Source organism: Parasphingorhabdus cellanae, from assembly GCF_017498565.1.
In the GTDB taxonomy this organism is placed as follows: domain Bacteria; phylum Pseudomonadota; class Alphaproteobacteria; order Sphingomonadales; family Sphingomonadaceae; genus Parasphingorhabdus; species Parasphingorhabdus cellanae.
In genome coordinates this window covers 2,023,014-2,138,356 of sequence record NZ_CP071794.1, presented here as the reverse complement: position 1 = coordinate 2,138,356, position 115,343 = coordinate 2,023,014, and the positions used below count along the sequence as shown (strand labels likewise).

Below are 115,343 nucleotides of genomic sequence, written 5' to 3'. Positions count from 1 at the left end.
GCTCCAGCATCTCTTCAAAGGTCACGGTTTTCAGTTTGCGCGCTTTTGTCACGATGCGCGGGTCGGTGGTATAGACACCGTCGACATCGGTATAGATATCACAGCGATCGGCTTTGACGGCTGCGGCGATAGCCACTGCGCTGGTATCGGAACCGCCGCGGCCCAATGTGGTAATCCGGCCATCCTGACTAATGCCTTGAAAGCCTGGAATAATGGCAATTTCGCCGCTTTTCATGGAGGCGGTGAGAGCATCGGCATCAATCGCTTCGATCCGAGCCTTGCTGTGGGCCTCGATAGTGCGGATCGGCATTTGCCAGCCGAGCCAGCTGCGCGCCTTGGCGCCCAGCGATTGCAACGCGATCGCGAGCAGGCCGGATGTCACCTGTTCGCCGCTTGCTACCACCACGTCATATTCAGCGGCATCATAAAGCGAGCTGGCTTCGCGGCAGAAATTGACCAGCCGGTCGGTATCGCCCGCCATGGCGGAGACGACAACCGCGACCTCATGTCCGGCATCTGCCTGTTGCTTGACGATCTGCGCGACCCGGCGGATACGCTCAATGCCCGCCATCGACGTCCCGCCAAATTTCATCACTATCCGTGCCATGATGCTACTTATCTGTCTTTCTGTTGAAAAAGGGTCTGAACGCGACGCGTCGGCTGTGATAAAGAGGCGTTATGACAAACGCAAGCACCAGCAACATGGCCGTTTCAGGCGAAACCAAAAGCACGATAAACCCCGACGAAGCGGCGCATTTTGGCGCTTTGGCGGCCGATTGGTGGGACCCGAAAGGATCCTCGGCCATGCTTCATCGGCTCAATCCGGTGCGGCTGGGCTATATCCGGGAAGCCATCAATCGGCATTTTGGCGTCGATGCGGCTCATTTGCGGCCACTGACCGGCAAACGCGCGCTGGATGTTGGGTGTGGGGCCGGACTGGTCTGCGAGCCATTGGCACGCATGGGCGCGAAAGTGACCGGACTGGATGCAGCACCGGAAAATATTGCCGCAGCGGCGGCGCATGCAGAGCCCCAGCGGTTGGATATCGACTATCGGAACGTAGGGATTGAGGCGTTTGGAGAAAGCGGTTTTGATTTGGTGACATCGCTCGAAGTGATTGAGCATGTCGATGATCCTGACGGGTTCGTGACAGGATTGGCCCATGCGCTGGCGGATGACGGGTTGATGGTCTTATCGACCCCCAATCGCACCACCATGTCGAAACTGATGCTCGTTGATCTGGCGGAGATGACCGGGCGTATTCCCAAGGGGACACATCATCACGACCAGTTTTTCACCCCCGGCGAGCTGGAAGCGCTTTTGGGCGAGGCGGGTTTGAAAGTGATTGATACCACCGGCCTATCCTATAGTCCATCTCACGGTTTTTCCTTGTCCGACAATCTCGCGCTCAACTATCTGATGACAGTGGTGAAGCAGCAATAATCTGAAACCTGTCCTTTTGCATTCTTACGCTGTGCTGCCTTCTCATGCCGTGCTCCCGTGCAGGCGGGCGCCTATCTCCCATAAGATCGTCTTTTCGAATCAGCAAACTTGGCAGCTGCGCTAGGAATTGCGGTTAGGAGATGGACCCCCGCCTGCGCGGGGGTTGACGCTTCGGAACGCTAGAGCATTGCGCGGCGCGTCAAAAATCCACCTTCTCATAGTGACTTGGCGGCGCAATCACTTCCATGCGTTCAGACAATAGGGGCCGGAAAGAAGGCCGGGATTTGAACATCGCATACCACGCTTTGGTCTGCTCATGGCCGGTCCAGTCGATCCCGCCGAGATAATCCGCAACCGAAATTTGGGCCGCAGCGGCCAGATCCGCCAGACTCATGGTTGCTCCGGCGAGCCAGCTGCGGTGATCGATCAGATAGTCGATATAGTCGAGATGGACATTGGCCCGCCGCATCGCTTCGCGGAGCATCTTGGCATCCGGTGGCGCGCGATGGACAATGCGCTTTTGCATGCGTTCGTACAGCATCGGCGCAGTGACATCGCCATAAAATTGTTCGTCAAACCACGCTGTCAGCCTGCGAATCTCGGCCCGGTTGGTTGCGGTGCCATTGATCATCGGCGTCTTTTCGACGGTCTCTTCGATATATTCACAAATCGCATTGCTGTCGGCGAGTATCGTACCGCGTTCCGCATGTCGCAAGACAGGAGTCCGGCCAGCGGGGTTCATATCCAGAAATTCGTCCCGTTGCAGCCATGGTGATTCGCGAACCAGTTCATAGCCGACCGACTTTTCGCCCATTAGCAGGCGGACTTTGCGCGAAAACGGACAAAGGGGAAACTGAAATAACTGCCACATATTATTGCTGTTAATCTGGAATGGGTTGCGGGGGAAGGGGGTTGATGCGGGAAATGCCGATTAGGGGTCGGAGCGCGAGCAAATTTGCATAAACCGCCTTTGAGCCATCCTTCGACAGGCTCAGGACGAACGGATATTTTGGGTTGTCGAACCAAGCCCGGCATTCACCTTATTCGAGGTCATCCATCCGGCGTTTCATTCGTTCGCCTATGGCCTTAAGCTGCGGCAGCATTGCGCCCAGTTCACTCGCCATAATGCCCATCATTGCGGTGCCTTTGCGCATATTGCCTTCCATGTCCGCGTCGAAATCCGGATTATCGCGCGTCGCCAGATCGCCCAATGTTGCGTCCGGATCAATGTGGGAAAATGTCTCGCCATCGTCCAAGTTTTCAGGGACAGCTTTTTCCATAGCGGCTGCCAATTGGCCAATAGGCAAGTCCATCATCGCCGTCATAAAGCCCGACATCATGGTGACCATGCCATCCTGAAAGTCAGGATCGTTGAGCTTCTCGATCATCTCGGATTCAACGCCTTCATCCTGCGCCGCAGCGGGGACTGAAAGGCTCAGCGACACGGCCAATAAAGGGAGAGAGAAAAGTGATCGCATAGCTGAGCCTCCTAAACAGTCATCGTTGTTCGCCAACGACACTTGGCGTCTAGCAGCCCTGATCTGAGTCAAAGCTGAACCGGCGCAGAGTCATTCAGCAAGGGTCGTAAACTGGCGTAAATCCAGCACGGAAAGCCGAAATTAAGCGACCTGATAAATGGCAAGCCGATTGCCCGCAGGATCGAGACATTCAAAGCGCCGACCGCCGGGATAGGCGAAAATCTCTTTGACGATGGCGCCGCCGGCCGCTTTCACCTGTGTCAGCGCTGCCTCCAGATCATCACTTTCAAAGGTCGGTATGGGCGCGGGCGGTTCTTGTCCGGTCGCGAGCCCAATCTGTACCGGACCACCTTCAACAGCGGCATATTCCGGGCCATAATCGGTAAAGGCAAAGCCAAAGGCTTTTCCATAAAAGGCCTTGCTGGCGCCAAGGTCGGTCGCTTTCATTTCGAGATAATTGGGCGTGATTTTGGGCATGGTTTTGGCTCCTCAAACGGCGAATCAGACAATGTTCCGCTGTTCATTTAAGTATAGCCTACGTTGAGATCAAAACAAGAACATACAGAATGTTGGTCCGAGCTATTTTACGCTAACCGAATTTGGGATCATCGCTACGCCGCTCAAAAGATATAACGTCTCGCCATTGGTCAGCCAGAGGCCCAAAGGTCATTTTCCCGATCCGTTCTCTTCGGCCCAGGGTTTTGAAGCCGGCCTTTTGGTGCAGCTTCATGCTTGCTTCATTTTCTGGAAAAACCCCTGCGGTCAGCGTCCAGATACCTTCTTCTTCAGAGGCAGCGACGATGGCTTGCAGAAGCATTAAACCAATTCCCATGCCCGCGAATTTTGAGGCGACATAAACACTTTCTTCGGCAACACCTACGTAGACGCAGCGCGAAGATGTCGGACTTAAAGCGGCCCAACCGGCCAGCTCTGCATCTACAAATGCGCCAAGACGCGGTTTTTGCAAATGACTCTGATTCCACTCATCCCAGCTTGGCGCAAATTCCTGAAACGTAGCGTGGCCGGTGTCCATACCCTGCTGGTAGATATCCAGAATAGCATCGGCGTCAGCGGCGGTGAGGCTTTGAACAACAACATTGGCTGTCGTCGTCATTGTGACCGGCTCACTCCGCGGCCTCAATTGCTTCGCTATCCGACAGCGGATGATCCAGCCGTTCGACCATTTCTTTCGGACAAACCTGCCAGAAACGTTCCCGCCAGCGGTCCCAGTCGCGCAAGATGGTCTCCGACCAGTTGCTGTCGGTGGTTCGATGATGCGCTTCGATCAGGGATTTGAGATGCTCTTCCCAATAATCACTATCCAGCCGCTGCCAGATAATGCTTTCGGGATTGGCGTGCTTCTCAAAATTGCGATCAAGGTCGAGGATGAAGGCCATGCCGCCGGTCATGCCCGCGCCGAAATTGTTGCCGACCGCGCCAAGGATAACCGCATTGCCGCCGGTCATATATTCGCAGCCATTGGCACCGCAGCCTTCAACAACCACATCCGCGCCGCTATTGCGGACCGCGAACCGTTCGCCCGCCTGGCCGGCTGCAAAAAGCTGACCGGAGGTTGCGCCATAAAGTACCGTATTGCCGATAATCGTATTGGCCTTGCTGTCGAGCGGAGAGCTGACCATTGGGCGCACGACAATCTTGCCACCGGACAGGCCCTTGCCGACATAGTCGTTGGCATCGCCAAAGACTTCCAGCGTGATCCCCTGGCAGAGGAACGCGCCGAGCGATTGACCGGCACTGCCGCGCAGGCGCACATGGACATGGTCTTCATTCAGCGCGGTCATGCCATATTTCGCTGTGACCTCTGCCGAGAAACGCGTGCCGACGGCCCGATGCGTGTTACGCACCGTATAGGTCAGCTGCATTTTTTCGCGCCGTTCAAAAACCGGCTGTGCGTCGGCAATCATCTGGGCGTCCAGACTGTCGGGCACTTCATTGCGATGGGTGGGCAGGTTGAACGTACGCTCGGTATCCGGCGCGTCTACCTTGGCAAGGATCGGGTTGAGGTCGAGATCATCGAGATGCTCGGCCCCGCGACTGACTTGCCGCAACAATTCCGTGCGCCCGATCACTTCTTCAAGCTTCCGGTAGCCGAGACGCGCCAGTATCTCGCGCACTTCTTCGGCCATATAGGTCATGAGGTTAATGACCTTTTCCGGCGTGCCGGTAAATTTCTCGCGCAGTTTTTCATCCTGCACACAGACACCAACGGGGCAGGTATTGCTGTGGCATTGCCGGACCATGATACAACCCATGGCGACAAGGCTCAGCGTCCCGAGGCCAAATTCTTCCGCGCCCAAAATCGCCGCGATCACAATGTCACGTCCGGTTTTCAGACCGCCATCGGTGCGCAGCTTCACGCGGTGACGCAGACCATTCAGGGTCAGCACCTGATTGGCTTCGGTCAGGCCCATTTCCCATGGTGTTCCGGCAAATTTGATCGACGTTTGCGGCGATGCGCCGGTCCCGCCGGTATTGCCGGAGATCAGGATGACATCGGCATGGGCCTTGGCCACGCCAGCGGCAATTGTCCCAATACCAGCGGCAGAAACCAGCTTGACGCAGACGCGTGCTTTTGGGTTGATCTGCTTGAGATCGTAAATCAGCTGCGCCAGATCTTCGATCGAATAGATATCATGATGTGGCGGTGGTGAAATGAGCGTGACACCCGGGGTTGAGTGGCGCAGTTTGGCGATAAATTCCGTGACCTTGAAGCCGGGCAATTGTCCACCTTCACCAGGCTTGGCACCCTGAGCGACCTTGATCTCAACCTCTTCACAGGCGCCGAGATATTCTGCCGTCACGCCAAAGCGGCCGGATGCCACCTGCTTGATCGGGCTCGACGCATTGTCGCCATTGGCAAAGGGCTTATAGCGGCGCTTCTCTTCGCCGCCTTCACCGGACACGGATTTCGCGCCAATGCGGTTCATAGCAATGGCCAGTGTTTCATGCGCTTCCGGGCTGAGCGCGCCAAGCGACATGCCGGGCGTGTTGAAACGTTTGCGAATTTCGGTAATCGCTTCCACTTCGTCGATCGGAATTGGTTCCGGCGCGTAGTTAAATTCCATCAGGTCGCGCAGATAAACCGGCTCCAGCTCGCGCACGCCCTGCGAAAATTGCAGGTAAGAGGAATAGCTGTCATGCGCGACCGCGCTTTGCAGCAAGTGCATCAGATGCGCGCTATACGCATGGGCTTCGCCGCCATCACGCTGTTTGTAAAAGCCGCCAACGGGCAATCGCACAACCGCTGCTTCAAACGCCGCTTCATGCTTATCCTGCGCGTTGATAAACAGCGACGCATAGCCTTCGCCGGAAATCTTGGTCGGCATGCCCGGGAACAGGTCATTGCACAAAGCGCGCGACAGGCCGACGGCTTCAAAATTATAGCCGCCACGATAGCTGGAAATGACGGCAATGCCCATTTTGGACATGATTTTCAGCAAGCCTTCGTCGACCGCTTTTTTGTGGCGGGCAATGCACTCGTCGAGGGACAGACCATCGAACAGCCCGCGGGCATGGCGGTCTACTATCGCCGCTTCCGACAGATAGGCGTTCACGGTGGTCGCGCCGACGCCGATGAGCACGGCATAACAATGGGTGTCGAGGCATTCCGCTGCCCGGACATTGACTGAGGCATAAGCCCGCAATCCTTTGCGCACCAAATGGGTGTGCACGGCAGCGGTGGCGATGATCATGCTGATCGCCATATGATCTTCATCGATATTTTCGTCAGTCAGGAAGACTTCTGTCTTGCCCTGCCGCACGGCTTGCTCGGCTTCTTCGCGAATCCGGGCAATGGCATCGCGCAATTCGATCGCACCACCCGTGTTGGACATGGTGCAATCAATTTCGGCAACAGCGTCGCCAAAACTCGCCTTCAGCCGCTCCCACGCCCCGCAGCTGAGCACGGGACTGTCGAGTACCAGCACATTCTCATTCTGGCTGTCCTTTTCCAGGATATTGGCGAGATTGGAAAAGCGGGTGCGCAGGCTCATCACATGGCGTTCGCGCAGACTGTCGATTGGCGGATTGGTGACTTGGCTGAAATTCTGGCGGAAAAAATGACTGATCTGGCGTGGTTTCAGGCTGATCACGGCCAGCGGCGTATCATCGCCCATTGAGCCGATCGCTTCCTTGGCGTCTTCGACCATCGGGGCGAGGATGACTTCCATATCTTCAAGCGTATGTCCGGCAGCAGTCTGGCGACGGATTAACTCTTCCTTGGAAAAATTCATCCCCGCATCGGCTGGTGCGGGCGGCAGGTCGTCCATGGTCTGGAAGCCTTTAACCCGTTCTGGATAGGGTTCTTCGGACGCAATCTTGTCCTTGATTTCCTTGTCTGCGAAGACGGTGCCTTCCTGCAGATCCACCGCGATCATCTCACCGGGGCCTAGGCGACCCTTCTCGATAATCTGGCTTTCCGGGACAACAACCATGCCGGTTTCCGACCCAATGATCAGCAGATTATCTGAAGTCTTGCTGTACCGCAGGGGGCGCAGCGCATTGCGGTCCACGCCGGCGACAGCCCAGCGGCCATCGGTCATGGCGAGAGCGGCGGGGCCATCCCATGGCTCCATGACGCTGGCCATATATTCATACATGGCTTTGTGGGCCGGATCGATATCCGCTTCATTCTGCCAGGCCTCTGGAACCAGCATCAGTTTGGCTGTTGGCGCGTCGCGGCCGGAACGACAAATGGTCTCAAATACAGCGTCGAGCGCTGCCGTATCCGAAGCCCCGGCTGGAATAACCGGTTTAATATCTTCGGAATGATCGCCGAAGGCGAGGCTCGCCATCTTGATCTCGTGGCTCTTCATCCAATTTTTATTGCCGCGGATCGTGTTGACTTCGCCATTATGCGCTAGTGTGCGAAACGGCTGAGCCAGCCACCATTGCGGGAAGGTATTGGTGGAATAGCGCTGATGGAAAATTGCGACACGGCTTTCGAAACGCTCGTCGGTCAGGTCGGGATAAAAGACCGACAGGGATTCCGCGAGGAACAGGCCTTTGTAGATGATCGACCGGCAGGACAAGCTGCAAATATAGAAATCGCGAATCTGCGCTGCTATCACTTTTTTCTCGATCCGGCGGCGGATGAGATAGAGATTTTTTTCAAATTCGGCGATGCTTTGACGGTCCGGCAGCGGTCCGGCAATCATGATCTGTTCAATTTCCGGCCGGGTATTTTGCGCTTTCAAACCGATGACCGAGACATTGACCGGGACTTGCCGCCAGCCGTAAATCTTATAGCCCGCTTCGATAATTTCCGCCTCGACAATCGTCCGGCAGGTCTCCTGCGCGCTTAAATCCGTGCGCGGCAGAAAGATCATGCCGACGGCGAGCCGGTTGGGAAGCACTTTATGGCCGCTATCGGCAATCGCATCGTCAAAGAAGCGTGCCGGCAAATCGACATGCAGGCCAGCGCCATCGCCCGTCATTCCGTCTGCATCCACCGCGCCGCGATGCCACACCGCTTTCAGCGCATCAATCGCCGAAGACACCACCCGCCGCGATGGCTTGCCGTCAGTTGCCGCGACCAGACCGACGCCGCAGGCATCGGATTCAAATTCAGGCCGGTACATGCCGGTTTCGGCAAGGCGCTTATGTTCGGGCGTTGGATAGTGATGCGTCATATCAGTTTCATTTCGGTAGGTAAGAGCAGCGATTTTGCGTGCTGCTGTCTATTTGTTATTTGCTATTTTCGCTTTGGCGTTCTTCTGCGCTTTTTCGAGCGCGGCGTAATATGCCTCAAAGGCCGTGTCGGACTCGGCGCTGAGCTTATCGACCAGCTCCCGATCTTCCGCCGACCAGTTTTCGGGATCTTCGAAGTCCACTGCATCAGCCGAGCTGTCGGCATCTTCCATGGCGTCTTCGACCGAGCCGAAAGGATCACCGGCACCAGGCATTTTGACGGGCGGTAAATGGGCCGTGGCCGCTTCCACTTTTTTCATGATGTCAGGCATCGCCTGCATCATTTCAGGCACCATCGTCATCATCGATTGCATCATTTCCGGGTCGACGAATACCATCATGTAGTCTCGCGCAAAGGCACTGCCGGTATCGGTAGCGAAAAAGTCATTCATTTCAGTGAGCTGGCCAACCGTGAACTTGCGCGCATAAATATTGGTCAGGGCTTCGCGGACAGCCGGTTCCATAGTGATCATCAGATCGACCATCTCGTCCATTATCACCTTGGTCGAGATTTTTGTCCGCTCTGCATAAGCCGGATCCATTTCGGTGGCCATCTCTGCCAGCGTTTTGTCGCCCATGCCATCGGGCATATCGTCTCTGGCAACGCCGCCGGCCCCAGCGAGATCACCCATGCGCATATTGCCCATGCTCATCATCATCTGGTCCATCATCTGGTCCATTGTGCCCTTCATCATCCGCTCATAAGTGCCAAGCGGGAAGAGATAATCGACAGTGCTTTTCGCGGCTTCGAGGCGGGCTGGGTCGATTGGTGCTGTTTCAGTTTCAGCTGTATCTGGTGTGTCAGTATTTTGTGCTGTAGCAGGTGTGCTCAAAGCCAGAGCCAACGAACTGACGGTAACCGCAAAGAATTTTTTCATCTAAAACTCCGAGAATGGGGGCCTAACCGGGCCGAAAAATGGTGTTCAGGCGGCTTGTTTTTCCGCCCGCGCTTTTTCGCGCAGATATTTATGCATATGCTCGGTCACGTCGCGACCGTCGCGAATGCCCCATACCACAAGGCTGGCACCGCGGACAATATCACCGGCGGCAAAAACACCGTCGAGATTGGTCATCATCGACTTGTGATCGACCCGCAATGTACCCCAGCGCGTAACACTAAGATCGGGACAATCAAACAAGCTGGGCAGCTCTTCGGCGTCAAAGCCCAAAGCCTTGATAACCAGATCGGCCTCTAGCGTAAATTCGCTATCTGGCTGAACCTCTGGTGCGCGCCGGCCACTGGCATCAGGGGCGCCGAGACGCATTTTGGTCGCCTTCACCGCCGTGACGTGATCCGTACCCTCAACCGCTTTGGGGGCAGACAGCCAGACAAATTCCACGCCCTCTTCTTCGGCATTTTTCACTTCATTCTGCGACCCCGGCATATTGGCACGGTCGCGGCGATAAAGACATTTTACAGATTTTGCGCCCTGCCGGACCGATGTGCGCACACAGTCCATTGCGGTGTCGCCTCCGCCAATCACAACGACGTCCTTGCCTTGGGCATTATACCGGCCATTGTCGAAATCCGGCACGTCATCACCAAAGCTTTTGCGATTAGATGCAGTCAGGAAGTCGAGTGCTTCCTCGACGCCTGGCGCGCCAACGCCCGGCATTTTGATTTCACGCGCTTTATATACACCTGTCGCAATCAGGATGGCGTCATGCTTTGTGCGTAGCTCTTCCAATGTCGCATCCTTGCCGACTTCAAAATTTTCATGGAATTGGATGCCGCCGTCTTTCAGCCGCTGGACCCGCCGCATGATGACATCTTTTTCCAGCTTGAAACCGGGAATACCGTAAGTCAGCAATCCGCCAGCGCGGTCATGGCGATCATAGATATGGACGTCATAGCCGGCGACCCGCAGATATTCTCCAGCGGTCAAACCAGCTGGGCCAGCACCGATAATGCCGACGGATTGGCCGCGAGACTTTCCGGGTACCAGCGGTTCGACCCAACCTTCTTCCCAGGCGGTGTCGGTAATATATTTTTCCACCGCACCAATGGTCACGGCGCCATGGCCGGAAAATTCGATCACGCAATTGCCTTCGCACAAACGGTCCTGCGGGCAAATGCGCCCACAGATTTCCGGCATGGTCGATGTCAGATTCGACATTTCATAGGCTTCGCGAACTCGCCCCTCTGCGGTCAACCGCAACCAATCCGGGATATGATTGTGTAACGGACAGTGGGTCGAGCAATAAGGCACGCCGCATTGTGAGCAGCGTGCCGCCTGTTCCGCAGCCTTTTCGGGCGCATAGCGATCGGCAATTTCTTGAAAATCTTCGGCGCGCAGCTTCGGTTCGCGCTTGTCGGGATAGGTTTGCCCGGTACCCACAAATTTCAACATATCCAATTTTTTCGTGCCTTTTGGCATGCAGATCGCTCGCTTTTTATGTTTTTCGATTAGGGTGACCCTGCCCTTCTGAGCGGGCGTTGCGCTTGTGATAGGCGAAACTCGGGGCAGAGTCACGCAAAAACAGCGATTAAGGACAGTATCACTAACCTATATAACGTGTTTCAGCTGTTTCTGGGGTTCTGGCATGGAGGTGCAAGCAATAAAAGTATCATATCGGACCTAAATTGATCGACGACAAAGGGAGATGTCGCTTCTATAAGTCGGTTTCCTTCACTTGTTCCGGGTTCCATCATGACATTTATTCAAATGCTGCTCCTCGCCGTTGTGCAGGGTGTTACCGAATTTTTGCCAATTTCCTCGTCCGGCCATCTCATATTGCTTCCCGTTTTCACAGGCTATGCCGATCAGGGACCGATGATTGATATTGCGGTTCATGTCGGTTCGTTGCTCGCGATCATCACCTATTTTTTCAAGGATGTCATTTCTTTGGGAAAGGGCGGCTTTGCAACCATTGGCATTGGTAAGGCAGACGCAGAACGGCGCCTGCTCTGGTGGATTATCATTGGAACGATTCCTGCCGTCATCGTTGGATTGTTCCTCAAAACCGGAGGGTATTTGGAAGGGTTTCGCAGCACGACCTTAGTTGGCATTAATTTGATCATCTATGGCATATTATTGGGCATTGCTGACCGCGTAGGTCGGCAGGTTAAGTCGTTCGAGGATATGACATTGAAAGACGGGTTGATTGTCGGTCTGGCTCAGGCTCTTGCGCTTATACCCGGTACAAGCCGGTCGGGTGTTACGATGACGGCTGCCCGTTTCCTTGGTTATAGCCGCGTGGAGTCAGCGCGTTTCTCTTTCCTGCTGTCGATCCCGGCTGTCGCTGGTGCCGGTATTTTGATTGTTCCCGATCTTATGGATGCCAGTAGCGATCTGCTTAAGGAGGCGCTAATAACGGGCGTGCTGACTTTTGTGGCCGCCTTCGCCACGATGACTTTCCTCATGCAGTTCCTGCGCAAGGCATCGATGATGGTATTCGTGATATACCGTGTCGCCATGGGCGCTGCGTTACTAGTCTGGTTTTAGCTACCGAAACGATCTATCCCGCCTTTGCACGCGCGCCAAAACGGCCATGGGTGGTATATTTGTCCATCCATCCACGGGCAACGCTGGCTAGCGGCGTTGCCGTGATGCCAAAAGCCTCCAAACCTGCCTGACCTTCTGCGACGACATTATCTTTTTGCAGCATTTTATATTGATCAGATGTTATCGGCGCGCCTGGTAAAAAGCCGGTACAAGTTGCCATAAGCTCTGCGACGAAATCAGGTATCTCGATAAATCCGCGATCTCGCTTGGTCATCTTGGCAATCCGGCGATTAAGGTCACCCATAGAGATGACTTCGGGACCGCCCAGTTCGAATGTCCGTCCTGCATATTGCGCCGGATTTTCCAGCGCTGTGGCAACAGCCTGAGCTACATCGCCGACAAAGACGGGCTGGAAATTGGTGCTGCCGCCAATAATCGGAACGATCGGCATCATCCGGATCATACCCGCAAAACGATTGATAAACTGGTCTTCGCGGCCGAATACAATCGACGGCCGCATGATGATTGCGCTTGGAAAAGCGGTGAGTACGACTTCTTCGGCATCCCCCTTGCTGCGTCCATAGCGAGATGGTGATCCGGTATCTGCGCCGATGGCTGACATTTGCACAAGCGTGCTGCATCCGGCCTCGGCTGCCGCTTCGGCAACATTGCGTGCTCCGGTGACATGGACAGTTTCAAAGTCGCCGTCCAATATACCAACCAGATTGATAACGGCATCACAGCCATGCACTGCGCGCGCGACGCTATCTTTCTTGGTTACATCCGCACTGGCAAATTGCGTCTGTCCCAGATTGCCAAGCGGCTTGATATGCATCGCGTTTTTAGGATTGCGTTCCGCTATTCGCACGCGCGCACCGCGCGACAACAGCTGTTGCGAGATATAGCGACCCAGAAAGCCGCCACCGCCAAAAATGCAAACCAATTGTCCGTCGAGCGCCATAGTCCTAATGTCCGTTTCTTCTAGGCTATCATCCGATATTCATTCCGCGCGCTTTTGCATGACCGACCGCTCGCGCGCAATATCCGAATCTACTTTATTACGATCGATGATAGCATATTTCTCCCGTCCACGCGCGGCTGAGCATTAGATCACCGATATTGTAGATGAATCATTGACAATATCGCTCCTGTAACGCTAATCGCCCGCTCCTACACGACGACAAGTCGGTTGGCCCAGATGGCGGAATTGGTAGACGCGCTAGCTTCAGGTGCTAGTATTCGCAAGGATGTGGAGGTTCGAGTCCTCTTCTGGGCACCAGTCACTTTTAAGTGGTTGAAATCGCAAGAAACCATTGGAAAATATAAGGTTTTTGACAGCTGACTGTTACATATGTAACGGAGAAGAACGATGTCAACATACCTCCAAAAGCGCAGTTCAGTATATTATTTCCGTAGGCCGATACCTTTGGACATTCGAATCTTTTTCAAGACGTCGAGTGGCAAACGCAAAGACGAATGGGTTTGGTCGTTGAGGACCAAAGACAGAGCTACGGCTAAATCGCTAATTCCAAGTCACGTAATAAAAACGGATCAACTCATATCTGATGCACGGGCTGGATTGATCGAGCCGTCGGAACCCAACCATTTGCTGGATACCGAGTTGAATCCACGAAAGCCGAGTGCTGACTATGCGATAAGCGAGGAACAACTTGAGTTAGAAAAATTGGCTTATCAAGACCTGCAAGAACATGATCACCTCATGGAAACTGATCTTGACTATGCTGCGAGGGCAGTAGTGCGAGGAGAGGCCGCGAGGATAAAACAGAGGGAGCAGGAGTTAGAGTTTCTAGCTGAGATCAAACGAGAGGAAGCGTTAGCCAACAAATTCTCCATTTTAAGTCTCTTTGACCAGTATGCTGCCGTCGCTGGACGTAACCCAAAAACGATGGCTCAGTGGAGGTCTTATATAAAGTCGCTAGTCCTCTTTATAAGGCATGACGATGCCAATGCAGTTAACCATGATCAAGTTGTCGCTTGGAGAAACCATCTTCGGGACAAGGTAAGGTACAAAGGCAAGCCCCTCGCAGCCAAGACAATAAATGGTAGTTATCTAGGTTCTGTTTCTGCCTTGTTCGCATGGGCAAAAGGGGATGGTCTAATAGCTAAGAACCCGACGACCGAAGTGACTAGAGTTAAGCTACCCAAGCAACCCAAACTTAGGGAGAAGGAGTTTACCAATGAGGAATGGCGAACGATCCTCTCTGCAACGCTCTTAGAGTTAAAGGGCCGACCTAGGGACGATTTTCGCAATGCCGTTAGATGGTGCCCTTGGCTTATGGCATATAGCGGTGCTCGCGTAGGAGAAGTGACCCAATTGCGAAAGGAAGACATCCAAACGCATGAGGGAATTCCGTGTATGCGAATAACGCCAGAGGCAGGAAGGGTTAAGACTAACGAGGCTCGAATGGTTCCCTTGCACGCGCACCTGTTAGAGCAGGGCTTTCTATCCTTTGTTGATGGTAGGCTGGATGGCCCACTATTTTTTAACCCTAGTCTTCGTAGCGCCGACAATGCGATCAATCGGCAAGCTAACAGGTTGGGCTCAAAGATTGCTGAATGGGTTAGAGGGCTTGGAGTTAGCGGCGTTAAACCTAACCATGGATGGCGTCACTTGTTTAATACTATCGGCACTAGTTGTGGGATGAACGAGCGAGCAAGGCTAGCTATTATGGGACATTCGGGTCGTACCGTTAATGATGATTACGGGAGCGTATCGTTGCCATTCAAAGCTGAAGAGCTTGCAAAATTCCCTCGCTTTGAAGTGGCTGATTAAAGACCAGCCGCGCGGAAAACATCCGATGCTCGGTCGTCAAGTGCGGAAGCAATGCGAATTATATTGAGAACGCTCAAATTTCGTTCACCACGCTCAATTTTACCCATGTGTGACCTGTCGATGCCAGCCGCGTCTGCAAACGCCTCCTGTGAGAATCCTCGGGCCTTTCGAGCCGCACGAATTGCGTCACCCAATTTCTTAAGGTTTCCATCTTTGTCAGTTTTGATCGATTGGCGCGGCACATGTTTTTAGTTGCTGAATGTGCACTCATAGGCCACGGTATTTAAGACCCATTAAATCTGGAGAAAGACCTAATGGAAATTGCATTACTGCTTGTTCTGGTTTTAATATCGTTCGTAATTATTCTATCTAAACGTCCGTCAAAACGGAGCGGTGCCACCGAGCTATTGGCTAGTCATTTTCAGCTATCCGGTAACAAGGCTTTAGCTGAACGAGAGTTGGTCGAGGCAATGATGCGTGACTCGTGGGACGACTCTCCCGTGGCGGTTATCGGTCAAAGCACTCAATCACTAGGGCCAGTGGGCCATGCTGCCGCTGCTTTAACATTTGCGATAGGCAATCCGAGGTATCAGGAACACTCAAATTCGGTTTCCAAAGCGGTTGTCTCGATGGTTAAAATCTATGGGACGGGACAGGGTTCTTTATCGATTCCAGCAATTGACCATGAGTCTGTAATGATAGCTTGGGAAACGCTTCAGATTGCCAGCAATAGGGCTTCTAACACGCCCGAGCATTAAAACTAATATGTGGGCATAGCTGTCAACAAGGCCGACGGAGAAGGCCTGTGAATATTGCCAGATAGTTCCATTTGGACACTTTCTTCTACTTTCTACAGGTAGAAAGAAATATAACGTAGTTATGATGATGATAGTAAACTTTCCAGTGTATCGACAGCAATCCATCGTCCATTCTTTCTTATTCTACCTTCGGACGAAATTTTGTATTCTCTATCGTTTACTATCACCGAACTGGTTGTGAAGATAACGGTAGCATCAAAAGTTCTCTTATCTGTCGCCTCTTGTCCCGCTGCGATTGCCCTCAGGGCTCTCTTTAACTTTGACGGCGTATTCTGCCTATCCAAATCAATCTTCCATCCTTTGCCGTTGAGTGCAGATTGAATGGCTGTTTTATGAGAGGGCAACAACGGCTTATTTAGCACGGTGATTGAAACCGGGTAACCTGAGAAGAGGCCCTGTAGATGCTCAACTATCTGTTGGTTTGTTTTTCTGCGGAAGAGCGTGGATTCAACCAATAGAACACACACGTTACTGATTGCCTTTGAAAAACCTTTTGGACGAGCGCGATAAACTCTTTTGTCAGGTGACATAGTCAAGCGCGCATTGTCGGGTTGGTTGGCAAACCATTGATCGGCTGCATCCTTCAATATCGACTGGAGTTCCATGTTAGCTGCTTTAATCCGCGTATCTTTGATCATCTAAATTAAACCTGTGTCTGTAGATTTGGAAGATATTCCGCTCGAATAGGACTGATTAGCAGAACAAAACAAGACAGATATTCCGCGCGCTTCTGAATTTTTCAGGCCATGTGTTGTTCAAGACGGTATCAATTTAATATGTTGACCAATTTGTTGAGTAATGTAATTCGTTATTTAATATTTGTACAATTCGTAGAGAAAATATGAATCAATTGCCAAGGTTGCTCGTTGTATTGGGGTTATTGGTTTTTGGAAGCCCCGCGTTTTCTGCTACTCATATCTTGACCGTCACGGGCAAGGTCTCTGACATTTTTGCGCGCCAAGATGGGGAAGTCGCCAGCGTTCCTGACGGTCAGATCGCAGTAGGCGATAGATACGAACTGAAAGCGGTAATGGACTTCTCTACGGCAGAGCTTAGTGACTTGTTTGACGCCGACCCTACGGTGAACGTGTACAGCTTAAGTAACACTAAGGTCTTTGCATCCATTGGAGGGTACACCACAGAATTTACCCCTCGGTTCAATTTCAACTCATCGTTACAACTTTGGGACGACAGGGTAGTCGTGGACACAACCGATGCGCAGTCATTCAGGTTTTTCAATTTCGACTTTGTACCCATAGACACAAATTCTTTTGAGGTTGGAACTGGACAAATTTCGGAGAGCTTAGGCTTCTCCGCATTTGATTTTACTGCAATGGCGCGGGACAATGACCTTATCTCACAGTTGGCTCCCCTCTCTGCCTTCGGTGCGCAAACCCTTAGCTATGGGCTGCTCAATGCAGACACGGAATTGTTCGTAGGACTAAACGCTACGGTGGAAAGCTCGGTGCTTACCGCTGTGCCAGAACCCGCTAGTTGGCTAATGCTAATACTTGGTTTTGGGATAATGGGGGTGTTTCTAAGACGCTCAAGGGTTTGTATCGATAAGAGGGCGATCAACGCTCGCCTACCGTCTTGAAAAGGAGGTAGCAATACTAGCTACTCCGTGCTGTGTTATGGGTTTTGAGATTAATCTCGCCAACTAAGTGAGCTTAGCCGGAACGGCAGCGCAATATCGCTTCACGGTGGCGGGCGATATACCGAAGTGCAAAGCAGTCTCTCGGATACTAGCCTTTTCATCCTGACGCCATTTGGACACAGAGGCCTCGCTGAGAGCTTTTGGACGCCCAAGGCTGTCTTTTCCCCTGTGCGTCTTTCCTGTCGCTGCGAGGGCCTTTCTAGCCGTTTCCCGGCCATCGGCAGTGCGCTCTGCAATCCGCCTTTTCTCCATCTCTGCTACTTGGGCGAGAACTGCTAAAACGATCTCTCCTGCACCGCGACCGATTGGACCAATACCTTGGACGTTTACAGTCACTCCAGCATCAATGAGTCTGCGCACCGTGGCCTGAACATCTAGTGCGTCTCTTCCCAGTCTATCAACGGCATATACATATACTGTATCTCCGTTGCGCACAGCACCTAGCAAGGCATTAAAGCCGGGACGCTTAGCAGCTAGGGTTCCACCACTTACTCCCTCGTCCTTAAACTCTTGGTCGAAGGCCCCACCCATCGCACTACGTTGTGCTTCAATGCTCTGGTCCTTGGTGGATACTCGGTAGTAGGCGATCTGATGTGGCATAAGGTAGCTCATAAGTTAGTGTTGCTGTTAAGCTAGCTCATAAGAGTGGATCAATGGCTCGTCAACATATCTTTTGAGCTATGGCTAATAAGTTACAACTTTTGAGCCTTCATTCTTGATGAGCGACCTTAGGGGGTATTGGGGAAACTCAGCACCTTGGAGTTGTTAGGCCTTAGCGCGCGTGACTATTTGGAATTCAGGCCATGAAGTGCTGGCTAGACGTCCGTTGAGATAGCGCGACGGTTGAATGGCGCTAAACTAGTTGGTCTGACTTTGTTGGAACTTATGTTGTACTTGTGCTGGCGTTTGATTTAGTTCGATAAGCTATGCAGCTTTTCAATCGCAAAACCATCGCCCGTTATGTCGAGCGCGCTGAACCAGCCGATCAAGCCAAGCTTGAAATTTTGCGGGAATGGGCAGCGACAATCGCAGATGGTTCGATCCAAACACAGAACGAAACTGCAATTGAAGACTCCTTTAAGCAACGTATTGTCTGCGATGTTTTGGATTACATTTCGTTTGGCTCAAGCGGGGAATGGAGTGTCGCATCAAAGAAAGCGATTGGAGCTGGCGAGGTTGATCTCGCCCTAGGGCAGTTCTCCCCTGAGTCGAGCGAAATCATTGCCCCGTTCGAGCTGAAAGGCGCAAAGACCAAAGACCTCGATGCGATCATGCCGGGCCGCGCCAAGAGCCCGATCGATCAGGCGTGGGAATATGCTGCGAACAATGTCGGCACAAAATGGATTCTGGTTTCCAATTATCTCGAAATCCGGCTCTACTCATACGCAGACGGGCGGCAATTCCACGAGAGCTTTGACCTCGCCAAATTGCACCAGCCGGAAGAGTATCAGCGCTTCATGCTCATGCTGGCCGCTGAACACTTGCTCACGGGTCAAACAGAACAATTGTTGGCAGACAGCCGCTCAGAAGACAAAGACATCACCGACGAGCTCTATGCTGACTACAAAATGTTGCGATCAGATCTGATCGGTGCGGTGCAAACAGCTAAGCCTGACATGGACCCGCTCGAAGCGATCAGCGTAGGTCAGACCATTCTGGATCGCGTGTTGTTCATCGCCTTTGCTGAAGATAACAACCTTGTGCCAGATAACAGTCTCCAGAACGCCTTCGAGCATAATGACCCCTACAATCCGAAACCGGTTTGGGAGAATTTCCTGGGTCTGTTCACCGCGATTGATAAGGGCTCCGATCAGCTCAAGATACCACGCTACAATGGCGGTCTGTTTGCCCGCGATCCTATTATCCGCTCGCTTGAGATTCCGGATGACATTTGCGAGGGGTTCAAGCGGCTGGGCGCCTATGACTTTGCCAGCGAAATTTCAGTCACAGTTCTCGGACACATTTTCGAGCAGTCGATTGCTGATGTGGAGCAATTGCAGGCCGAAGCGCTAGGCGAAGCACCAGCCGAGAAAAAGACTAGCGGCACCAGCGGGCGGCGCAAGCGTGATGGCGTGGTTTATACGCCCGACTATGTCGCACGATTTATTGTTGAGCAGACACTAGGCACCCATTGCCGCGAAATCTTTGACGGCATTTTGGTCGAATATGCTGCCAAGGGCGCGCTGGCCGATGATGAAGAGATCAAGTGGAAGCGCAAAAGTGCAGAGCAAGAAGCGTGGGAGGCTTACCGCAAACGCCTAACATCTTTACGCATTGTGGACCCCGCTTGCGGCTCTGGCGTGTTTCTGGTGATTGCGTTCGATTGGATGAAGGCCGAGCTTGAGCGGGTGAATGGCAAGCTTGCTGCACTATCGGGCGGGCGCGACCTGTTTGATCCTGACAGCGAAATCCTTACCAACAATCTGTTCGGCGTGGATGTGAACAGTGAGAGCGTGGAGATTGCCAAACTATCGCTCTGGATCAAAACCGCTCGGCGCGGCAAAGTGCTGGACAGTCTGGATGGCAATCTGCGCGTTGGCGATAGCCTGATAGAAGACAGCTCCTATGCTTACCGCGAGCACGGCTTTGTCTGGAAAGAGGCGTTTCCAGATGTGTTTGCCGAGGGCGGCTTTGACGTAGTGCTGGGCAATCCGCCCTATGTGCGACAGGAATTGCTCAAAGAACTAAAGCCCTATCTAAAAGACCGTTTCGAAGTCTACCACGGTGTTGCGGACCTTTACGCTTACTTCTTTGAGCGCGGCTTACGCATTTTGAAGCCCGGCGGGCGGCTGGGCTATATCAGCTCGAGCACATTCTTTAAGACTGGTTCGGGCGCACCACTTCGTGAGTATCTGCGCAAGAGCGCCACGATTGAGAATGTAGTCGATTTTGGCGATCATCAGATTTTTGAAGGTGTAACAACTTATCCCGCAATCCTGACTATGCGTGCAGGCGCGCCCAATGTGGATCACGAATTGCAATTCTGGAACATCGCCGAATTGCCTAAAGGCAGCTTTGCAGATGGTTTTGAGACCGCCAAGGCACCCTATCCGCAAAGGGTGCTGCCAGCGGGATCGTGGCAATTGGAATCGCCAGCACTGCGCGCTCTGAGAGCCAAGATTGTCAAAGGGCGCAAGACGCTAAAAGAGATCTATGGCTCGCCGCTCTATGGCATCAAGACGGGCCGCAATGATGCGTTTGTGATCGACCGCGCAACGCGGGACCGGTTGATTGCGCAAGATCCAAAATCGTCTGATATTTTGAAACCATGGATTGATGGTGCAGCGGTTCAAAAATGGCGAGAAGAAGATTCGGAGCAGAGCCTTATTCTGCTTCCCAAAGGGTGGACCAACGAGCAATTCGGTGCGGTGAATGAGAATGAAGCCAAGCAATTACTCGCGAGACGATTTCCCGCGATCTGGGCGCATTTGGCACAGCATGAAGAGAGCTTAAAGCGCAGAACAGACAAAGGTTTTTTTTGGTGGGAACTGCGCTCATGCGCTTATTATGATGCCCTTCACAGGGCGAAGATCATTTATCGCGACATAGCTGCTGCCCCGACATTCTTCTGCGACAATCGCTCGAAGATAAATGATACAACGAGCTATTTCCTCCCTACTTCCGACCCGTTCTTGTTAGGCTTGTTGAACTCGGCTTTACTTTGGTTTTCGTTGCTCTCTCAGACCACTAAAGCAAGAGGAGGTTATTACCGATTCAAGGCTCAATATATCGAGCCACTCCCCATCCCTGATGCCACACCCGAACAGAAAGCTGCTATCGGCAAACTTGCCAAAGCCGCGCAGGCTGCTGCTGAGAAGCGCTACTCGCTCCAACAAAGCATCAACCGGCGCATCCCTGATCTTGCTGCTGATCCAGCCGCTGCAAAGCTTTCCACCAAACTCAAAGAATGGTGGCTGCTGCCCGACTTCGCCGCCTTCCAAAAAGAGGTCGAAAAGACCCTCAGGGCCGACATCCCGTTGAAAGACCGCAACGATTGGGAAGACCTGATCAAAGAGACGCGGGACCAAATCAACGCGCTCACAGCAGAAATCGCGCAGACGGAAAACGAGATCAACGCGAAAGTCTATGAACTGTTCGACCTGACCGCGGAAGAGATCGAGTTACTCGAAGCCAACATCTGATTAGCGAGGACAGGGAGATTACCGAACACCATGGGCGATCGAGAGAAATGACTTTAGCACTAATTAGAGCGGAGATTGACCGTTTTTTGTTGAGCACAGAACCCGAAGTTCTTTGCATACAGGGGAAGTGGGGGGTCGGTAAGACATTTGCATGGAAGCAGTATCTTTCAGATGCCGTTGAGGCAGGCAATGTTGCCCTCGAAAACTACGCTTACGTATCGCTTTTCGGTTTAGGTTCGCTGGACCAACTTAGGTACAGCATTTTTGAAAATACCGTCGGGAGCAAACACGCTGCTAAAGGGCCGGACATCGAAACATTTGGCGCGCGTTTGGCCAACGGCTCTAGCCTAGCGCGCAAGCTAAAACCTGCGCTTGAGTTCGGTGCTGCGCTTTTCGGTCGCGAGAACGCCGTGGATGTGCTGGCCAAGGCTTCCTTTCTCACCGTCCGCGAACAGATCGTTTGCTTGGACGATCTTGAGCGAGCTGGCAAAAATCTCGAAGTTAGGGACGTCTTGGGGTTGGCCTCTTCTTTGAAGGAGGAGCGCAATTGCAAAGTCGTCTTATTGCTCAATGACGAGCAAATGGATGCGGCATCAAAAAAAGAGTTTAACGCGCAATTAGAGAAGGTCGCGGACCTCTCAATCCTTTTCGACCTGACACCTAAAGAAGCAACTCAGATTGCATTGCCCGACGATAGGAAGACACAAGATCTTATCCGACCCCGGATCGAAGACTTGGGGATAGTCAATATCAGGGTGATCAAGAAGATCGAACGCTTGGCCGACGTGCTGCTCGATCATCTAAAGGGTTTGGACGAAATCGTATTGGAGCAGGCGATTGCGACTCTTACTGCTACCGGATGGTCGATTCATCAGCCCGAATTTGCTCCGCCGACAAGAGAGTATTTTAGTTATAATCCGCTTATTGAGGCAATGAGAGACCAAGATGGGAACAATGAAAACCCGTCACACCCTTGGGCTGAAGTATTGAAAGGCTATCCGTACTTCGAGTCTCACGAGATGGATGAGATAATCTTAGTCGGAGCCAAAGCGGGATATTTTGACGGTGCTGCACTTCGCTCTGCGGCTGAGGTACTACAGCACACCCGGCGATTATCTGGAAATGACAGCTCGCTCAGCCAGGTTTGGAAGGATAAGTACCATGGCTCGCTTACCACCGAAGATGATGAGTTTATCGAGGCGCTCTATGGTGCGGCTGTCGAGTCGATTGCTCAAGTTTCAATAACCAACTTGAGCAGCGCGATTTATATGCTCAGAGAATATGATACGGATGAACGAGCTGACAACTTGATTGGTTTGTACATGCAAGCACATGATGGCGAAGCACGAAATTTCTTCGATATTAAAAACCACATCTATGCGAGGTATAATGACATCGACCAAGGGTTGCGCCAAACGCTCGCGAATAAATTGGATAATTTTGAAGACCATAGAGACCCGTTCGAAGTCTTAAAACAAATTGGAAGCAATTCTCCATGGAATGATGATGATCTAGTGCTGATGTCTAAGCAGACCCCTGAAGATTTTGAGAAGTTCTTCGAGGAATTGAGCGGCCCCAGTTTGAAGATTACAATTGAGGCATTGTTGGCCATGGGAAAATCAAACCGCGACGGTGCCGAAGACCTGCTTGTTTCCGCTACCGAAGCGCTCAGGAGGATAGGCAGAAAATCGCCAATGAGAGAGCGTAAGGTAAAGGCATTCGGCATCTCGTTAGAAGACGAAGGCAGCGGCGAATAAGGTAAGTTCGAGTCCCTGTTGAGAACTCACATCGCAACGTGCTTGCCAAAACTATTACATTCGTATAATCCAACTGTTACAGTTCGTTGGAATAAAAACCTTTAATATCAATTGCTTGATGTACTGGATAGAAAGTCCTCTTCTGGCACCATTTTTCAGAACAATATCCAACCTGATCATAGACGGCTGGTTATACAATTCTCTCAAATAGACCGGTGTCGGGAAGTACGAAAATCTGGTGTTTTCTGTATCATTTTGTGGTATGCAATTACCATTCGCTGCAATGATGATATAATGTAAAAAGATCGTCTAGACTTCTTTTTACAAGAAATTGTAAAATATTGTGTTCCTGATCCTATTTCAGATGATCGGCGTCGCTAATCTGCGATTATCATGCATAGATTTTACATTATCCCTGAAAGTCCGGGGTTTTTGGGGGTTGCAGCATATTATACATCTCTGTTAACTACCTGTGGTAACAAATCGGTCTGGGGCATTGGCTATTTGTTTTGTTTCAAGCTGTTACCGGCACAAAACTGATATAATAATGATGTGCTCATATCGGAGAGTTAGATGGCCAAGCAAACCCGGATTCCGCAATCCCATCTCATCGCTCTAGAGCCACGAATGATGTTTGACGGCGCAGCAGTCGTTACTGCGGCGGCCACATTGTCATCCGCTGATATGTTGGAAAATGATTCTTCATCGGCCGGTCCTTTTACTGCCGGTAGTAACGGCCTTACTGGTGATACGATTCCTAATATCGGCTTGGCGCCGCCAATTACGTCCGAGCAGGAGACCGGAGAGGATCATACCGACTTAACACCTGTAAACGTGCCCGTTCCAGCGGTTCAAGGCCCGTTTTCGGACAGCATGAGCTCGGTTTTAGACAATAGCAATATTGCAGAGGCATCGTCGCTCAACGGTGTGGGTGATGAGGCCGGATCAGACGATATAGAGGCATTTTCTACGGTCGGAAACGGGTCAGAATCATCGCAGCCCATCGTGGAAACGGTAGCTACCATTCCTGTGAATAATGATCCCGTTCTTATACCCGTTGACCCGGCGCAATTGTCTTCAAATATTTCCGAGAATATTACTGTAAAAGAGCAACTTGTTTCAAAGGAAGTATTTGCCAATGAGCCTGTTGGCAATGGTGCAATTTCAAATTCTCCCTCGGCTGCAGACGTGGCGCCGAACGATATTGTTTATAAGCAAGCAGCGCTGCCCGAGCCGGCCGCTTATGATATCAGAGAGCCGGGTGTACGGCCGGCCAACTTCCGGGACTATTTCATCATAGATGACAATGACTCCCGCTTTGCCATGAATCGGGTGTTGTATATTGGTGAGCCGGCCCTGTCCGATGATGTCGTGGTCGGAGAAAGCGCGGCGGCGACTGGGCAAGACTATATTTTTATCGACACCAATGTGGAAAATTATCAAGAGCTGGCCGATACTTGGGCTGGCAAGGGTGTCATTGTCTTCATTGATGGCAATAGCGACGGCGTCGACCAGATCATGACCGCTTTGGCGGGTGTCGACAATATTGGTGCCATCCATCTGGTCAGCCATGGTGACGAGGGCGTATTCTGGCTGGGCACAACGCAGATTGACAGCGCGTCAGTATCTGGTGTGTTGGCATCTTCGCTGGCGTCCATTGGTGCCAAATTGTCTGCCGATGGTGACATTCTGATTTATGGTTGCGAAGTTGGCAGCAGCGAGGCGGGGCAGCAGTTGATGAACGCGCTCGCAGCGACCACGGGTGCAGATATTGCGGCTTCCATCGACGATACCGGCAGCATATTGCGCGGCGGAGACTGGACGCTGGAAAACCGGCTTGGTCAGGTGGAATCGGCGTCACTGGTCGCGCGTGATTGGGATGGGTTGCTGGCACCGGCAGCCATTTCCGCACCGCGCGATTCTCTTACCGTGCGCGACGCGAATGGCAATATTGTCGCGTCCGGCAGCAACGGCTTTAATCAAAATGGCAACCGCTCGGCTGGACAGACCGTTGGAGCGACCGGGACTTGGGAAAATGTCGGCACGGTAAATGGCCAGTCGATTTCCATTCGCGCAACTATTGCTTCTCTTACGCAAGGCGAGACGATCCGCTTTGATCGCCCATTTGGCGGCAGCGATGACGATCCGGCCTTTTTGCTGGTGTCCAGCGGGCCCCGGACTACCGCTACAGCCGAGATTCAGTGGGACATATTTTATACGGCCAGCGGTGTACCGGTAGATGTTGATGTATCATTCACGGTGGCAGATATTGACGGGCGGAACGGTGATTCACGAAGCCGGGAGTGGGTCACTGTCGATACAGACACCCTGTCCTCTTTTCAAAATGCCGGACCATCGGATATTGAATTTGATACCAGTATAGCAGGTGAAGTAACCGCGTCGGGCACCCAAAATGAAGGCGGTGACGCTAGTTCTGCGGCACGTTTTAACTGGCTCGACACCAGTAGTTTTGCAATTACCTATAACGTCAATCCCAATGCAGCCGGTACAGCGGGTTTCAGCCATGATGGCGATCTGGATTTTAATCTTGGTAGTGGCGGTACAACGATCTCCATCCCGCGGTTGGATCTGGATCGTAATGACAGTACCTCTAGCGGATCGGGTTATCAGGGCACTTACGTCGAAAACAGAAATAGTGTCGGCATTGTGGACCGGGACGTCCGGATTACCAATCCCGATGGCCAAGTGCAAAGCGCCAGCATTGTGCTGACCAACGCGCAAGCTGGCGACCGGTTGCTGGTTAATGGCTCGGCGGCGGCATCAGGCACAGTGAGGGGGATTAGCTACACACGCACGGATAGCGGTGTGGAGTTGACAGGCGCAGATAGCGCGAGGGATTATCGCCTTGCGTTGCGTGCGATCACTTTTGAAAACACGACAGAACGGCCATCTGAAGTGGACCGTACCATCAATATCAGCTTTGCGAATGCGGCGCTCAGTTCCAACGTCGCGACATCGACGATCCGGGTCGTGGAAATTAACGACCCGCCAACAGCGGTCAATGATGCGACCCAGAGCACCAACGAAGACACGGCGATTACCAGCATTAATGTGCTCGCCAATGATTTTGACGGCGATGGAGATGCCCTTTCTGTCGCGTCGGCCAGTGCGAATAATGGCGCCGTTACTATCAATGCGAACGGCACGTTAAATTACACACCGAATAGCGGGTTTTCTGGCACCGACACCGTTACCTATACGATCAGCGATGGGCGCGGCGGTACGTCGACCGCAACTTTTGACGTAACCATAGCGGCGGTAAACGATCCGCCTGTGCCGGTGGGTAGCCTACCTTCGCAAAGCAATGTGGATGCGGCGCAGGGGATTTTTGTCAACACGTCGCAAGGGTTTAGAGATGCAGACAATGGTTTTGGTGAGCTAAGCTACTCGGCGACCGGGCTACCGCCGGGTCTGTCCATTAACACAAATACAGGCGCCATTACCGGTACGATTGACAATAGCGCGAGTCAGGGTGGTTCGGGCGGCGTTTATAATATCGTTGTAACCGCAACCGATCCGGACGGTGCGTCCGCCAACCAGAGCTTTGCCTGGACGATTACCAATCCGCCGCCGCAAGCCAATAATGATGGTGGCTCGACAAATGAAGATACGCCGGCCACGATCAACGTGCTGGCCAATGACCGCGATCCCGATGGTGATGCACCGCTGACGGTGATCGCCGCAAGCGCGCCCAATGGCACGGTGGTGATTAATCCTGATGGCACGCTGACCTATACACCCAATGCCAATTTCAACGGCAATGACGTGATCACCTATACGATTAGCGATGGCGAGGGCGGGACGGACACGGCGGTCTATAATATGACTGTTGTTGCCGTGAATGACGGGCCGCAGCCGGTTGGCACCTTGCCACCGCAGAGCAATATTGATGCAGCGACAGGAATCAGCGTTGCCACGGCATCCGGCTTTACGGACATTGACGGTCCATCGATCAGCTATAGCGCGGCTGGCCTGCCGCCGGGTCTCTCGATCAATTCCAATACCGGCGAAATTACCGGCACGATAGACAATAGCGCCAGTCAGGGCGGTACCAATGGCGTCTATACCGTCACTATAACCGCAACAGATTTTCAGGGCACACCGGCAACCCAGACGTTTGCGTGGACTGTCACCAATCCTGGGCCAATGGCGGCCAATGATACGGCTTCCACCGATGAAGATATGGCGGTCACGGTCAACGTGCTGGCCAATGATAATGATCCTGATGGCGATGATTTGACGGTAACAGCGGCGAGTGCATCCAATGGTACGGTTGTCGTCAATCCCGATGGCACCATAACCTACACACCCAATGCTAATTTTAATGGCACGGACACGATTACCTATACGATCAGCGATGGCGAGGGCGGAACATCAACCGCTACGGTTGAAGTCACGGTTGCTGCGGTTAACGACGCACCGACACCTTTGGGCTCCTTGCCGCCGCAAACCAATGTCGATGCAGATAGCGGTATCAGCATCGCGACGGCAGGCGGCTTTACCGATAGCGACGATGCGACCTTGAACTATAGTGTATCCGGGCTACCAGCTGGTCTTTCTATTGATGCCAATACGGGGGAGATTACCGGAACCATTGATCGGTCCGCCAGTCAGGGCGGGTCAAACGGTGTCTATACTGTTGCCGTGACGGCGACGGATGCTGGTGGACTTAGTGCGACGCAATCGTTTAGCTGGAGCGTAACCAATCCGGCACCTGTCGCCGTCAATGACACGGCGACTACCAACGAAGATACGCCCGTTCTCATCGATGTGCTGCCCAATGACTCCGATCCTGATGGCGATCCGATTACGCTGATCGCCGCCGCTGCGTCGGTCGGGCAGGCAACCGTGGTTGGCAATCAGGTCAACTATGTTCCGCCGGCCAATTTCAATGGTACCGCGACGATCACCTATACGATCAGCGATGGGGAAGGCGGAACAGCAACCGCGACGATTACGGTCACGGTTGCACCGGTAAACGATGCGCCAGTTGGCACAGCTTTGCCGTCGCAGGATACCGAAGATGGAGCGGTTATCTCTGTTCCGGTTGCGGGCAATTTCAGCGATGTGGATGGCGATACCCTAACCTACGCGGCGGCTGACTTGCCGCCCGGGCTGTCCATCGATCCGGACAGCGGTGTTATCTCCGGCACGATCGACAACAGCGCCAGCCAGACAAGTGGTGGGACTTATACCGCCACTATCACAGTGTCGGACGGTAATGGTGGTACAACGACGCAAACGATCACGTTTAATGTCAGCAACCCCGGCCCGGCGGCCGTTGATGATAGCGCATCGACCGATGAAGATGTGCCGGTCACGATTTCGCCGCTCGCCAATGACAGCGATCCGGATGGCGATGATCTGACCATCACAGCGGCGAGCGCGCAAAACGGCAATGTGGTGATCAACCCTGATGGCACGGTCACCTACACGCCGAACCCGGGCTTTAATGGTACGGATACCATCACTTACGAAATTTCGGATGGTGAGGGTGGAACCTCAATGGCCGAGATTACGGTCACTGTCGCGGATGTTAATGACACGCCAACTACCAATGGCAGTATTGGCGATCAGACCAATTTGGATAGCCAGGTCATCAGCCTTCCGGTTGCAGGCGCGTTCAGCGATCCTGATGGCGACAGCCTGCGCTACACTGCGACGGGGCTGCCCGCGGGCCTCACTATCGACCCAGCAACCGGTGTTATCTCCGGTACAATTGATCGCAGCGCGAGCCAGGTGAATGGCGGCGTCTATGCGATTACTGTGAACGCCGATGACGGTCGCGGGGGAACTGTTTCCACAAGCTTCGAGTGGACGGTAACCAACCCGGCGCCCGTGGCAAGCAATGATAGTGTGACGACTGACGAAGATACGGCGGTTAAAGTCACCGTGCTGGCCAATGACGTGGATGCCGATGGTGACCCGCTGACGATTACCGAGGCAGAGGCCGGCAATGGTACGGTCACAATCAATCCTGATGGCACGCTGGCTTATAAGCCCAATGCCAATTTCAACGGCGAAGATACAATCATCTACACGGTTACCGATGGCGAAGGCGGCTTCTCAACCGCGACCGTCACGGTCACGGTCAATGCCGTGAATGATGGCCCGACCACTGTCGGCCTGGCTAATCAAAATGGCGAAGATGGGGCCGATGTATCGATCCCGACGGCGCAAGGCTTTGACGACATAGACGGCGATGACCTGACCTTCACCGCTTCCGGTCTGCCGCCTGCTTTGTCAATTGATCCCGATACCGGTTTGATAACAGGCACGCTGGCTTCGGATAGCTCGGTCAATGGACCTTTTGTTGTGACCGTCACGGCAACCGATCCATCGGGCGAGTCCGTATCGACGACCTTTGTCTATTCGATCCAGAATATCCCGCCAATAGCAGTCAATGACACGGCCACCACGCCAGAAGATACTCCAGTAACCGTCGCGGTGCTGACCAACGATAGCGATCCTGATGGCGATCCCCTGACCATCACTGCGGCGAGCAGTCAGGACGGCACGGTGGTCGTCAATCCTGATGGCACGCTGACCTTCACGCCTGCCGAAAATTTCAATGGCGAGGCGCTGGTCACCTACACCGTATCGGATGGTCAGGGCGGCGTTGCGACCGCGACGCTGACCGTCGATGTGGTGGCTGTGAACGATGCACCGGAATCCTTGCCAATCCCGGACGTCACCAATGAAGACAATCAGGCTGTTTCGGTTGATACGGGCAGCTTCTTTAGCGACCTTGACGGCGACACATTGACTTTTGAGGTCACTGGTCTGCCAGCCGGTCTCAGCATTGATCCCGCTACCGGTATCATCAGCGGGACGATTGATCGCAATGCCAGCCAACCCAATGGCGGCGTCTATTCTGTCACCGTGACGGGCACTGATCCCGATGGCCTGACCACCAGCCAGACCTTTAGCTGGACAGTGACAAACCCGGCACCGACGGCGGTTAATGACACCGCGACGACCGACGAAGACACGCCCGTCAATATCACAGTGCTGACCAATGATACGGACCCGGACGGCGATCCGCTGACGGTGACCATGGCAACCGCGCTGAATGGCACTGTGACGATCAATCCTGATGGCACGCTGACTTATGAGCCGGATGCCAACTTTAATGGCACCGACACGATCACCTACGTGATTAGCGACGGCAATGGCGGTACGTCCACCGCTGCGGTCGAGGTGACCGTCAATCCCGTCAATGATCCACCGGTGGCTGTTGATGATGTTGCGACCACCAATGAAGACATGCCGGTTACAATTGGTGTGCTCGGCAATGATACCGATACGGATGGCGATCCGCTGACGGTCACCGCGGCGACATCGCCCAATGGTACGGTGGTGATCAATCCGGATGGCACCATCACCTTCACGCCTGCGCCGAATTTCAATGGTCCAACAACGATCACTTACACGATTAGCGACGGCAATGGCGGCACATCGACGGCGACGGTTGCTGTCACGGTTGATGCGGTCAACGATCCGCCGGTTGCCAATATAGACAGCGCGACCACCGATGAAGATACGCCGGTAGACATCGCGGTCCTCGCCAACGATACAGATGTGGACGGCGACCCGCTGAACGTGACTGCTGCCGATGCGCCCAATGGCACAGTGACAATTAATCCCGATGGTACAGTGACTTATGTACCTGACCCAGACTTTAACGGTACGGATACGATTACTTATACGATCAGCGACGGTCAGGGCGGATTCTCCACCTCCACTGTCGAGGTGACGGTCAATGCGGTGAATGACGCGCCTGTTGCGACTCCAATCGCTCCACAAAATGACAATGATGCGGATGTCATAAATCTCTCGGTCGCGAGTAATTTTACTGATGTCGATGGCGACACGCTGACCTTTACCGCCGCAGGATTGCCCCTGGGGCTTTCGATTGACGCTGCGGGCAACATCACGGGTACGATTGATCCTGGCGCTTCGCAAGGCGGCCCTGGTTCTGACGGTATCTATAATGTCACGGTTACGGCCGATGATGGCAATGGCGGGACGGTGAGTCAGACTTTTGTCTGGGAAGTGAACAACCCGGCACCTGTGGCCACCGACGACACCGCAACCACCGATGAAGACACGCCGGTCACTATCCCGGTTCTGGCCAATGATAATGATCCGGACGGCGATGCGCTAAGCGTGACATCGGCGACGGCTTCCAATGGCCTGGTTACGATCAATCCGGATGGCACGATCACCTACACGCCCAATCCGGATTTCAATGGCACCGATACGATCACCTATACTATTAGCGACGGCAATGGCGGCACTTCCACTGCAACAGTTGAAGTGACTGTAGCGCCGGTTAATGACGCACCGGTGGTGGATAGCCCGCTGCCCAATGTCACAGGGGTTGATGGCGAAATGCCTTCCATTCCCACCGCTGGCAATTTCAGCGATGTGGATGGTGACGCCCTGACCTTTACGGCTGCTGGCCTTCCCGCGGGTTTGACGATTGATCCAGATACAGGGTTGATTACTGGCACGATTGATAATCAGGCCAGCCAGCTCAATGGCGGGGTTTATACCGTCACGGTGACCGCTGACGACGGCAATGGCGGAACGGTCTCTACCGCCTTCACCTACACAGTTACAAACCCGGCCCCGACCGCAACCAATGATAGCGCCACCACGGATGAAGATACGCCCATCACCATCGCCGTACTGGCCAATGACAATGATCCTGATGGAGATGACCTGACTGTCACCGTGGCGAGCGCGCCCAATGGCACGGTGGTGATCAATGCCGATGGTACGATTACCTACACGCCCGATCAGGATTTCAACGGCACCGACACGATCACCTATACGATTAGCGATGGCAATGGCGGCACCTCCACTGCCACGGTTGAAGTCACGGTAGCGCCAGTCAATGATGCGCCAGAAGTCGATATCCCGATTTCCAATCTCAACAACGAAGATGCCGATGTCATTTCCGTTGATGTGAGTGACAAGTTTAGCGATCTGGATGGTGACACGCTGACCTTCACGGCTGCTGGCCTTCCTGCCGGTCTCTCAATCGCTGCCAATGGCCTGATTACCGGCACAATTGATAATCAGGCGAGCCAGATAAATGGCGGCGTCTACACGATTACGATCACTGCCGATGATGGCAATGGCGGAACCGTTGATGGCACCTTTACGTGGACGGTGACCAACCCGGCTCCGACTGCGGTCAATGACACCGCGACGACCAACGAAGATACACCGAGCGCACCGATTGCGGTTCTGGCCAATGACAATGATCCGGATGGTGACAGTTTAACCGTTACCAGCGCTACGGCGCCCAACGGCACGGTCGTTATCAATCCTGATGGTACATTGGTCTATACACCAGCCGCCAATTTCAATGGCACCGATATCATCACCTATTCGATCAGCGATGGTAATGGCGGGACCTCGACAGCGACCGTTGAAATCACCGTGGTGGCCGTCAACGACGCCCCGACCGCTGATCCACCGCTGAACAATCAGGTCAACGATGATGCCGATGTCATCTCGGTTGACGTTAGTGGCAGTTTTGAAGATCTCGATGGCGATACGCTGACCTTTACCGCTGCTGGCTTGCCAGCTGGCTTGTCGATCGACGGCAATGGTGTGATCACCGGTACGATTGATCCGAATGCCAGTCAGGTTGGCGGCGGTGTCTATACCGTCACAATTACTGCCGATGACGGCAACGGCGGCACGGTAGATTCCGTGTTCACCTGGACGGTGAATAACCCGCCGCCGGTTGCGGCCAATGATATAGCGACCACTGCCGAAGATACGGCGGTCAACATCCCTGTGCTGACCAATGACAGCGACCCCGATGGCGATACGCTGACGGTGATATCCGCCGACAGCGCGAATGGCACCATAGTGATCGAGCCCGATGGCACGTTGACCTATCAGCCAGATCCAAACTTCAATGGTACCGACACGATTGTCTATACGATCAGCGACGGCAATGGTGGTACCGCGACCGCGACGGTGGAAGTGACCATAACCGCAGTCAACGATGCACCGGAAACGGTTGGATTGCCCGATCTGTTTGACTCGAACAACGAAGCGATCACTGTCCCGTTGGGATCAGCTTTTAGCGATGTCGATGATGCGACGCTGACCTTTAATATTACCGGTCTGCCTACCGGGCTGACTTTTGATCCGGCTACCGGAGAAGTAACCGGCACGACCGGCGCGACAGCCTCTTCCGATGTGACGGACGGCGAATATACCGTGACCGTTACCGCAACCGATGCGAACGGGTTGACGGAAAGCACAACCTTTACCTGGACGATCACCAACGAACCACCGCGGGCAGTCAACGACAATTATACCGGCACAGAGGACACGCTGATCAATCTCGATGTCCTGACCAATGATGTTGATCCGGATGGTGATCCGATGACACCGATCGAGATTGTTTCGGCAACGGCGACAAACGGGACGGCTGTTATCCTTCCAAATGGCACGATCGACTTTACGCCGGATCCAGATTTCAATGGCACGGCGACCGTCACCTATACGATTCAGGACGCCAATGGCGAATTTGCTACAGCCGTTGCCACGATCGTCATTGATCCGGTTAATGATGCGCCCGACGGCACCATATTGCCCGATCGCGATAATGAGGACGGTGATGCTGTCAGCGCTGATTTTGGATCTTTGTTCAGTGACCCGGAAGGCGATACACTAACTTTTACAGCCAATAATCTACCTGCCGGTTTGTCGATTGACATGATGACTGGCGAAATTTCCGGCACCGTCGATCCCGATGCCAGCCAAGCCAATGGTGGTGTCTATCAGGTTGAAATCACCGCAACAGATGATGGCGGTGAGGAAACGACGCAGAGCTTTATCTGGACGATCACAAACCCCGGACCGACGGCAAATGCAGATACCGCATCGACCACCGAAGATACGGCGAGCGCGCCGATCGATGTCTTGGCCAACGACAATGATCCGGATGGCGATGACCTGACCGTCACCGCAGCCACAGCGCCCAATGGCACGGTGGTGATCAATCCGGATGGAACGCTCGTCTACACACCAGACGAGAATTTCAACGGTACCGATACGATTACCTATGTGATTAGCGACGGACAGGGCGGCAGCTCCACATCGACTGTGACGGTGACCGTGGGCGCTGAAAATGATGATCCAACCGTGACGCCGCTTGCGGCACTGGGCAATGCCGATGCGGATGTTATAGCGATTGATGTCAGCGGCAGCTTTGATGATCTGGATGGCGACACGCTGACCTTTACCGAAACCGGTCTGCCCCCCGGACTATCGATTGATGCCGCAGGCAATATCACCGGTACGATTAATCCCTCCGCTTCGCAGGGCGGGCCTGATGGTGACGGTATTTACGCCGTCACCATAACCGCCGATGACGGCAATGGCGGAACGGTGTCGAGCACGTTCAGCTGGACCGTCACCAATCCGCCGCCAGTGGCGAATGATGATGGGCCGATAGCGGTGACCGAAGATACGCCGCTGGATATCAACGTCCTCAGCAATGATACGGACCCTGATGGCGATACGCTCACCGTGACATTGGCGACCGCCGGCAATGGCGACGTGACGATCAATCCGGATGGCACGCTGAACTATATGCCTGATCCGGACTATAACGGTCCTGATACGATCACTTATACGATCAGTGATGGCAATGGCGGCACTTCCACCGCGACGGTGGAAATCAATGTTGGCGCGGCGAATGACGATCCGGTAGCCAGCCCGATCGCGCCGCGTAGCGCCGTTGATGGCGCTGTGGTTTCCGTGCCCGTGGCAGCCAATTTCTCCGACGTTGACGGTGACACGCTGACCTTTACCGCGGCTGGATTGCCGCTTGGGCTTTCGATTGATCCCAATACCGGTGTCATCTCCGGCACGATTGACAGCAATGCGAGCCAACCAGCAGGCGGCATCTATACGGTCGTCATAACCGCTGACGACGGCAATGGCGGCACGGTCGACCAGAGCTTTACCTGGACCATCACCAATCCGCCGCCAGTGGCCGTAAACGACACCGCATCGACGTCTGAAGACTTGCCGGTCAATATCCCCGTGCTGGGTAATGATAATGATCCCGATGGTGATACGCTCACCGTCACCACGGCCAGCGCGGCCAACGGCACCGTCGTGATCCAGCCCAATGGCACGATTGACTATACCCCTGACCCCGATTTCAACGGCACCGACACGATCACTTATACGATCAGTGACGGCAATGGCGGCACGTCGACAGCCACGGTTGCAGTAACCGTCGGTGCGGTCAATGATCCGCCGGTTGCGGTCAATGATACGGCGGTCACTGAAGAAGAAGAACCTGTGACGATTCCCGTGCTGTCCAATGACAGCGATGTGGACGGCGATCCGCTGACCGTGACTAGCGCGACCGCGCCCAATGGCACGGTGGTGATTAATCCTGACGGGACCGTCACCTATACCCCTGATCCAGATTTCAACGGCACCGATACGATCACCTATGTGATTAGCGATGGTCAGGGCGGCACCGCGACGGCAACGGTTGCTGTGACAGTCAATCCGGTGAACGATGCGCCAGTTGCGGTTGACGATATCGCGACCACGCCGGAAGATACACCTGTCACGCTCAATGTGCTTGGCAATGATACGGATGTGGACGGTGATCCGCTGACCGTAACAGGGGCGACGTCTCCTGACGGTCAGGTAACGATCAATCCCGATGGCACTGTGACCTTCACGCCCAATCCGAATTTCAATGGCACGACGACCGTGACCTACACGGTTAGTGATGGCAATGGCGGCACCGCAACGGCAACGGTTACGCTGACGGTTGATCCAGTCAATGATGCACCCATCGCAACGCCGGATGTCGGTCAGACCGATGAAGATACGCCGATAACGGTTTCTGTTCTTGATAATGATATAGATGCGGATGGTGATCCGTTAACGATTACGGCAGCAACGGCGCCCAATGGCATGGTGGTGATCAATCCGGACGGCACCGTAACCTATACACCGAACCCGAATTTTAACGGCACCGACACCATCACGTACACTGTTTCGGACGGCAATGGCGGCTTTGCCACGACGACGGCGACGATCACCGTCAACCCGGTGAACGATATGCCGGTGGCCGTGAATGACAATGTCTCGACGCCTGAAGATGCGCCGGTCACGATCCCGGTGCTCGGCAACGATACGGATGCCGATGGCGATCCGCTGGCGGTGACTGATGCGACATCGCCAGATGGTATGGTGGTCGTCAATCCTGACGGCACAATCACCTTCACACCCAATCCGAATTTCAACGGTCCGACTACCATCACCTATACGGTCAGCGACGGTCAGGGCGGAACATCTACGGCGACGGTCACGGTCAATGTAACGCCGGTCAACGATCCGCCCGCAGTGGTACCTAGTGAGGCCGCTACACCAGAAGATACGCCGGTCACTTTGTCGCCGCTGGGCAACGCGAGCGATGTTGATGGCGATCCGCTGACCATTATCAGTGCCACATCGCCTAACGGCACTGTGACAATCAATCCCGATGGCACGATCACCTATACGCCCGATCCCAATTTCAACGGCACCGATGTGATCACCTATCAGGTCAGCGACGGCAATGGCGGCTTTACCACCGCGACCATCACCGTCACCGTCAGCCCGGTCAATGATCCTCCCATAGCCGCCAATGATATTGCCGATACCGACGAAGAACGGCCGCTGGTCATTCCGGTGCTCGCTAATGATGTCGATCTGGATGGTGACCCGCTAACCGTGACCAATGCGACGGCGGCCAACGGCACCATAGTCATTAACCCAGATGGCACGATCACTTACACGCCCAATGTCGATTTTTTCGGTACTGATACGATCACCTACACGATTAGCGACGGCAATGGCGGAACGTCCACGGCGACCGTCGCAGTCACCGTCCGCAATACCAATGAAGTGCCGGTTGACGGCAATGAAGAAGTGTTCGGCATTGGCGGCGCAGAAACGATAATCGACGTGCTTGCCAATGGCACCGATCCAGATGGCGATCCGCTCAGCGTGTTCACCGCCAAGGTCGATATCGGCACGGTAGTGATCAACCCCGACGGCACAATTTCCCATTTTGCCGATCCAGAGTTTCAGGGCGTCGCGACGATCACCTATATTGTCAGCGATGGGCAGGGCGGATTTGTGGAATCCACCGCGACCGTGATTGTCACGCAGGCCAATGCCAATGTGAATGAATTGCTCGGCAATCCGGGCATCGGATATCCAGACAGCGAACTGCCCGGCACGACCGTCAACCCGGTCAACCAGTTTATTACCACGCCATTGATCATTGATGATACGGCGAACAGCTTCCGGTCGCTGAACAACACGCCGGATCTGAACGGAAGCCGGCCGCTGTTGACGGCAGTGAACGGCTTGCGTCCGCTCAATGGCATGGGTGAACTGGATGTCGATGGCAGCCCGATTGGCGAAGTCGTTGATCAGCTCGACCAGATTCGCGACCTGCGTTTCGGGGCGGACCGTTTGTTCGATCCCCGCTTCGGTGACTTCCTGGTCGAAGGTCTCACCGGCTTTTCGGTTCGTCAGCTGTCCACCGGCAGTGACCAAGTGATGATTGAATCCGTCGTTCGCGACCGGGTCATATACATGGAGGTCCGCGATATCGGGGCCGATAGCGATCCGCGTATCACCGAATATCAACTGCGCACCCGCGATGGTAGCCCGCTGCCCGGCTGGATCCGTATGGATGCCCGCGGCCTTGCGATTATCGAACGGCCAGTGGACGCGGAAACCGTGCGCTTGATCGTTCGGGCGATCCGCGCCGATGGCCAAGTCATTGAAATTCCGGTTATTGTTCAAGGGGCAACCGGGGAAATCCAGATTGATGAGGGGCGCGAGCTTTCTCAAAACATGAACGGCGCTGCTCCCCTGGGCAGCGCCATGGCAATGGCGGATGCCAGTGTCGCAGATGAAACAGCGCAGCTTCTGGCTGCGTTCAAAAGCTAATTGGGCAAGGCCTAGATGGGGAAGCAGAAAATGTACATGAAACACACTCTGAGTATTTCGGCATTGGCCTTACTGGCTGGCTGTGCGGTTAATCCCAAGCCGCTGACGCCAACGCAGATCGACACGACCGCGCGCGAGAATATCGTTGCGGTGGATGCCGAGCAGGAGCCGGTGACCGCGCCGATAAACCTATACGAAGCCATGGCCCGGGCGCTGAAATATAATCTCGACTATAAGGTCGAGCTGATGGAAGAGGCGCTCAAGAACCGGGAGCTTAACCTGTCGCGCTACGATATGTTGCCGCAACTCGTGGCCAATGCTGGCTATGCCGGGCGGAATAATTTCTCCGGTGCAAGTTCGCTGTCTTTGATCACCCGGCGTCAGTCGCTCGAACCGTCAACCTCATCCGAACGGGATATTTTCACCGGCGACCTGTCGCTCAGCTGGGATGTGCTCGACTTTGGCTTGTCCTATGTCCGTTCGCAGCAAAAGGCGGATGAGTTTTTGATCTCTCAGGAACGCCGGCGCAAGGTTGCCAACCGGATTATCGAAGATGTCCGCACCTCCTATTGGCGCGCGGTCAGTGCCGAACGGCTGCTGACCAAGCTGAAAGAACTGGAAGGCAATGTCAGCACCACGCTCGACAATAGTGAACGGCTTGCAGAACGCCGCATGTCGGCGCCGCTCACTGCGCTCACCTATCAGCGGGAACTGGTCCAGATACAGGCAGAAATCCGCAAATTGCAGCGCGAGCTGGTGGTTGCCAAGGCGCAGTTGGCCGCCTTGATGAACCTGCGTCCCGGCACCAATTTCTCGCTGGTATTGCCAGATCGCACCGAGAATTTGCCCGCCGTGAAATATTCGGGCGAGGACATGATGATGACCGCGCTGAAAAATCGCGCCGAGCTGCGTGAGGTTAGCTATCGTCAGCGGATTAACAGCAAGGAACTGGATGCTGCACTGCTTTCGGCCTTGCCAAGTTTCCGCGGCATATTGGGCGTGAATGTCGATTCCAACGACTTCCTGTTCAACAATAACTGGTTCCAATATGGCGCGCAGGCGAGCTGGAATGTGCTTAATCTGTTCAAAATAGGCCCCAAGAAAAAAGCGATACGCGCGCAGGATGATCTGCTGCGGCAACGCGAACTGGCGCTGACCATGGCGGTGATGACACAGGTCCATGTATCGCGGGCGCGCTTTGGTCATTTGCAAGAAGAATTGCAGACGGCTGAACATCAGCACCGGGTGCAGGACAAGATCCTCTATCAGATTCGCGCGGGCCACAAGGCAGGGGCCATGAGCCAGCAGACCTTGTTGCGCGAGGAAATGAATACGCTCGTGGCAGAGGTAAAATATGATATAGCCTATGCCGAGGCGCAAAATGCCTATGCCAATCTGTTCGCATCCATGGGCATAGATGATTTTGCCCCCGACCTGACAGGCCGTGAGGATGTCAGCACATTGACCGCATCCCTGACCAATTTGTGGCAGGAACGCGAAGCGGCGATGACACTGGATCAATAGGAAGCCCTGATGAGCGAAGAAACCGGAGATGGTACTCCGGACATAGAAGAAAAATCAAAAGCCCCATGGCTTTGGGGTGGCGGCATTGCGCTGGCCGCAGCCATAGGCGTGGGCGTTGCCAGTAGCGGCGATGGCCCCAATTGGTCGAGCAATGAAGCGGCAAGGGGCACCACGGAAGAAAAAGCGGCAGAAACTGCTGAAGCCGAGGTGAAAAAGCCGGAACCCAGGCCTGATCCGGACGTACGCGGCGTGATCAAGCCCAAGCAGGAATCAACCGTCGCATCACGAATGACCGCGCGGATTACGTCCATGCCCTTTGGCAAAGGACAGAGTTTCCGCAGAGGCGCGCTGCTCGCAAAATTTGATTGCTCAGCCATTCGCGCAGAGTTGAAAGCTGCGCAGGCGGCGGCCAATGCCTATAATGTGACGTATAAAACAAACGTCGAACTCGACCAATATGAAGCGATTGGCAAAAACGAGGTCGCGGTGGCAAAAGCCAATCTCGGCAAGGCCAATGCCGAAGCCAATGCGATCAAGGCAAACCTGACCGATTGCGCTGTCTACGCGCCGTTTTCCGGAACGGTGGTTGAAGAAATTGCGGGTCGCGGAGAGATTGCGGCGAGCGGCCAACCGTTGCTGACGATTCAGAGCGGCGGCGATCTTGAGGTTGAGCTGATCGTACCCAGTAACTGGCTGACCTGGCTGCGCCCCGGCGCGGACTTCACTTTCAAGATCGACGAAACCGGTGCGGATGTAACGGGTCAGATTACCCGGTTGGGCGCTTCGGTAGACCCGGTGAGCAAGACCATCCGCGTCACCGGCAATGTCGACAAAACCGAGAGCCTAGTCCTTCCTGGGATGAGCGGTACCGGCTTGTTTGTGAAACCGTCGGACAAACCAGCACAGAGCGCGGCGGAAAAAGCATCGTCCGCTGCCCCAGCCAAACCTGAAGCAGCCAAATCAGAAGCAGCAAAAGCCGATGGCCGCCAGCCCTCCTGATTCCGACCCTGCACCTATTGCGATATTACCTGTAGCCTCGGGAGCAGCACCGATATCCGGTGATGCTAATATGCTCGCCAGCTTGTTGCAATTTGAGGCTGAGGTACGCCGCCAGCCGGGCGTCGCTGAACTCCACTATCATGTTGCCAACGAACTGCGCCGTATCCTGCCCTATGAGCAGATGTTTATCGCGCGCCAGCCGCGCATTGGAGACGACTTTCATATCGTCTGCGCCTCCAGCATTTCATCGGTAGACCGCAACGCACCGCTGATTCAGGCGATGGAAAAGCTGATTGCTAAACTGGCCAAAAATGATGGGCTGGACCGGCCGCATGATTTCACCCTCGGCGCGATGAGCGAAGATCCGGCACTGGCGGAATATCCTTATGGCGAATGCCGCTGGCAGCCTTTGCTCGACAGCGAGGAAAAGGTGTTTGGCGGGCTGCTGGTGATGCGTGAGACGCCGTTTCGCGAAGGCGAAGGCTATCGGCTGACACGGCTTTCCGAAACTGTTTCGCACAGCTGGCGGGCGCTGACCGGAGACAAGCCGGTCAAGCGCATCGGCCGCTTTGGCCGCAAAGAGAAAATCGGCGTGATGGTTGCACTGTTGGTTATCGCACTCTTCCCGGTTCGCATGACGGCATTGGCGCCTGTCGAAGTGGTCGCGGCGCGTCCGTTCATGGTCGCCGCCCCGTTTTCCGGCGTCATTTCGCGCGTCCATGTCGCCCCCAATGCGGCGGTCGAGGAAGGCGCATTGCTGGTGTCTTTTGACGATGTGAAGCTGTCCAATGAACTGAAACTTGCGCAGGAAAAACTGGCCGTGGCCAAGGCGCGGGTGGACCGGTCCACCAGCACAGCCTTTGGCGAGGATGACGAAACCCGCGAGATTGCCACTCTGCGCGCGGAATATGAACTGGCGCAGGCCGACTATAATTTTGCTAATGATGTTATGGGATTATCGCAGATAAAGGCGCCACGCGCAGGCATGGCGATTTACAGCGACCGGCGCGACTGGGAGGGGCGCGCGGTCAATGTCGGCGATCCGATCCTGCAGGTGGCCGATCCAGGCCAGATCGCGCTGCGCATCGACTTGCCCGCCGCCGAACAGATGGCGCTAGACCGCGGGTCGCGCGTGAAGGTCTGGCTGGATGCGCAGCCACTCTGGGCGATTGAGGGCAAGGTGGAACATGCCAGTTATCAGGCACGGCAGACGGCGGAAGGCATTTTGGCTTTTGCGGTGACAGCCCAACCGACTTCGGGCAATCCGCGCATTGGTTCGCGCGGCACGGCGAAGCTTTATGGCGAGTGGGTGCCGCTCATCTATTCATTGCTCAAGCGCCCGATAGCGAGCTTTAGACAAACTATCGGCCTATGACTGCCGCTGCGTCTGTCGAACCGGAACGGCCCTTATTGCCGCCATTGCGGCAAGAATTGCGGATTGAGCCTGGCGCGGCTCTGGTTACCGGCGCGCCCAGCTGGACTCTGTTTGACCCGGTGCGGCATCTGTTCTTTCAATTGGGCAGAATTGAATATCGCATCCTCTCCCGCTGGGCATCCGGTGATCTGGCGAAGGTCAATGATGATCTTGTCGCCGAAGGTCTGGACGAGGAAGAAATCAACAACGCCTTTGGTCAGGTCGTCGACTTTTCCCTGACCAACAGCCTCACCGTCACACCAATGGGTGACACAGTCGCGAGCTTTACGGAGCAACGGGAAACGGCGAAAAAGGCCTGGTGGAAATGGATGCTGGATAATTATCTGTTCATCCGCATCCCGATTGTCAAACCGGCGGCTTTTCTGGAACGAACGATCGACAAGGTTGCGCCGCTCTGGTCCTATCCGGCCCTGACCTTCTTCGCCTTGCTGGCCCTCACCGGCCTGTTTCTGGTTTCGCGCCAGTGGGACAGCTTCCTTGCATCCTTTCTCTATTTCTTCAGTTGGCAGGGTCTCATCGCCTATGGGATCGGCCTGTTTGTGATCAAGATTCTCCATGAGCTGGGCCACGCCTATACCGCCACCCGCTTTGGCTGCCGGGTGCCGAGCATGGGGGTCAGCTTTCTGGTGATGATGCCCGTCCTCTATACCGATACATCCGGCGCGTGGCGGCTGACCTCGCGCAAGCAGCGGCTGATGATCGATTGTGCCGGCGTCACGGTCGAGCTGATGATCGCGGGCCTTGCGACCATGGCCTGGGTACTGCTGCCGGACGGTATGCTCCGCAGCGTTGCCTTCATTCTTGCGACCACCAGTTGGGTGATGAGCCTCGCGATCAACCTCAATCCGTTCATGCGCTTTGACGGCTATTATGTGCTGTCCGACTGGCTCGGAGTGCCCAATCTGCAGCCACGCGCCTTTGCTTTGGGCCGCTGGCGGCTGCGTGAGATGCTGTTTGCTTTGGGCGATGAAGCACCCGAACAGGTGCCCGACCGATTGCGCCGTGGGATGATCGTCTATGCGTGGATGACCTGGATCTACCGCCTGTTCCTGTTCATCGGTATTGCGCTGTTGGTCTACACGCTGTTTTTCAAACTGCTCGGGGTGATCCTGTTCGTTGTTGAAATTGCCGTGTTCATTGCCCGTCCGGTGCTTTCGGAATTCAAGGTCTGGGCGAGTATGAAGGACCGGATCTTGGCTACATCGCGGACGCGGTTGCTGTTGGTTGGAAGCGGCATAACGCTTTTACTCTGTCTCTTGCCACTCGACCGCCATATCAGCGCGCCGGCCGTGTTAACCCCTATTGGCGCATCCCCGATTGTTGCCGGTGATCCGGGCAAGATCGAAAAGATATTCGTCAAAAATGGGGAAAGAGTGAAAGCGGGAACACCGTTGATCCAACTCTCGGCTCCCGAGCTGGAACAGTCCATCGCGGCCACCAAGGTCAGAATTGCCAACCTGCAACTGCAATTTGGTCGCGGCGCGGCGGACGAGATTGATCTGTCCAACCGCATGGTTCTCGAACGGGAACTCAAGCAGGAACAGGATCAGCTCAGCGGCCTCGAACTGCGCAGTGAACGGCTCATCCTGCGCGCACCCATTGCAGGGATTGTGACGGATTTGTCGCCGGATATTCACAGCGGGCGCTGGCTGGGCGGGGCGGAGCCCATTGCCTATATTGTGACATCCGATGACTATGATATTCAGGCCTATGTCAGTGAAGACGATATCTGGCGGATATCCAAAGACGCGCGCGGCCGCTTCATTCCCGATGATCCGGTACAGGCATCGCGGGCCGCGATGCTGGTTGAGAAATCGACCAATGCGGTGGAGAGAATTGATCAGCCGATATTGGCCTCGGTCAATGGCGGTCCCATCGCCTCGGACAAGGACGAGAATATCCTGCGGCCCCGTGCGGCGCTTTACCGTGTGCGCCTGATCGCCTCGAAAAAAACCTACAAGGATGGCGAGGCGTTGCAGTTAACCCCCGGCAGCGTGGAAATATCAGCAACAGGGCGTTCGGTGGCGGGCGCTTTGCTGGATAAAGTCACACGCTTGTTCAGAAGTGAAGCCTCGTTAAGTAACTAACTGCATTAATTGCCTGGCGCTGTTTGCTTAACCGATTCGCTTCTTTAATCATTCTGACTTAAGGTCGTGCCAACAAGAATCACGAGGGGATAATCATGGAACAGCTGGGCGCGCTCGATGCGATGTTTGCCTATACGGAAACACGCAACACGCCGATGCATATTGGCCAGTTGCTGATCTATGATCCGTCAACCGCTCCCGGCGGCAAGGTCGGGTTCAAAGATATTTTGCACTATATTGAAGGCCGCTTGGACGGCGCACGGATTTTCCGTCAGAAACTGCTCCGCGTGCCGCTGGACCTTGACCATCCCTATTGGATTGAGGACGAGAATTTCGATCTCGAATATCATGTCCGTCATATCGCCTTGCCGCAACCGGGCGACTGGCGGCAGCTGTGTATTCAGGCGGCACGAATTTATGCGCGGCCTTTGGACATGAACCGCCCGCTTTGGGAATTCACGGTGATTGAAGGGCTCGACAATGTGAAGGACGTGCCAAAGGGCAGCTTTGCCGTCCTGCACAAATTCCATCACGCGGCGATGGACGGGCAATCGGGATTGCAAATGACATTGGCGCTTCATGATGCTGATGCGAAAATGACGCCGCGCCAATGGGATACCAAATGGAAACCCGAAACACCGCCGAATGACTTGACCCTTTTGGCGAAGGCGCAGGTCAATAATATCGCCAATCCGGTACGGGGACTGAAAACGCTGAGCAAACTGTTGCCGGTACCGAAGCAAATATTTGATTTTGCCCGTGAGAATAAACAGCAAGAGGGAGCGGCCACTGCGGTGCCCAAAACCCGATTGAACAAAAAGATGTCACCGCACCGGGTCTATGATGCGACCGCGTTTACGCTGGGCGATATCAAGACTATCCGGACGGCTTTTCCGGGGACAACGGTGAATGATGTCATGCTGACCGTGGTTGGCGGGACGATGCGCTCTTATCTCGATAGCAAGGGAGAATTGCCGGAAGTCACCTTGAAAGCCGGTGCGCCGGTATCGCTGCGCGACAGCAATGGCGATGCGGCGGGCGGTAATCAGGTATCGATGATGCAGGTGGGATTGGGCACCCATATTGCCGACCCGGCCAAGCGTCTGGAATTTGTCGCCAAAGAGACCAGCCGGTCCAAGGAAATGAACGAAGCGGTTGGGGCCAAAGCCCTGATGGAACTGAGCGGCGCCATGCCTGCCGGTTTGACCGCCGCCGCAACCAAACTGGCCTCGCGGATGGGGCTGGGGCAGACCACATTGCCGCAGATTAACACGGTTGTGACCAATGTGCCCGGCCCGCCGATTGCGATGTATTTTGCCGGTTCCGAGCTCAAACGGTCCTTCGGGATGGGATTGCCAACCGATGGCATGGGCGTTTTCCACACGGTCACCAGCTATCACGGTGATGTGATGCTGACGATTACGGCAGATCGGGAAATGCTGCCTGATCCGGCCACTTATGTTGCGATGGCGGAGAAAAGCTTCAAGGCGCTTATGGCGGCGGCGAAAAAAGCAAAGACGGCTGCGAGCAAAAAACCGCGGCCGAGAAAGACTGCGGCAAAAAAACCAAAAAAGCGCATAACCAAACCTGCCGCTACGGCAGGCAGGGGTCGCAAGAAAGCCACCAAATAATCGGGCGGTGAATCGGCCAGTGAATCCACACGCCTTGGCTTGACTCATCTGGATTGATTGCGCATCCGTCGGCGCAATATATTCATCCCTATGAAAAGCGAGAGGCGAAAACCCCATGAGCACAGTAGAATTTAATGATCGCGTAGCCATTGTCACCGGCGCCGGTGCCGGGCTCGGCAAGCAGCATGCGATGGAACTCGCGCGGCGCGGCGTAAAGGTGGTCGTCAACGATTTCGGCGGTGCGCGTGATGGCACTGGCGGTTCCGCAACCGTGGCCGAGCAGGTTGTTGCAGAGATCGAAGCCGAAGGCGGCGAAGCGATGGCCGCCGGGTGCAGCGTCACCGATATGCCAGCGGTTGAAAAAATGGTCGCTGATGCGATCGCGAAATGGGGCCATGTCGATATTCTCGTCAACAATGCCGGCGTGCTGCGCGACAAGAGCTTCCACAAAATGGGCATGGAAGATTTCCAGTTTGTCATGGACGTCCACCTGACCGGTAGCGCCAATTGCACCAAGGCGGTGTGGGACCATATGCGCGAACGCCAATATGGCCGGATCGTGATGACGACGTCCTCCACGGGCCTCTACGGCAATTTCGGTCAGGTCAACTATGGCGCCGCGAAACTGGCGCTGGTTGGCATCATGAACAGCCTGCATCAGGAAGGCGCGGGCAAAGGCATTCACACCAACTGTATCTCTCCGGTCGCGGCCACCCGCATGACCGAAGACATCATGCCGGAAGAAGCCTTGAAATTGCTGGTTCCCGAAGCGGTGACGCCTGCCGTGGTCTATCTGTGCAGCGACGGCGCGCCATCGAAGACGATTTTGACGGCGGGAGCGGGCGGTTTCGCAGCCGCAAAAATCCTTGAGACAGAGGGTATCTGGCTGCCGGAAGCCGATCGCAATGCCGAAGCCATTGCCGCAAATATCGATCAGATTCTCGACGAAACCGGGATGCAGGAATATGCCAGTGGCGGCGGACAGGGCGGCAAATTCTTCCGCCGGATGCAGGAAGTCATGAAGGGCTGAGGGGTTGTTCCCGGGCCATCCCGCGCGCTCACCCTGAGCCTGTCGAAGGGTGTTTGCCACTATGCTTCGACAAGCTCAGCATAAGCGCGGTGGGAGACTAGAGCGGCCTGGAAAGGTCAGAAAACCAAATTGAGGAGAAAGAACATGCCAATAATCAAAGCCGAAGAACTGGAATCTTGGAAAGGCAAGGAAGTCGGCGTGTCCGAATGGTTTGAAGCCAGTCAGGACCGGATCAACAAATTTGCCGATTGCACCGAAGATCACCAGTTCATCCATGTCGACGAGGAAAAAGCCAAGAACACACCCTTTGGCGGCACCATCGCCCACGGATTGCTGACGCTCTCGTTGATGCCGGCCATGTCCTATGGCGTGACCCTGGGCCTCGAAGGCGCGGTGATGGGCATCAACTATGGCTATGACAAGGTCCGCTTCCTCAACCCCGTCCGCGCCGGATCAAAAGTCCGCGCGCGCCATGTGCTGGTGGATGCAGTGGAAAAACAGCCGGGCCGCTGGCTGATGACCTATGATGTCACGGTGGAAATTGACGGCGTCGAAACCCCTGCGCTAATCGCGCGGTCGCTGGCGATGATTGTGGTGGGGTAGGCTAAAGCTATAGCGAATTTATGAAGGGCCCCGGATTGGTTTCCGGGGCCTTTTGGCTTTACCAGAAGTACAATTTTGATGTGCGGGATTTGATCGACAAATTCTCAGATTCTCGGTATTTGACCATGAGTTCCTCGGGAGAATTTATTCGTGATGTTTACGTTCATTACTGCAATCGCAATGGTTTCACAGACTGTCGGAAGTTCAAAATTTGCGGAACCGGCGACTAACCCTGGAACCTGGGTAAATTCAAACGAATATCCTGCAGACGCTAGAAACCTTGGCATAGAAGGCAGAACTGAGTTCCTGTTGACTATTGGAACAAACGGTAGAGTAAAATCATGTGTGGTTACGGGATCGAGTGGCTCATCTTCGCTTGATCTCCAAACCTGCCGGTCAATGAGCATGAACGGTCGATTTCGGCCAGCATTGAATGAAAATGGAGAACCAGCTGAAGGAAAATGGGCCAGTGCGGTGCAGTGGACACTACCTGAGACAATATCCTTTCCGTTTCACAGCGAACATTCCACCCGCGTTGTTATGGTCCAAGAAAAGAGTGGCGCAATATCATCCTGCAAGTTGGAGCAGTTTGACAATGCGGAAGTAGAAGAAGAGGTTTGAAAAAGGACCAAGAAGATATTCGCCTGGCCGGAAGGGCATGCGCACCAGGCGGATCGCAAGAAAATCGTTTATACTCTGACCGTAACCAAAGACATATCTATATTGGAAGACTAGATTCAAATCTGGTAACAATCACGCTGCTGCATCTTTATTGATCGAAAAATGAAGCGGCCATTCCAACAGTTCATCCTATCATCAACTAGACATCAAGTTATAGGCTTCGCAACAATCATAGCGAGAGTCCGCTAAGGGCGCAAAAGTGGACGCTGCAATGTTGGAGCAAACACCTTGGATTGGGTTTTTCCATCTATCCCATCACAATATATTGACATTAACTCGATATATATCGATATAAGCAAATATGCGAAAAACGAGGAAACCTTCAAAGGCCGCCAGATTGGCTTTAATGTCCTTACTTGATGCTCCTCAGGGGCTGTATGGCTATGAGATTATGCAAATGGCCGGAATAAAGCCCGGTACGCTTTATCCTATGCTGGCTAGGCTGGAAGACCGTGGCATCCTTGTTTCTCATTGGCAGGAATCAGGCGTCGAGGGCCGGCCTCCGCGTCATATTTATAGTCTGTCGGCGGCGGGCCGTATCTTGGCGAAGAGTCTGATTGACGAAAACGATTCAACATTCGCGCCGCAGCTGAAACCGGAATCCCTATGATGCGCGACCGCATCATGCGCCTGATCGATCATCTGACGCCCGATCATCGCAAAAAATGGGCGCAGGCCATGCGCGCTGAAATTTCATGCTTTGACAAGGACAGGGAAGCCGCAATTTTCGCGTTGGGATGTCTGATTGCCTGCTGTCGCTTTCATTTGGAATTGAAAATCTCACCGGAAAAAACATGGAGTGATATTATGAAAGATAGGTTCACTTTTTCGACATTCTTCGCAGGCTCGATAGCGTGCCTGATCGGATTGACTTATCTTTTTGTCTCCGGCGCTCCGTTGACAATGATAATCGTCAACGGAGCAGCGATGTTCATTGGCATTTTGTTGACCATTGCTGTGAAACTGTCTGTACGCATGACAAGCAATTTTGTCACCGTGATCGCGGTAATGGGGTCCTTAGGTCTGTTTGGCACCGCTATGTTTGGCACCGCCATCGCAGACGCAAGACGGTGGCTATTGGTGGGGCCTTTTTTCGTTCAAACCAGCCTCATTCTTCTGCCACTGATCGCACTTAGCTTTGCGAGAATTCAAAATTTCTGGACCACATTGGCGGTCCTTTTAGCTGGTTCCGCAATGGCCCTTCAACCTGATCGCGCGATGGCAGCGATGCTGTTTGTGGCAGTTGCTATTGTCTGTTGGATGCGACCAGGTAAATGGACTTTCAGCGCGGTTCTTTTCTGTGCGATCGCGTTCGCAGCAACATTGTTTCTGCCGGACCGTTTGCCGGCGGTACCATTTGTAGATCATATTCTTTGGACAGCCTTTGATATCAACATCATGATCGGGCTATTACTCTGGATTGGTTGCATAGCATTGGTTTGCCCAGTGCTATTTGTTCCAAAAAACGAGCGAACTGTGGTCCACTACACGTTCGCGGTTTGCTGGTTTGTCCTGATTGCGGCTGCGGCAATGGGTGCATATCCCACACCAATTGTTGGATATGGCGCTAGCGCGATTATCGGATATTTCTTGAGTCTGATATTGGTGCAACCGATCAAACAAGCCCGTTTAGTCGATGATAGCGACTGCAATAATATATCCGAAACTCAGGAAAATGCTTCACTGCTTCGAACCCAAACGCCTTCATTTGCCATCTGAGTCTTTCTGGTGTCGGTTTTCATCACAAAGCGGACATGCCGTGATGGCCTGCGATTGTCGAAGGTGTCACATCTCTGAATAAGGATGCAATATACCTTCTAAAAATACGCCGCCCTGAGACTTTAGTTGGGTAAGCGCATTGTCCTCGTGTTGAACGATTTCGATATCTAGATCGTTGGGATCGTCTGCAGTGAGGACATTAACCAAGTGGCTGTGAGCAAAGCACTTCAAGATGAAACGACAACGAGCAGCATGAAAGTTCGATGTTACAATATCGTACGAAGATATGCCTCGCAATTCGGCGAATTCAGCGATTAGAGTCATATCTTCAACAGTATTTGAGCTCAGGAGGTCATTAGGATTTGCTCGATCAATAACTGCACCAAACGCTTCTAGTTGGCGATAAACAAGTTCACGATGAGGAGTTTTGGTCTTGTTGAAATGAGCGCCAAAACCACCTGTTGCGAGCAACACAATGTCGGAGACTTCCTGTTGTTCTTTAATAGCTCTCGTGATGCGACTGAGGGATATGAGAGACAAAGTCCCATCTCCAGCATTTGGCGAACCAAGGATAAAAACCGATCTGGCCATTCCGATCAATGTAACGTGAGGCAGTCAACTTGCAATGTCCACTTTGGAGATAAAGCGGTCGCCTCATCGCTTTCCTACAACCCCTCTTATGGGTTATATTCAATCCGGCTCTTTGACATTGAGGAATATGCGATGGCGTTGCAACTTGGTCGGCACCATTTTGAAAGGTCACACTCACTGAAGCCAGTTCTACTATTAGCGGATTGATATTGCACGGTTTTTAGTCGTCAGTATGATGCATAAAAACCAGCCTTGGGTGTAAACATTTCACACCACGCTGACTTCCGCTTTGAGGGGTGCGTAACCGTTCAAGGCGTTCCCGCAATCCGGATACATTGCCCCGTCACCCATTCCGATGCGGGCGCACATAGATAAAGCGTCAGCGCGCCGATATCCTGCGGCGTGCCCAGTCGTCCGGCGGGCAGGCCCAGCGTGTCTTCGAAGCCGATAAAATCCTCGTCCGTCATGCTCAGCGCTTTCTTGACTGTTTCGGTCGGGACAAAGCCGGGCAGGATCGCGTTGACGCGGGTTTTGGGCCCCAGTTCATGGGCCAGCGTTTTGGTCAGCATCAGCACGCCGGCCTTGGCTGCGCTATAATGGCCGCTGCCGGGAAAGGGATCCTGGCCGGCCATGGAGCTGGTGTTAACGATCCGGCTGCCTTCGCCGAAATGCTTGCAGGCGGCGCGCACGCCGTGAAAGACGGACGTCAGGTTGACCGCCATGGTCTTGTCCCATTCGGCTTCATCGAGCTCGGTCAGCGGCGCGGAGACCAGTGAGCCGCCAGCATTATTGACCCAGATGTCGAGCCGGCCAAATTCATCGACCGCGCGCTGGGCGAGTGCATCCATATCCTCGCGGCTGGTGACATCGGTGACCTGCGCAATGGCGCGGCCGCCTACATTGCTGGCGTTGATCTCGTCAGCGACCGACTGGATTTCGGCAATGCTGCGCGAGGCGCACACCACATGGCAACCGGCATCGGCTAGCGTCTTGGCCATACCTTCGCCAATGCCGCGTCCCGCGCCGGTGATGACGGCCACTTCGCCGGTAAGATCGAAAAGGGGATTGGTCATGTCTGTTCCTTTATGCGTCATCCCAGCGCAAGCTGGGATTTCCTCAAGACAAGGCACCACCCTCGAAGAGATCCCAGCTTGCGCTGGGATGACGAACTCCTCTGGATGATCCCGAGAGATTACTCCGCGGCTTCGAGCGCCTCTTGTTTCGCCCTTACGCGGATCGGAATGCTGCTCATCAACGGAATACCGGTGCGCCTGTCAAAGTCGCGGTCGTTGAAAGACAATCTGCCGGTATTGCCGCCAGCGCCCATGGGGTCTTCCTTCTCGTCCGGATTGGTGCCCCAGCTATGGGGAAGCGACACACAGCCCGGCTTCACCGTCTTGTCCGCCTTGGCCACGCAGCTGATAAAGGCCCGTGCGGATTCCACTTCAATGGGTTGATCTTCGCTCAGGCCGAGCGCGTCCATATCTTCCGGATTCATGAAAGCGGGATGGTGCGGCACGCGTTTGCGCTGCACCGGATCTTCATGCCAGTTGCTGTTGTGGATTTCGGTCATCCGCCGTCCGATCATCCGCATCGGGAAAGCGGTTTCTTCGACCGGCTGGCCAAGCCGTTCGGCATAGCCGGCCAGTTCTTCCATCATCGCCGCGTTGCCAACCGACAGCTTGCCTTCCCAATCCGCAGGCTTGGGCTGCACCATCAGCGCCTGCGCGTCGATAATCTTGCCCTTCTGGGCTTCGGGGTCGGCATAGACATCGGCAACCGGAACGGGAGAGCCGTTGAGCGCGGCACTCCAAGCGGTAATCGGGTCGGGTGTTTCGCCTGGCGCGAAGGTCGTGGCTTTTTCCTCCCGCTCATCAGGATGCGACACCAAAGCCCATGACTTGATTGTGAGCGGCTTGTCCATTTCGCTGGCGAGCGTGTGGAGAAATTCATATTCCTCGCACAGATCGGACTCTTCCGGCACATCCATGATCGGCGGGCTGGCCTGTGCATAGTTATTCTCAAAACCCCAGCCAGCGCCAAAGCCGCCATAGAGTTCGGGGGCCGCAGTATTGCCGTGCACTTCATAGTGCAGTTTCGGCGCAATCACATAATCCGCCAGTTCCGCTGTCTTCGACATCCGCGGATCGAGGCAGACGAGTAGGTCGAGCGCCTTCATCGCCTCAAATGTCTTGAGCTGATCCGGCCAGGCGAGCATCGGATTGCCGCCGAGGCAGATGAGTGCCTTCACCTGTTTGTCGCCCGGCGTGAGGATTTCATCCGGCAGCGCCGCGGTCGGCATGCCTGAAATGCTCTGCTCGAGATCACGGCTATGCAATTTGCGCCCAAAGCCCCAAGCATCCATCGGCCCGGGCGAGGCGGCAACCGGTGGAGCGGGTTTCATAAAGACACCGCTGCGCCGGTTGATATCGCCCTCGCGCAGCCAGTGGCCCATGATCGATGTCAGCGACAGGTTGAGATATTCGGTAATATTGCCGCCGCCCGCCATATTGGGGCCAGTGCCGACGCTGATGCTGCCCTTTTTCCAGCTGCCATACATGCGCGCGGCCTGTACGATTTCCTCGGCCGTCACGTCAGCGCGCTGGGCGGCCAGTGCGGGGTCGAAAGGCGCAGTGGCTTTTTTGAGGGCTTCGAAACCATCGACGTCATTGGCGACGAAATCTTTGTCGTAAAGGCCTTCTTCGATCACCACTTTGGCAATCGCGCCGAGGATGATCGGGTCTTCGCCGGGGCGGCATTGCAGGTGCAGGTCGGCCTGACGCGCGCTGTCGGTCTTGCGTGGATCGATAACGATCAGCTGCATCCCGCGCTTCTTGGCGTCATGGAGTTTCTTCGCCGGGTTCATGCCAAGCCCGCCGTTCATCGATACGATTGGATTGGTACCAACCAGCATCAAGCCATCCCAGTCGCCAACCCGCGGCGCACCGGCCAGCCACGGACCAACCAGCGCCCGAGCAATGCCCTTGCCTGGTTGGTCAATCGTGACGCTGTCATAGACAGAGGTAGAACCGATCGCATCCATCAGTGCCAATATGAAAGCATGTCCGTTCAGGTTGTTATAGCCAAAGGTACCGACATAGGATGCCACGCTGTCGGGGCCATGTTCGGTGACAATCGCTTCGATCCGGTCTGCAATCTCTTTCGCAGCGGCCCGCCAGCTGACGGCTTCCTTTTGGCCGTGCTTCATGCCTTTGTAGCTGGTCAACAGACGCGTATCGAAACTGTGATAATTGACGAGCTGCCGACCCTTGATACAGCTATAACCTTCAAATTCAGGGTTATTCTTGTCGCCATGGGTTTTGACTGGAACGCCATCTTCGAAATCGACAATCAGGCCGCAATGGGCGTGACAGGCCCGGCACATCACATGTTTCTGTTCACTTGCCATTGTCGCTCTCCTGACTGATATTTCAGACCATTGCTTTTTCAAATTTAATCGTTCAATTAATAGCAATTGATTCCCAAATTAGGGCAAGGCAGCGGGTGCTGCCACTGACCCTATTGATAAGATGATCTCAGGAGCACAGCCCCATGGCCGACAAGCCCGATGCAGCCGAATTAAAGGAATATAGCGAAGCCGCCGATGCGTGGTTCAAAGAGAACACGGTTCGTGATCCCGGTTTCATGTTGCCGCTCACCTTCATGGAGGTGTCAACGGACGAACAGTTTGATTTCCTGCGCGAGTGGCAGCGCAAGGTTTATGAGGCTGGCTATCTTGGTGCCAGTTGGCCGAAAGAATATGGCGGCGGCGGGCTGCATACTGATTTCCAGCGCGCGGCGACCCGGGCGATGAAAAAATATGACGCGCCGATCATGCTCAATGCGATTGGCAATGGCTGGGCCGGGCCGCTGATCCTCGATCTGGGATCGGAGGAGCAGAAGCAGACCTATATCAAGGGCATGCTCAATGCCGAGGATATCTGGTGCCAGGGATTTTCCGAGCCGGAACATGGCAGTGACCTTGGAAATGCCCAGTTGAAAGCGGTCAAAGAGGGCGATGAATATGTCCTCAACGGATCGAAAATCTGGACATCCCTAGGCGACCGGGCGAAATATATGATCCTGCTCGCGCGCACCGATTTCGAGGCAGAGAATAAATATAAGGGCCTCAGCTTCTTCCTCAATCCGATGAAGATTGACGGGATCAGCACCAGCCGGATTAAGAAGCTGACCGGCGAATATGGTTTTGTGCAGACCTTCTTTACCGATGCACGTATTTCGGCTGACTGCCTGTTTGGCGGTGAGGGCAATGGCTGGTCGATGGCGATGAAGACGCTGGAATATGAACGCGGCGCGAAGGTCAAACCGGTCGGCGGCTATTTTGTCAAGGAGCTGGATGTCATGCAGATTGTCGAGCTGGCGAAAAACTCGATGCGCAATGGCAAGCCCCTGCTCGACGATCCGGTGATGCGCGACAAGATGACGCAATATATGATCGATATTCAGGCGCTTAATCTCAACAATACCCGCCGCCGGATGCCGCAGCTCATGCAGGACAAGCCGATGGGCCTGCCGCTGATGAACAAGCTGGCGCGGACCGAGCTAATCCGCGAGCTGACGGAATTCTCGCTCGGCTTTCAGGGGACCAAGGCGGGCTACTATGTTGGCGATGAGAATGCCGTGGATGACGGATATTGGCATCGCAGCTATCTCAACAGTTTCTCCGCGACCATTGGTGGCGGCACATCCGAGATCCAGCGCAACATTGTCGCCGAGCATGCGCTTGGTTTACCGAAGACACGATAGATTGGGATCACAAAAAACCGCGCTCATGCTGAGCTTGTCGAAGCATGGTGGCAAAGACCCTTCGACAGGTTCAGGGTGAGCGGATGAGAGGAAAAAATGGATAATCTGGGCAATATCGGCACGACCGAAGAGCAAATTGAATTGATGGATGTCGCGACCAACTTCTGCCGCGACAAGTCACCGGTAGAAAAAGTGCGGGCGCTAATTGATGATGATCTTGGCTATGATCCCGAGATTTGGCGGGAAGTCGGTGAGCTTGGCTGGCTCGCCATCGCGATACCCGAAGCGCATGGCGGTGTGGGTCTGTCGATGGCGGAAGTCGTTCCGATTGCAGAACAAATGGGCCGTAATCTGATGAGCACGCCTTTTGGCATGACGACGCTGGCGGCGCAGGCGCTGCTCGCGGGCGGAACCGAAGCGCAGCAGGCAGCCTGGCTGCCCAAAATTTCCGAGGGCATGGCGGCTACGCTGGCCTTGCGCGAGGATCATGGTGACTGGGATCTCGCCCATGTCGACTGCGCTGGGACGCACAGCGGCGATAGCATCGCTCTGGCTGGCAAGAAACAACTGGTATTGTGGGCCGACAGTGCGGAGCTTATCATCGCGTCCGTCATGATCGATGATCGTCTGCGTTTCGCCCTGATTGAACGGTCGGCGCTGCCCGAAGGTGCGCTACGGCGGGAAGAGATTATCGATGAGACCGCACGCAGCTACGAACTGAATTTGGACGGTGTTTCTGTGCCAGATAGCGCACTACTGGACGCGGACCGTGGCCGCGAAATAATCGAGAAGGTCGAACTCGCAGCCGGGCTCATTCACGCGGCCGAGATGACGGGGGGCGCGCAGGCGGTTATCGATTACACGCTGGAATATCTCAAGACCCGTAAGCAGTTCGACAAGATCATCGGCAGTTATCAGGCGCTGAAGCATCCGACGGTCAACAATTATGTCGAATATGAAAAAGCGCGGACGCATCTATATAGCGCCGCTTTCAGTTGGGGTGAGCAGGGTCGCGGCGAGGTTGCGGTGCGGATGGCGGCGGCCCAGGCGCATGACAGCTATAGCCAGGCCGCTGATCGGTCGATCCAGTTTCATGGCGGCTTTGGCTTCACGCATGATTGCGACGCCCAGTTGCATCGCCGCAAAGCCATTATGAGTGGCGCGCTGATCGGTGACGCCCCATATCAGCGGTCGAAACTGGCGGGTCTGTTGTTCGATTAAAGGGTGATTGTGCTCCCGCGCAGGCGGGAGCCTCTGGCCATTGGTAGTGGAGATAGATTCCCGCCTTCGCGGGAATACACAAGAGGAGAAGAAAATGTCAGAAGTGCTCACAGATATTCAGGACGGTTTCATCATCGTCACCATCAATCGGCCAGAAGCCAAAAACGCGATGACCAAGGCAGCGGCAGAAGGCATTCGTGCGGCGATGGAGCAACTCGATAATGATAACAGCCTCAACGCCGGGATTATCACCGGCGCCGGCGGAACATTCTGTTCCGGCATGGACCTGAAAGGCTTTCTGCGCGGGGAAACACCGGCTGTGAAAGGCTATGGCTTTGGCGGCATTACCGAGAAGGGCCCCGAGAAACCGATTATCGCAGCGGTGGAAGGCTATGCTTTGGCCGGTGGTCTGGAACTGGCGTTGGCCTGTGACCTTTGTGTAGCAAATAGCAAAGCGAAATTCGGTATTCCAGAAGTGAAACGCTCGCTCGTCGCGGCAGCGGGGGGCGTGATCAAGCTACAGCAGGTTGTCGGTAAACGCATCGCCATGGAAATGGCACTGACGGGCGATTTCATGGATGCCCAGCGCGCCTATGATGTCGGCTTTGTCAATCGCTTGACCGATGGTCCGGCGCTGGATGCGGCCATCGAACTGGCCGCGACAGTCGCGGCCAATGGCCCGCTGGCATTGAAAGCAACCAAGAAAATCATCAACGAAAGCTATGACTGGACAAGCGAAGAAGCCTGGAAAAAGCAGGCCGAAATTACCGGACCTGTTTTCATGTCCAAGGATGCACAGGAAGGGTCGCTTGCCTTCGCACAGAAACGCAAACCCGATTGGAAAGGTGAATAATCATGTCTGATATCCAGCGGATAAACCCCGACACGTTGCCGGATGCCGGCGCGATGGGCTATGCGCAGGTCACGACTTGTACGCCCGGGAAGATGGTTTTCATCTCCGGCCAGGTGGCCTGGACACCCGGCGGTGATCCGGCCCCCGACAATCTGGCCGAACAGGCGAAGATGGCGAGTAGCAATCTCGGCAAGGCCTTGGCATCGGCTGGCGCAGGACCGGAAAATATTGTGTCTGCGCGGGCGTTCATTGTCGATTATACCGAAGAAAAGGGTGCGGAAGCTTTCCCCGAGATACTGGCGTTTCTTGGCGGAAATCAAGTCGCGTTCACCCTGATCGGCTGTGCGGCGCTGGCTTCGCCTGATCTGATGATTGAAATAGAGGCCATTGCGGTTGTCTGATTCTGTTCCGGCGGCCAGCACAGATATTGTCGATCTCTGGGCTGGCGAGCATGACCTGCCGTCCTGGTTCACCGAAGCGCTCGACGTTCCGCGTGAGGAAGCCTTTGTCGAGGTGGGTGGGCAGAAGGTCCATTATTTCCGCTGGGGCAAACGCGGTAATCCGCCGCTGCTGTTAACGCATGGCTTTCTGGCCCATGCACGCTGCTTTGCATTTATCGCGCCCTTTCTCGCCGAGGATTATGACATTATCGTCTATGATCTGGCCGGCATGGGCGAAAGCGAGATCGGAACGGTATTTGAGGGAACCCAGCGCGCCGAAGACATGGTCGCACTGGCCGAGGCGCTCGACCTTTTTTCCGGTCCAGTGAAACCAAAGATCATTGCCCACAGCTTTGGGTCGGGCGTCGCTCTGACCGCTATGGAATTGGCGGGAGACAGGTTTGGTGGCCTGATAATCTGCGACCTCATGATCATGCGGCCGGAAAAGCTCGCTGCCCATTTCAAAGGCGGCGGCGGTCCTCCTGGCTCCGGAAAGACAGACCGGCCGACCAATGTCTATCCTGATTATGAGACGGCGCGTGGGCGCTTTATTCTTGCTCCGCCGCAGGATGTGCAGACACCGTTTCTGCTCGACTATATGGCTTATCACAGCATGCGACAGGTCGAAGGCGGTTGGACCTGGAAATTCAATCCCAAAGTTTTTCACCGCAGTGAAAATGATCAGGAAAAATGGAGGCAGGCACCTCAGCGGATTGTCGACCTGCCCCATCGGCTGGCCATTATCTATGGTGAGAATAGCCGGTTATTTGACGCCGACAGCGCTGCCTATCTGCGGGAACTGGGCGGCGATCATATCCCGATGATTGCGGTGCCCAAGGCGGAACATCATCTGATGCTCGATCAGCCGCTTGCATTTGTGGCGGCGCTGCGCTCTGTTCTGGCTTTGTGGGACGTTCCATAAACCAGAAAGAGGTCAAATCGTGAGCAGCACATCCACAGGTCGTATCGTCTCGGTGGTTCAGGCCGGATCCGATCCCTTTAATATGCCGGCGACGCTCGGTAAATTTGCAGAACTTTTGTCGGAAGCCAAAGCAGCCAAAAGTGATCTGGCTGTATTTCCCGAAGCTTTTGTTGGTGGTTATCCCAAGGGGGTAGATTTTGGCGTTCGGGTAGGATCGCGCAACGATGCCGGGCGGGAATTGTTCCGGCTCTATTCGGACAATGCAGTCGAACTGGGTTCGCCCGAATTTGAAGCGCTGAGCGAAGCGGTCGCCGCCAATGATATAGCCGTGGTCGTCGGAGTCATCGAGCGCAAAGGCGCGACTCTCTATTGCTCGACCTTCGGCTTTGAACGTGACGGCTCACTGCTTGGCGTCCACCGCAAGCTGGTTCCGACTGCGATGGAGCGGCTGATCTGGGGACAGGGTGACGGCAGCGACCTGCCGGTAATGGACAGCAGCGCCGGGCGATTGGTGAGCGCGATCTGCTGGGAAAACTACATGCCGCTGCTGCGGAGCTATTATTATGACGCGCAGCCTGATTTCTATTGTGTGTCGACCGTAGATGACCGGCCGGTATGGGTCCCGACGATGCAAACCATCGCACTGGAAGGCCGTTCCTTTGTCCTGTCTGCCTGCCAATATCTGGAACGCGCGCTGATCGGTTTAGGCGCAGAGCAATTTGATGCGGTCCAGGGCAATGACCCTGATACGGTTCTGATCAATGGAGGCAGCTGCATTATCGCGCCTTCGGGCGAAGTGGTCGCTGGGCCGGTATTCGGCGAAGAGACTTTGCTAACCGCTGAAATCGATTTGGACGACCGGACGCGCGGCAAGTTCGATATGGATGTAGCCGGTCATTATGCGCGGCCGGATGTGTTTGAGTTGAGCGTTAGTGTAGAGCGTCAGCGCAATGTCCGGAAAGATTGATCTTTGCTGTCAAACGTGATCTTTGTCGGTCGCAACTACAAAACGTCGGCGAAGCTTATTGCCAGATGAACAACGCGGTCTCCTCGCGACAATTTGATACAATAAACTCCAAATCCGACAAATCTCTGCGACGGTTTTTCGCCATAACTGTTTCCGACGCCGCAGTTGGCGCCGCGTAGAAGAGGAGTTTATGATGAAAAAGATTCTGATGATATTGGCTGCATCAACAATGGTCATATCGCCGATGGTAACCGCACAGGTTGAGGCCGCGACCCATAAGACAGTCAAGAAGACAGTGACGGTTAAAGACGGAAAGCGGGTCGTTACCAAGAAGACGACGGACAAAGGAAATAAGGCCAAGAAAGTTGTGCGCACAACCTATGTGCCAACCAAGCAGCGTTGGTCCAAAGGCCAGCGTTTTGATCGTCGCCATGCCGTGAACTACCGCGTGATAAACAATCCCCGCGCCTATCGTTTGGCAACCGCGCCGCGCGGTTATCGCTGGGTTCGGTCTGGCAATGATGCGATTTTGGTCGGTGTGACCAGTGGTATTATCGGAGCTGTGATTGGCAATGCTATATCGCGTTAATCGCAGCTACGGTCAGAAACAAGCATAAGCCTCTGGGATCGATCCCGGAGGCTTCATGCGTTCTTGATGGTTAGGCCGCCATCGACCGGGATAACGGCGCCGGTCAGGAAACTGGCGGCGGGTAGCACGCAGGACAAGGTCATGTGCGCAACTTCTTCCGAGATGGCATAGCGGCGCAGCGCTACCCGGCGTTTGGCGTAGATGGTCTTATGCTCTTCGGATATCGCGTCGGTAATACCGGTGCGGATCGGGCCGGGGCAGATGCAGTTCACGGTGATGCCTTCGCGGCCGAGATCGACCGCAAGGCCTTTGGTCAAACCAATTACGCCATGCTTGGCGGCGACATAAGGGCTGTTGCCCGGCGAGGCTCCCAGTCCCTCGGTTGACGCGATATTGACTATCCGGGGATGCTCGGCCTGCTTGAGATGAGGCAGGGCTGCGCGGATCATCCGCTGGTGAGCCGCCAGCATGACCGCCAGAGTCGGTTCCCAGCTGTCTTCGTAGCTTTCCTCGGCAACATCTGCCGGAATCGCGAATCCGGCATTGTTGACCAGAATATCAATACCATCAAAGGCCTGAGCGATATCGGCAACCACCGCCTTGATGATGTCAGGATTGCTGACATCCAGCGACCAGGCCTCTGCCGAGCCGCTATAACCGGCTGCCGCGATTTCCTCGACAACGGCGTCGCAACGCCCCTGATCGAGATCGGTTACGGCTACAATCGCACCTTCCGAGGCGAACAGATGCGCGGTCGCACGGCCCATGCCGCTGGCTGCCCCGGTGACGATTGCTTTCTTGCCGGCAATGGAGCGGCTCAGTTGCTGATAGGGCTCCACGATCAGGCGGCGAGAAAGCCTTTGAGGCGACCGTTGATAATCTCTTCTGCGTCTTTCATGATACCGTCGATCAACTCCTTACAGGTTGGAATATCATTGATCAGGCCAGCAACCATGCCGCAGCTCCAAGCACCGATGTCCATGTCGCCTTCCAGCATGATTTTAGGATAGACGCCCGCCACTTGCTCGATGACATCGGTAAATTGCAGATCGGCACCTTTTTCTTTCTCGATTTCCAGCAGCTGTTCGACCGCCGCATTGTTCAGCACACGCTCGGTATTGCGCAGTGGACGCATGACGAGGCGGGTGTCGAGCTCGCTGGCGGCAACGATGGCGTCTTTGACATTCTGGTGCACCGGCGCTTCTTTTGTCGCGATGAAACGGGTGCCCATGTTCATGCCCTCTGCACCCATGGCGAGTGATGCCACGAGCGAACGCGCATCAGCTTGACCGCCAGAAGAGACGAACGGGATATCCAGTTCATCGGCGGCGCGCGGCAGCAGGATCATGTTCGGAATATCGTCTTCACCGGGGTGGCCGCCGCATTCGAAACCATCAACGGAAACCGCGTCGCAGCCAATTTTCTGCGCTTTCAATGCATGGCGTACGGCGGTGCACTTGTGGATGACCTTAATGCCAGCGCCCTGCAATGCAGGCAGCACTTGCTGCGGATTGTTGCCCGCCGTCTCGACAACTTTGACGCCGCCGTCGATAATCGCCTTGACCATGCCCTCATAGTCCGGGGAATTGACCACCGGCAGGAAGGTCAGGTTCACACCAAATGGTTTGTCGGTCATATCGTTGCATTTGGCAATTTCGTTCGCCAGCGCTTCGGCAGAGGGTTGAGTGAGGGCGGTGATAATCCCGAGGCCACCGGCATTGGAAACCGCCGCTGCGAGTTCCGCAAATCCCACATAATGCATACCACCCTGAATGATCGGATGCTGGATGCCGAAAAGCTCTGTGATGCGTGTTTTCATGGGATTGGTCCTCTTGTAATGGAGTGATTGGAGACAGTAAGTCCTATATTGAGAATCGGTTTAATCGCGCGATTAACTAGCAATCCAGGCGCCGGTTGTCACGCCTTTCCAAATCTGGTCCGGTGACGTTACGGCAAGCTCTGCGCCGAGCGTTTTGGACCAGTGATGCTCATTGCCCAATGTGTCGCGCCAGGCCCATAGACGGCGGGTATAGTGATGCAGATCATATTCCTGCGTATAGCCCATAGCGCCATGCACCTGATGGAACGGCACGGTGACGGCTTCGACGCTGTGACCGATCTGGACTTTGGCAACCACCGCCTCATGCCATGCTTTTTCCGGATCATCGGCGCTGCGGGCCAGCGCGCTGGCGGCCTGTGTCGCGGCCATGGTCGCGGCGGCGCTTTCCGATGCGGCAACGGCGAGCTGATGCTGGATCGCCTGAAATTTCGACAATGGCCGGCCAAATTGTTCGCGGTCCGAGACATAGGCGATGGAAAGATTGAGCGCGGCTTCGATAGCGGAAGCCATTTGCACCGCACGGACAGTGAGGATCAACGCCTCGACGGCGCGGCGGGACAGGTTTGTCGCGGCGCTCGCAACGGGTGTCGCGGTGGAGAAGTCCAGACGCGTATCGCTATCGGGTGACAAGGCCTGCCCATCAGCCGCCGATGCGTCGGCGGTTTTGTAGAGGGCAATGGCGTTCTTGCTGGCATCATAGACGGCCACATGATCGGCTGTGCCTGCGAACGGGACGCTGGCAGCATTGCCGTCCAGAAGCGCGAACGTGGAAGCGCCATCGGGAATGGCGACGCCGGCTCGGTCGAGCAACCAGTTGGCGATCAATGTTTCTGCAAAGGGCACTGGTGAGGCTGCCTCTGCGGACACCCAGATGGCGCCGAAGACCTCATCATAGTCGGCACCAAAGCCGCCATTATCTTCGCTCACCCAAGCGAGCGGCAGCCCGTTTTCGGCGAGTGCATCCCATAAGGCTTGCGGATATTGGCCAGCCGCCGCCTCATGCGGTACTTCGCGCCCGCACAGGTCGGTGTAAATCTTCGCTGCGGTTTCAGCAACCATGCCTTCTGTATTGATCATCAGCGCTACCCTTATCTCAGGCCCAATTGCCGCGCGGTAATGCCGCGCATGACTTCGGTTGTACCGCCGCGTAACGTATTCGGCGGGGACCGCAATATGCCGATATTGAGGATACGCCGCATTTCATCGCTCCACTCGTCCTCCGGCAGATCGTTGAGCAAAGCCCGCACTTGCAGGGTGAGGTCATTCTCCAATCGGTTGCCAAGATCCTTGACCAAGGCAGCCTCGGTTTCCGGCGATACGCCTTGATGCAGCAGATTGGCGATGCCCCAGGACATGCCGCGCAAGGTGCGCAAATTCGCGATCAGCTTGCCGAGACGCGCCTGAGAATCCGATCCCAGCTTGCCCTGCAATTGATGGAGCGCTGTTTCCAGCGTGATGTAGCTCGACAAAAACCGCTCCGGCCCAGAGCGTTCCATCGCCAGCTCGCCGGTCACCTGTTTCCAGCCGCCGCCTTCTTCGCCGAGCAGGCAGTCATCCGGCACGATCACATCTTCAAAATAGACTTCGTTGAAATGCGCATCGCCGGAAAGATCAGTAATCGGTTTGATCGTGACGCCGGGAAGGCTGAGATCAATCATGATTTGCGAGAGACCAACATGCCGGTTGCGGCCATCGGCTGGCGAGGTGCGCAAAATGGCCACCATATAATGCGAAATATGCGCGCCGGAGGACCAGATTTTCTGGCCGTTGATTTTCCAGCCGCCTTCTACTTTTTCGGCCTTGGTTTTGACATTGGCGAGATCGGAACCGGCGCCGGGCTCGGAAAGCCCAATGGCGAAATAGCATTCCCCCGCGGCAATGCGCGGCAGGATATCGCGCTTCTGCTCCTCGGTTCCATGTTCGATCAGCATCGGCGCATGTTGCCGGTCGGCAATCCAGTGCGCGCCGACTGGAGCGCCCGCGCGCAAGGTTTCCTCGGTCACGATATAGCGTTCCAGCGCCGTCTTGTCGTGGCCGCCATATTGGCTCGACCAGGTCAGCCCAATCCAGCCCCGCTTGCCCATTTTCTTGGAAAATTCGGGATCGGAAGAGGCCATCCAGCATTCCGGCTCTGGGCGAAAATTACCGGCCTCCCGCTCTTCTCTCAGAAAGGCCTGCAATTCAGCACGCAATTCTTCAAGGGCCGGATCAGGCTGGATAACAGGGAAATTGAAACGCTGCATCTAAAAATGCCTCTGGGTTAAAATTCAGGGTGTCACGATATTGAATTGTGGATCGACCGGGTCGAGCGCACCGAACATCGCCGCCATCAAGCCGACATTGCCCAATACTCTCATATTGCCCGAGACGATCAATTCCCGCGGCGTGATTTCCCGCATCAGCAGCCGGGTAAAGTCCGTACGGGTTACAGTGATTTGGGCGATTGAGCGATCCGTCGTGCCGTCGCGCGGGAACATAACGCTTTTGCCGAGATCAACATTCACAGCCTCGCCGCGATCCGGAAAAGTGAACTGGATGATACCACCGGCATTGTTCATCCGCGCCGGATTGAAACGTGCTGCCAGCGCATCAAACAGGTCAACTGCCGGAATGCTGTTCAACACCCGTGCATTGTTGGTCGCAACAACCTCGCCGCGGTCATTGCCCTCGCGCAGCTCTTTCGCACCCGACAGATAAATGTTGCGCCATGTGCCTGCCTCGGCTTGAAAACCAAGTTGCTCATAGGTGGAAGCGAGCCATTTCTTGGCCGTTTCATTGGTGGGATCAGCAAAAACAATATGATTGAAGACTGTGGCAGCCCAACGATAATCCCCATTTGCAAAGGCGCGTTCCCCAACGGACTGGGCTTTGGGAGAACCGCCCATGGCCGCGACATATTTTTGCGACGCTTCCACCGGTGGCAATTCATGATAATGGGCCGGAACCCCATCCCACCAACCGAAATAGCGCTGATAGACGGCTTTTGAGTTATGATTGAGCGTGCCATAATAATCGCGCACGCCAAAATCAGTAGCGGCGAAGTGAGGCTCGCCAATATTCTCGGCAATTTCGTGCATCGTCGCACCCTGATTGGCCTGCCGCAGAGTTTGATCGTGGACATAGCGATATAGACCGCGCTGATTTTTCAGCGCATTCTCAACATTCTCGCTCCCCCAGATCGGCCAGTGATGGCTGGCGAGCAGCACCTCAGACTTTTCGCCATATTTGGCGAGCATGGCATCAATGACCTTACTCCATTTCAACGTGTCCCGCACCAAGGCTCCGCGCGGCGTCAGCACATTGTGGAAATTGCGTGTCACCACCTCTGCCGTGTGCAAGGCCTTAAACTCGGGAAGGTAAAAGACCAGCTCGGCCGGCGCTTCTGTCTCACCAGCGTCCATAAATTCAAAGGTGATGCCATCAATGGTGAGGGTCTCGCCGTCCTTGCTGATGGTCTTGGTCGGCGGCACCAGTGACAGGTCGCCTTTCGACAAATATTGGCCCAGACCGGTGCCGACATGACCAGCTTCACCGACCGGCAAGTTGGTTCCGAACTGAAATTGAACCCGGCGGTTCATGGTGGTTCCGGCCAGGACATTCTCACCGATGGATTCGCGCAGGAAACCATGCGGCGCGATAATCTGCACCTTGCCATATTGTAGCTCTTCAGCAGAGACGACCCCGCTGACGCCGCCGAAATGGTCGCCATGGCTATGCGTGAAAATCACGGCCTGAACCGGGCGCTGTCCCAGCGTTTCGTTGGCCAGCGCCAAAGCGGCTTTAGCCGGTGCTGGCGTCGTGAGCGGATCGACGACAATCCAACCGGTCTTGCCCGCGATCAGCGTCATTTGCGCCAGATCATAGCCGCGCAACTGATAGATGCCTTCCTGCACCTTGAACAATCCGTGGATGCTGTTCAGCTTGCCCTGGCGCCAGAGTGACGGGTTGACGGTATCGGGGGCCACGTCTTTGATAAAATCAAACTGCCCGACCTCCCACGCCACCGATCCGTCTTCATTCAGGATCTGGGCGTCTTCAATTTTGGCCAGAAAGCCGCGATTGGCATTGTCGAAATCGGTCTGGTCAGCCAGTGGCAAGCGTGCGGCGACCCTTGCGTTGGCCGCTTTTGTCGCGGCGGTCGCAACGCCCTCCGGTGGCGTATAGGCTGGTGGAGTGTCGACTGGCTGGGTGTTGGCTTGTGGTTGGCCAGCGGCCATCAACAAGGGTGCCGTTGCCAGCGCCAATATCATTCGTTTATTCATTTCAGTTCCCCCGCAAATATTTCGGTGCCCCTGCCTATGCAGGGGTACGAAGCGAACAATATCACCCTACTGCCCCTTGAACACTGGTTTGCGTTTCTCAAGGATCGCATCAATCGCTTCTTGATGATCGTCAAGCTGTTGCAATACGCCTTGGAATAAAGCCGCCTGATCGAGATTTTCTTTCAGCGTCACACTCTGCGCGGTGCGCACTAATTCCTTGGTTTTGCGGATCGCCAATGGCGGTAAAGCGACGACTTGTTCAGCCAGTTCATAAGCGCGTTTGAGCAAATCATCATTCGCCACAACCTCTGATACTAGGCCATAATCAAGCGCTGTATGCGCGTCGATAAACTCGCCGGTAAACAGCATCTGGTTCGCCCGCGCCTGACCGATGATGCGCGGCAATAGCCATGCGCCGCCATCGCCCGGGATGATACCGACGCGCAGGAAGCTCTCGGCAAAAATCGCATCTTCGCCCGCAATACGGATATCGCACATGGTGGTCAGGTCATTGCCAGCACCAATCGCGTGGCCATTGACAGCTGCGATGACTGGAACCGAAATCTCGGCCATAGTCAGCGGGATGCGCTGGATGCCGGTACGATACCATTCTTCAATCTGCATGGGCGTCATATTCTGCTCGGCGGTCATTGCCTTGATCTCATGCAGATTGCCGCCGGAGGAAAAGCTTTTGCCGTTGGCGGCGAGTACGACGCAGCTGACGCCCTTGTCAGCATCGGCTTTTTTCATCGCCTCCACCAGCGCAGAGCAAAGATCGGTCGACAGCGCGTTGCGCGTCTCCGGCTTATTCAACGTAATGGTGACCACGCGGTCTTGCTTGTCATAGAGAACGACATCGCTCATAATTTTCCCACCTGTTTATTTGGCCTGAATCACTATATCTCTTCGCTCATCCATTGCAGGCCCGCCCGGCTTCTGCAAGAGAGGGATCGGATGGAACCGAATAAGCTATTGTTATGAAACCCCGCCGAAACTCTGTTCACAATCATCATGAAACTGGCTTCACGCTGGTGGAACTCATGATTGTATTAGTGATTTTGGGGTTGATGGCGTCGATTGTGGTGTTGTCTTTCCCGGATGGCAGCAATGATCTGGAACAAGATGCACAGAAATTTGCGGCCCGCACGGCGGCGCTGCGTGACAATGCGATATTGCAGTCTCGCCCGATGGCGGTGCAGGTCACGCCCTCCGGCTATAGCTTTCTGGAGCGTCGCAAAGGCGCGTGGTCGGTGATGGAGGATAAACCCTTTCGGTCGACCAACTGGTCTAACGGAGTGACCGCAGAAGTCGGTGAGGCCGGCCCTCTGCTGATCAGTTTTGAAAGCACTGGTTTGCCGAGCGACCGCGCCGACGTTCGCCTGAACTACAAAGATTTTGCGCGCGATATCGTGATCGCACCGATGGGGGACGTGCAATTGGCCGGTGCGGAACAAACGCCATGAGCCTTTTAAGAAAACGGGCAAGCGAACGCGGCTTCACACTCATTGAAATGCTGGTGGCACTGTCAGTGTTCAGCCTCGCCGCGCTCGCGCTGATCCGGCTGCAAGGCTATACCACCCGTAATGCTGCGGAGCTGGAGCTGCGGGTGGTCGCCCAATCGGTTGTCCGCAACCGGGCGGTGGAAATACTCACCGATCCGCGCCCGCCGAGCCTGGGTGAAAGCAGCGGCGAGGAAGAAAATGGCGGTCTCAATTGGACTTGGACACAAAGCGCGCGCCTGACCGAAGAGGGAAATTTCGTGCAGGTTGATATCACCACACAGGAAAAGGTTAGCGGCGCGCCGGCTACGCTAACGATATTGCGGCCAGCGGGTATCGTGCTTGATGTGCCCGAACCAGTGCAGCCACCAAATAACTAACGGCGTTTGAAAGACCCATTTAACGAAACACAACCGTGCGATTGCCGTTGAGCAAGATGCGGTGTTCACCCGCCCATTTGACCGCCTTGGCCAGAACCTGCGCCTCGATATCGCGGCCAATGCGGATCATTTCCTCAACACTCGCCCGGTGATCCACGCGCTCCACCGCTTGCTCGATAATCGGCCCTTCGTCGAGATCAGCGCTGACAAAATGGGCGGTGGCCCCAATAAGCTTTACCCCGCGTTCGTGGGCGCGGTGATAAGGTTTGGCGCCTTTGAATCCCGGCAGAAAGCTGTGATGGATATTAATGCAGCGTCCGGCGAGTTTGGTGCTCAGATCTTCGGATAATATCTGCATATAGCGCGCGAGGATTAGATAGTCGGCTTGTCCTGCGGCCATCACATCCAATATGGCTTGTTCCTGTTCCACGCGATTGTCGCTGGTGACCGGGAGGTGGTGAAATTTCACATCATGCCATTCGGTCAGGTCGCGCAGGCTTTCGTGATTGCTGATCACGCCCGCAATATTCACCGGCAATCCACCGGTTTTCCAACGATGCAGCAAGTCATTGAGGCAATGGCTGCCCTTCGATACTGCGATAACAATATTGGGTTTCGCCGCTCCGCTGACCAAGGTCCAGTCGAGCGCATAGCGGGTGCCGACCACTGAAAACTGCTCGGTCAGGGCGTCAAGGCTATCCGGAAACTTGCCTCCAGCGCCCTGAAACGCAACGCGCATGAAAAAGCGGCCCAGCTCCAGATCGGCATATTGCTGACTGTCGATAATGAAGCCCTCATGTTCTGCAAGAAAACCGGTGACGCCTGCAACCAGGCCGACGCGGCCCTCTGCGGTGAGGGTCAAAATATAGTTTTCGATCATGACATAAACGCCTTTTCTGCTTTTAATTGGCGTAATCTTACCCATTTGAAAAGCGGGATTTCCCCTTGTGCTGATTTCTCCAGCGATTAGAAGCCTCAACAAGAGACCCGAAAGACAGGACGCAATATGAGTGAAGACGAGTCATGGGATTTGGATGATTTGCCGGAAGGTGAGGATTCACAACTCGAATGGTGGGATTTTGACGACCGGGCTGAAATGATTGAAGCCGTCGTCGGCGATATCAAATTCATCATCGAAAGCGCACTTGATGCGCGCGGTGAGGCCTTGCTGGCATTGCCGGTCAGCGATGAAGCGATGCCGGTGCTAGAGGCGCTCGCGGAACAGCAGATTAAATGGAAATATGTCACGATCATACCGACCGACGATTATCTGGTACCGGTTGATGATCCGCGCAGTCATGTCAAAACCCTCGCGCAACTGTTTATGACGCGCGGTGCCCGGGTTCTGCCAATTGCGACCGAGAATGATGATTATCATCTCGCCGGTGGTGCGGCCGATGCGCGGTTGCAGGATACCAAATGGCCGCCAGATCTCATCTGGCTCGGCATGGGTGAGGATGGCAGCACCGCTGGTCTGGTCGAAAGCGCTGATCTCGAAGAAGCGCTGGAAGGACCGAAAGAGAAACGCGCTGTCGGCATCATGCCTGACAATGGCGATACGCCGCTGGTCACAATCACCAAGGCTGCGATTTGTGAGGCACGGACAGTGTTGGTACTGCTCAACGGCGCCGGATCGCAAATGTATCTGGAGCAGGCCATTGGCGAGGGTGCAGGCAGCATGGCGTCGATTGGTCGTGTCTTTGCGGACCTCAGCGTGCCTGTGGATATATATGTGGAGAATTAGGGGGTTATTCTTTTCGTCTATGGACAGACGGTCAGACAATCCATTGATTTAACTGCGCGCTTAAACCATGGTGGGGAAAATGCGAATCGCCATGCCTGAAAGAGGCAAAGGCGGTCGCCTCAAATGGAGAGACGCAACCAATGCATCCTTATCTGCATGCCCAGGAAAATCCCGACAAAGCCGCGGTCATCATGGCCAGCACTGGCGCCGTTGAAACTTACCGTGAGCTAGACAAAGCGACCAACCGCATGGCGCAGCTATTCCGTAGTCAGGGCCTGAATATCGGCGATACGGTGGCGGTCTTTCTGGACAATCACCCGAATTTTTTTGATTTCGCGTGGGGTGCGCAGCGTGCGGGCCTCTATTATGTCGCGATTCCCAGCCGGCTGACGGCAGAGGAAGCCTCTTATATTTTGAGCGATAGCGGGGCGTCGCTATTGGTGAGTTCCGACGCGAAAATGGATGTGCTCGACGAACTGAGAACCCGCAATCCGGACGTGAAGCAATATGTTTATGGTGCAGAGGATGATCGCGCCATGGAGCCCGCTTTGGCGGCCATGCCGGATACGCCAATTGCCGACGAGCGCCATGGCACTGATATGCTCTATAGCTCGGGAACAACTGGACGGCCCAAAGGCGTACGTATTCCGTTTCCGGAAAGTGAAGATATTGCCGCGCCTAATGCGTTGGTGATGATGGCACAAGGCGCTTTCGGCTTTCAACCCGGCTGCACCTATTTATCACCTGCACCGCTTTATCACGCCGCGCCGCTGCGCTGGTGCATGACCGTCCACAAGATGGGCGGCACTGTCATTGTGATGGAAAAATTCGACCCCGAAAATGCACTCTCCTTGATTGAGAAATATAAGGTGGATGTCAGCCAGTGGGTGCCTACGCATTTCAGTCGGATGTTGAAATTGCCTGAAGAGACGCGTACAAAATATGACGTCTCCAGCCTCACATGTGCGGTCCATGCCGCAGCCCCGTGCCCCATTCCGGTGAAGGAAAAAATGATCGAATGGTGGGGCCCCATAATCCGCGAATATTATGCAGGATCAGAGGGTAATGGCTTTACCTTCATCAATTCCGAAGACTGGCTGGAGCATAAAGGCTCGGTCGGCAAGGCGCTTCTCGGCATAGTCCATATTTGCGATGAGAATGATGACGAAGTGCCGGTTGGTGAAGAAGGGCAAATCTATTTTGAAGGCGGTGCGCCGGTCAAATATCATAATGATCCGGAGAAAACCAAAGCCGCGCATAACAAACATGGCTGGACCTCGCTGGGCGATGTCGGGAAAGTCGATGAAGATGGGTTCCTATACCTGACTGACCGAAAGAGCTTTATGATCATTTCCGGCGGTGTGAATATCTATCCTCAGGAGATCGAAAATCTGCTGGTCACCCATCCGAAAATCATTGATGCGGCCGTCATCGGCGCGCCAGATGAGGATATGGGGGAGAAGGTTGTTGCTGTCGTCCAACCCGCGGACATGGCAGAGGCGGGTGATGCCTTTGCCCAGGAACTGGAAGCCTATTTGCGGCAGACATTGTCCGGCGTCAAAGTTCCGCGCCAGATCGATTTTCGCGCCGAATTGCCGCGGGTGGCGACCGGCAAACTCTACAAACGCCTGCTCCGTGATGAATATTGGGGCAAGACCGGCAGCAAGATTGTTTAGGCCGAACGCATGAGTCACGAGGCCATCGTCAATGCCACAATACGCCCCGAGCAACCGGTGGACCAAAAGGCGATATATGATCTCACTCGGCGCGCTTTTGAACCTATGCCTTTTGCGGGCGGCAATGAACAGGATTTGATCAACGCATTGCGGGAGGCCGGGGCACTCGTCATTTCTCTCGTCGCGGAACAGCAAGGACAGGTCGTCGGCCATATCGCTTTTTCACCGGCTTTTCCAAGTGACAGGAAAGCGGGTTGGTATGCCTTGGGGCCGGTTGCCGTCGAGCCGTCTTTACAAAAACAGGGTATCGGCAGGCAGCTAATAGCGGAGGGCATTACCCTGCTTGAAGCACGCCAAGCGCAGGGCTGCGTTCTCGTTGGCAATATAGACTATTATAAAAAGTTTGGATTTAAGCCATTTCCGCACCTGGCGCCGCAGGGTGAGCCCGCAGATAATTATATGATTCTACCACTCCATATACGCGCGCCGGATGTGGTTGTCGGCTTTCACCCGCTTTTTCACGATATATAGACAAGTGAAGGAATATCATCATGGCTATTGCAGATAGTGCGCAACGCGCTCCAGCGGAAATCGCCGCCGCCGTTATTGACCCTGTCGCCTATGCCGAATGGGATGGCCTGCTAGACAAATTTGATGTGTTGCGCCGGGACATGCCGGTTGCGCGGATCGAAAATGGCGAGCTGCATGATCCGTTCTGGCTGGTCACCGGCTATGATGATGTTATGCGGATTAGCAAAGATAATAAGACGTTCCTCAACAGCCCGCGCGGCGTGGTGTTTGGGTTTCGCGAAGGTGAGGAAATTGTCAAAGCAGTGACAGGCGGCAGCCCGCATCTGGTCAATTCGCTGGTTGCGCTAGACGCCCCGATCCATCCGAAATATCGCCGACTGACCCAGGAATGGTTCATGCCGAAAAACCTCAAGCAGCTGGAAGGGGAGATTAGCGCGCTGGCCAAGACCACGGTCGATCGGTTGGTGGAGGCAGGGCCGGAAGCGGATTTTGTCCCGCTGGTAGCGTCGCCTTACCCGCTCCACGTTATCATGCAGATATTGGGCGTTCCGGAGGCGGATGAACAGCGCATGCTGTTCCTGACTCAGCAAATGTTTGGCGGGCAGGATGAGGATCTCAACAAGACTGGCATGGCGAATATGACGGCCGAACAGATCACCCAATTGGTCATCGGAGCGGTCGCCGATTTCGAAACCTATTTCGCCAAAATAACCGAAGAAAAGCGCGCCAATCCCACCGATGATGTCGCCAGCGTGATTGCCAATGCCAAGGTCGATGGCGAATATCTCAGCGACCGCGATATGGCTGGCTATTATATCATCGTGGCGTCGGCCGGGCATGATACGACATCGGCATCCACAGCGGGTGCAATGATGGCGCTGGCGCAGGATCCGGAACAGTTTGCGCGGCTCAAAGCCGACCGTGATCTGCTGCCCGGCATTGTCGAGGAAGCGATCCGCTGGACCTCACCGGTGCAGCATTTCATGCGCACCGCGGCGGAAGATGTCGAGGTTGGCGGGGTGCATATTAAAGAGGGCGACTGGTTGATGATCAACTATGTCGCGGCCAATCATGATGACCGCGTGTTCGACAATCCGCGCAAATTTGATGCCGCCCGTTCGCCCAACCGCCATCTGGCTTTTGGTGCCGGCGCGCATCAATGTCTGGGCCTGCACATGGCACGGATGGAAATGAAGATCCTGTTCAATGAACTGCTCGACCGGATTGAAACGGTCGAACTAGCGGGAGAACCCCAGAGGGCGAAATCGAGTTTTGTCGGTGGGCTCAAAACGCTACCACTTAGATATACTCTATCAAAATGACAGGCGCGGATAGACTTGTAATAGGCTAAACACACACAAAATAGACACAACACGGCAAAATCCCAAAGGAGAGCAACATGGTTACCCAATATAAGAATCTCATCAACGGCGAGATGATCAGCACGTCCGACATGCTGGATGTGGTCAACCCGGCCAATGAAGAAGTTATCGGCCAGGTGCCGTCCTGCGGCGAAGCGGAGCTTAATCAGGCGGTAGCCGCTGCCCGTGCTGCTTTTCTAGCATGGAGCAAGAAGTCCATAGAGGACCGCCGCGCGGTGGTTCAGGCTATTTCTGCGACGATCAAGGAAAATAGCGACGAGCTATTCCGCTTGCTGACCGCTGAGCAGGGCAAACCCCATGCACAGGCGCAGGGCGAGATTATGGGCGCGTCGATGATGGCAGGCGCGCAATCGACGCTCGACCTTGATGACGAGATTAATGAAGATAGTGAAGAGCGGCTCAGCCGCACACGCCGCGTTCCGGTCGGCGTGGTTGGCGGCATCGTGCCGTGGAACTTCCCGGTGATGATGGCGGTGCAGAAAATCGCGCCCGCACTCTTGTCCGGTTGCACGATTGTCCTGAAGCCGTCTCCGTTTACCCCGCTGACGACATTGCGGCTGGCGGAATTGATCAAAGATGTTGCGCCCGCAGGCGTCGTTAACATCATTACCGGTGAAGATAGCCTTGGGCCACTCATTACCGGTCACCCGGATATCGACAAGATTACGTTCACCGGCTCGACCGCGACTGGTAAGAAAATCATGGAAGGCGCTTCCAAGGATCTCAAACGGATCACTTTGGAGCTGGGCGGCAATGATGCTTCCATCGTCTTGCCGGATGCCAATGTTGAAAAGGTTGCCGAGCAACTTTTCTGGTCAAGCTTCACCAACGCTGGTCAAATCTGCGTCGCGGCAAAACGCATCTATATCCACGAAGATATTTATGACGAACTGAGCGCGGCCATTGCCGAATATGCCAAGCATGTGAAAGTCGGTGACGGCGCGCAGCAGGGTACAGCGGTCGGACCAATTCAGAACAAGAAGCAATATGACCGTGTCATTGAGCTGGTTCAGGATGCCAAGGATAATGGCTATAAATTCCTCGTCGGCGGAGACCATGACCCCGATGTACCGGGCTATTACATGCCAATCACGATCCTCGACAATCCGCCGGAAGATGCGCGGATTGTGGCCGAAGAGCAATTTGGTCCAGTCATGCCGCTGATGAAATTCAGCACCGAAGACGAAGTGATCCAGCGCGCAAATGACAGCGAATATGGTCTGGCTGGTGCGGTGTGGACCGCCAATCCCGACAAGGGCGTCGAGATTGCCGAGCAGCTGGAAACTGGCACTGTGTGGGTCAACGAATTCCTCCACCTCTCGCCATTTGCTCCATTCGGCGGCCACAAACAGTCCGGCTTTGGCGCGGAATATGGCAAGGAAGGCCTGCTGGAATTCACCTATCCACAGGTAATCACGGTCAAGAAAGATAACGTGCCTGCCTAAGGCCCCTACCTAAAAGGCGGGTTATGATCGAACAAAGCCGGTTATCACTATTGTGATGATCGGCTTTTTCATTTGACGCTAGGGCGGCGCAGGTTTAATCGTTCAGTTAAATTTTGGATTCTCAAACAGTTTTAAGGAGCAGGAAGATGGCAGAAGCCTATATTGTAGATGCAGTGCGGACCGCAGGTGGCCGCCGGGGCGGCCGACTGGCTGGCGTACACCCGGTTGATCTCGGCGCAGCGACGCTGGACGCGATTGCCGACCGCAATGATTTTGATGCGGCGGCCATTGAAGATGTTATCACCGGCTGCGTTATGCAGGGCGGTGAGCAATCCGGTGACGTTGGCCGCAACAGCGTATTGGCTTCGAAACTGCCTGACAGCATTCCGTCGGTTTCGATTGACCGTCAATGTGGCTCGTCGCAACAATCCATCCAGTTTGCGGCACAAGGCGTGATGTCCGGTACGCAGGACATGGTGCTGGCGCATGGTATTGAGAGCATGACGCGCGTGCCAATGGGTTCGACCTTCAAGCTGTTTAAAGACGCAGGTCTCGGCACCAACAAGAGTGAGCGGCTTGAAGAAGCCTATCCCGGCGTGCAGTTCAGCCAGTTCATGGGCGCGGAAATGCTGGTGAAAAAGCATGGTTTTAACCGCGATGATCTCGATGCTTTCGCGCTGGAAAGTCACCAGAAGGCGATTGCCGCGACCGAATCCGGTGCGTTTGAAAATGAAATTGTCGCTGTGAAAGTGGAAACACCCGAAGGCGAAGAAATGCACAAGGTCGACGAAGGCATTCGCTTTGACGCCAGCATGGAAAGCATTGGCGGCGTGAAAGTCCTGCAAGAAGGCGGCGCGATTACCGCGGCCAATGCCAGCCAGATTTGTGATGGTTCCAGTGCGGTTCTGGTCTGTTCCGAACAGGCTCTGAAAGACCATGGCCTGACGCCGCGTGCAAAGATCGTCAACTTGACCGTGACCGCCGGTGATCCGGTGATCATGCTCGAGGAGCCGCTGTTCGCCACGGATCGCGCGTTGCAGCGTGCGGGCATGAACATAGGCGACATTGATCTCTATGAGGTCAACGAAGCTTTCGCGCCAGTGCCGCTCGCCTGGCTGAAACATACCGGTGCGGACCGCAGCAAGATCAACGTCCATGGCGGCGCGATTGCTCTGGGCCACCCGCTTGGCGCATCTGGCACGAAGCTCATGGCGACCTTGCTCAACGCGATGGAAAATCGCGGTTCCAAATATGGTCTGCAAACCATGTGCGAAGGCGGCGGTCAGGCCAATGTCACCATCATCGAACGTTTGAATTAACCAACAATACCCGTCATCCCAGCGAAAGCTGGGATCTCCTGAAGGTCGCCAATATACTGGAGGAGATTCCAGCTTTCGCTGGAATGACGATCAAAATAAATAGGAAAGACTTAATATGGAACTCAACAACACAATGTCGGCCGTCGTAACGGGCGGTGCCTCTGGTCTCGGCGCAGCGACGGCAAGGCGCTTGGCGGAAAAAGGCGTCAAAGTCGCCTTGTTCGACCTGAACGAAGAAAAGGGCGAGGCGCTGGCCGCTGAACTGGGCGGTGTTTTCTGCAAGGTTAATGTGACCGAAGACGACAGCGTTGACGCCGGCTTTGAAAAGGCGCGTGCCGCCATTGGTCAGGAGCGCATTCTAGTCAATTGCGCCGGTATCGGTAACGCGATCAAAACCGCCAAGCGCAGCCGTGAAGATGGCTCGATCAGCCATTTTCCCCTGGATGCGTTTAACTTCGTGATTCAGGTCAATCTGGTCGGCACCTTCCGCTGCATCGCGAAATCGGCGGCTGGCATGCTGACGCTTGACCCGCTTGACGACAATGGCGAGCGCGGCGCGATGGTCAACACGGCTTCGGTTGCGGCTGAAGATGGTCAAATGGGTCAGGCCGCCTATTCCGCTTCCAAAGGCGGCGTGGTTGGCATGACCCTTCCGATTGCACGCGATCTGATGGCCGAAGGCATAAGGGTGAACACGATCCTGCCAGGTATTTTCGACACGCCGCTGCTCGCTGGCGCGCCGGATAAAGTGCGCGATGCATTGTCTGCATCCGTACCGTTCCCGAAGCGTCTCGGTCAGCCTGACGAATATGCAAAGCTCGCCATGTGCATGATCGAAACCGGCTATTTCAACGGTGAAGACGTGCGGCTTGATGGCGCGATCCGTATGGCACCACGGTAATCTAAAAACCCCTCCTGCTCTTGTGGGAGGGGTTTGATATAACAGGATCCTCCCCATGACCTACACCCAGATCAAATATGACGTCGCCGACAATATCGCGACGATCACGATCAACCGTCCGGATAAAATGAACGCCTTCACCAATACGATGTTGAAGGAAATGTGCGACGCATTTGATCAAATTGATGCGGATGACGATGTCCGCGCAGTGGTCGTGACGGGGTCCGGGGATCGCGCTTTTTGTGCCGGTGCTGACCTGACACCCGAAGGCGGGGCAAAGCCCTTTGCCAGCAGCGAACCGGTGGACGATTATTCCGATCCGCGGGTGCGCGATGGCGGCGGCAAGCTCACCTTGCGCATCTACCAATGTTTGAAACCTGTGATTGCCGCGGTCAATGGGGCTGCGGTTGGTGTGGGCGCAACGATGCAGCTCCCAATGGATATTCGCCTTGCCAGTGACGCCGCGCGTTTCGGTTTTGTCTTTGCCCGGCGCGGTATTGCACCTGATGCGGCGGCAAGCTGGTTCTTGCCGCATATTGTCGGGCGGCCGCAGGCGCTGGAATGGTGCATGACCGGACGCGTGTTCAATGCACAGGAAGCCCTCGACGGCGGCCTGATCCGCTCGATCCACAAGCCTGACGAGCTGCTCTCTGCGGCTTATGCGCTGGCCCGGGAAATTGTCGACAATACCGCGCCTGTGTCGATAGCGCTCACCCGCCAGATGCTGTGGCAAATACCGTGTGCCGATCACCCGATGGAGGCTCACAAGATTGACAGCCGGCTTATCTATAACCGCGCCAAATCGGACGATGCCGCCGAAGGCATAGCCAGCTTTCTGGAGAAACGCGATCCGGCCTATCCGGACAAAGTGTCGACCAATATGCCAGACACCTTCCCTTGGTGGGACGAACCTGTTTATAAGTAATCACTTGAGTTGCGGCCCGCGTCGGTAAAGGGTCGCCGAGTGAGGGGAAATAACATGAGCGCCGAAAATCAGGCCGACAAAAACGGGGATATGGACGGCGCCAGCGCGCGCGGAAAACTGATCGAGACAGCCAGTCTGATCATGCGCGAAGGCGATACGATCGATATATCTTTTAGTGAGCTATCTGTCCGGTCGGGCCTCAACAGCGCGCTGGTCAAATATTATTTCGGCAATAAAGACGGCTTGCTCGAAGCGATTCTCGAACGTGATATGACCAAGATTGTCGAGGATGTCGGGCTTTTAATCGCCAAGGATATGCCGCCCGAAGACAAGCTGCGCCATCATATCGGCGCGGTCATCGACACCTATTATAAATATCCCTATATCCACCGCCTGACGATGCGCCTGATCCGCGACTTGCCACCCGAAGGCGCGCGCGATATCGCCAATAAATATCTGAAACCGCTGTCAGAAGCTTATGGGATATTTGTCGGCGACGGCATCAAAACCGGCGTGTTCCGTGATCTCGACCCCGACCTGTTCTATTCTGCCGTGACTGGTGCTGCCGACCGTTTCTTCACCGGAAAGCTAGTCTGGAAATATTGCTATGGCCGCGATGATTTCGACGAAAAAATGCGCGATGCCTATCGGGAACAGACGGTCGATCTGGTGATGGCCGGGATATTGGCACGGTAGTTTCCGGTATCGTGTCTGCTAAGGTGCGGCATGGGGTGTTAGAGCAGGACTTTTTTGATCGTCCAGTTTGTTCATTTGCCGACATTCGACGATCATGATACTACACCTTTCGATAATTTAAGGACATATTGGAATGAGAATGGTTGGCGCAATGGTCGCGCTCATAGTGGCAGCGAGCGCTTCAAATGCTGAAGCGAGAGACATTGTTGCGGCTGCGGCGAACGCAATCGTTGCGCAAGATGCCGACACTTTGAAATCTATGCGTTTCGATGCCTATGGACTGGATCGCAAACCTTTGTCAGTAAATGGCCTGCTGGAACGCATCTCCCAATGCCGTAGATTTGGCCACACTGATTGGGGACTCCAACCAAATCCCCGAGAAATTCACTTTGACTGTGACGAAAGCCAGGAAGTTCAAGGTCCATGTGAGGACAATATTCTGATTGTTGCGCTGGATCGCGCTACGTCACCTCATGTATTCGCGCAGCTAAGGTTTAAGCGGCTCCAAACCAGCGCGTGCGCTCTGCCCCAGGTCCCGGCTCCATAAAGCCCTGACGATAGCTGACAATATTCCCATAGACGGCATGCTCAAAACAAAGTTACCGCCCCGGCATCGGGTGCAACATCGTCAGGAATTTAAGCTCCGTTCCGGCACGGCGATGCTCGGACAGTGCCTGATAGTCGGGATCATTATACCAGGCCGTTGCCGCTTCTGCGTTCGGGAATTTGAACAGGACCACGCGTCCTTCCGGTGGCGCGCTGCCTTCGAAGGTGGTGCTGTCGTCATCAAGGGTGATGAACGTCCCGCGATGTCTTTTCAGGATCGGGAAAAAGCCTTTTTCATAGATGCGATATGTCTCTGCATCATGGACGGTGAAATTGGCCATGACGTGAACCGGTGCTGTGTCGCTCATGATGCGTCATCCGCTTTCGGCAATCCGACTGCGTTTCTTATCTCGTCATTATCCGCGCCCAGTGTCGGCGGGTCGGCATAGACATTGGCGGGGCTGGCGGAATAGTGAACGGGGTGTTTGATTGAGCGATATTTGCCGATCTTCTCGCCTTCGCGCTCGGTCCAGAAACCGACTTGCTGAAGATGCGGATCTTTCAGCACATCAGTCATCTGGTTATAACGCATGGCCGGAATATTATGCTCGTCGAGCAGTTCCAGCCACTCGTTGGTCGTCTTGGTTGAGGCGATTTCTTCGATCAGGGCGTAGAGCGCAGTGATGTTCTTGGTGCGCTCCGAATAGGTTGCGAAACGCGGTTCATCAAAGACACCCGGTTTGCCGCCCAGTTCAAAGAAGGTTTCCCATTGGCCATCGCTATAGGGGACCAGGCCGATATAACCGTCTTTGGTAGGATAAGGCTTGCGATTAGGATTGATCGAGCGCGTGTAGGCGAGCTTGCCATTGCCGGGAATGAAGGTTTCACCCCACAGGTTTTCAACCATGTTGAACCAGGTAAAGGCTTCGAACATCGGCACTTGCACAAACTGGCCCTCGCCGGTTTTTTCCTTGTGATACATGGCCGCGAGCGTCGCGTTTACGGCGAACAGGCCAATGGTTTTGTCGGCGACCAGTGACGGCATGTAAAGCGGTCGTCCGCTGTCACCCCGCATCTCAAACAGCGAAGCAAAACCCGAAGAGCATTGAATGAGATCATCATAAGCTTGCCGGTGCGAATAGTCGCCGCCCTGACCAAAACCGGCACAATGGACATAGACAATACCCGGATTAATTGCCTTCACCGCTTCATAGTCGAGGCCAAGCCGCTCCATCCCGGCGAGACGCACATTGTGGAAAAACACATCGGCATGTTTGAGCAGCTCGACTATCACTGCCTTGTCGGCCTCTTCCTTGGCATTCAGCGTGATCGATTTCTTGTTGCGGTTGAGCGAGGTGAAAATCGGTCCCAGATCACCGGTTGGGCTATCACCGGCATGACGCATCATGTCGCCGGGAAATTTGCCGCTGTCATTTTCGACCTTGATAACCTCTGCGCCCATGTCGGCAAAATTGAGTGTTGCAAAAGGCCCCAGAACGACGGTGGACATGTCCAATATTTTGAGGCCCTTTAGCGGCCCCGTTGGTTCAACATCCCATTTTAGTTCCGGCCATCCGCTCATCTATCTGTCCTCAATTTATTAGGTGCATGAATATACCTGTCTGTTATCAGTTTTAATCGAGCGATGAACTGTTTAATTGAGGGATAAGTAAGTCATGACAATTTCGGACCGCCAAGCACCCGTATTGATCGGCGTTGGAGAAGCGAGCGGGCAATCCTTGAAGCAATCACTCGGTATCGAATGGCCCTCACCGGTTGATTTGGCATCAGCGGCAGTCGAGGCGGCGCTGGCCGATAGCGGGGTCGAGGACAAGCTTAGCGCTTCAATTGACTGTCTGCTTGCGACCCGGCTGTTTCATGACAGCGGCGTTCCCCATGCTTATGGCTCGCCGGACAATCTACCCGATGCGATTGCGCAGGCCGCTGGCCTCAATCCGGCGCAGCTCGTCTATGGCGATGTCGGGGGCCAAAGCCCGCAAAAACATATGCATGATCTGGCGATCCAGCTTCATGAGGGCAAAATCAAGGCGGCTATTTTATGCGGCGCTGAATCCATCGGAACAGTCAAGCGCGCCAAGAAAGCGGGCCATGAGATGGATTGGAATCAGCCATCGGATCGCGACTTTATCGACAAACGCACTGAGTTTCCGGTGCTCACCATGTATGAATTTCGCCACGGGATTATCTCTATGCCCATGGCTTATGGCCTGCTGGAAAATGCCCGCCGCAGTCACCTGGGAAGGGATCGGGCCAGCTATGCGAAAGATATGGCAGAGCTGTGGTCAGCATTCTCCTCGGTCGCTTCCACGCGCGAGCACGCCCAATTTGCCAAGGACTGGAGCGCGGAGGAATTGCTGCAAGATGGCGGCGGCAATTATCAGCTCAACGATCCCTATCGCCGCTGGATGGTGGCGCAAGATGCCGTGGCTTTGGGCGGTGCGGTGATCGTCACAACGGCTGGCCATGCAGCCGATCTGGGTGTGGCCGAGGACAAGATGATCTATCTCCACAGCGGTGCGGACGCCAGTATCCCGATCATCAGCCAGCAGATGGATCTGTCGCGATCTCCTGCCGTGGAATGGGCAGTGGGCAAGGCGCTGGATCTTGCCGAGCAGCAAGCCAGCGATATCGGCCCGATAGATATTTACAGCTGTTTCCCGGTCGCGGTGTCTCTGGTGATGGAGGCGCTGAACCAGCCGGACCGACCCCTGTCGAGCTATACGCTGACTGGCGGACTGAGTTTCTTTGGCGGTCCCGGTAACAGTTACAGCACCCATGCGATTGTCGCCCTGGTCCAGGCGTTGCGTCAGGACGGCAGCAAACCCGGCATGATTTCCGCCAATGGCGGCGCGATCAACAAGGAATCGGTGGGCATCTATGCCGCGCAGCCCTTGGCCGGCCGCTGGTCACCAGACCGAATCGCTGCGCCCAATTATATGCCGCCGGATGAAGGCACAAAACCCGACCATTTCGCGTCGGGCAACGGGGTGATCAAAAGCTACGCCTTGCCCTACGTGAAGGGTATCGCCGGAGCCGCAACTTTGTGGTTGCAGGATGAGAATGGGGTGCCGTGCATCGGGCTTTTGGAAGATGCGCCGGAAGAGACTGACTTGATCGGCGAGAAGGTAACGATTACGTCCGATGGCAAACGCAATCAGGCGGTGCTGGGATAGTTGTTAGGGTTCGTGCTCCGCGCTTGATGCGGAGTTCAGGGTTAACTGCAATGCCGGGCCACTCTAGGCGCTGTGTCAAGTGTCTCAAAGTTCCGGTAAAGCAAACGAAGCGCTTTCCTACAATGCGATCGCTATGATATTGAAAGTGCCGCTCTTTTTCATCTCTGAATATTGACCGTCCGCATTGTCTCTGCGCCATCTGGAGGGGTGTGATTTGTGTGAACTTTGGAACAACAGCCGTACAGAAATAGTTGCCCGAAATATGGTGTGAGCCATGTGAGCTTTTCATGGCTCAACCTCCATCAACTCAGCAAAAAGACCCTGTGAACCGTGTGAACTTTGCCCGATCGCGGCAACCAAACTACCGGATCGTCTGCATCTCCAGCAGTTCGACCTGCGGTGTCAGATAACAATCCCGGCATGGCTCTTCCTTTGCCAGATCGGTCGAAAGATATTTCGCGTTGCTGTCGCAAAATACGGTGGCAATGGCTTTGCGGTTCCCGTCGGCATCCGGCTCCTGCATCAGGGCCAGCCGGATGGCCGCGACCAGATTGCCGCCGCTGGAAATGCCGACGCCCAGGCCGAAGACCCGGCTCAGCTTTTGCGCCATTAAAATCGCGTCACCGTCGTTGACATCGATAATATCGTCAATCTGGTCGAGCTTGACAATCTCGGGAATGAACTCGTCCGATACGCCCTGAATACGGTGATGACCAACTTTATAGCCGGTGGAGAGCGTGGGCGATTCGACCGGCTCCACCGGATGGCAGGAAATGCTGGCGTCCATCTGCTTCAGATAACGCGACACGCCCATGATGGTGCCGCCGGTGCCCACGCCCGCCGCAAAGCCGCCCAGATTTGCGCCATCGCTTTGCACCTGCCGCCAGATTTCTGGGGCCGTGCCCGCGCAATGGGCATTGCAATTATCTTCGTTGGAAAATTGTCGCGGCAAAAACGCGCCTTCGGTTTCGCCCATTTTTTCGGCCAGCGCAATGGAACCCAGAAAACCACCTTCTTCTTTGGACACCAGCCGCACGTCTGCGCCATGGCTGGCAAGAATGGCGCGGCGCTCCATGCTCATCCAATCCGGCATGAAAATGGTCACCGGGTGGCCCAAAGCGGTGCCGAGAGCCGCCATGGCAATCCCGGCGTTACCGCTGGTTGCTTCGGCAATCCGCTGCCCGGGCTTCAATGCGCCGCTGCGGGTCGCGTTTTGCAGGATGGACAGCGCCATGCGGTCCTTGATGCTGCCGGAGAAATTATACATTTCCGCTTTGGCGTAGACGGTAACATCCTGCCCGTCGCAGCGCGCGTTGATCCGCAGCATCGGCGTATTGCCTATGAGCCCGGATAGCGCCCGGAATTTGTCTTCACAGCTTCTGCCAACTTGATCGAGCATGGATATTCCCCCTGATTGAAGCGTTGGAATATCAACAAGTTCGTCAAATATCTTTGCCATTATTCTCTTGGAATGGCGATAAAATGTGATAATATTCTATTTATGAATATAAATATGAAAAATATTGATGATAACGACCGGAATATCCTGAAGGCTTTGCAGCGGGATGCCAGCCCGTCGCTCGAAAACTTGGCGGCGCAGCTCAGCCTGTCGACCAATGCCTGCTGGCGGCGAATCAAGCGGATGGAGGCTGACGGCATAATCGCGCGGCGGGTGGCGATTGTGGACCCCGAAGCGGTCGGGTTGCGCATGACCGTCTTTGTCGCGGTACGGACCAGCGACCATAGCGACAAATGGCTGGAGAAATTCGCGGCGGCGGCTTCGTCTGTGGAAGAGGTGGTGGAGTTTTATCGGATGGCCGGTGAGGTGGATTATCTGCTGAAGCTGCTGGTGCGTGACGTTGCCGATTATGACCGGGTTTACAAAAAGCTGATCAAGGCTGTTCCGTTGTCCGATGTGTCCGCGAGCTTCGCGATGGAGCGGATCAAGTATGAGACGGCGGTGCCTGTTTGATATGACCTCAGGCGCCCGGCGCGGGCATCCGCCCGCTTGGCTACGCGCCCCATAAGGCGCGGTGGACGCCATTTGATTTTGGCGCCCTTGCCTCCGCTTTGCGTCGGTTTGGTGCGAATCTTGAGAGGTTAGTTCCGAGCGGAGCGAGGCAAGCGCGACCGCGCGCCCGAGCTTATGCGAGGAAAGCCAAGCGGGCGGATGCCCGCGTCCGGCGCTTGGGGTCAAAAAACCCTCTCCTCTAAACCGCAACGACTTCCTGGCGAATGGCCCCGAAAATCGAGTGTCCATCTTCGTCCAGCATTTGGATTTTCACCGTATCGCCAGCGCTCATAAACGGCGTCTTCGCTTCGCCATCGGCGATGGTCTCGATCATCCGGATTTCGGCGATACAGCTATAGCCCAGGCCGCCGTCGGCAACTGGTTTGCCCGGTCCGCCGTCTGCATCCTGATTGGACACGGTGCCCGATCCGATAATCGTGCCCGCACACAAGGGGCGGGTTTTCGCGGCATGGGCGACAAGTTGGGCCAGACTGAAGGTCGCATCGACGCCGGCATTGGCGCGGCCAAATGGTTCGCGGTTATAGTCGACATGCAGTGGCAAATGGATGACCGATCCTTTCCACGCTTCGCCGAGTTCATCGGGTGTGACGCAGACAGGCGAAAAAGCGCTGGGTGGCTTGGACTGGAAAAAACCGAAGCCCTTGGCCAGCTCGCCGGGAATCAGGCCACGCAGTGACACGTCATTGCACAGCATAATCAGCTGAATATGATCGGCAGCCTCGTCCGCACTAACGCCCATCGGCACATCGCCCGTTATGACAGCGACTTCTCCTTCCATATCGCAACCCCATTTCGGGTCGCCCAGCGGAATATCATCGCGCGGGCCGAGAAATGCATCGGAGCCGCCCTGATACATCAGCGGGTCGCTGTAAAAGCTCTCCGGCACTTCGGCGCCGCGCGCTTTGCGGACAAGCTCGACATGGTTGATATAGGCGCTGCCATCGGCCCATTGATAGGCGCGCGGCAAAGGCGAATGTGCGTCATTTTCATGAAAGCGTTCGCAGGGCACCGCCTGATGCTCAACATCGCGGTACAATGCTTCTAATTTTGGCGCGCAGTCTTCCCAATTGTCGAGCGCGGCTTGAAGAGTGGGGGCTATATTATTCGCTTCGCAGCAACGGGTGAGATCTTTCGAGACAACGACCAGCCGGCCATCGCGTGTGTCATTTTTCAGCGTCGCGAGTTTCATAGGGCAGGATATTCCTTCTGTAAGTCCAACAACATCCGCTCACCCTGAGCCTGTCGAAGGGTGGATGCAATGATCATTTGGATGTCTTGCGCCATTCATGCTTTGACGAGCTCAGCATGAGCGCGGTTTGTGAGGTCTCATCTTAATGTTCGTCGCGCGCTTTTTCGTGCAGCCATGCGGCATGTTGTGGCGCCTTTTTGGTGCGGCTCCATTCTTCGAGCATTTCGGGCGCAACCCGGCGCAGTTCCTTCATCTCTTCGTCCGTCCCGATATCACAGGCGATTTCCAGCCGGTGTCCGTTGGGATCGAAAAAGTAGATGGATTTGAAAATACCATGATGGGTGGGGCCCAGGACTTCGAGCCCCTCGGCCTCCGCATTCGCTTTGGCGGCCAGCAGTTCATCAAGCGTATTCACCTTGAACGCAATATGCTGCACCCATGTCGGTGTATTCGGATCCTTGCCCATATCGGGTTGCTCCGGCAGCTCGAAAAAGGCGAGTATGTTGCCGCCGCCGGCATCTAGGAAAATATGCATGTAAGGATCATATTCGCCGGTCGAAGGTACCTCGTTTTCGGCAAAGGCGACATCAAAATTCATGCCCATGACGCGTTGATAAAATTCGGTGGTTTCCTTCGCATCCTTGCAGCGATAGGCGACATGATGAATGCCGGAGAGATTGGGTGCAGAAGTCATGCGACAGGTTCTTCCACATTCAGCACGCCGCGCGCAACCTGATCGCGCTCAATGCTTTCGAAAAGCGCCTTAAAATTGCCTTCGCCAAAACCGTCATCGCCCTTGCGCTGGATGAACTCGAAGAAAACTGGGCCGACTTGTGCTTCGGCAAAAATCTGCAATAGCAAACGCGGTTCACCGCCCTCTGTCGTGCCGTCGAGCAGGATACCACGGCTTTGCAGCGCGCTGACATCTTCACCATGGCCGGGCAAGCGCCCATCCAACATTTCATAATAGGTGTCTGGTGGAGCGGTCATGAACGGCACGCCGAGCTTCTTGAGCCGGTCCCAGCAGGCGATCAGATCATCACAGATTAGCGCAATATGCTGAATGCCTTCGCCATTAAATTCGCGCAGGAATTCCTCAATTTGCCCTTTACCGCCTTCACCTTCTTCATTGAGCGGGATTTTGATCTTACCATCCGGGGCTGTCAAAGCCTTGGAGGTCAGGCCGGTATATTCACCTTTAATATCAAAGAAGCGGATTTCCTTGAAATTGAACAGCGTCTCGTAATAATCCGCCCAATATTTCATCCGGCCGCCATAAACATTATGGGTCAAGTGATCGATAATATCGAAACCCGCACCGACGGGATTACGATCAACGCCTGGCAGATATTCAAAATCGATATCATAAATGGAAAGCGACTCGCCGCGTTCCCCACCGTCATAACGGTCGACCAGATAAAGAATGGCACCGCCAATACCGCGGATGGCCGGGATATGGAGTTCCATCGGGCCGGTTTCCACACTGACCGGTTCCGCGCCGTTTTCCAGCAAATGGTTATAGGCCTTACGCGCGTCTTTTACCCGAAAAGCCATGCCGCAGGCGGACGGGCCATGTTCTCGCGCGAAGTACCAGGCAGCTGATTTGGGCTCATAATTGACGATCAGGTTGATCCCGCCCTGCCGCCAAAGATGCACGTCTTTACTGCGATGCTGGGCAACCCGGGTGAAGCCCATCACTTCAAAAACCGGTTCCAAAACACCCTTTTCAGGCGCGCAAAATTCCACAAATTCAAAGCCGTCCAGACCTGCCGGGTTTTCGAAAAGATCAGCCATGGGTGTATTCCTTATCAACAGAAGCAATATAGTTACAAATGAAACTATAGCGGAGGCGATGACCAAACGCAAGTGGAGCGAGACGTTCAATCCTTACTTGATCCACTGAGCGTAAGTCGCCAAATGGCAGAAATCAAAGTTAAAAAAGGTAAGCGCGGTGATCCAGAAGATCAAAAGCATGATCGAATCGGCTTGGTTCCAAAATGCGATCATGGCAGTCATTGTGGTCAATGCGGTCGTCATTGGTTTGGAAACATCTGCTGATGTGATGGCTTCTTTTGGCCCTGTTCTGATCGCTTTAGACCAGATCGCGATTGTAATTTTTGTTATCGAAATATTGCTGAAATTGCTGGTTTATCGTCTGGGGTTCTTTCGCAGCGGCTGGAATATTTTCGATTTTGTGATCGTCTCGGCCGCGTTGCTTCCTTTGGGTGGGAATTATGCGATATTGCGAGCATTGCGGATCGTGCGCGCTTTTCGGCTTATTTCCGCGATGCCAAAAATGCGGCAAGTGGTGCAAGGCCTGTTGGCAGCCATCCCGTCGATGGGGTCGGTAATTTTGCTGTTGGGCCTGATCTTTTATGTCGCCTCTGTCATGGCAACAAAGCTATTTGGCGCAGCCTTCCCACAATGGTTCGGCTCTGTCGGCGCTTCACTATATTCGTTATTCCAGATCATGACGCTGGAAAGCTGGTCGATGGGCATCGTCCGCCCGATCATGGAAGTCTATCCATGGGCTTGGGCGTTTTTTGTGCCCTTTGTTCTTGTGACATCTTTTGTCGTACTCAATCTCTTTATCGCAATCATTGTCAATGCCATGCACGAAGAGGCAGACGAAGAGCAAAGCGCGCAGCGGGATGTCATCTTGGAAGAGATACGCGGCTTGCGACAGGAAGTGGCCGAGATGCGGGGTGAAAAGACCGCCTGATCAGTCTTCGCTCATTTTTGGCTTGATATTCGGCTTTTCGCGATAGAAATGCACTTGCATCTGCATCGGACCGATCAGGGTGACATAGTGCAATTCTTCCGGTTGGATCAACTGCCAATCGCCGGCCGACATCAGGTGTGTGACCTGACTCTCTTCCACTACATAGTGGATACGGCCACTCAGCACTTCAAGCACACCCCATGAACCGGCCTTGATACAGTGGGCCGCTTGCAGGGCTTTCGGCAAGCTGGTTTCATCGAAGACAGGGGTTGAACGATATGGTGTCGGTTCGAACATATCGGTCACATCGGATAACACTGTCAATCTCCCCTTTTCTGAGCGATTTCGGGCAAGCCGTCCCGGTGGATGGAAATCCCGGTCATCAGGCTGTCAGCGATGCGCGCCGCGCGTTCGGACAGAAATCGGCACGCGCCCGCATTTGGCATTACTTCCTGCAACGTCTCGTCAAACAGGGCAAGCCAGCGGTCAAAATGGATGCGCTTGATGTCCGAGATCGCCAGATGCTTGATCATCGGGTTGCCGCGAAACCGCCCTGACTCAATCGCGATGGACGTCCAGAAATCCTTCATGCGTGCCAGATGGGGCGGCCAGTTGGTGACCTTCTCATCAAAAATAGGCCCCAACAAAGCATCGCCGCGAATCTTTTCATAAAAGCGCTCTACCAGCTCCGAAATCCGCACTTCGGTAATCCCCAGGGCAGCTGCATGGGCGGCTTTATCTTCACGGGCGGCCATCGTGTGTGGGTGGACCATGGTTCGACTCACTTAAACAGGTATACAATATACTTCTTATATCCGGCTTGTGGTTAAAAGCAATATATAATATGCATGTTTAATGAGATTAACGACACAGACCGATTATGCGCTTCGAACCCTGATGTTCCTGGCAACGCAGGAAGAGAGTTGTACGATTGATGATATCGCTTCGGCATATGGCATCTCCAAAAACCATTTGATGAAGGTCGTGCAACGGCTTGCCAGTGCCGGTTTCATTATCAGCCAGCGTGGCCGCGGGGGCGGATTGATGCTGGCCCATGAGGCTGCGGAGATCAACATCGGAACGGTGGTGCGCGCGATGGAGGAGTTTAACCAGTTTGTCGAATGTAGCCCGGGTTCCACAAATCACTGTGTTATAACGCCGATTTGCGGGCTTTCCCACATGCTGGCTGATGCGGTCGAGGCCTTTCTCTGCCATCTGGACGGATTTACCCTGTCTGATGCGATCAAACAGAAAAAGGCGTTCAGCGATATTTTCGAGGCAATGGCACATACAGAAAAATCCGCCCCTGCCGGATAGGCAGAGGCGGCTTGTAGTTTGTTTGATGCTTGCACATCTACAATATCAGATCCCGTTTAGAAGACGCCGATAGCAATCGATAGTACGGCAATGGCCAGTATTGTCGACGTCGCTAAAATAGTTGGCATGTTTTTGACGATCATGCCTTGGCGCGCTTCATTTGTTCTTACAGTCATTTAGGATCCTTTGTTATTTAATCTGGTCGTAGTTGGCTTATGACAAGCTGGCTGACAGCATCCATGATGCTTCTTCCAGTGCGCCAATCCGCGATGTGAGCAAGTCGGCGGTGAATACATCATTCGCCTTTTCCGCGGTTTTTACGAATTCGCGCATCTGGTTGGCCACTGCGATATTGTCGCTCGACAGCTGTGTCAGCATGGCATCGACATCGCCCCACTCGACCTGATCATCAATCGTACTTGCGTTAATATAAGTGGATAGACCGACTGGCGTTTTCGCGCCCAATGCCCGAATCCTTTCGGCGAGATCATCAATTGATTCTGCAAGATCTTCATATTGCGCTTCGGTCATCTTGTGCACGCTGACAAACATCGGTCCGGTCACGTTCCAGTGCACTGATTGTGTCTTCTGATAGAGCACATAAGTCGAAGCGAGTACTTCACCGAGCTTTTCTGCCATGTCCACGCGGTCGTCGCGTTTCAGGTCGGTGTTCGTTTCGCGAATGTCTGATTTATCGATAGTGGTAGTCATAGACTGTTCCTTTCTCTTTGCGCGCTCACACGCTTAGCGGAGCGCTGCAGTCGGGTTAGTGACGCATCTTGCATCTTTGGGCCGCCTTTCGGCTGACCATTACGCTCATTGTTGCCACTTATTGGGCAGTGGGCGGAGATGCTATTGTCAGGACCGGCGATGCGTCTAGCTCATCGGCCCCCATCATCCGCGCAACTTCTGTCAGCGCGGAGAGAATATGATCGCGGTGATCCTTCGATAAATCACCAAACTGGTCGAGAAAATGGTCCTGTAACAGAGGCGGAGCGGCATCTAGTGCGGCTTGCCCCTGTTCGGTTAACCGGGAGTGCACGATTCGCTTGTCTGTGGTGCTGCGATAGCGTTCCACCAGACCGCGTTTTTCGAGATTGTCGAACATTAACGTCACTGTCGGCTGGCTGAGGCTGACATGCCCGGAGATTTGACGCGTGGTCACTTCGCCCAGCTCATCAACCGCTTTCAATACGACATGTTGCGGCGTCGTCAGTCCGGTTTCCCGTGCAAGTTTTTTGGATTGCACATCAATGGCCCGAATGATTTGCCGCAAGCTGGTCAGCACCATATCCGCCTGACTGCTTGCTGCAGCAGAGATATGGCTATCAACCGTTTCGCTATATGTTTCTTTCTCAATCATTTAGTGTCATAATGTTTAGAGCACTAATGTTTAGATGTCAAGACTCTTTTTGGAAAGCGTGCAAGTCACCGGTTCAACCGGCAAATTTCTGCCCCAGTTCATACATGGCAACGGCCGCTTTGGCGGCTTCTCCGCCCTTGTCCTTCTGTTCCTTGTCTGCGCGGGCGAGGGCTTGCGCCTCATTTTCGACGGTGATGATCCCGTTGCCGATCGCCGCCCCGTCCAGTGTGAGCGCCATGATACCACGCGCGCTTTCGTTGGAGACAATTTCGAAATGATAGGTTTCACCGCGCAGGACCACGCCCAAGGCGACAAAGCCGTCATATTGGTCACTGTCTAGCGCCATGGATATCGCACCGGGCACTTCCAGCGCGCCGGGCACAGTCAGGATTTCATGGTCATGGCCGGCCGCTTCCAGAGCCGCCTTGGCGCCATCCAGCAACATGTCATTCAAATGGTCGTAAAAACGCGCTTCGACAATCAGGAATTTGGCCATCATGCAGTCTCCAGTTCTTTGGCCGCATCAGCCGTGGGTATTGCCCGCTGGCCGACGATGCGCAGGCCATAGGCATCCAGCCCGACCAGGTCATGGCTGGTATTGGACAACAATTCCATATCGCTTACACCCAGTTCGGTGAGGATCTGTGCGCCGACGCCATAGTCGCGCAGTTGATCCATATCGGCCGGTTTTTCCCCTTTCAGGCGCGCGACCTGGCGCGAATAGAAATCCGGTATCCGCGGACTGATGAACACGATGATACCGGAGCCTGCGTCCCCGATAATCTTCATCGATTCGGCCAGCGTACCGCTATGGGCACCGGTCTTGCCAAACACGTCGCTGAAAATCGCCGTTGCATGCATGCGAACCAAGGTCGGGCTCTCCGGATCGACATGGCCTTTTTGCAGAACAATTTGTTCCGACTCGGTCGCCGTGTTGAAGAAAGTAATCGCCTTCCACTCGCCGCCCCAGCGGCTTTCAAATGTCGCTTCGGTACGTTTCTGGGCGAGATGGTCATTGCGCAAACGATAGGCGATCAGATCACGGATGGTGCCGATTTTCATTCCATGATGCTGGGCAAACTCGATCAAATCATCGAGCCGCGCCATTTCGCCATCATCTTTCATAATCTCGCAGATCACACCGGACGGGTTCAGGCCAGCAAGGCGGGACACATCGACCGCCGCCTCGGTATGACCGGCGCGCACCAGCACGCCCCCGTTGCGCGCCTGCAACGGAAAGACATGGCCGGGCGTCACAATCTCGCTCTTACCCTTGGTGCCATCAATTGCCACGGCCACGGTGCGGGCACGATCAGCGGCTGAAATGCCGGTCGTCACGCCATCGCGCGCTTCGATCGAGATGGTAAAAGCGGTCTCATGGGCCGTGCGATTATTCTGACTCATCATATCGAGGCCCAGTTCTTCGACCCGATCCTTCGCCATTGCCAGACAAATGAGCCCGCGACCATATTTCGCCATGAAGTTGATCGCGTCCGGTGTCGCCATTTGCGCGGGAATAATTAGATCGCCTTCATTTTCCCGGTTCTCATCATCGACCAATATATACATGCGGCCATTGCGCGCTTCGTTGATAATCTCTTCGGCGGTCGCCATCACGCTGTTGCCGCCGCTGGCGAGGTATTTTTCCAGCTTGCCGAGTGTTTCCGCCGTCGGGTTCCAGTCGTCTTCGCCCAACCGTCTTAAACTATTGGCGTGAAGGCCAGCAGCGCGAGCCAAGCCTGCACGCGTTTCCTTGCCGGAATCGATCAATTCGATTAGTTGTTCTATCAATCTCTTGCTCATGGAAGCTGCCTATCTGTTGTTTGTGCAGCGCTGATATCACATTATAATGTGATGCGTCCAGAGCAATATCACATCAAATGTGATAGGCTTTTTGCGATTTCGATCAGTTTATACGCAATATACACAGAATCGACCAAAAATTTTTGCAAGTCCAGTCTTCATGGCGCATCCACAATGTGATGATTGATGTGCCGCTACATAGGAAAGGCAGCAACTACACTATCATGGGAGAGATGTTGTAGGAAAGCGTCGCGGCTCTTATCCAAACGCGCTTGCCCTAGTTTTTCACTCCGCCGGTTCCAGCGTTAGCGCATATTTCGGGCAGTCGCTTCGGCACACACCATCATGTGACCATTCCGGCGGCTTCCAGAGATAGAGCAGCTTGTACTGCCAGCGCTCTGCATGGCTCATCCGCTCGGCAAGCTGTTTGATGCCGGCAAATTGCGCGGTCAACGGATTATTGTCATGGACCTGTCTAACCAGCCCGACCACCGGGCGCTCCTGATAAGGTTCAAAACTGCCGAACAGCTTGTCCCATAGGATCAAGACCTGGGAATAATTCTTGTCGATATAATGCGGCTGGTTGGCGTGATGGACCATGTGATTGCGCGGAGTTGCCAGCACATGTTCGGCTGGCCCCAGATCGCCGACATAGCTCGCATGATTCCAGATACCGAAGATATTTTTAAGCGCCGACACACCCAGGAAGATAATTGGCGGTACGCCCATCAACGCCGCTATGGCATCCAGCGGTCCCCGCGCAACATTGTCGAGGACAAATCCGCGCGCCGACGTACTGTGGTTAAATTCATTCGAGCTATGATGGATCGAGTGAAACGCCCAGAGCAGCCCGACGCGGTGGCCCAGTCGGTGATCCCAATAATAAGACAGCTCGTGCACGACAAAAGCGAGCAGCGCCGCCAGCGCGAGATTGTCGATGGTGAAAAACCGGAAATTTTCATAGACGAGGATGTAGAGCGCAAATGGCAGCACCAGTCCGAATAGTAGCTTGATAACGCTGCCCAAAAGATTGAGCCCAATGCTGCACAAAGCATCGGCATTGTCATAGCGGCTGCCTTTGAGCAGGTGATAGACCCGCTCTGCCAGCACCATTCCGAAATAGGCACCTGCCATCCACCAGATACCGGTTTCGCTGCCTAGTGTTTCTATCGCTTTTTCAATCATCTCCCGATCCCGCTCCGATCACGAAAACAAGCTTACAGGAAATCCCGCAACTCGCCAACAAACTGATCGAACTGATCATGATGGAGCCAATGGCCCGCATCGGCAAATTCCTTCACCGTCACATTGTCGCCAAAATATTGGATCCTGCCATCTTTTTCCGGATTGCTCGCCCAGCTGTCCGCGCCGTAATGCAATTGGGTCGGACAGCTGATGTTGCTCCATAGCTCGTGAATATCATCCTGCGACAGATCAATACTATCCCAATGCTGGACATAGGGATCGAATTTCCAGCTATAGCTGCCATCCTCGTTGCGGATGACGGCGTGGGTAGTGAGATGGCGGGCCTGTTCATCGGACAAATGGCCATTTGCGTCCTGCATCCGTTTCAACGCATCCTCAAAGGTCGCATAACGTTTCACCTGACGGCCCGAGGCGTTGCGCTTTTCCTTGATCGAATTGCGTACGCGTTGCAGCTGACCGATTTTCTCGCGCTCGGCGAGCATTTCGGGACCGGGGCCTAACCCTTCAATCGCCACCAGCTTGCGCACCGTATCGGGATAAAGGCCGGTATAGCGCAAGGCGATATTCCCGCCCATGCTGTGCGCGACGATCGTGACCGGGGACAGATCAAGCTGATGGACCAGCTGCGCGAGATCGGTGACCATCGCCATGGTCGTGTAATTACCATCGGTGCTCCATTGGCTGTCACCGTGGCCGCGTACATCGGGCGCAATTATATGCCAGTCGTCTCGCAATTCCTGAGCGACCCAGTCCCAGTTGCGGCAATGATCCTTGCCGCCGTGAAGCAAGATCAACGGCGGCTTTTCTGCATTGCCCCAATCAGCATAATGCAGCCGCAGCCGCTGTGAGAAATAGCTGTGCGAAGCGGGGCCGATGAGGGTCATTTTTGGTCCTGTTCATTGTCTTAAGACAGCCTCTAGGTCGTCATTCTGAATCCCATTGAGGTCATTATTAGAGAAATCTATCGCCGTCTCTAATCGGATAGCTTCGACGCGACAAGCATTCCAATAGGGTTCTCAGACGACCAGATCGTTTTGATAATCTCGGCCATTAACTATCTATTTTGGAAAAACTGCTGAAATATTAGATATTATACCCTAAAAAAGGGGTGTTCTAATGGTCATAAGGCCACTGCTAGTCAGCGGCATTTTCGCGGCGTTGATGTCATCAACAACACTCGTTCAATGGATTGAAAAGCTGAAAAATACACTTAGTGTCAAAACTATAGTTACCCTTCCAAAATTTAAACTGGAGATGAAGTCAGAGCTGTCAGAGCCAATCTCTCGACTGGGTATGAAAATTCCTTTTTCCAATGAAGCGGACTTTTCGGAGATGACGGATGAGCCGTTGGCGATAGACGGGATTATTCATCAAACCTTTTTGGAGGTTGATGAAAAGGGCACAGAGGCTGCTGCTGCGACGGCTCTGGGGATCGTCGTCACTGCAAGTGCCCGAAAGAAAGAACCCAAACCTGTTATATTCAAGGCAGATCATCCGTTCTTTTTTCTGATCCGCGACCGCCGGACCGATGCCATTTTGTTTATGGGGCGCTATGTGAAGCCGGAAGGCTAAAAATACATATAGCCCATTACAGACCGCATTAGATAATAGCTCAATGCAACGGCACGCCCGCCACCGTAATCCGGTTGAGATAGCGCCGATGGCCCTGATAATCGTTTAGCGCATAATGCCAGGTTGAGCGATTGTCCCACATGGCGAGCATGCCCTCTTCCCATTGCAGGCGGAAATGAAACTCGGGCTGGGAGATGTGGGCGTAGAGTTCGGCTAATAGCGCCTTGCTTTCTTCTTCCGCCATATCAACGATATTGAGCGTGAAACCGGGATTGACGTAGAGCCCCTTGGCGCCGGTTTCCGGATGACTGAGCACGACCGGATGGATCGCCTCTTGCACAGCGGATTCGGTATTACCGAAACGCCCGCCAAATTTCTTTTGATAAGCGCTGTCCTTGCCGAAAATATGGGCGTTGCCATGCCGGGCTTTCAGGCCTTCGAGCCGCGTCTTCATCGCGTCGTCCAGCGCCTCATAAGCCGCGTGCATGCCCGCGAACAGGGTATCGCCGCCGCTTGGCGGGATTTCCAGCGCATAGAGGATGGAGCCCATCGCAGGTATTTCGTCATAGCTATGATCGGTGTGCCAGCCGCCGCCAATATTCACGTCCTGATCGGGTTCTTTCAAGACCTTGGCAATTTGCGGATAGCCTTCAACCGATGTGAAAAAGCGGTTGATATCTATGTCGTTCCAGCGCTCGGCAAAGATGATGTGGTCTTCCGGAGAGAGTTTCTGATCGCGGAAAAACAGCGCGCCGGACTCGAAAAACGTCTGCCGAATTTTGGAAAACTGGTCGTCACTCAACGATGTCAGATCGACATCCTCGACGATCGCGCCCACGGCCTCGCTTGCCTTGGATATCTGCATAGTTCTCCCCCGGTTCTTGTTGTGCGTTCTTATTATGCAATGGATATATAACCTATTTTTGTGATATTGGGATGGTTAATTCAGATAAGGAGAAGCCCCGATGACCGATATCAAAATGAACCGGCGCCAGATGCTCGCCGCCGGAGCCGCAACCGGTGTTGCTTTGACAGCTTGTCAATCCGTCGCTGCACAGGGCGATGCTGACCTTTCAGGCAAAGCGGTTTTGATTACGGGCTGCTCCTCCGGCTTTGGCTATCTGGGCGCTCTCCACTATGCTGAACGCGGCGCGAAGGTTTTTGCGACAATGCGCAACATGCCACGTCCGGAAGCGGACAAATTATCGGCGGAGGCCAAGGATGGCACCGATCTGACAGTGCTCGAACTGGATGTGCTTTCCGATGAATCGGTCACCAAGGCTGTGGCGGAGGCAGAGCGGCTGAACGGCGGTGCACTGGACGTTGTTATCAACAATGCCGGTATCGGCACGGGCGCGCCGGTGGAACTACAGGACATGGAAGCCATGCAGCTGTTGTTCGACACCAATGTTATGGGACCACAGCGCGTGGCCCGCGCAGCCCTGCCAGCGATGCGGGCGAAAAAGGCTGGCACCATCATGAATGTGTCGTCGCAGCTCGGACGAGTGATGGTGCCGGGCATGGGGCTTTATTCCTCGACCAAATTTGCGCTGGAATCGATGAGCGAGCAAATGGCTTATGAGCTTGTGCCGCATGGGATTGATGTAACAGTGGTGCAGCCAGGCGGTTTTCCGACCGAAATCTGGGATAATGGCAACAAGTTGACTGCACCAATGTTGGAACGAGCAGAGGATGAACGCAAGGCAGCCTATCCCGAATTGGTTTCGGGCGCTCTGCGTGACGGCGGTGGATCAACCGACCCAATGGACGTGCCGCGCGCGATGGCCGCCGTCATGGCTATGGCGCCGGGCAAAAGGCCTCTGCGCCTCCCCGTTCATCCCGGCGGTAAACCGCAAATGGCGATCAACGAGGTTAGCGCAAAGACGCAGGTGGCGATGCTGGGCGGCTCACCCTTTGGACCGTGGGTCAAGGATGTAAACGAGCGCTAGTTGAAAGGCATTAACTGGCCTTTTGGCGTCCGATTAGAGCGGCGCTGGTCATGAATAATGCAACACCGAACAACAGCCATGCTGCGCCATTGGCAAGGTGATCGCCGGTTCCGCCGTAAAGCTGCGGTACCCAGGTGATCGCAAAACCATCGAGAAACATCGCGGTAACCACGCCTACACAGGTTGCCGAAAAAAGATGGTCACGCGGTAGGCCCGTTACTTTCATCAATAGATAGACGGTAACCCAAGTGCCCGGGATCGAAACCAGAAACAAGATCATTCCCGTGGTGCCGCCGCTAAACATCTCGGGGAAGAGCTGGATTATCATTGCGGCGATAAACCATAATATAGCACCAATTAGAGCGAAGGTGAAGAAATAGCCTCTGGACATGTTAGCCTCCTCTTAAATCGCAGCGGTTTAAGGTGCTTTGACCCAAACTAGCGGCAGCAGATAGAGTATCAGTAAGATGCTGTTTGATAGCGCGTTCAGGGGAACGCCGCCGGCAATTGATGCACTACTGTCGACGATAAACCACGCCAAGAGGGCATAGATGCTCGCGCGTTTGATGGCCGCATTGCTTTGCTCAATCGCTGGTGCGGTGACCAGCAAGAGCATGACCATGAAACCGGCAAAGAGCCCGCCGGCAATGGCAAGGCCGACTTTGGCCTCCGGCGTAGCGATGCCGCCAACGCCGTCGGAACCAGGAATGATGATAGCAAGAAACTGACTTAAAATGCCGGTTGGATCGCCAATGGCGCCCAGCGCAAATATCAGGGCGGATAACAGGGACACGATCGCAACGAAGCGCATGAAATTGGCTGCTGCTTTGGGTGACATAGTCTATCTCCTTTTTCGTTCGCGATCATGAAACCCGATTGCAATAACGAAAACAATTACCTCACGGGTAAGTGCGCCGCTTGTGCTGCGCTGCCATGATGCGATAATATTATTCAGAGGAGCCGATAATGCAGACGGAATTTGGCAGCATATTGAAGGAATGGCGTAAGGTCCGCCGGTTCAGCCAGCTGGACCTTTCTCTCGAAGCCGATATGTCAGCACGCCATCTTAGCTTCCTGGAATCCGGTCGTTCCAATCCCAGCCGCGCGATGGTGCTGCGGCTTTCCGAAGCGTTACAGCTGCCGCGCCCGACGGCCAATCAGGCGCTACATGCGGCCGGGTTTGCAGCGATTTATCCCAGCCTCCCCGAGGATGCACCCGAACTCGCTCCGGTGCATCAGGCGATTGCGACCATGCTCGATCACCATGATCCCTATCCCGGCATAGCGGTTGACCGGCACTGGAATGTGGTGCGCTCCAACAAGGGGGCAGAGATGCTATTGGCGTTCGCTGATCCAGGGGAAACGATTAACATGATGGATATCCTTATCAGAAGTGCCGAGATGGAGCTCATTGAGAACTGGGATGAAGTGGCGATGCTCTCGCTGGCTCGGCTGCGCACCGAGATATTGGAGCTGGGCGGCGACGAAAAGCTGTCTGCGTTGATGCAACGTGTTGCCGATCTGGACCGGGTCAAAAATGTCGATCTTGGGTCCATCAATCTTAATCAGGCCGTGATTCCTACTATATTGCGCGTGGGTGAAAACCGCCTGTCACTCTTTTCAACCATAGCGCAATTTGGTTCGGTGCAGGATACGCAGGCTGGCGAAACGCGCATCGAACTGATGTTCCCGATGGATGATGAAACCATTCAGTTTTTCGAAAGGTAGCAGCTGCCATTTGACTGCACCGGGTTCGTCGGGGATTGGAGTTTGTGAATATGATGACGATGCGTTTTTTGTCCCTGCCATTATTGTCGCTTGCAGCTTGCGCGCCCAGCCCCGACATCGCCGAAACATCGAATGAACCATCCAGCCCGACCCGACCCATTTCGGAAAACCCGACCCGGCCTATTGCGGAAAACAGAGTTACCGCCGAAAATCTAGCCAAATGGCGCGCAGATAATCCAAGTTGGTATACCGCGGTCGAGCCGTTTCAACTGATTGGTGAGCAAGGCGCGGGCATCCATTATGTCGGTACCGAAGGCCTTGGTATGTTTTTCATACCGACGGCAGCCGGGCATATTGTCATCGATGGCGGCATGCCTGATCAAGGTCCCATGGTAGCCGATGCGATCACAAAGCTCGGCTATGATCCGAAAGACATAAAAATCCTGCTCAACAGCCATGCCCACCTGGATCATTCCGGCGGGTTGGCTGATCTGAAGGCCATGAGCGGTGCGCAGTTGATTGCCAGCGAAGGGGATCGCTCAGCTTTGGAAGGCGGCTTCTATCTGGGGTCGGAAGATGAGGAATTCTTGTTTGCGCCGCCGGTCAAAGTGGATCGGATCATTGCCGATGGGGAGACGGTAAGCCATGGTGGCGTAACGCTGACCGCTCATATCACGCCAGGTCACACCCGCGGCTGTACGTCTTGGACACTGGATGTGGTGCAGGGTGGTAAAAGCTATGACGTGCTGGTTTTCTGTTCTGCCACTGTGGCCGCGAACCGGTTGGTGGATCCGCCGCAATATGACGGCATAGTGGATGATTATCGCAGCACATTTAATAAGACCCGCGACTGGCAACCCGATGTGTTTCTCGCCAATCATCCAGGGTTTTTCGGTCTGAAGAAAAGGCGCACACAGCAACAGGCAGGCGATCCACTGGCTTTTGTTGACGATCAGGCTTTCGGCCGGTTCATCACGCGTGTCGAAGGTTGGTTTAAAGACGCGTTGAAGAAGCAAACCGCTGCGGCCGGATCATGACCTAGTCAAAAGAAGACTTGCGAGCCAGCGGATGCGGCGCTTAGTCTCATGCGATAAAAGCTTGTAAAGGAGGCTGGATGACAAGCGCGAAACAGGTGATCGAAACGTTCTGGGAAATACAGAATGATCATGATTATACGAAATTGAGTCCGCTATTTGCTGATGACGCCGTGTTCGAAGATCCCGCCATTGGCCGAGTTGAAGGGAAGCCCGCGATCAAGCAACTGCTCGCCGGTCTGACCAAGGAACTGGCTGACAAGAAAATGCATTTTGAGGTGCTCGAAATAGCGGGCGATGAGCATGTCGCATGGTCGCGCTGGCTGTGGAAACGGCCCGAAGGTGATATTGAAGGCGTGGGCCTGTACAAGGTCGCAAACGGTCAGCTGATTTCCTATCGCGATTTTTATGCGGTGCCGGAAGAGTAAGCGCCGCCCCGATCCTTTTCAGTTTGTCCCACCACAAACGGTGTAGCCAAAGCGCCTCGACCTTACTCCTTCGGTTGGATATCCTCCGGAAAGGGGTTACGCGAAATCAGTCCCCAGCTGCTGTTGTTCGACAGGCTTTGCCGCGCATCTATTTCGAGTAGCAATTCCTTGGTCTTGATAATATCTGCGCCGACGGCAGACGATAATGTCTCGATATTGCGCCACTTATATTTTTCGCCACGCAACAACAGGATCAGCCGCTCTTTGCGTTTGTCATCAAGCCGATATTCGCGCCGCTTGGAAAGCCAATGGGTGAGGAAAACCGTCGAGAGTGATGCTATTGCGCCGACTATGGCACCGATTAGGACGGCGATTTCTACGCTGACGGTCATCTCTATTTCCCCTCATGCGAGACTCTAAAAATCAATCGCCAAGCCCTTATGTTCCCAATCTCCGTAACGTGTGGGGCCGTCTTTTTCCAGAATTTCGTCAGCTTTGTCGAGCGGATCAGGCTGGGGCACCGGGGGTTTTTGGAAAGATGTGCCGGTGGCGAAATATGATCAGGCCGTTGTCCGGGCTTTCTGGTTGTCGCGGCTTCAGGGGCTTTTCTATCGCTGTTTGTCATGTTTTTCTATTTCCTGCATATTTGAAAAAGCCCGCCTCACCACCTATATTGGGGAAGAAATAGGCATAATCAAGCGAGTAGAAGCATGAGTTTTCTGAAAACCACGATGTTATTGGCGGCCCTTACCGCATTATTCATGGTGATGGGATTCTCACTCGGCGGACCGCGCGGGGCGATATTGGCGTTGCTGGTTGCGGCGGGGATGAACCTGTTTACTTACTGGAATGCCGATAAAATCGTCCTGAAGATGCACAAGGCGGTTGAGGTTGATGCGAGCAGCCATCCCGAATTCTACACAATGGTGCAGCGCCTTGCGCAGCGCGCGCAATTGCCGATGCCAAAAGTCTACATCGTTGATCAGCCGCAACCCAATGCTTTTGCTACCGGCCGTGATCCCGAAAATTCGGCAGTCGCCGCGACGACGGGTTTGCTCAATATGTTGAGCTATGACGAGATTGAGGGGGTTATGGCGCATGAACTTGGTCATGTGAAAAACCGTGATACGCTTATTATGACAATGGTCGCGACCATCGCCGGTGCGGTATCAATGCTCGCCAATTTCGGACTTTTCTTCCGTGATAATCGCGGCATAGCCGGTATCTTGGCGGTGTTTATCGCGCCTTTCGCAGCGATGATCGTGCAGATGGCGATCAGCCGAACCCGCGAATATGGCGCGGACAAAGCGGCCGCAGAGATTAGTGGCAAACCAATGGCACTGGCCTCTGCGCTCCACAAGATTTCGGGGCAAGCGCAGCGTATTGCCAATCCGGTGGCCCAGCGCAATCCAGCGGCGGCGCAGCTATATATCGTGCCTTCTGGCGTAAAACAGATGTTCTCGACTCACCCTGCCACGGAAGATCGCATCGCAGCGCTACAGGATATGGCTCACGGCGGTGGCGGTGGATCGGACGGCTGGTCAGATAATGCTGATGAGATTGGCGATATGAGGCGCTCGCAAGGGCGCCGCAGTGCACTTGATCCAACACGGTGACACTGAAACCCAAGCGGGATTGATTCCTTCGCATAAATAGCGCAAGTGCTCCCGCAAAGGCGGGAGCCCATCTCCCGTACCATGATCTTGATACGGCCGGAGATGGGTTCCTGCCTGCGCAGGAACAAGAATATTTCGAACGATAAGAACACCCCCGGTCTGGCATCGCGTACCGCAGCTTTACGGCTGCTTGATGCGGTGTGTCGCCGCGGAGAAACGATTGATCAGGCGCTGCCCGTGGCGACCGCCAAGCTCAGCAATCCCTCAGATCGTTCGCTAGCACATAATATCGCTGCCAATGCATTGCGCTGGATGACGGCGCTCGATGCGATGATCGACAGCGCGACTAGGAAACGCCTTCCCGATGATGCCAAAGCGCGGATGGCGCTGCGCATTGCACTGGTGCAGGTTTTGGTATTGGAGACGCCTCAACATGCCGCGATTGCGACGGCTTTGCCGCTGGTCCATGGCGGGCCGCGACGGCTGGTGCACGGGGTCTTTTCCACCGTGATGCGCGGTGTGGAATCGGGTAAGCTCGCCTTGCCCGAATATCCCGAATTGCCCGGTGAAACGCTTGACCGTTGGACTGATCGCTGGGGCAAAGACGTTGCTATTGCCGCCAGTCAAGCGTGGGCCAAACCGCCGCCGCTTGATCTCAGTTTCAAGTCCGACGATATGGGGGAGCTAGAGGGCGAGAGGCTCTCATCAAAGCATCTGCGTATGACGTCGGGCCTTTCTGTCACTGAACTACCGGGCTTTGATGACGGTGCCTTCTGGGTACAGGATTTCGCCGCCTCCTTACCGGCCCGTTTGCTGGGCGAGGGCGAAGGCAAAACCGTGCTCGACCTTTGCGCGGCGCCGGGCGGCAAAACGATGCAACTCGCCGCCGCTGGTTGGAACGCGATCTCAGTCGATAATAGTGAAAAGCGGATGGAGCGGTTCAAGGATAATCTCGGACGGACCAAACTGGATGCGGATATTGTCATTGCCGACCTGATGAAGTGGCAGCCGTCTGAACCAGCCGATGCTATTCTGCTCGACGCGCCGTGCAGTGCGACTGGTGTTTTTCGCCGGCATCCCGATGTCCTGCATTGCATCGGATCGCGGCAGATTGCGGAGCGCACGGAAGTCCAAAAAGCGCTGCTCAACCGGATCGCGCCATGGGTCAAACCCGGCGGCGTGCTGGTTTATGCCGTCTGTTCGCTGGAGCCGGAAGAGGGCGAAGAACAAATCGAGCAATTTCTTGAAAGCCATGCAGAGTTTGAAATAATTCCGGCAACGGATGCCATGCTTCCCGAAGGCATGAGCCCGACCGAAAATGGCTGTGTACGGACCCTGCCAAATATGTTGGCTAGAAAGGGGCATGTTGACGGCTTTTTCATCGCGAAACTGCAACGAAAAGGCTGACGTAGCGATAAAATTCAGCCTGTCCCCAAATTGTCCACAGGCCATTGGGTTTACTACCGAATCGCGCCTTGCAGGCGGAAAACAAAAATCCTAGACGCAGGATCGTAAAGGAACCGTCATGACCAGTCCTGTTCGTATTGCACCCTCCATCCTGTCCGCCGATTTTGCGCGGCTCGGCGAAGAGGTGCGCGCGATTGATGAGGCCGGCTGCGACTGGGTGCATGTCGATGTCATGGATGGCCATTTTGTGCCCAATATCACCATCGGCCCCGCCGTCGTCAAAGCCCTGCGCCCGCATAGCGCCAAGCCATTTGACGTACATTTGATGATTTCTCCTGTGGATCAATATCTAGAGGATTTTGCGGAAGCGGGTGCGGATATCATCTCTTTTCATCCCGAAGCCGGTGCCCATCCGCATCGCACGGTGCAGACCATCCATTCGCTTGGCAAACAGGCCGGGCTGGTACTCAATCCCGCAACGTCTTTGGACACACTGGATTATCTGATCGACGATCTTGATCTGATTCTGGTGATGAGTGTCAATCCCGGTTTTGGCGGGCAGAGCTTTATCGACACGCAGCTGCGTAAAATTGAAGCGATCCGCAAGCGCATTGATACGACTGGCAAGGATATCCGGCTGGAGGTCGATGGCGGGATTGACCGCAATACGGCACCGCGAGCCATTGCCGCAGGGGCCGATACGCTGGTTGCGGGCACAGCAACCTTCAAGGGCGGACCCGATCACTATGCCACCAACATCACGGCCTTGAGGGGTGGATGAGCGCAGACCGGCCCGAAACTGATGATCCGGCTGATGATCCGGGTGTCGGCGTCAATCGCTATAGCGGCGAGGAAAGTGAGGCGCCGGAAGGGCGCAGCTTAACCCTTCGCGCGGACGGTGATCGCGGGCAATCGCTCGCTGAACAAACCGCATTGCTCTATTACCGGATGACTTGGCGGATGCCGCTCCACCGGTTGCGTCTGTCCGGCAAGTTGCCCTTGCGTTTGTTAGCGGTGCCAGTTGATCCGGTGGACGGCGACCGGGTTCAGGGAACCGCTGTTCGCGCGGGACATTTCCTGTTTCGCGGGCTCAAAAAGAAGCTGGAGGGCATTGACTTTGCCGAACTAAAACTGCCGCCAGCCTTTGAAGACTATGTTCATCGTTTTGAATGGCTGCGGGACCTCGATACCGCCGCATCGCGTGATCAGGCTTTACCCGTCGCTGAAAAGCTTATGGAAGCATGGCTTGATGCCAATGGCAAGAAGGTCCGGCAGCCAGCATGGCGCCCCGACAATTGTGGCTGGCGCCTGCTCATCTGGGCAAGCCACGCACCTTTGATCCTCTCATCCAGCGATCTGATTTATCGCTCCAAAGTCCTCAATAATATCGCCCGGACGGCACGGCATCTCGACCGCACCGCGGACAAGGCCACGTCCAGTCTTGGCCGGTTGGTCGCATGGAGCGGTGTGGTGGCGGCGTCGTTACTGATTCCGGAAGGCCGTGTGCGCCGGATTGTTGGCGAAGCGGGACTCGAAAAGGCAATGGGCGAATTTTTCTATGCCGATGGCGGATCGGTTTCGCGCTCCCCGCTCAACCAGATGGACGCCGTCATCCTTCTGTCGATGCTCAAGCAAGTCTATCTGGCGCGTGACGAAGATGCGCCCGAATTTTTGGAAAATGCGCTGGCCCAAGCCGTGCCGCCGCTCACCGGCCTGACGCATTTCGATGGCAGCATGGGCAATTGGCAGGGCGGCGGTGCGACGTCGGTCAAACAAGTGGAGCAAGTCATTGAGGCTAGCGGGATCCGCGCCCGTCCGCTGCGCCAAGCGCGGGACTGGGGCTATCAACGCGTGTCTTCCGGACGCTCCGTGTTGATTCTCGATGCGGCTCCGCCGCCAATCGCGCGCATGGCAGTGGCCGGTTGTGCGTCGACACTAGCGTTTGAGATGTCCAACGGTGATAACCGGATTATCGGCAATTGCGGCGGTGCGGGATTGGTTGGCGCGACCATTCCGGCATCACTCGCCCGCGGATTGCGGACCACCGCAGCCCACAGCACCTTGTGTATCGATAATAGCAACAGCACCTCGATCCTGCCCGATGGTAAGCTTGGTCGCGGTGTCAACGAGGTTGAGCTATTCCGCCGCGATGTCGAAAATGCGACGCGGCTGGAGGCTAGCCATGACGGCTATGCCAAACGCTTTGGGCTGGTCCACAAGCGTTTGTTGCTAATGCGGTCTGATGGACTGGAGCTGCGCGGCGAGGATATGCTGATCCCCGACGGCAAAAAGCGGCGGCGCAAGAAAAAAGACGTTGAATATGCACTGCGTTTTCACCTCGGCCCTGATATTGAAAGCGACCTGATATCAGATGGCAAAGGGGTGTTGCTGCGCCTGAAGGACGGGAATTTATGGCAGTTCCGTTCAACCGGTGGGGAAATTATTCTGGAGGACAGCGTCTGGGTTGACGGCATGGGTATTCCCCATAGCGTGATGCAGATGGTAATAACGGATACAGTGGGCAGCGGCGGCGGAGCGACCGGCTGGCTGCTCAAACATATGGGATAAGAAACGATCATGACCGAGAATATTAGTATCAAACGGGCCCTGCTTTCAGTGTCCGACAAAAGCGGTTTGGCGGAACTCGGCAAAGAGCTGGCGGCCATGGGCGTCGCCTTGATCTCCACTGGCGGAACGGCCAAGGCACTGCGCGATGCCGGGCTGGAGGTTGCCGATATTTCTGATGTGACGCACTTCCCCGAGATGATGGATGGCAGGGTGAAAACACTCCACCCCAAAGTGCATGGCGGCCTGCTGGCGCGGCGCGATGATGCGGGGCATATCGCGTCGATGGAAGAACATGACATTGCCGGAATCGACCTGGTCATTGTCAATCTCTATCCCTTTGCCCAGACGGTCGCGAAAGGCGCGGCGCGTGACGAGATCATCGAAAATATCGATATTGGCGGCCCCAGCATGGTGCGCAGCGCGGCGAAGAACCATGATTTCGTCACTATCGTCACCGACCCGTCAGATTACGACACATTGCTCGCTGAACTGAAGGAAAGTGGTGGTGCGACCAGCCTGGACTTCCGCAAGAAAATGGCGGCCAAAGCCTTTGCCGCGACCGCTAGCTATGACAGCATGATCGCGCAATGGTTCAGCTTTGCCGATCAGCAGCAGATGTTCCCGCCAACCCTGCCGCTGACGATGAGCCAGCCGACTGAGTTGCGCTATGGTGAAAACCCGCATCAAAGCGCCGCGCTCTATCTGCCGGATGGGTCTTCTGCGAGTGGCATAGCGCAGGCCGAACAATTGCAGGGCAAAGCGCTGAGCTATAATAATTATAACGACGCCGATGCCGCGCTGGAACTGGTCAGCGAGTTTCGCGATGGCCCGCCAACGGTGGTAATTGTCAAACATGCCAATCCCTGCGGCGTCGCCAGCGGTGACAGCATTTTGGAAGCATATAAAGCCGCTCTCGCGTGCGATAGCGTATCGGCCTTTGGCGGGATTATCGCGGTGAACCGGCCCCTGGACGGCGTGGCAGCCGAAGCAATGACCGGCATCTTCACCGAAGTCGTCTGCGCGCCCGATGCCGACGCCGATGCGCGTGCCATATTCGCGAAGAAGAAGAATTTGCGGTTGCTCCTCACCGGCCACCTGCCCGATCCCGCACGGCCCGGCATGGGCGTGAAGTCTATCGCGGGCGGCTATCTGCTGCAATCGCGCGACAATGGCCAGATCGCGGAAGATGATCTCAAATGTGTAACCAAGCGCCAGCCCAGCGCACAGGAAATGACGGATTGCCTGTTCGCCTGGACGGTCGCGAAACATGTGAAATCCAACGCGATTGTCTATGCCAAAGGCGGCTCCACTGCTGGCGTTGGCGCGGGGCAGATGAACCGGCTCGAATCCGCTCGGATTGCGGCGTGGAAAGCCAAGGATGCGGCGGAGAAAGCAGGCTGGAGCGAAGCGCGGACCATCGGGTCAGCCGTGGCTTCCGATGCGTTCTTCCCCTTCGCCGATGGCTTAATGGCAGCGGTGGAAGCGGGCGCGACGGCGGTGATCCAACCCGGCGGATCGATCCGCGATGACGAGGTTATCGCGGCGGCAGACGAGGCTGGTCTGGCGATGCTGTTTACCGGGATGCGGCATTTCCGGCATTGATGTCGAAGTCCTCCGGGGGGCAGAAGGGGAGCTGAGAAATTGCGGACAATTGATTCCAGACAGAACCGGCTGCCGTCGATCAATCTGTTTCTAGTTTTCCAAAAAAATTCTGTTGAGTGCTAGCCAGATCAATCCGCTGCCAGCACCGGGGATAAAGAATGCCCATTGGCTAGGCAATCCTCCTGCATTTAATAAAAAATAGCTCAATATTCCTCCGATTATAGGTATACAGCAACTTCCAAGGAGTGGCGGAATAGCGAATGACCTCAATATATAGGCAACGATAATCAAAGTTATAATTCCGACAAGTTCAATGAATAAGATTACAATCACTATGAAAAGTAAAAAGGCGAACGACAAAGGGCTTGAATATTCGTTGGTAATCGCATCGCTTGGATAGGACCATACAACCATAGCCGCCAAGCAAGCAGCGGTCGCATATATTATGGGAAAAAAGATCAACTTTTTCATCGACCATTTTTTAACTCAGAACCAAGATAAAGCCAATGTCGGCTTTCGGGATATAGCGAACGCTAGAATGAGTTCCCCTCTATACATCTAAGCCTCATTCCGCCAACATGCGCACATGAAACTAAATCTGGAAAATAAAACCGTCCTTGTCACCGCTGGCAGCAAGGGCATTGGCTTGGCCACCGCGTTGGGATTTCATGCATGCGGAGCAAAAGTCGCGATTTGCGGGCGATCGCAGGATAATCTGGATGCTGCGGCTGCGCAGATGCCAGGCTGTTTGGCACTCGTCGGGGATGTTTCGCAATCGGACGATATTGATCGGGTCGTGCAAGGGGCTGGCGACAAATTTGGCGGGATCGATATATTGGTCAACAATGCTGGCGGGCCGCCGCCCGGTCTCTTTGAAGAGCTGGCGGATGAAGATTGGGATAAGGCGGTACAATTGACCCTGATGTCAGTCATCCGCACGACGCGATTGGTGTTGCCGCATATGCGCGCGCAAAAATGGGGCCGTATTGTCAATATCTCATCATCCGGGGTGAAACAGCCGGTTCCTGGCCTTACCCTGTCGAACAGCATAAGAATGGCGGTATTGGGCTGGGCCAAGACGCTCGCTAATCAGGTGGCGGGCGATAATATCTTGGTCAATACGGTTTGCCCCGGCTTCACCAATACCGACCGGATCACCCAGATATTCGAGAAACAATCCCAGGCGTCGGGCAAGAGTATCGAAGAGATTGCTGCAGGCATGGCGGCCCAGATTCCGATGCAACGCATTGGTCAACCAGAGGAAATCGCCAATTTGGCGGTTTTTCTGGGATCAGAAGCGGCCAGCTATATTACCGGCACCGCCATTCAGGTGGATGGCGGCTCGGTACAAGGTTTCTGAGAAGCGAGCGACAAAACGCCCGCTGCTGGAAGGAAATTATTCCGGCGTAGCGGCCTGTGCGCTTTGACCATCGCCTTCGGGTGCGGCGATAATGTCGCGGGTTACGCTGCCTTTATCGACGGTAAAGGTTTCGGCATCACCCACGGAAGAACGGATACCGGCATCGGAATCACCGGCTTGGCCGACAATCGCGGACTCGGTCACGCTGCGGGCTTGGGAGCCGCCGAACATGGCTTCCAATGTCTGTTGCTGCACACCGCCGGTTTGGGGACGAGGCTGGCCAGGTTGGGGTGGGTTAAGCCCGAAATCTGGCGGAATCACCAATGGCGGCTGACGCGATACGGCAAATTCATCGGGACGGTCACGATCAAACAGGCCGCTGGAACCGCAAGCGGATAGTCCGACCAGCGAGATGAGGCTGATACCTATCATTGATTTACGCATATTCACTTCCTTAAATCTCTTTGAAGAGCCTTTGGCGGGCTCTTTGCCATGGGTCAACTGTCGCCAAGCTGAATATTATTCCTCGTCCGGCTTCTCGCGTATTAACAGCGCGCGTGCAAGCAGGATTACGACCCCGATGGAAATGCACGCATCTGCGACATTGAAAATCAGGAATGGGCGGAAATCGCCGATATGTAGATCTGCAAAATCAGCGACATAGCCGAGCCGCGCCCGGTCGAGGATATTGCCCATTGCACCGCCGAGGACGAAAGACAGAGCGATAATGTCCCATTTCGCCTTTTCCCGCCACATCCAGATCAGCACCGCAATGGCGATGAAAGCCGTCAGCGCGACCAGCGCCCAGCGTTGAAAGTCCGTCGATGCGGTCAGGAATCCCATCGACACACCATAATTCTCCGCCCAGGTGAGGTTGAAAAACGGCAATAATTCAATCTGGCCCTTGGCGCGCAGGTCAAGCGGATGCATCACCATATATTTGGTGAACTGGTCCGCGATGAAGATCAAAAAGGCGACAACAAGGCCGATGATCCGGTATTTCGAAGTCGCTTTAGTCATGCGTTGAGAACCCCGTCGCAGCGGCCGCAGAGCGCGCCGTCTTCCTTTACATCCGGCAACAATCGCCAGCAGCGCCCGCATTTGTGATGGTCGGTTTTGGTCACGGTGATTTCCGCGCCATCCTTTACATCGGCAACGATGCATAGTTCGGCAAATTCCGCCGCATCAATCGGTAGGTCACCCATCGGATAGGTCACTTCTGCTTCCAAACTGGAGCGAATGGTTTTCTCGCGGCGCAGCGGTTCAATAGCTTCCGTGACATTGATTCTGGCTATGCGGATATTGCCCCACTTTCCGGCCAGCGCTTCATCGTTCCAAGCACCATCGACTTCCGGCCACTCTTTCAAGTGGATGCTGTCATTCTCATCCGGGAAACGGCTCTGCCAGATTTCTTCGGCGGTAAAGACCAGCACGGGCGCGATGTAACGCGTAAGAGCGTGGAACAATATATCCATCACCGTCCGGTAGGCCATGCGTTTCGGATCATCCGGCGCGTCGCAATAGAGGCAGTCCTTACGGATATCGAAGAAGAAAGCGCTCAGATCATCCTGCGCAAAGGCGGTCAGCTCGCGCATATAGGGCCCGAAGGCGAAATCATTCACATGGCTCTTCAGCTTCGCATCAACCTCGGCCAGACGGTGCAGCACATAGCGCTCCAGCTCCGGCATATCGGCGACGGCCACCCGCTCGCTATCCTCAAAATCGCTGAGGCCGCCAAGCATATAACGGAAAGTGTTGCGCAATTTGCGATAGCTGTCGGTGACGCCTTTCAGGATTTCATCACCGATCCGGTGATCCTCGGTGAAATCGACGCTCGCGGCCCAGAGGCGCAGGATATCCGCGCCATTGACGTTGATAATTTTTTGCGGATCAAGCGTATTGCCGAGCGACTTCGACATTTTCTTGCCGTTCTTGTCGAGCGTCATGCCATGCGTCAGTACGGCCTTGTAAGGCGCACGCCCGCGCGTGCCGCATGATTCCAGCAGGCTCGACTGGAACCAGCCGCGATGCTGGTCGCTGCCTTCCAGATAGAGGTCAGCCGGGGTCTGATGATCCGGCCATTTGCCGCTCTCCAGCACGAAAGCATGGGTGCAGCCGCTGTCAAACCAGACGTCGAGAATGTCGGTGATCACTTCATAATCATCGAGGCTATATTTATTGCCAAGAAATTCCTGATGATCGGCATTAAACCACGCATCGGCACCGTCGGTTTTGAAGGCGGCGATAATGCGCTCGTTGACCGCCGGGTCATTGAGATAGTCACCGGTCTTGCGATCGACATAAAGCGCAATCGGCACGCCCCAGGCGCGCTGGCGACTGAGCACCCAGTCGGGGCGGCCTTCGAGCATGGACTGCAGGCGGCGATGGCCGCGCGCAGGGACGAAGCGGGTCTTGTCAATTTCCGCCAGCGCCGTCTCGCGCAGGGTAGCAGCGACGCCTTCGGCATGGCCAACGACCATCTCTTTGTCCGTCATTCCAGCGGAAGCTGGAATCTCCTTCGGTTGCAGACCACCGTCTGAGATCCCACCGTCCGCTGGGATGACGCCATGCTTTTCCGGAGCCTTTAGCGGCTCATCCATCGGCACAAACCATTGCGGGGTACAGCGATAGATGATCTTCGCTTTCGACCGCCAGCTATGCGGATAGCTATGCTGAAAATCGTCGCTGGCCGAGAGCAAAGCGCCCGCTGCGCGCAGGTCTTCACAAATCGGACCAGTGCTGCTGACAAATTTCTTGTTGATCACCCCGCCCGCGCGCTCATCTCCGCGCGGCAGCCAGGCCCAATCTTCCCGATAGACGCCATCCGCATCGACCGCGAAAACCGGGTTGATGCCGTTTTCCTTACACAGCAGGAAATCATCCTCGCCATGGTCCGGTGACATATGGACCAGGCCGGTGCCTGCTTCGGTGGTGACGAAGTGCGATCCATCAAGGAACGGGCGCGGTTTGGTGTAGAATTCCAGCGCCGCCGCATCTACGCCACCCGTATTCCCGCGTAGGCGGGAATCCATCTCCCGGTCGCTCGATGTTGCGCTGTCGGGAGATAGGCTCCCGCCTGCGCGGGAGCACAGGATATCGGCCATGGGGTGTTTGGCGATGGCGCCCGCGAGTTGCGAGCCTTTAACTATCAAAGGCTTTCCAGCATCGTCAGTTACTTGCCATAATTTAAAATCATCAACATCAGCTGATTTCTTAAGTCTCTCAGAAAAAGCGGTAAATAAACCTTGAGCAACAAGAAACCTGCGTTCAGTTGCAGGATCGACGACAACAAAATACTCAACATCCGCCCCATAAGCGAGCGCCTGATTGACCGGAATGGTCCAAGGCGTCGTCGTCCAGATCACCGCATGCGCGCCAACTAGTTCCGGCGCATTCGGTGCCTCGACAATCTCAAACGCCACATCAATTTGCGTCGAGGTGATATCTTCATATTCCACCTCGGCCTCGGCCAAGGCGGTTTTCTCAACCGGCGACCACATGACCGGCTTCGCGCCGCGATACAATTGTCCCGCTTCCGCAAACTTCAGCAGCTCCGCGACGATCGCCGCTTCGGCGTCATAATCCATCGTCAGATAGGGCTTGTCCCACTGCGCCGAAATGCCGAGCCGCTTGAATTCCTCGCGCTGCACATCGACCCATTTGTCGGCATATTCGCGGCATTCGGCGCGGAATTCGCTCGCTGGAACCTCGTCCTTGTTGCGCTTTTTCTTGCGGTATTGTTCCTCGATCTTCCACTCAATCGGCAGGCCGTGACAATCCCATCCGGGTACAAAGGGCGCATCCTTGCCGAGCATATTCTGAGACCGGACGACCAAATCCTTGAGCGTCTTGTTAAGGCTGTGGCCGATATGGATATTGCCATTGGCGTAAGGCGGGCCATCATGGAAAATGAACTTTTCGCGGCCTGCACGGGCTTCCCGCAGCTTCTCATAAAGCCCAATATTCTGCCAGCGCTCCAGAATCGCCGGTTCCTTATTCGCAAGGCCGGCTTTCATCGGGAAATCGGTTTTCGGCAGGAAAACCGTGTCTTTATAATCTGGAGCTTCAGATGCTTTTGGGTCAGTCATGATTTGCGGGGATTAGGCGAGGCAGCGCGCGGGCGCAAGCATGGTTTTTTACCGGAACCGGTCGCCTGATGATCGGCCCTATGCCTAAGCGTTATGCTTATGGGCAGGCTGGCGCGAATCCGGTATCTGGGGAGATGAAGCGGGGGCTATTGCAGAGGAGTCAATCATGGACGTGAATGGCACGAATAGCAGCCCGAATACGGGCCTTAACAGCAGCTCAGGCGGTCTCGGCCAGACCGGAACCGCTCAGGATATAGCAGCGCAAACGCCGGACCAGATGCTTGCCCAGCAGGCGCGGACCGGCACACCAGTGGAGCAGGGTCAGGCGCTGCAACAGCTTGACCAGATGACCGGCAACAAGGCCGCAACGGATGCCTTGACCCGCAGTGAGGAGGCGCAGGCCAAGGGCCAGACGACAACTGAACACACACCGGAAATGTGCACGGTGGAAGTGCGGTACAAACCTGTAATCGGGCCAACAAATCACGCTTTCATCGTGACGACTGACGCCGATTCGACCAATTATTTCCGTGGTGGTCCAGCGGGCAATGGATTTGGCAGCGGATCAAGCGGTAGCGGCGCGACCAGCGCGTCCAGCAACACCAGCGGCGGCGACAATGCCAATCGCGGTTGGGGCAATATCGTCACCGAATATGGTGCTTATCAGCCGGGTACCGTCGATTGGACAACCAATCCAACCGGCCAGCAAACCGTGCACACACAGGCTGGAAACTGCGATGCCATTGAAACCCAGATGGCGCAGCGCGCTGATGCGATAGAAGCGGCCAATGTCCCTTACAGTCCATTTGGTCCCAATAGTAACACCACTGTCCGCGATATATTGGATAATAGTGGCTTTACGGACGTCAATCCGGTAGTTTGGTCACCAGGATGGAACGACAATATGCCCGTTGGTCAATGATGAGCCGATTGAACCGGCGGTTTGGTTCGTTGATGGCTCCCGCGACATGCGGGTTGATACTGGCGGGTTTGACAGCTTGCACTGAGGAGCCATCGGCTGACACAACAACAGCGAATATACAAGGCGCCAACACACAAAGCGACAGTGCGGCCCTGACTGCATCGACCGCAGAACCGGATGGCGCAGAACCGGATGGCATAGTGACGACACCAGAAAGCCTAGAGACGGATCTCAATAGTGCGCTGCCAAAGGGTAGCACGGCAGAACAAGTATCTGCCTATCTGGCTGACCGGAATATCGAACATTCCGGTGCGCAGGATCAATCCAATATGGCGCATATGGGCGCCAATCCGGATGAGAAACTGATGACCGCCATCATGCGTGATGTCAAAACATCGGCACTTGCGAAACAGTCCATTGCTATGAAATTCTATTTCGACGATGCCAATAAGCTGGTCCGCACCACCGTCGAAGAGGTCAATACTGGTCTTTAAGCCTAATCGTTCTAGCGAATAAGCGCCGGCCCCACTTTGCTGATATCTTCCACCATAACATAGCCGTTAAAGCTCACCGGAATGTCCGCTAGCTGATTGCCATAGGTCAATCCCCGGGTGGATTCGCGGTCGTTCATCGGGCCGATAATCAGCGTGCGCGCACCGACGGCTTCCATACGGGCTGTGGTGCGATTGGGCCATCCGGCAAAGGCCCATTGATAGTCCAATGGAACCACCAGTGTACCGTTTTTGCAGCTATCGGGC

98 protein-coding genes, 1 tRNA gene and 1 pseudogene (2 of these 100 cut by a window edge) are annotated in these 115,343 nt (G+C 54.8%); 55 read left to right on the top strand and 45 right to left on the bottom strand.

All coding sequences use genetic code 11. The features are described 5' to 3' along the window. Positions 1-607, bottom strand: partial view of an aspartate kinase gene (locus tag J4G78_RS10140; protein WP_207986464.1) — the 5' portion only. The gene continues 659 nt to the left of window position 1, outside the view; 607 of the gene's 1,266 nt are visible here — the first part of the coding sequence; it begins with the start codon at positions 605-607; its stop codon lies beyond the left edge, outside the window. A gap of 71 nt (positions 608-678) precedes the next feature. Here J4G78_RS10140 and ubiG point away from each other — a divergent pair, with 71 nt between their 5' ends. Then, on the top strand, positions 679-1,443 hold the full coding sequence (ubiG, locus tag J4G78_RS10135; RefSeq protein WP_207986463.1) for a bifunctional 2-polyprenyl-6-hydroxyphenol methylase/3-demethylubiquinol 3-O-methyltransferase UbiG: 765 nt from the start codon (positions 679-681) through the stop codon (positions 1,441-1,443). Between the two features lie 199 nt (positions 1,444-1,642). Here ubiG and J4G78_RS10130 read toward each other — a convergent pair whose 3' ends face one another. The 7 genes from J4G78_RS10130 to J4G78_RS10100 all read right to left on the bottom strand — a co-directional run bounded on the left by J4G78_RS10130 (position 1,643) and on the right by J4G78_RS10100 (position 10,981). Beyond that, a complete protein-coding gene (locus J4G78_RS10130) occupies positions 1,643-2,314 on the bottom strand; it encodes a glutathione S-transferase family protein (RefSeq protein ID WP_207986462.1) in 672 nt (223 codons plus the stop codon). Between the two features lie 169 nt (positions 2,315-2,483). Further along, positions 2,484-2,921 (bottom strand): hypothetical protein, encoded by a 438-nt coding sequence (locus J4G78_RS10125; RefSeq protein ID WP_207986461.1) that lies wholly within the window; start codon positions 2,919-2,921, stop codon positions 2,484-2,486. Positions 2,922-3,062: 141 nt separating this feature from the next. After that, positions 3,063-3,398, bottom strand: coding sequence for a VOC family protein (locus J4G78_RS10120; RefSeq protein WP_207986460.1), 336 nt, complete (start codon positions 3,396-3,398; stop codon positions 3,063-3,065). 112 nt (positions 3,399-3,510) lie between these two features. Further along, positions 3,511-4,035: a GNAT family N-acetyltransferase gene (locus J4G78_RS10115; protein WP_207986459.1), complete on the bottom strand. Its 525-nt coding sequence runs from the start codon at positions 4,033-4,035 to the stop codon at positions 3,511-3,513. Positions 4,036-4,045: 10 nt separating this feature from the next. Then, positions 4,046-8,572 carry a glutamate synthase large subunit gene (gene gltB / locus J4G78_RS10110; RefSeq protein WP_207986458.1) on the bottom strand — a complete coding sequence of 1,509 codons (4,527 nt, stop codon included), beginning with the start codon at positions 8,570-8,572 and terminating at the stop codon, positions 4,046-4,048. 48 nt (positions 8,573-8,620) lie between these two features. Then, entirely contained in the window at positions 8,621-9,508 is an 888-nt protein-coding gene (locus J4G78_RS10105) for a DUF2059 domain-containing protein (protein WP_207986457.1), read from the bottom strand. Positions 9,509-9,553: 45 nt separating this feature from the next. Beyond that, complete coding sequence (locus J4G78_RS10100; RefSeq protein WP_207986456.1) at positions 9,554-10,981, bottom strand: NAD(P)-dependent oxidoreductase; 1,428 nt, start codon at positions 10,979-10,981, stop codon at positions 9,554-9,556. A 300-nt stretch (positions 10,982-11,281) separates the two neighbouring features. Here J4G78_RS10100 and J4G78_RS10095 point away from each other — a divergent pair, with 300 nt between their 5' ends. Beyond that, positions 11,282-12,076, top strand: coding sequence for an undecaprenyl-diphosphate phosphatase (locus J4G78_RS10095; RefSeq protein ID WP_207986455.1), 795 nt, complete (start codon positions 11,282-11,284; stop codon positions 12,074-12,076). Between the two features lie 13 nt (positions 12,077-12,089). On the opposite strand, the gene J4G78_RS10090 is transcribed toward J4G78_RS10095, so the two are convergent. Then, positions 12,090-13,037: a complex I NDUFA9 subunit family protein gene (locus tag J4G78_RS10090; RefSeq protein ID WP_207986454.1), complete on the bottom strand. Its 948-nt coding sequence runs from the start codon at positions 13,035-13,037 to the stop codon at positions 12,090-12,092. A 231-nt stretch (positions 13,038-13,268) separates the two neighbouring features. On the opposite strand from J4G78_RS10090, the gene J4G78_RS10085 reads away from it, so the two are divergent. From J4G78_RS10085 to J4G78_RS10080, 3 genes and pseudogenes are all read left to right on the top strand, one after another. Then, positions 13,269-13,355: transfer RNA gene (locus tag J4G78_RS10085), tRNA-Leu, on the top strand. A 90-nt stretch (positions 13,356-13,445) separates the two neighbouring features. After that, positions 13,446-13,637 (top strand): annotated as a pseudogene (locus J4G78_RS18405) (DUF6538 domain-containing protein); the annotation flags it as partial. Between the two features lie 45 nt (positions 13,638-13,682). Beyond that, a complete protein-coding gene (locus J4G78_RS10080) occupies positions 13,683-14,870 on the top strand; it encodes a hypothetical protein (RefSeq protein WP_207986453.1) in 1,188 nt (395 codons plus the stop codon). Here the strand turns inward: J4G78_RS10080 and J4G78_RS10075 are convergent. Beyond that, the gene (locus J4G78_RS10075) at positions 14,867-15,112 is read right to left on the bottom strand and encodes a helix-turn-helix transcriptional regulator (protein ID WP_207986452.1); all 246 of its coding nucleotides are present in this window, start codon (positions 15,110-15,112) and stop codon (positions 14,867-14,869) included. The genes J4G78_RS10080 and J4G78_RS10075 overlap by 4 nt on opposite strands. Before the next feature lie 72 nt (positions 15,113-15,184). Between J4G78_RS10075 and J4G78_RS10070 the strand changes: the two genes are divergently transcribed. Beyond that, complete coding sequence (locus J4G78_RS10070; protein WP_207986451.1) at positions 15,185-15,628, top strand: hypothetical protein; 444 nt, start codon at positions 15,185-15,187, stop codon at positions 15,626-15,628. A 119-nt stretch (positions 15,629-15,747) separates the two neighbouring features. On the opposite strand, the gene J4G78_RS10065 is transcribed toward J4G78_RS10070, so the two are convergent. Further along, positions 15,748-16,326, bottom strand: coding sequence for a hypothetical protein (locus J4G78_RS10065; RefSeq protein ID WP_207986450.1), 579 nt, complete (start codon positions 16,324-16,326; stop codon positions 15,748-15,750). A 203-nt stretch (positions 16,327-16,529) separates the two neighbouring features. Between J4G78_RS10065 and J4G78_RS10060 the strand changes: the two genes are divergently transcribed. Next, entirely contained in the window at positions 16,530-17,285 is a 756-nt protein-coding gene (locus J4G78_RS10060; protein ID WP_243457049.1) for a PEPxxWA-CTERM sorting domain-containing protein, read from the top strand. Positions 17,286-17,348: 63 nt separating this feature from the next. Here J4G78_RS10060 and J4G78_RS10055 read toward each other — a convergent pair whose 3' ends face one another. Then, complete coding sequence (locus tag J4G78_RS10055) at positions 17,349-17,945, bottom strand: recombinase family protein (protein ID WP_207986449.1); 597 nt, start codon at positions 17,943-17,945, stop codon at positions 17,349-17,351. 326 nt (positions 17,946-18,271) lie between these two features. Between J4G78_RS10055 and J4G78_RS10050 the strand changes: the two genes are divergently transcribed. The 13 genes from J4G78_RS10050 to J4G78_RS09920 all read left to right on the top strand — a co-directional run bounded on the left by J4G78_RS10050 (position 18,272) and on the right by J4G78_RS09920 (position 49,989). After that, positions 18,272-21,487, top strand: coding sequence for an Eco57I restriction-modification methylase domain-containing protein (locus J4G78_RS10050; RefSeq protein ID WP_207986448.1), 3,216 nt, complete (start codon positions 18,272-18,274; stop codon positions 21,485-21,487). Between the two features lie 47 nt (positions 21,488-21,534). Then, positions 21,535-23,244 (top strand): P-loop NTPase fold protein, encoded by a 1,710-nt coding sequence (locus J4G78_RS10045; protein WP_207986447.1) that lies wholly within the window; start codon positions 21,535-21,537, stop codon positions 23,242-23,244. Between the two features lie 573 nt (positions 23,245-23,817). Further along, the gene (locus J4G78_RS18145) at positions 23,818-38,280 is read left to right on the top strand and encodes an Ig-like domain-containing protein (RefSeq protein WP_243457048.1); all 14,463 of its coding nucleotides are present in this window, start codon (positions 23,818-23,820) and stop codon (positions 38,278-38,280) included. A gap of 36 nt (positions 38,281-38,316) precedes the next feature. Beyond that, the gene (locus tag J4G78_RS09965) at positions 38,317-39,804 is read left to right on the top strand and encodes a TolC family protein (protein WP_243457047.1); all 1,488 of its coding nucleotides are present in this window, start codon (positions 38,317-38,319) and stop codon (positions 39,802-39,804) included. Positions 39,805-39,813: 9 nt separating this feature from the next. Further along, positions 39,814-40,803 (top strand): efflux RND transporter periplasmic adaptor subunit, encoded by a 990-nt coding sequence (locus J4G78_RS09960; RefSeq protein WP_207986445.1) that lies wholly within the window; start codon positions 39,814-39,816, stop codon positions 40,801-40,803. Beyond that, on the top strand, positions 40,784-42,178 hold the full coding sequence (locus J4G78_RS09955) for an efflux RND transporter periplasmic adaptor subunit (protein WP_207986444.1): 1,395 nt from the start codon (positions 40,784-40,786) through the stop codon (positions 42,176-42,178). The genes J4G78_RS09960 and J4G78_RS09955 overlap by 20 nt, the downstream gene beginning before the upstream one ends. Further along, positions 42,175-44,325 carry a site-2 protease family protein gene (locus J4G78_RS09950; RefSeq protein ID WP_207986443.1) on the top strand — a complete coding sequence of 717 codons (2,151 nt, stop codon included), beginning with the start codon at positions 42,175-42,177 and terminating at the stop codon, positions 44,323-44,325. The genes J4G78_RS09955 and J4G78_RS09950 overlap by 4 nt, the downstream gene beginning before the upstream one ends. A gap of 95 nt (positions 44,326-44,420) precedes the next feature. Next, on the top strand, positions 44,421-45,956 hold the full coding sequence (locus J4G78_RS09945) for a WS/DGAT/MGAT family O-acyltransferase (RefSeq protein WP_207986442.1): 1,536 nt from the start codon (positions 44,421-44,423) through the stop codon (positions 45,954-45,956). A 115-nt stretch (positions 45,957-46,071) separates the two neighbouring features. Further along, a complete protein-coding gene (locus J4G78_RS09940) occupies positions 46,072-46,986 on the top strand; it encodes an SDR family NAD(P)-dependent oxidoreductase (RefSeq protein WP_207986441.1) in 915 nt (304 codons plus the stop codon). 144 nt (positions 46,987-47,130) lie between these two features. Further along, positions 47,131-47,589: a MaoC family dehydratase gene (locus J4G78_RS09935; protein WP_207986440.1), complete on the top strand. Its 459-nt coding sequence runs from the start codon at positions 47,131-47,133 to the stop codon at positions 47,587-47,589. 153 nt (positions 47,590-47,742) lie between these two features. After that, complete coding sequence (locus tag J4G78_RS09930; protein WP_207986439.1) at positions 47,743-48,210, top strand: TonB family protein; 468 nt, start codon at positions 47,743-47,745, stop codon at positions 48,208-48,210. 406 nt (positions 48,211-48,616) lie between these two features. After that, on the top strand, positions 48,617-48,880 hold the full coding sequence (locus J4G78_RS09925) for a PadR family transcriptional regulator (protein ID WP_243457314.1): 264 nt from the start codon (positions 48,617-48,619) through the stop codon (positions 48,878-48,880). Beyond that, positions 48,877-49,989, top strand: a complete 1,113-nt coding sequence (locus J4G78_RS09920; RefSeq protein WP_207986437.1) for a hypothetical protein — start codon at positions 48,877-48,879, stop codon at positions 49,987-49,989. The genes J4G78_RS09925 and J4G78_RS09920 overlap by 4 nt, the downstream gene beginning before the upstream one ends. A gap of 66 nt (positions 49,990-50,055) precedes the next feature. Here the strand turns inward: J4G78_RS09920 and J4G78_RS09915 are convergent, their stop codons facing one another. From J4G78_RS09915 to J4G78_RS09905, 3 genes are all read right to left on the bottom strand, one after another. Further along, entirely contained in the window at positions 50,056-50,580 is a 525-nt protein-coding gene (locus J4G78_RS09915) for a YdcF family protein (protein WP_207986436.1), read from the bottom strand. 308 nt (positions 50,581-50,888) lie between these two features. Then, positions 50,889-51,653 (bottom strand): SDR family NAD(P)-dependent oxidoreductase, encoded by a 765-nt coding sequence (locus J4G78_RS09910; protein ID WP_207986435.1) that lies wholly within the window; start codon positions 51,651-51,653, stop codon positions 50,889-50,891. A 119-nt stretch (positions 51,654-51,772) separates the two neighbouring features. Beyond that, complete coding sequence (locus tag J4G78_RS09905) at positions 51,773-53,989, bottom strand: molybdopterin-containing oxidoreductase family protein (protein ID WP_207986434.1); 2,217 nt, start codon at positions 53,987-53,989, stop codon at positions 51,773-51,775. Positions 53,990-54,132: 143 nt separating this feature from the next. Between J4G78_RS09905 and J4G78_RS09900 the strand changes: the two genes are divergently transcribed. The 7 genes from J4G78_RS09900 to J4G78_RS09870 all read left to right on the top strand — a co-directional run bounded on the left by J4G78_RS09900 (position 54,133) and on the right by J4G78_RS09870 (position 60,339). Then, entirely contained in the window at positions 54,133-55,347 is a 1,215-nt protein-coding gene (locus J4G78_RS09900; protein WP_207986433.1) for an acyl-CoA dehydrogenase family protein, read from the top strand. A gap of 96 nt (positions 55,348-55,443) precedes the next feature. Continuing rightward, positions 55,444-56,568 (top strand): acyl-CoA dehydrogenase family protein, encoded by a 1,125-nt coding sequence (locus J4G78_RS09895; protein ID WP_207986432.1) that lies wholly within the window; start codon positions 55,444-55,446, stop codon positions 56,566-56,568. A 94-nt stretch (positions 56,569-56,662) separates the two neighbouring features. Further along, complete coding sequence (locus J4G78_RS09890) at positions 56,663-57,421, top strand: crotonase/enoyl-CoA hydratase family protein (protein WP_207986431.1); 759 nt, start codon at positions 56,663-56,665, stop codon at positions 57,419-57,421. A gap of 2 nt (positions 57,422-57,423) precedes the next feature. Then, positions 57,424-57,822, top strand: coding sequence for a RidA family protein (locus tag J4G78_RS09885; protein WP_207986430.1), 399 nt, complete (start codon positions 57,424-57,426; stop codon positions 57,820-57,822). After that, complete coding sequence (locus J4G78_RS09880; RefSeq protein WP_243457046.1) at positions 57,815-58,783, top strand: alpha/beta fold hydrolase; 969 nt, start codon at positions 57,815-57,817, stop codon at positions 58,781-58,783. Before J4G78_RS09885 ends, J4G78_RS09880 begins: the two co-directional genes overlap by 8 nt. Positions 58,784-58,802: 19 nt before the next feature. Continuing rightward, the gene (locus J4G78_RS09875) at positions 58,803-59,750 is read left to right on the top strand and encodes a carbon-nitrogen hydrolase family protein (RefSeq protein ID WP_243457045.1); all 948 of its coding nucleotides are present in this window, start codon (positions 58,803-58,805) and stop codon (positions 59,748-59,750) included. A gap of 190 nt (positions 59,751-59,940) precedes the next feature. Further along, positions 59,941-60,339 carry an RcnB family protein gene (locus J4G78_RS09870; protein ID WP_207986428.1) on the top strand — a complete coding sequence of 133 codons (399 nt, stop codon included), beginning with the start codon at positions 59,941-59,943 and terminating at the stop codon, positions 60,337-60,339. 53 nt (positions 60,340-60,392) lie between these two features. Here the strand turns inward: J4G78_RS09870 and J4G78_RS09865 are convergent, their stop codons facing one another. From J4G78_RS09865 to J4G78_RS09840, 6 genes are all read right to left on the bottom strand, one after another. Continuing rightward, positions 60,393-61,178 (bottom strand): SDR family NAD(P)-dependent oxidoreductase, encoded by a 786-nt coding sequence (locus J4G78_RS09865; protein WP_207986427.1) that lies wholly within the window; start codon positions 61,176-61,178, stop codon positions 60,393-60,395. A 2-nt stretch (positions 61,179-61,180) separates the two neighbouring features. Beyond that, entirely contained in the window at positions 61,181-62,158 is a 978-nt protein-coding gene (locus J4G78_RS09860) for an NAD(P)H-dependent flavin oxidoreductase (RefSeq protein ID WP_207986426.1), read from the bottom strand. A gap of 72 nt (positions 62,159-62,230) precedes the next feature. After that, the gene (locus J4G78_RS09855) at positions 62,231-63,256 is read right to left on the bottom strand and encodes an acyl-CoA dehydrogenase family protein (RefSeq protein ID WP_207986425.1); all 1,026 of its coding nucleotides are present in this window, start codon (positions 63,254-63,256) and stop codon (positions 62,231-62,233) included. Positions 63,257-63,267: 11 nt separating this feature from the next. Next, positions 63,268-64,422: an acyl-CoA dehydrogenase family protein gene (locus J4G78_RS09850; protein WP_207986424.1), complete on the bottom strand. Its 1,155-nt coding sequence runs from the start codon at positions 64,420-64,422 to the stop codon at positions 63,268-63,270. 24 nt (positions 64,423-64,446) lie between these two features. Next, positions 64,447-66,441 carry an alkyl/aryl-sulfatase gene (locus tag J4G78_RS09845; RefSeq protein ID WP_207986423.1) on the bottom strand — a complete coding sequence of 665 codons (1,995 nt, stop codon included), beginning with the start codon at positions 66,439-66,441 and terminating at the stop codon, positions 64,447-64,449. Between the two features lie 66 nt (positions 66,442-66,507). Further along, the gene (locus tag J4G78_RS09840; protein ID WP_207986422.1) at positions 66,508-67,305 is read right to left on the bottom strand and encodes an enoyl-CoA hydratase-related protein; all 798 of its coding nucleotides are present in this window, start codon (positions 67,303-67,305) and stop codon (positions 66,508-66,510) included. A 113-nt stretch (positions 67,306-67,418) separates the two neighbouring features. On the opposite strand from J4G78_RS09840, the gene gspH reads away from it, so the two are divergent. After that, positions 67,419-67,904 carry a type II secretion system minor pseudopilin GspH gene (gspH, locus tag J4G78_RS09835; protein ID WP_207986421.1) on the top strand — a complete coding sequence of 162 codons (486 nt, stop codon included), beginning with the start codon at positions 67,419-67,421 and terminating at the stop codon, positions 67,902-67,904. Continuing rightward, positions 67,901-68,320, top strand: coding sequence for a type II secretion system minor pseudopilin GspI (gene gspI / locus J4G78_RS09830; protein ID WP_207986420.1), 420 nt, complete (start codon positions 67,901-67,903; stop codon positions 68,318-68,320). Before gspH ends, gspI begins: the two co-directional genes overlap by 4 nt. Positions 68,321-68,339: 19 nt before the next feature. Here gspI and purU read toward each other — a convergent pair whose 3' ends face one another. After that, the gene (purU, locus tag J4G78_RS09825; protein ID WP_207986419.1) at positions 68,340-69,200 is read right to left on the bottom strand and encodes a formyltetrahydrofolate deformylase; all 861 of its coding nucleotides are present in this window, start codon (positions 69,198-69,200) and stop codon (positions 68,340-68,342) included. 126 nt (positions 69,201-69,326) lie between these two features. Here purU and J4G78_RS09820 point away from each other — a divergent pair, with 126 nt between their 5' ends. From J4G78_RS09820 to J4G78_RS09780, 9 genes are all read left to right on the top strand, one after another. Continuing rightward, complete coding sequence (locus J4G78_RS09820; RefSeq protein WP_207986418.1) at positions 69,327-70,064, top strand: 6-phosphogluconolactonase; 738 nt, start codon at positions 69,327-69,329, stop codon at positions 70,062-70,064. Between the two features lie 140 nt (positions 70,065-70,204). Then, a complete protein-coding gene (locus J4G78_RS09815; RefSeq protein ID WP_207986417.1) occupies positions 70,205-71,740 on the top strand; it encodes an acyl-CoA synthetase in 1,536 nt (511 codons plus the stop codon). Between the two features lie 9 nt (positions 71,741-71,749). Further along, a complete protein-coding gene (locus J4G78_RS09810; protein ID WP_207986416.1) occupies positions 71,750-72,271 on the top strand; it encodes a GNAT family N-acetyltransferase in 522 nt (173 codons plus the stop codon). 20 nt (positions 72,272-72,291) lie between these two features. Next, the gene (locus J4G78_RS09805) at positions 72,292-73,593 is read left to right on the top strand and encodes a cytochrome P450 (protein ID WP_207986415.1); all 1,302 of its coding nucleotides are present in this window, start codon (positions 72,292-72,294) and stop codon (positions 73,591-73,593) included. Positions 73,594-73,670: 77 nt separating this feature from the next. Further along, positions 73,671-75,098, top strand: a complete 1,428-nt coding sequence (locus J4G78_RS09800; protein WP_207986414.1) for an aldehyde dehydrogenase family protein — start codon at positions 73,671-73,673, stop codon at positions 75,096-75,098. Positions 75,099-75,244: 146 nt separating this feature from the next. Further along, positions 75,245-76,417 (top strand): acetyl-CoA C-acetyltransferase, encoded by a 1,173-nt coding sequence (locus tag J4G78_RS09795; RefSeq protein WP_207986413.1) that lies wholly within the window; start codon positions 75,245-75,247, stop codon positions 76,415-76,417. Positions 76,418-76,532: 115 nt separating this feature from the next. Further along, entirely contained in the window at positions 76,533-77,318 is a 786-nt protein-coding gene (locus J4G78_RS09790; RefSeq protein ID WP_207986412.1) for an SDR family NAD(P)-dependent oxidoreductase, read from the top strand. A gap of 55 nt (positions 77,319-77,373) precedes the next feature. Then, the gene (locus J4G78_RS09785; protein WP_207986411.1) at positions 77,374-78,243 is read left to right on the top strand and encodes a crotonase/enoyl-CoA hydratase family protein; all 870 of its coding nucleotides are present in this window, start codon (positions 77,374-77,376) and stop codon (positions 78,241-78,243) included. A gap of 54 nt (positions 78,244-78,297) precedes the next feature. After that, entirely contained in the window at positions 78,298-78,939 is a 642-nt protein-coding gene (locus J4G78_RS09780; RefSeq protein ID WP_207986410.1) for a TetR/AcrR family transcriptional regulator, read from the top strand. A gap of 599 nt (positions 78,940-79,538) precedes the next feature. Here J4G78_RS09780 and J4G78_RS09775 read toward each other — a convergent pair. Continuing rightward, positions 79,539-79,853, bottom strand: coding sequence for a DUF1330 domain-containing protein (locus J4G78_RS09775; protein WP_207986409.1), 315 nt, complete (start codon positions 79,851-79,853; stop codon positions 79,539-79,541). Continuing rightward, complete coding sequence (locus J4G78_RS09770) at positions 79,850-81,067, bottom strand: CaiB/BaiF CoA transferase family protein (protein WP_207986408.1); 1,218 nt, start codon at positions 81,065-81,067, stop codon at positions 79,850-79,852. Before J4G78_RS09770 ends, J4G78_RS09775 begins: the two co-directional genes overlap by 4 nt. Before the next feature lie 94 nt (positions 81,068-81,161). On the opposite strand from J4G78_RS09770, the gene J4G78_RS09765 reads away from it, so the two are divergent. Continuing rightward, positions 81,162-82,679: a hypothetical protein gene (locus J4G78_RS09765; RefSeq protein WP_207986407.1), complete on the top strand. Its 1,518-nt coding sequence runs from the start codon at positions 81,162-81,164 to the stop codon at positions 82,677-82,679. 361 nt (positions 82,680-83,040) lie between these two features. Here J4G78_RS09765 and J4G78_RS09760 read toward each other — a convergent pair whose 3' ends face one another. Further along, positions 83,041-84,138, bottom strand: coding sequence for a PLP-dependent cysteine synthase family protein (locus J4G78_RS09760; protein ID WP_207986406.1), 1,098 nt, complete (start codon positions 84,136-84,138; stop codon positions 83,041-83,043). A 54-nt stretch (positions 84,139-84,192) separates the two neighbouring features. Here J4G78_RS09760 and J4G78_RS09755 point away from each other — a divergent pair, with 54 nt between their 5' ends. Continuing rightward, positions 84,193-84,651, top strand: coding sequence for an Lrp/AsnC family transcriptional regulator (locus tag J4G78_RS09755; RefSeq protein WP_243457044.1), 459 nt, complete (start codon positions 84,193-84,195; stop codon positions 84,649-84,651). Between the two features lie 238 nt (positions 84,652-84,889). Here J4G78_RS09755 and J4G78_RS09750 read toward each other — a convergent pair whose 3' ends face one another. From J4G78_RS09750 to hppD, 3 genes are all read right to left on the bottom strand, one after another. After that, positions 84,890-85,900, bottom strand: coding sequence for a fumarylacetoacetate hydrolase family protein (locus J4G78_RS09750; protein ID WP_207986404.1), 1,011 nt, complete (start codon positions 85,898-85,900; stop codon positions 84,890-84,892). 142 nt (positions 85,901-86,042) lie between these two features. Next, complete coding sequence (locus tag J4G78_RS09745) at positions 86,043-86,594, bottom strand: VOC family protein (RefSeq protein ID WP_207986403.1); 552 nt, start codon at positions 86,592-86,594, stop codon at positions 86,043-86,045. After that, positions 86,591-87,694, bottom strand: a complete 1,104-nt coding sequence (gene hppD, locus J4G78_RS09740) for a 4-hydroxyphenylpyruvate dioxygenase (protein ID WP_207986402.1) — start codon at positions 87,692-87,694, stop codon at positions 86,591-86,593. Before hppD ends, J4G78_RS09745 begins: the two co-directional genes overlap by 4 nt. Before the next feature lie 178 nt (positions 87,695-87,872). Between hppD and J4G78_RS09735 the strand changes: the two genes are divergently transcribed. Beyond that, positions 87,873-88,622 (top strand): ion transporter, encoded by a 750-nt coding sequence (locus tag J4G78_RS09735; RefSeq protein ID WP_207986401.1) that lies wholly within the window; start codon positions 87,873-87,875, stop codon positions 88,620-88,622. Here J4G78_RS09735 and J4G78_RS09730 read toward each other — a convergent pair whose 3' ends face one another. Next, positions 88,623-88,940, bottom strand: a complete 318-nt coding sequence (locus J4G78_RS09730; RefSeq protein ID WP_243457313.1) for a TehB-like domain-containing protein — start codon at positions 88,938-88,940, stop codon at positions 88,623-88,625. Between the two features lie 2 nt (positions 88,941-88,942). Then, complete coding sequence (locus J4G78_RS09725) at positions 88,943-89,395, bottom strand: group III truncated hemoglobin (protein WP_207986400.1); 453 nt, start codon at positions 89,393-89,395, stop codon at positions 88,943-88,945. Positions 89,396-89,477: 82 nt separating this feature from the next. Between J4G78_RS09725 and J4G78_RS09720 the strand changes: the two genes are divergently transcribed. Further along, on the top strand, positions 89,478-89,939 hold the full coding sequence (locus tag J4G78_RS09720) for an RrF2 family transcriptional regulator (protein WP_207986399.1): 462 nt from the start codon (positions 89,478-89,480) through the stop codon (positions 89,937-89,939). A gap of 213 nt (positions 89,940-90,152) precedes the next feature. Here the strand turns inward: J4G78_RS09720 and J4G78_RS09715 are convergent, their stop codons facing one another. The 6 genes from J4G78_RS09715 to J4G78_RS09690 form a co-directional block, all read right to left on the bottom strand. After that, on the bottom strand, positions 90,153-90,650 hold the full coding sequence (locus J4G78_RS09715) for a Dps family protein (RefSeq protein WP_207986398.1): 498 nt from the start codon (positions 90,648-90,650) through the stop codon (positions 90,153-90,155). Between the two features lie 118 nt (positions 90,651-90,768). Continuing rightward, entirely contained in the window at positions 90,769-91,302 is a 534-nt protein-coding gene (locus J4G78_RS09710) for a MarR family winged helix-turn-helix transcriptional regulator (protein ID WP_207986397.1), read from the bottom strand. Between the two features lie 73 nt (positions 91,303-91,375). Next, positions 91,376-91,798, bottom strand: a complete 423-nt coding sequence (gene ribH / locus J4G78_RS09705) for a 6,7-dimethyl-8-ribityllumazine synthase (RefSeq protein WP_207990588.1) — start codon at positions 91,796-91,798, stop codon at positions 91,376-91,378. After that, positions 91,798-93,105: a 3,4-dihydroxy-2-butanone-4-phosphate synthase gene (gene ribB, locus J4G78_RS09700; RefSeq protein ID WP_207986396.1), complete on the bottom strand. Its 1,308-nt coding sequence runs from the start codon at positions 93,103-93,105 to the stop codon at positions 91,798-91,800. The genes ribH and ribB overlap by 1 nt, the downstream gene beginning before the upstream one ends. A 285-nt stretch (positions 93,106-93,390) precedes the next feature. Next, positions 93,391-94,290: a sterol desaturase family protein gene (locus J4G78_RS09695; RefSeq protein ID WP_207986395.1), complete on the bottom strand. Its 900-nt coding sequence runs from the start codon at positions 94,288-94,290 to the stop codon at positions 93,391-93,393. A gap of 32 nt (positions 94,291-94,322) precedes the next feature. Next, positions 94,323-95,195, bottom strand: a complete 873-nt coding sequence (locus J4G78_RS09690; RefSeq protein WP_207986394.1) for an alpha/beta fold hydrolase — start codon at positions 95,193-95,195, stop codon at positions 94,323-94,325. Between the two features lie 232 nt (positions 95,196-95,427). On the opposite strand from J4G78_RS09690, the gene J4G78_RS09685 reads away from it, so the two are divergent. Then, positions 95,428-95,883: a serpin family protein gene (locus tag J4G78_RS09685; protein WP_207986393.1), complete on the top strand. Its 456-nt coding sequence runs from the start codon at positions 95,428-95,430 to the stop codon at positions 95,881-95,883. Positions 95,884-95,923: 40 nt separating this feature from the next. Here the strand turns inward: J4G78_RS09685 and J4G78_RS09680 are convergent, their stop codons facing one another. Then, positions 95,924-96,748 carry a TauD/TfdA dioxygenase family protein gene (locus J4G78_RS09680; RefSeq protein ID WP_207986392.1) on the bottom strand — a complete coding sequence of 275 codons (825 nt, stop codon included), beginning with the start codon at positions 96,746-96,748 and terminating at the stop codon, positions 95,924-95,926. A 100-nt stretch (positions 96,749-96,848) separates the two neighbouring features. Here J4G78_RS09680 and J4G78_RS09675 point away from each other — a divergent pair, with 100 nt between their 5' ends. Next, positions 96,849-97,832 (top strand): SDR family oxidoreductase, encoded by a 984-nt coding sequence (locus tag J4G78_RS09675; RefSeq protein WP_207986391.1) that lies wholly within the window; start codon positions 96,849-96,851, stop codon positions 97,830-97,832. 10 nt (positions 97,833-97,842) lie between these two features. On the opposite strand, the gene J4G78_RS09670 is transcribed toward J4G78_RS09675, so the two are convergent. Together J4G78_RS09670 and J4G78_RS09665 are read right to left on the bottom strand one after the other, a co-directional pair. Continuing rightward, on the bottom strand, positions 97,843-98,223 hold the full coding sequence (locus J4G78_RS09670; protein WP_207986390.1) for a hypothetical protein: 381 nt from the start codon (positions 98,221-98,223) through the stop codon (positions 97,843-97,845). 27 nt (positions 98,224-98,250) lie between these two features. Beyond that, positions 98,251-98,670, bottom strand: a complete 420-nt coding sequence (locus J4G78_RS09665) for a hypothetical protein (RefSeq protein WP_207986389.1) — start codon at positions 98,668-98,670, stop codon at positions 98,251-98,253. Between the two features lie 128 nt (positions 98,671-98,798). Between J4G78_RS09665 and J4G78_RS09660 the strand changes: the two genes are divergently transcribed. The 3 genes from J4G78_RS09660 (at position 98,799) to J4G78_RS09650 (ending at position 101,022) form a co-directional block, all read left to right on the top strand. Continuing rightward, complete coding sequence (locus tag J4G78_RS09660; RefSeq protein ID WP_207986388.1) at positions 98,799-99,560, top strand: helix-turn-helix domain-containing protein; 762 nt, start codon at positions 98,799-98,801, stop codon at positions 99,558-99,560. Positions 99,561-99,610: 50 nt separating this feature from the next. Then, positions 99,611-100,597, top strand: a complete 987-nt coding sequence (gene bla / locus J4G78_RS09655) for a subclass B3 metallo-beta-lactamase (RefSeq protein WP_207986387.1) — start codon at positions 99,611-99,613, stop codon at positions 100,595-100,597. 77 nt (positions 100,598-100,674) lie between these two features. Further along, positions 100,675-101,022 (top strand): nuclear transport factor 2 family protein, encoded by a 348-nt coding sequence (locus J4G78_RS09650; protein WP_207986386.1) that lies wholly within the window; start codon positions 100,675-100,677, stop codon positions 101,020-101,022. 62 nt (positions 101,023-101,084) lie between these two features. Here J4G78_RS09650 and J4G78_RS09645 read toward each other — a convergent pair whose 3' ends face one another. Both J4G78_RS09645 and J4G78_RS18400 read right to left on the bottom strand, forming a co-directional pair. Beyond that, positions 101,085-101,414 (bottom strand): hypothetical protein, encoded by a 330-nt coding sequence (locus J4G78_RS09645; RefSeq protein ID WP_207986385.1) that lies wholly within the window; start codon positions 101,412-101,414, stop codon positions 101,085-101,087. A gap of 24 nt (positions 101,415-101,438) precedes the next feature. Next, positions 101,439-101,543: a DUF1674 domain-containing protein gene (locus J4G78_RS18400; protein ID WP_375140332.1), complete on the bottom strand. Its 105-nt coding sequence runs from the start codon at positions 101,541-101,543 to the stop codon at positions 101,439-101,441. Positions 101,544-101,732: 189 nt separating this feature from the next. Between J4G78_RS18400 and J4G78_RS09635 the strand changes: the two genes are divergently transcribed. The 6 genes from J4G78_RS09635 (at position 101,733) to J4G78_RS09610 (ending at position 109,575) form a co-directional block, all read left to right on the top strand. Then, positions 101,733-102,638, top strand: coding sequence for a M48 family metalloprotease (locus J4G78_RS09635; protein WP_207986384.1), 906 nt, complete (start codon positions 101,733-101,735; stop codon positions 102,636-102,638). A 102-nt stretch (positions 102,639-102,740) separates the two neighbouring features. Continuing rightward, positions 102,741-104,045, top strand: a complete 1,305-nt coding sequence (locus J4G78_RS09630) for an RsmB/NOP family class I SAM-dependent RNA methyltransferase (protein WP_207990586.1) — start codon at positions 102,741-102,743, stop codon at positions 104,043-104,045. A 118-nt stretch (positions 104,046-104,163) separates the two neighbouring features. Then, the gene (gene rpe / locus J4G78_RS09625) at positions 104,164-104,826 is read left to right on the top strand and encodes a ribulose-phosphate 3-epimerase (RefSeq protein ID WP_207986383.1); all 663 of its coding nucleotides are present in this window, start codon (positions 104,164-104,166) and stop codon (positions 104,824-104,826) included. Continuing rightward, complete coding sequence (locus J4G78_RS09620) at positions 104,823-106,613, top strand: heparinase II/III family protein (RefSeq protein ID WP_207986382.1); 1,791 nt, start codon at positions 104,823-104,825, stop codon at positions 106,611-106,613. Before rpe ends, J4G78_RS09620 begins: the two co-directional genes overlap by 4 nt. A gap of 9 nt (positions 106,614-106,622) precedes the next feature. After that, positions 106,623-108,215 (top strand): bifunctional phosphoribosylaminoimidazolecarboxamide formyltransferase/IMP cyclohydrolase, encoded by a 1,593-nt coding sequence (purH, locus tag J4G78_RS09615; RefSeq protein ID WP_207986381.1) that lies wholly within the window; start codon positions 106,623-106,625, stop codon positions 108,213-108,215. Between the two features lie 586 nt (positions 108,216-108,801). Beyond that, positions 108,802-109,575: an SDR family oxidoreductase gene (locus J4G78_RS09610; RefSeq protein WP_207986380.1), complete on the top strand. Its 774-nt coding sequence runs from the start codon at positions 108,802-108,804 to the stop codon at positions 109,573-109,575. Positions 109,576-109,611: 36 nt separating this feature from the next. On the opposite strand, the gene J4G78_RS09605 is transcribed toward J4G78_RS09610, so the two are convergent. The 3 genes from J4G78_RS09605 to ileS form a co-directional block, all read right to left on the bottom strand. Further along, positions 109,612-110,019, bottom strand: coding sequence for a DUF3035 domain-containing protein (locus tag J4G78_RS09605; protein ID WP_207986379.1), 408 nt, complete (start codon positions 110,017-110,019; stop codon positions 109,612-109,614). 75 nt (positions 110,020-110,094) lie between these two features. Continuing rightward, positions 110,095-110,595, bottom strand: a complete 501-nt coding sequence (gene lspA / locus J4G78_RS09600) for a signal peptidase II (protein ID WP_207986378.1) — start codon at positions 110,593-110,595, stop codon at positions 110,095-110,097. After that, a complete protein-coding gene (ileS, locus tag J4G78_RS09595) occupies positions 110,592-113,663 on the bottom strand; it encodes an isoleucine--tRNA ligase (RefSeq protein WP_207986377.1) in 3,072 nt (1,023 codons plus the stop codon). The genes lspA and ileS overlap by 4 nt, the downstream gene beginning before the upstream one ends. Before the next feature lie 166 nt (positions 113,664-113,829). Between ileS and J4G78_RS09590 the strand changes: the two genes are divergently transcribed. Continuing rightward, the gene (locus J4G78_RS09590) at positions 113,830-114,585 is read left to right on the top strand and encodes a hypothetical protein (RefSeq protein ID WP_207986376.1); all 756 of its coding nucleotides are present in this window, start codon (positions 113,830-113,832) and stop codon (positions 114,583-114,585) included. Continuing rightward, positions 114,555-115,079 carry a hypothetical protein gene (locus J4G78_RS09585; RefSeq protein ID WP_207986375.1) on the top strand — a complete coding sequence of 175 codons (525 nt, stop codon included), beginning with the start codon at positions 114,555-114,557 and terminating at the stop codon, positions 115,077-115,079. Before J4G78_RS09590 ends, J4G78_RS09585 begins: the two co-directional genes overlap by 31 nt. 11 nt (positions 115,080-115,090) lie before the next feature. Here the strand turns inward: J4G78_RS09585 and J4G78_RS09580 are convergent, their stop codons facing one another. Then, a protein-coding gene (locus J4G78_RS09580; RefSeq protein ID WP_207986374.1) for a glycerophosphodiester phosphodiesterase family protein crosses the window boundary here: on the bottom strand, positions 115,091-115,343 show its end. It continues 731 nt past the right edge of the window; the window shows 253 of its 984 coding nt (coding positions 732-984); its start codon lies off the right edge, out of view; the stop codon is at positions 115,091-115,093.

Excerpts from the sequence above, each read along its gene's own strand:
- J4G78_RS09815 (WP_207986417.1), top strand. The coding sequence starts at position 70,205 with ATGCATCCTTATCTGCATGCCCAGGAAAATCCCGACAAAGCCGCGGTC.
- J4G78_RS09785 (WP_207986411.1), top strand. The coding sequence starts at position 77,374 with ATGACCTACACCCAGATCAAATATGACGTCGCCGACAATATCGCGACG.
- J4G78_RS09790 (WP_207986412.1), top strand. The coding sequence starts at position 76,533 with ATGGAACTCAACAACACAATGTCGGCCGTCGTAACGGGCGGTGCCTCT.
- J4G78_RS09885 (WP_207986430.1), top strand. The coding sequence starts at position 57,424 with ATGTCTGATATCCAGCGGATAAACCCCGACACGTTGCCGGATGCCGGC.
- lspA (WP_207986378.1), bottom strand. The coding sequence starts at position 110,595 with ATGACTAAAGCGACTTCGAAATACCGGATCATCGGCCTTGTTGTCGCC.
- purU (WP_207986419.1), bottom strand. The coding sequence starts at position 69,200 with ATGATCGAAAACTATATTTTGACCCTCACCGCAGAGGGCCGCGTCGGC.
- J4G78_RS09945 (WP_207986442.1), top strand. The coding sequence starts at position 44,421 with ATGGAACAGCTGGGCGCGCTCGATGCGATGTTTGCCTATACGGAAACA.
- J4G78_RS09965 (WP_243457047.1), top strand. The coding sequence starts at position 38,317 with ATGAAACACACTCTGAGTATTTCGGCATTGGCCTTACTGGCTGGCTGT.
- hppD (WP_207986402.1), bottom strand. The coding sequence starts at position 87,694 with ATGGCTGATCTTTTCGAAAACCCGGCAGGTCTGGACGGCTTTGAATTT.
- J4G78_RS09635 (WP_207986384.1), top strand. The coding sequence starts at position 101,733 with ATGAGTTTTCTGAAAACCACGATGTTATTGGCGGCCCTTACCGCATTA.
- J4G78_RS09775 (WP_207986409.1), bottom strand. The coding sequence starts at position 79,853 with ATGAGCGACACAGCACCGGTTCACGTCATGGCCAATTTCACCGTCCAT.
- J4G78_RS09930 (WP_207986439.1), top strand. The coding sequence starts at position 47,743 with ATGTTTACGTTCATTACTGCAATCGCAATGGTTTCACAGACTGTCGGA.
- J4G78_RS09760 (WP_207986406.1), bottom strand. The coding sequence starts at position 84,138 with ATGGCAAAGATATTTGACGAACTTGTTGATATTCCAACGCTTCAATCA.
- ribH (WP_207990588.1), bottom strand. The coding sequence starts at position 91,798 with ATGGCCAAATTCCTGATTGTCGAAGCGCGTTTTTACGACCATTTGAAT.
- J4G78_RS10100 (WP_207986456.1), bottom strand. The coding sequence starts at position 10,981 with ATGTTGAAATTTGTGGGTACCGGGCAAACCTATCCCGACAAGCGCGAA.
- J4G78_RS09770 (WP_207986408.1), bottom strand. The coding sequence starts at position 81,067 with ATGAGCGGATGGCCGGAACTAAAATGGGATGTTGAACCAACGGGGCCG.
- J4G78_RS10120 (WP_207986460.1), bottom strand. The coding sequence starts at position 3,398 with ATGCCCAAAATCACGCCCAATTATCTCGAAATGAAAGCGACCGACCTT.
- J4G78_RS09925 (WP_243457314.1), top strand. The coding sequence starts at position 48,617 with ATGTCCTTACTTGATGCTCCTCAGGGGCTGTATGGCTATGAGATTATG.
- J4G78_RS09590 (WP_207986376.1), top strand. The coding sequence starts at position 113,830 with ATGGACGTGAATGGCACGAATAGCAGCCCGAATACGGGCCTTAACAGC.
- J4G78_RS09680 (WP_207986392.1), bottom strand. The coding sequence starts at position 96,748 with ATGCAGATATCCAAGGCAAGCGAGGCCGTGGGCGCGATCGTCGAGGAT.
- J4G78_RS09585 (WP_207986375.1), top strand. The coding sequence starts at position 114,555 with ATGGAACGACAATATGCCCGTTGGTCAATGATGAGCCGATTGAACCGG.
- J4G78_RS09900 (WP_207986433.1), top strand. The coding sequence starts at position 54,133 with ATGGCCGACAAGCCCGATGCAGCCGAATTAAAGGAATATAGCGAAGCC.
- J4G78_RS10125 (WP_207986461.1), bottom strand. The coding sequence starts at position 2,921 with ATGCGATCACTTTTCTCTCTCCCTTTATTGGCCGTGTCGCTGAGCCTT.
- rpe (WP_207986383.1), top strand. The coding sequence starts at position 104,164 with ATGACCAGTCCTGTTCGTATTGCACCCTCCATCCTGTCCGCCGATTTT.
- ubiG (WP_207986463.1), top strand. The coding sequence starts at position 679 with ATGACAAACGCAAGCACCAGCAACATGGCCGTTTCAGGCGAAACCAAA.
- J4G78_RS09840 (WP_207986422.1), bottom strand. The coding sequence starts at position 67,305 with ATGAGCGATGTCGTTCTCTATGACAAGCAAGACCGCGTGGTCACCATT.
- J4G78_RS09860 (WP_207986426.1), bottom strand. The coding sequence starts at position 62,158 with ATGAAAACACGCATCACAGAGCTTTTCGGCATCCAGCATCCGATCATT.
- J4G78_RS09630 (WP_207990586.1), top strand. The coding sequence starts at position 102,741 with ATGGGTTCCTGCCTGCGCAGGAACAAGAATATTTCGAACGATAAGAAC.
- J4G78_RS10105 (WP_207986457.1), bottom strand. The coding sequence starts at position 9,508 with ATGAAAAAATTCTTTGCGGTTACCGTCAGTTCGTTGGCTCTGGCTTTG.
- J4G78_RS09725 (WP_207986400.1), bottom strand. The coding sequence starts at position 89,395 with ATGGTCCACCCACACACGATGGCCGCCCGTGAAGATAAAGCCGCCCAT.
- J4G78_RS10045 (WP_207986447.1), top strand. The coding sequence starts at position 21,535 with ATGACTTTAGCACTAATTAGAGCGGAGATTGACCGTTTTTTGTTGAGC.
- J4G78_RS09895 (WP_207986432.1), top strand. The coding sequence starts at position 55,444 with ATGGATAATCTGGGCAATATCGGCACGACCGAAGAGCAAATTGAATTG.
- ileS (WP_207986377.1), bottom strand. The coding sequence starts at position 113,663 with ATGACTGACCCAAAAGCATCTGAAGCTCCAGATTATAAAGACACGGTT.
- J4G78_RS09695 (WP_207986395.1), bottom strand. The coding sequence starts at position 94,290 with ATGATTGAAAAAGCGATAGAAACACTAGGCAGCGAAACCGGTATCTGG.
- J4G78_RS09610 (WP_207986380.1), top strand. The coding sequence starts at position 108,802 with ATGAAACTAAATCTGGAAAATAAAACCGTCCTTGTCACCGCTGGCAGC.
- purH (WP_207986381.1), top strand. The coding sequence starts at position 106,623 with ATGACCGAGAATATTAGTATCAAACGGGCCCTGCTTTCAGTGTCCGAC.
- J4G78_RS09685 (WP_207986393.1), top strand. The coding sequence starts at position 95,428 with ATGGTCATAAGGCCACTGCTAGTCAGCGGCATTTTCGCGGCGTTGATG.
- J4G78_RS09690 (WP_207986394.1), bottom strand. The coding sequence starts at position 95,195 with ATGACCCTCATCGGCCCCGCTTCGCACAGCTATTTCTCACAGCGGCTG.
- J4G78_RS09905 (WP_207986434.1), bottom strand. The coding sequence starts at position 53,989 with ATGGCAAGTGAACAGAAACATGTGATGTGCCGGGCCTGTCACGCCCAT.
- bla (WP_207986387.1), top strand. The coding sequence starts at position 99,611 with ATGATGACGATGCGTTTTTTGTCCCTGCCATTATTGTCGCTTGCAGCT.
- gspH (WP_207986421.1), top strand. The coding sequence starts at position 67,419 with ATGAAACCCCGCCGAAACTCTGTTCACAATCATCATGAAACTGGCTTC.
- J4G78_RS10130 (WP_207986462.1), bottom strand. The coding sequence starts at position 2,314 with ATGTGGCAGTTATTTCAGTTTCCCCTTTGTCCGTTTTCGCGCAAAGTC.
- J4G78_RS09670 (WP_207986390.1), bottom strand. The coding sequence starts at position 98,223 with ATGTCCAGAGGCTATTTCTTCACCTTCGCTCTAATTGGTGCTATATTA.
- J4G78_RS09935 (WP_207986440.1), top strand. The coding sequence starts at position 47,131 with ATGCCAATAATCAAAGCCGAAGAACTGGAATCTTGGAAAGGCAAGGAA.
- J4G78_RS09720 (WP_207986399.1), top strand. The coding sequence starts at position 89,478 with ATGAGATTAACGACACAGACCGATTATGCGCTTCGAACCCTGATGTTC.
- gltB (WP_207986458.1), bottom strand. The coding sequence starts at position 8,572 with ATGACGCATCACTATCCAACGCCCGAACATAAGCGCCTTGCCGAAACC.
- J4G78_RS09910 (WP_207986435.1), bottom strand. The coding sequence starts at position 51,653 with ATGACCAATCCCCTTTTCGATCTTACCGGCGAAGTGGCCGTCATCACC.
- J4G78_RS09750 (WP_207986404.1), bottom strand. The coding sequence starts at position 85,900 with ATGAAACTCGCGACGCTGAAAAATGACACACGCGATGGCCGGCTGGTC.
- J4G78_RS09855 (WP_207986425.1), bottom strand. The coding sequence starts at position 63,256 with ATGATCAATACAGAAGGCATGGTTGCTGAAACCGCAGCGAAGATTTAC.
- J4G78_RS09795 (WP_207986413.1), top strand. The coding sequence starts at position 75,245 with ATGGCAGAAGCCTATATTGTAGATGCAGTGCGGACCGCAGGTGGCCGC.
- J4G78_RS10090 (WP_207986454.1), bottom strand. The coding sequence starts at position 13,037 with ATGGCGCTCGACGGACAATTGGTTTGCATTTTTGGCGGTGGCGGCTTT.
- J4G78_RS09765 (WP_207986407.1), top strand. The coding sequence starts at position 81,162 with ATGACAATTTCGGACCGCCAAGCACCCGTATTGATCGGCGTTGGAGAA.
- J4G78_RS09665 (WP_207986389.1), bottom strand. The coding sequence starts at position 98,670 with ATGTCACCCAAAGCAGCAGCCAATTTCATGCGCTTCGTTGCGATCGTG.
- J4G78_RS09660 (WP_207986388.1), top strand. The coding sequence starts at position 98,799 with ATGCAGACGGAATTTGGCAGCATATTGAAGGAATGGCGTAAGGTCCGC.
- J4G78_RS09715 (WP_207986398.1), bottom strand. The coding sequence starts at position 90,650 with ATGACTACCACTATCGATAAATCAGACATTCGCGAAACGAACACCGAC.
- J4G78_RS09755 (WP_243457044.1), top strand. The coding sequence starts at position 84,193 with ATGAAAAATATTGATGATAACGACCGGAATATCCTGAAGGCTTTGCAG.
- J4G78_RS10060 (WP_243457049.1), top strand. The coding sequence starts at position 16,530 with ATGAATCAATTGCCAAGGTTGCTCGTTGTATTGGGGTTATTGGTTTTT.
- J4G78_RS09805 (WP_207986415.1), top strand. The coding sequence starts at position 72,292 with ATGGCTATTGCAGATAGTGCGCAACGCGCTCCAGCGGAAATCGCCGCC.
- J4G78_RS09800 (WP_207986414.1), top strand. The coding sequence starts at position 73,671 with ATGGTTACCCAATATAAGAATCTCATCAACGGCGAGATGATCAGCACG.
- J4G78_RS09950 (WP_207986443.1), top strand. The coding sequence starts at position 42,175 with ATGACTGCCGCTGCGTCTGTCGAACCGGAACGGCCCTTATTGCCGCCA.
- J4G78_RS09650 (WP_207986386.1), top strand. The coding sequence starts at position 100,675 with ATGACAAGCGCGAAACAGGTGATCGAAACGTTCTGGGAAATACAGAAT.
- J4G78_RS10095 (WP_207986455.1), top strand. The coding sequence starts at position 11,282 with ATGACATTTATTCAAATGCTGCTCCTCGCCGTTGTGCAGGGTGTTACC.
- J4G78_RS10065 (WP_207986450.1), bottom strand. The coding sequence starts at position 16,326 with ATGATCAAAGATACGCGGATTAAAGCAGCTAACATGGAACTCCAGTCG.
- J4G78_RS10055 (WP_207986449.1), bottom strand. The coding sequence starts at position 17,945 with ATGCCACATCAGATCGCCTACTACCGAGTATCCACCAAGGACCAGAGC.
- J4G78_RS10115 (WP_207986459.1), bottom strand. The coding sequence starts at position 4,035 with ATGACGACGACAGCCAATGTTGTTGTTCAAAGCCTCACCGCCGCTGAC.
- J4G78_RS09940 (WP_207986441.1), top strand. The coding sequence starts at position 46,072 with ATGAGCACAGTAGAATTTAATGATCGCGTAGCCATTGTCACCGGCGCC.
- J4G78_RS09820 (WP_207986418.1), top strand. The coding sequence starts at position 69,327 with ATGAGTGAAGACGAGTCATGGGATTTGGATGATTTGCCGGAAGGTGAG.
- J4G78_RS18145 (WP_243457048.1), top strand. The coding sequence starts at position 23,818 with ATGGCCAAGCAAACCCGGATTCCGCAATCCCATCTCATCGCTCTAGAG.
- J4G78_RS09735 (WP_207986401.1), top strand. The coding sequence starts at position 87,873 with ATGATCGAATCGGCTTGGTTCCAAAATGCGATCATGGCAGTCATTGTG.
- gspI (WP_207986420.1), top strand. The coding sequence starts at position 67,901 with ATGAGCCTTTTAAGAAAACGGGCAAGCGAACGCGGCTTCACACTCATT.
- J4G78_RS09845 (WP_207986423.1), bottom strand. The coding sequence starts at position 66,441 with ATGAATAAACGAATGATATTGGCGCTGGCAACGGCACCCTTGTTGATG.
- J4G78_RS10050 (WP_207986448.1), top strand. The coding sequence starts at position 18,272 with ATGCAGCTTTTCAATCGCAAAACCATCGCCCGTTATGTCGAGCGCGCT.
- ribB (WP_207986396.1), bottom strand. The coding sequence starts at position 93,105 with ATGAGCAAGAGATTGATAGAACAACTAATCGAATTGATCGATTCCGGC.
- J4G78_RS09620 (WP_207986382.1), top strand. The coding sequence starts at position 104,823 with ATGAGCGCAGACCGGCCCGAAACTGATGATCCGGCTGATGATCCGGGT.
- J4G78_RS09605 (WP_207986379.1), bottom strand. The coding sequence starts at position 110,019 with ATGCGTAAATCAATGATAGGTATCAGCCTCATCTCGCTGGTCGGACTA.
- J4G78_RS09955 (WP_207986444.1), top strand. The coding sequence starts at position 40,784 with ATGGCCGCCAGCCCTCCTGATTCCGACCCTGCACCTATTGCGATATTA.
- J4G78_RS09645 (WP_207986385.1), bottom strand. The coding sequence starts at position 101,414 with ATGACCGTCAGCGTAGAAATCGCCGTCCTAATCGGTGCCATAGTCGGC.
- J4G78_RS09850 (WP_207986424.1), bottom strand. The coding sequence starts at position 64,422 with ATGCAGCGTTTCAATTTCCCTGTTATCCAGCCTGATCCGGCCCTTGAA.
- J4G78_RS09890 (WP_207986431.1), top strand. The coding sequence starts at position 56,663 with ATGTCAGAAGTGCTCACAGATATTCAGGACGGTTTCATCATCGTCACC.
- J4G78_RS09710 (WP_207986397.1), bottom strand. The coding sequence starts at position 91,302 with ATGATTGAGAAAGAAACATATAGCGAAACGGTTGATAGCCATATCTCT.
- J4G78_RS09780 (WP_207986410.1), top strand. The coding sequence starts at position 78,298 with ATGAGCGCCGAAAATCAGGCCGACAAAAACGGGGATATGGACGGCGCC.
- J4G78_RS09870 (WP_207986428.1), top strand. The coding sequence starts at position 59,941 with ATGATGAAAAAGATTCTGATGATATTGGCTGCATCAACAATGGTCATA.
- J4G78_RS10070 (WP_207986451.1), top strand. The coding sequence starts at position 15,185 with ATGGAAATTGCATTACTGCTTGTTCTGGTTTTAATATCGTTCGTAATT.
- J4G78_RS09920 (WP_207986437.1), top strand. The coding sequence starts at position 48,877 with ATGATGCGCGACCGCATCATGCGCCTGATCGATCATCTGACGCCCGAT.
- J4G78_RS09810 (WP_207986416.1), top strand. The coding sequence starts at position 71,750 with ATGAGTCACGAGGCCATCGTCAATGCCACAATACGCCCCGAGCAACCG.
- J4G78_RS09960 (WP_207986445.1), top strand. The coding sequence starts at position 39,814 with ATGAGCGAAGAAACCGGAGATGGTACTCCGGACATAGAAGAAAAATCA.
- J4G78_RS09745 (WP_207986403.1), bottom strand. The coding sequence starts at position 86,594 with ATGACTTCTGCACCCAATCTCTCCGGCATTCATCATGTCGCCTATCGC.
- J4G78_RS09915 (WP_207986436.1), bottom strand. The coding sequence starts at position 50,580 with ATGGCCAGATCGGTTTTTATCCTTGGTTCGCCAAATGCTGGAGATGGG.
- J4G78_RS09675 (WP_207986391.1), top strand. The coding sequence starts at position 96,849 with ATGACCGATATCAAAATGAACCGGCGCCAGATGCTCGCCGCCGGAGCC.